This window comes from Pseudomonas sp. LBUM1669 (assembly GCF_059695705.1).
This window is the reverse complement of record NZ_CP166784.1, coordinates 749,731-865,073: the sequence shown is the minus strand read 5'-3', so window position 1 is coordinate 865,073 and position 115,343 is coordinate 749,731. Positions and strand designations below refer to the sequence as shown.

The 115,343-nt window shown below is 59.9% G+C and carries 93 protein-coding genes, 2 tRNA genes, 3 rRNA genes and 2 pseudogenes (2 of these 100 only partly in view); 42 read left to right on the top strand and 58 right to left on the bottom strand.

The annotated features are described in order from the left end of the window. Positions 1 to 1,033: the start of a bifunctional glycoside hydrolase/polysaccharide deacetylase family protein gene (locus ACA051_RS03825; RefSeq protein WP_497373572.1), read on the bottom strand. It extends 1,781 nt beyond the left edge of the window; only the first 1,033 of its 2,814 coding nucleotides appear in the window; the start codon lies at positions 1,031 to 1,033; its stop codon lies beyond the left edge, outside the window. Positions 1,034 to 1,095: 62 nt separating this feature from the next. Further along, positions 1,096 to 2,028, bottom strand: a complete 933-nt coding sequence (locus ACA051_RS03820) for an NAD-dependent epimerase/dehydratase family protein (protein ID WP_497307789.1) — start codon at positions 2,026 to 2,028, stop codon at positions 1,096 to 1,098. Positions 2,029 to 2,500: 472 nt separating this feature from the next. Here ACA051_RS03820 and ACA051_RS03815 point away from each other — a divergent pair, with 472 nt between their 5' ends. The 4 genes from ACA051_RS03815 to ACA051_RS03800 all read left to right on the top strand — a co-directional run bounded on the left by ACA051_RS03815 (position 2,501) and on the right by ACA051_RS03800 (position 5,025). After that, the gene (locus tag ACA051_RS03815) at positions 2,501 to 3,424 is read left to right on the top strand and encodes a hypothetical protein (RefSeq protein WP_497373570.1); all 924 of its coding nucleotides are present in this window, start codon (positions 2,501 to 2,503) and stop codon (positions 3,422 to 3,424) included. A 380-nt stretch (positions 3,425 to 3,804) separates the two neighbouring features. Next, positions 3,805 to 3,972, top strand: a complete 168-nt coding sequence (locus ACA051_RS03810) for a hypothetical protein (protein WP_172792220.1) — start codon at positions 3,805 to 3,807, stop codon at positions 3,970 to 3,972. 391 nt (positions 3,973 to 4,363) lie between these two features. Then, positions 4,364 to 4,735 (top strand): DUF6124 family protein, encoded by a 372-nt coding sequence (locus ACA051_RS03805; protein WP_497373568.1) that lies wholly within the window; start codon positions 4,364 to 4,366, stop codon positions 4,733 to 4,735. A 35-nt stretch (positions 4,736 to 4,770) separates the two neighbouring features. Next, a complete protein-coding gene (locus ACA051_RS03800) occupies positions 4,771 to 5,025 on the top strand; it encodes a hypothetical protein (RefSeq protein WP_090175784.1) in 255 nt (84 codons plus the stop codon). A 51-nt stretch (positions 5,026 to 5,076) separates the two neighbouring features. Here ACA051_RS03800 and ACA051_RS03795 read toward each other — a convergent pair whose 3' ends face one another. After that, a complete protein-coding gene (locus ACA051_RS03795; RefSeq protein WP_497307782.1) occupies positions 5,077 to 5,979 on the bottom strand; it encodes a nucleotidyl transferase AbiEii/AbiGii toxin family protein in 903 nt (300 codons plus the stop codon). Continuing rightward, complete coding sequence (gene abiEi, locus ACA051_RS03790) at positions 5,966 to 6,616, bottom strand: type IV toxin-antitoxin system AbiEi family antitoxin (RefSeq protein ID WP_497307780.1); 651 nt, start codon at positions 6,614 to 6,616, stop codon at positions 5,966 to 5,968. Before abiEi ends, ACA051_RS03795 begins: the two co-directional genes overlap by 14 nt. Before the next feature lie 89 nt (positions 6,617 to 6,705). Here abiEi and ACA051_RS03785 point away from each other — a divergent pair, with 89 nt between their 5' ends. The 6 genes from ACA051_RS03785 to ACA051_RS03760 all read left to right on the top strand — a co-directional run bounded on the left by ACA051_RS03785 (position 6,706) and on the right by ACA051_RS03760 (position 13,446). After that, positions 6,706 to 8,112, top strand: coding sequence for a DUF2252 domain-containing protein (locus ACA051_RS03785; protein ID WP_497373566.1), 1,407 nt, complete (start codon positions 6,706 to 6,708; stop codon positions 8,110 to 8,112). Positions 8,113 to 8,353: 241 nt separating this feature from the next. Beyond that, complete coding sequence (locus ACA051_RS03780) at positions 8,354 to 8,788, top strand: hypothetical protein (RefSeq protein WP_497307776.1); 435 nt, start codon at positions 8,354 to 8,356, stop codon at positions 8,786 to 8,788. After that, entirely contained in the window at positions 8,785 to 10,245 is a 1,461-nt protein-coding gene (locus ACA051_RS03775; RefSeq protein ID WP_497307774.1) for an ATPase domain-containing protein, read from the top strand. The genes ACA051_RS03780 and ACA051_RS03775 overlap by 4 nt, the downstream gene beginning before the upstream one ends. A gap of 9 nt (positions 10,246 to 10,254) precedes the next feature. Next, a complete protein-coding gene (locus ACA051_RS03770; protein WP_497307773.1) occupies positions 10,255 to 11,277 on the top strand; it encodes a sensor histidine kinase in 1,023 nt (340 codons plus the stop codon). 57 nt (positions 11,278 to 11,334) lie between these two features. Further along, positions 11,335 to 11,922 (top strand): ribosomal protein S5-alanine N-acetyltransferase, encoded by a 588-nt coding sequence (rimJ, locus tag ACA051_RS03765; protein ID WP_497297327.1) that lies wholly within the window; start codon positions 11,335 to 11,337, stop codon positions 11,920 to 11,922. An 84-nt stretch (positions 11,923 to 12,006) separates the two neighbouring features. Continuing rightward, on the top strand, positions 12,007 to 13,446 hold the full coding sequence (locus ACA051_RS03760) for an ArnT family glycosyltransferase (protein ID WP_497373564.1): 1,440 nt from the start codon (positions 12,007 to 12,009) through the stop codon (positions 13,444 to 13,446). Here the strand turns inward: ACA051_RS03760 and ACA051_RS03755 are convergent. Next, positions 13,397 to 14,260, bottom strand: coding sequence for a phosphatase PAP2 family protein (locus ACA051_RS03755; RefSeq protein ID WP_497373562.1), 864 nt, complete (start codon positions 14,258 to 14,260; stop codon positions 13,397 to 13,399). The two genes, ACA051_RS03760 and ACA051_RS03755, sit on opposite strands and share 50 nt — an antisense overlap. A gap of 25 nt (positions 14,261 to 14,285) precedes the next feature. Further along, positions 14,286 to 14,957, bottom strand: coding sequence for a lipopolysaccharide core heptose(II)-phosphate phosphatase PmrG (pmrG, locus tag ACA051_RS03750; RefSeq protein ID WP_497373560.1), 672 nt, complete (start codon positions 14,955 to 14,957; stop codon positions 14,286 to 14,288). Between the two features lie 263 nt (positions 14,958 to 15,220). Here pmrG and ACA051_RS03745 point away from each other — a divergent pair. Continuing rightward, a pseudogene (locus tag ACA051_RS03745) lies at positions 15,221 to 16,234 on the top strand (methyl-accepting chemotaxis protein); the annotation flags it as partial. A gap of 42 nt (positions 16,235 to 16,276) precedes the next feature. After that, positions 16,277 to 17,140: a methyl-accepting chemotaxis protein gene (locus ACA051_RS03740; protein WP_497375499.1), complete on the top strand. Its 864-nt coding sequence runs from the start codon at positions 16,277 to 16,279 to the stop codon at positions 17,138 to 17,140. Between the two features lie 152 nt (positions 17,141 to 17,292). Here the strand turns inward: ACA051_RS03740 and ACA051_RS03735 are convergent, their stop codons facing one another. The 6 genes from ACA051_RS03735 to ACA051_RS03710 form a co-directional block, all read right to left on the bottom strand. Next, positions 17,293 to 18,666, bottom strand: a complete 1,374-nt coding sequence (locus tag ACA051_RS03735) for a DUF1329 domain-containing protein (protein WP_497373558.1) — start codon at positions 18,664 to 18,666, stop codon at positions 17,293 to 17,295. Between the two features lie 187 nt (positions 18,667 to 18,853). After that, positions 18,854 to 20,809 carry a DUF1302 domain-containing protein gene (locus ACA051_RS03730; protein WP_497307763.1) on the bottom strand — a complete coding sequence of 652 codons (1,956 nt, stop codon included), beginning with the start codon at positions 20,807 to 20,809 and terminating at the stop codon, positions 18,854 to 18,856. 60 nt (positions 20,810 to 20,869) lie between these two features. After that, positions 20,870 to 22,159, bottom strand: coding sequence for a phospholipase (locus ACA051_RS03725; RefSeq protein ID WP_497373556.1), 1,290 nt, complete (start codon positions 22,157 to 22,159; stop codon positions 20,870 to 20,872). Positions 22,160 to 22,421: 262 nt separating this feature from the next. Continuing rightward, entirely contained in the window at positions 22,422 to 23,990 is a 1,569-nt protein-coding gene (locus ACA051_RS03720) for an FGGY-family carbohydrate kinase (RefSeq protein ID WP_497307759.1), read from the bottom strand. A 219-nt stretch (positions 23,991 to 24,209) separates the two neighbouring features. Continuing rightward, positions 24,210 to 25,814 (bottom strand): glycerol-3-phosphate dehydrogenase/oxidase, encoded by a 1,605-nt coding sequence (locus ACA051_RS03715; RefSeq protein WP_497373554.1) that lies wholly within the window; start codon positions 25,812 to 25,814, stop codon positions 24,210 to 24,212. A 5-nt stretch (positions 25,815 to 25,819) separates the two neighbouring features. Continuing rightward, complete coding sequence (locus ACA051_RS03710; RefSeq protein WP_497307755.1) at positions 25,820 to 27,415, bottom strand: FAD-binding oxidoreductase; 1,596 nt, start codon at positions 27,413 to 27,415, stop codon at positions 25,820 to 25,822. A gap of 209 nt (positions 27,416 to 27,624) precedes the next feature. On the opposite strand from ACA051_RS03710, the gene gliR reads away from it, so the two are divergent. Both gliR and ACA051_RS03700 read left to right on the top strand, forming a co-directional pair. Continuing rightward, a complete protein-coding gene (gliR, locus tag ACA051_RS03705; RefSeq protein ID WP_497373552.1) occupies positions 27,625 to 28,653 on the top strand; it encodes an AraC family transcriptional regulator GliR in 1,029 nt (342 codons plus the stop codon). A gap of 399 nt (positions 28,654 to 29,052) precedes the next feature. Further along, positions 29,053 to 29,418: a DUF6124 family protein gene (locus ACA051_RS03700; RefSeq protein ID WP_497373550.1), complete on the top strand. Its 366-nt coding sequence runs from the start codon at positions 29,053 to 29,055 to the stop codon at positions 29,416 to 29,418. A gap of 119 nt (positions 29,419 to 29,537) precedes the next feature. On the opposite strand, the gene ACA051_RS03695 is transcribed toward ACA051_RS03700, so the two are convergent. From ACA051_RS03695 to mdaB, 9 genes are all read right to left on the bottom strand, one after another. After that, the gene (locus ACA051_RS03695) at positions 29,538 to 29,906 is read right to left on the bottom strand and encodes a glyoxalase superfamily protein (protein ID WP_497307749.1); all 369 of its coding nucleotides are present in this window, start codon (positions 29,904 to 29,906) and stop codon (positions 29,538 to 29,540) included. 55 nt (positions 29,907 to 29,961) lie between these two features. Continuing rightward, positions 29,962 to 31,374 carry a hypothetical protein gene (locus ACA051_RS03690; RefSeq protein ID WP_497307747.1) on the bottom strand — a complete coding sequence of 471 codons (1,413 nt, stop codon included), beginning with the start codon at positions 31,372 to 31,374 and terminating at the stop codon, positions 29,962 to 29,964. Positions 31,375 to 31,473: 99 nt separating this feature from the next. After that, positions 31,474 to 32,931, bottom strand: coding sequence for an N-acyl-D-amino-acid deacylase family protein (locus ACA051_RS03685; RefSeq protein ID WP_497373548.1), 1,458 nt, complete (start codon positions 32,929 to 32,931; stop codon positions 31,474 to 31,476). Between the two features lies 1 nt (position 32,932). Then, positions 32,933 to 33,793, bottom strand: coding sequence for a MurR/RpiR family transcriptional regulator (locus ACA051_RS03680; RefSeq protein WP_497307744.1), 861 nt, complete (start codon positions 33,791 to 33,793; stop codon positions 32,933 to 32,935). A 15-nt stretch (positions 33,794 to 33,808) separates the two neighbouring features. Continuing rightward, on the bottom strand, positions 33,809 to 35,158 hold the full coding sequence (locus ACA051_RS03675) for a GntT/GntP/DsdX family permease (RefSeq protein WP_497373547.1): 1,350 nt from the start codon (positions 35,156 to 35,158) through the stop codon (positions 33,809 to 33,811). Positions 35,159 to 35,345: 187 nt separating this feature from the next. Continuing rightward, positions 35,346 to 35,696, bottom strand: a complete 351-nt coding sequence (locus tag ACA051_RS03670; protein WP_497307742.1) for a SulP family inorganic anion transporter — start codon at positions 35,694 to 35,696, stop codon at positions 35,346 to 35,348. A gap of 204 nt (positions 35,697 to 35,900) precedes the next feature. Beyond that, positions 35,901 to 36,794, bottom strand: a complete 894-nt coding sequence (locus ACA051_RS03665; RefSeq protein ID WP_497307740.1) for an NAD-dependent epimerase/dehydratase family protein — start codon at positions 36,792 to 36,794, stop codon at positions 35,901 to 35,903. A gap of 103 nt (positions 36,795 to 36,897) precedes the next feature. Further along, positions 36,898 to 37,809, bottom strand: coding sequence for a LysR substrate-binding domain-containing protein (locus ACA051_RS03660; RefSeq protein ID WP_497373545.1), 912 nt, complete (start codon positions 37,807 to 37,809; stop codon positions 36,898 to 36,900). A gap of 222 nt (positions 37,810 to 38,031) precedes the next feature. After that, positions 38,032 to 38,622: an NADPH:quinone oxidoreductase MdaB gene (gene mdaB / locus ACA051_RS03655; RefSeq protein WP_497307736.1), complete on the bottom strand. Its 591-nt coding sequence runs from the start codon at positions 38,620 to 38,622 to the stop codon at positions 38,032 to 38,034. Positions 38,623 to 38,783: 161 nt separating this feature from the next. Here mdaB and ACA051_RS03650 point away from each other — a divergent pair, with 161 nt between their 5' ends. After that, a complete protein-coding gene (locus ACA051_RS03650) occupies positions 38,784 to 39,098 on the top strand; it encodes a putative quinol monooxygenase (RefSeq protein ID WP_497307734.1) in 315 nt (104 codons plus the stop codon). Here the strand turns inward: ACA051_RS03650 and ACA051_RS03645 are convergent. Beyond that, positions 39,088 to 39,852 carry a sulfite exporter TauE/SafE family protein gene (locus ACA051_RS03645; protein WP_497373543.1) on the bottom strand — a complete coding sequence of 255 codons (765 nt, stop codon included), beginning with the start codon at positions 39,850 to 39,852 and terminating at the stop codon, positions 39,088 to 39,090. The genes ACA051_RS03650 and ACA051_RS03645 overlap by 11 nt on opposite strands. A 225-nt stretch (positions 39,853 to 40,077) precedes the next feature. On the opposite strand from ACA051_RS03645, the gene ACA051_RS03640 reads away from it, so the two are divergent. From ACA051_RS03640 to ACA051_RS03630, 3 genes are all read left to right on the top strand, one after another. Next, positions 40,078 to 40,968: a LysR family transcriptional regulator gene (locus ACA051_RS03640; RefSeq protein WP_497373541.1), complete on the top strand. Its 891-nt coding sequence runs from the start codon at positions 40,078 to 40,080 to the stop codon at positions 40,966 to 40,968. A 55-nt stretch (positions 40,969 to 41,023) separates the two neighbouring features. Then, positions 41,024 to 41,599 carry an NAD(P)H-dependent oxidoreductase gene (locus ACA051_RS03635; RefSeq protein ID WP_094469238.1) on the top strand — a complete coding sequence of 192 codons (576 nt, stop codon included), beginning with the start codon at positions 41,024 to 41,026 and terminating at the stop codon, positions 41,597 to 41,599. 196 nt (positions 41,600 to 41,795) lie between these two features. After that, entirely contained in the window at positions 41,796 to 42,206 is a 411-nt protein-coding gene (locus ACA051_RS03630) for a MerR family transcriptional regulator (RefSeq protein ID WP_497307728.1), read from the top strand. A gap of 66 nt (positions 42,207 to 42,272) precedes the next feature. Here ACA051_RS03630 and ACA051_RS03625 read toward each other — a convergent pair whose 3' ends face one another. From ACA051_RS03625 to ACA051_RS03575, 11 genes are all read right to left on the bottom strand, one after another. Next, positions 42,273 to 44,888: an efflux RND transporter permease subunit gene (locus ACA051_RS03625; RefSeq protein ID WP_497307726.1), complete on the bottom strand. Its 2,616-nt coding sequence runs from the start codon at positions 44,886 to 44,888 to the stop codon at positions 42,273 to 42,275. Positions 44,889 to 44,921: 33 nt separating this feature from the next. Beyond that, positions 44,922 to 45,758 (bottom strand): outer membrane lipoprotein-sorting protein, encoded by an 837-nt coding sequence (locus ACA051_RS03620; RefSeq protein WP_140895556.1) that lies wholly within the window; start codon positions 45,756 to 45,758, stop codon positions 44,922 to 44,924. A gap of 69 nt (positions 45,759 to 45,827) precedes the next feature. After that, a complete protein-coding gene (locus ACA051_RS03615; RefSeq protein WP_497307724.1) occupies positions 45,828 to 47,126 on the bottom strand; it encodes a DUF1302 domain-containing protein in 1,299 nt (432 codons plus the stop codon). A 2-nt stretch (positions 47,127 to 47,128) separates the two neighbouring features. Continuing rightward, on the bottom strand, positions 47,129 to 47,893 hold the full coding sequence (locus tag ACA051_RS03610; protein ID WP_094469243.1) for an SDR family NAD(P)-dependent oxidoreductase: 765 nt from the start codon (positions 47,891 to 47,893) through the stop codon (positions 47,129 to 47,131). Next, a complete protein-coding gene (locus tag ACA051_RS03605) occupies positions 47,890 to 48,627 on the bottom strand; it encodes a 3-oxoacyl-ACP reductase family protein (RefSeq protein WP_497373538.1) in 738 nt (245 codons plus the stop codon). The genes ACA051_RS03610 and ACA051_RS03605 overlap by 4 nt, the downstream gene beginning before the upstream one ends. 9 nt (positions 48,628 to 48,636) lie before the next feature. Next, complete coding sequence (locus ACA051_RS03600; RefSeq protein ID WP_497373536.1) at positions 48,637 to 51,507, bottom strand: aminotransferase class III-fold pyridoxal phosphate-dependent enzyme; 2,871 nt, start codon at positions 51,505 to 51,507, stop codon at positions 48,637 to 48,639. A 54-nt stretch (positions 51,508 to 51,561) separates the two neighbouring features. Continuing rightward, the gene (locus tag ACA051_RS03595) at positions 51,562 to 52,770 is read right to left on the bottom strand and encodes a beta-ketoacyl synthase N-terminal-like domain-containing protein (protein WP_497373534.1); all 1,209 of its coding nucleotides are present in this window, start codon (positions 52,768 to 52,770) and stop codon (positions 51,562 to 51,564) included. Next, positions 52,767 to 54,062: a beta-ketoacyl-[acyl-carrier-protein] synthase family protein gene (locus tag ACA051_RS03590; RefSeq protein ID WP_497307717.1), complete on the bottom strand. Its 1,296-nt coding sequence runs from the start codon at positions 54,060 to 54,062 to the stop codon at positions 52,767 to 52,769. The genes ACA051_RS03595 and ACA051_RS03590 overlap by 4 nt, the downstream gene beginning before the upstream one ends. Next, positions 54,059 to 55,117 (bottom strand): beta-ketoacyl synthase, encoded by a 1,059-nt coding sequence (locus ACA051_RS03585; protein WP_497373532.1) that lies wholly within the window; start codon positions 55,115 to 55,117, stop codon positions 54,059 to 54,061. Before ACA051_RS03585 ends, ACA051_RS03590 begins: the two co-directional genes overlap by 4 nt. Before the next feature lies 1 nt (position 55,118). Further along, a complete protein-coding gene (locus ACA051_RS03580) occupies positions 55,119 to 56,393 on the bottom strand; it encodes a beta-ketoacyl-[acyl-carrier-protein] synthase family protein (RefSeq protein ID WP_497373530.1) in 1,275 nt (424 codons plus the stop codon). An 8-nt stretch (positions 56,394 to 56,401) separates the two neighbouring features. Further along, positions 56,402 to 56,971 (bottom strand): acyl carrier protein, encoded by a 570-nt coding sequence (locus ACA051_RS03575; RefSeq protein ID WP_497307711.1) that lies wholly within the window; start codon positions 56,969 to 56,971, stop codon positions 56,402 to 56,404. A gap of 532 nt (positions 56,972 to 57,503) precedes the next feature. Here ACA051_RS03575 and ACA051_RS03570 point away from each other — a divergent pair. Beyond that, on the top strand, positions 57,504 to 57,848 hold the full coding sequence (locus ACA051_RS03570; RefSeq protein ID WP_007946320.1) for a cupin domain-containing protein: 345 nt from the start codon (positions 57,504 to 57,506) through the stop codon (positions 57,846 to 57,848). A 219-nt stretch (positions 57,849 to 58,067) separates the two neighbouring features. Here the strand turns inward: ACA051_RS03570 and mmsB are convergent, their stop codons facing one another. Both mmsB and ACA051_RS03560 read right to left on the bottom strand, forming a co-directional pair. Further along, entirely contained in the window at positions 58,068 to 58,955 is an 888-nt protein-coding gene (gene mmsB / locus ACA051_RS03565) for a 3-hydroxyisobutyrate dehydrogenase (RefSeq protein ID WP_497373528.1), read from the bottom strand. Positions 58,956 to 58,965: 10 nt separating this feature from the next. Beyond that, the gene (locus ACA051_RS03560) at positions 58,966 to 60,492 is read right to left on the bottom strand and encodes a CoA-acylating methylmalonate-semialdehyde dehydrogenase (protein ID WP_497373527.1); all 1,527 of its coding nucleotides are present in this window, start codon (positions 60,490 to 60,492) and stop codon (positions 58,966 to 58,968) included. A gap of 149 nt (positions 60,493 to 60,641) precedes the next feature. On the opposite strand from ACA051_RS03560, the gene ACA051_RS03555 reads away from it, so the two are divergent. Next, positions 60,642 to 61,589: a LysR family transcriptional regulator gene (locus tag ACA051_RS03555; protein WP_497373525.1), complete on the top strand. Its 948-nt coding sequence runs from the start codon at positions 60,642 to 60,644 to the stop codon at positions 61,587 to 61,589. Here ACA051_RS03555 and yfiB read toward each other — a convergent pair. The 13 genes from yfiB to aptA form a co-directional block, all read right to left on the bottom strand. After that, on the bottom strand, positions 61,586 to 62,095 hold the full coding sequence (gene yfiB / locus ACA051_RS03550; RefSeq protein WP_497373523.1) for an outer membrane lipoprotein YfiB: 510 nt from the start codon (positions 62,093 to 62,095) through the stop codon (positions 61,586 to 61,588). The genes ACA051_RS03555 and yfiB overlap by 4 nt on opposite strands. Then, positions 62,096 to 63,364, bottom strand: coding sequence for a diguanylate cyclase DgcN/YfiN (gene dgcN, locus ACA051_RS03545; protein WP_497307691.1), 1,269 nt, complete (start codon positions 63,362 to 63,364; stop codon positions 62,096 to 62,098). Next, on the bottom strand, positions 63,361 to 63,936 hold the full coding sequence (yfiR, locus tag ACA051_RS03540) for a regulatory sequestration protein YfiR (RefSeq protein ID WP_497307689.1): 576 nt from the start codon (positions 63,934 to 63,936) through the stop codon (positions 63,361 to 63,363). Before yfiR ends, dgcN begins: the two co-directional genes overlap by 4 nt. Positions 63,937 to 64,052: 116 nt before the next feature. Continuing rightward, a complete protein-coding gene (recD, locus tag ACA051_RS03535) occupies positions 64,053 to 66,161 on the bottom strand; it encodes an exodeoxyribonuclease V subunit alpha (RefSeq protein WP_497373521.1) in 2,109 nt (702 codons plus the stop codon). After that, positions 66,158 to 69,847: an exodeoxyribonuclease V subunit beta gene (gene recB, locus ACA051_RS03530; RefSeq protein WP_497373519.1), complete on the bottom strand. Its 3,690-nt coding sequence runs from the start codon at positions 69,845 to 69,847 to the stop codon at positions 66,158 to 66,160. The genes recD and recB overlap by 4 nt, the downstream gene beginning before the upstream one ends. After that, a complete protein-coding gene (recC, locus tag ACA051_RS03525; RefSeq protein WP_497373517.1) occupies positions 69,844 to 73,296 on the bottom strand; it encodes an exodeoxyribonuclease V subunit gamma in 3,453 nt (1,150 codons plus the stop codon). The genes recB and recC overlap by 4 nt, the downstream gene beginning before the upstream one ends. Before the next feature lie 156 nt (positions 73,297 to 73,452). Next, positions 73,453 to 73,568, bottom strand: a 5S ribosomal RNA gene (rrf, locus tag ACA051_RS03520). A 173-nt stretch (positions 73,569 to 73,741) separates the two neighbouring features. Further along, a 23S ribosomal RNA gene (locus ACA051_RS03515) occupies positions 73,742 to 76,633 on the bottom strand. A gap of 249 nt (positions 76,634 to 76,882) precedes the next feature. Continuing rightward, positions 76,883 to 76,958: transfer RNA gene (locus tag ACA051_RS03510), tRNA-Ala, on the bottom strand. 27 nt (positions 76,959 to 76,985) lie between these two features. After that, positions 76,986 to 77,062, bottom strand: a tRNA-Ile gene (locus tag ACA051_RS03505). Between the two features lie 82 nt (positions 77,063 to 77,144). Continuing rightward, positions 77,145 to 78,683: ribosomal RNA gene (locus tag ACA051_RS03500) — 16S ribosomal RNA — on the bottom strand. Together the 16S, 23S and 5S rRNA genes with 2 tRNA genes alongside form the textbook arrangement of a ribosomal RNA operon. 628 nt (positions 78,684 to 79,311) lie before the next feature. Next, on the bottom strand, positions 79,312 to 80,805 hold the full coding sequence (locus tag ACA051_RS03495; protein ID WP_497307681.1) for a CoA-acylating methylmalonate-semialdehyde dehydrogenase: 1,494 nt from the start codon (positions 80,803 to 80,805) through the stop codon (positions 79,312 to 79,314). A gap of 64 nt (positions 80,806 to 80,869) precedes the next feature. Beyond that, positions 80,870 to 82,219: an omega-aminotransferase AptA gene (aptA, locus tag ACA051_RS03490; RefSeq protein ID WP_497307679.1), complete on the bottom strand. Its 1,350-nt coding sequence runs from the start codon at positions 82,217 to 82,219 to the stop codon at positions 80,870 to 80,872. 139 nt (positions 82,220 to 82,358) lie between these two features. Here aptA and ACA051_RS03485 point away from each other — a divergent pair, with 139 nt between their 5' ends. The 6 genes from ACA051_RS03485 to ACA051_RS03460 all read left to right on the top strand — a co-directional run bounded on the left by ACA051_RS03485 (position 82,359) and on the right by ACA051_RS03460 (position 88,867). Continuing rightward, complete coding sequence (locus ACA051_RS03485; RefSeq protein WP_084319101.1) at positions 82,359 to 83,279, top strand: LysR family transcriptional regulator; 921 nt, start codon at positions 82,359 to 82,361, stop codon at positions 83,277 to 83,279. A gap of 207 nt (positions 83,280 to 83,486) precedes the next feature. Then, positions 83,487 to 84,137, top strand: a complete 651-nt coding sequence (locus tag ACA051_RS03480) for a TetR/AcrR family transcriptional regulator (RefSeq protein ID WP_109627829.1) — start codon at positions 83,487 to 83,489, stop codon at positions 84,135 to 84,137. Between the two features lie 7 nt (positions 84,138 to 84,144). Further along, positions 84,145 to 84,726: an IMPACT family protein gene (locus tag ACA051_RS03475; RefSeq protein WP_497307677.1), complete on the top strand. Its 582-nt coding sequence runs from the start codon at positions 84,145 to 84,147 to the stop codon at positions 84,724 to 84,726. A gap of 531 nt (positions 84,727 to 85,257) precedes the next feature. Then, the gene (locus tag ACA051_RS03470) at positions 85,258 to 86,823 is read left to right on the top strand and encodes an ABC transporter ATP-binding protein (RefSeq protein WP_497373515.1); all 1,566 of its coding nucleotides are present in this window, start codon (positions 85,258 to 85,260) and stop codon (positions 86,821 to 86,823) included. 11 nt (positions 86,824 to 86,834) lie between these two features. Beyond that, the gene (locus ACA051_RS03465) at positions 86,835 to 87,941 is read left to right on the top strand and encodes an ABC transporter permease (RefSeq protein ID WP_497307673.1); all 1,107 of its coding nucleotides are present in this window, start codon (positions 86,835 to 86,837) and stop codon (positions 87,939 to 87,941) included. Continuing rightward, on the top strand, positions 87,941 to 88,867 hold the full coding sequence (locus ACA051_RS03460; protein WP_497373513.1) for an ABC transporter permease: 927 nt from the start codon (positions 87,941 to 87,943) through the stop codon (positions 88,865 to 88,867). The genes ACA051_RS03465 and ACA051_RS03460 overlap by 1 nt, the downstream gene beginning before the upstream one ends. A gap of 39 nt (positions 88,868 to 88,906) precedes the next feature. Here the strand turns inward: ACA051_RS03460 and ACA051_RS03455 are convergent, their stop codons facing one another. Then, positions 88,907 to 89,365 (bottom strand): hypothetical protein, encoded by a 459-nt coding sequence (locus ACA051_RS03455; protein ID WP_497307669.1) that lies wholly within the window; start codon positions 89,363 to 89,365, stop codon positions 88,907 to 88,909. Between the two features lie 83 nt (positions 89,366 to 89,448). On the opposite strand from ACA051_RS03455, the gene ACA051_RS03450 reads away from it, so the two are divergent. From ACA051_RS03450 to ACA051_RS03440, 3 genes are all read left to right on the top strand, one after another. After that, on the top strand, positions 89,449 to 89,799 hold the full coding sequence (locus tag ACA051_RS03450) for a MerR family transcriptional regulator (RefSeq protein WP_497310532.1): 351 nt from the start codon (positions 89,449 to 89,451) through the stop codon (positions 89,797 to 89,799). Between the two features lie 25 nt (positions 89,800 to 89,824). Then, on the top strand, positions 89,825 to 90,511 hold the full coding sequence (locus ACA051_RS03445; RefSeq protein WP_497307667.1) for an SDR family oxidoreductase: 687 nt from the start codon (positions 89,825 to 89,827) through the stop codon (positions 90,509 to 90,511). A 263-nt stretch (positions 90,512 to 90,774) separates the two neighbouring features. Further along, complete coding sequence (locus tag ACA051_RS03440; protein WP_497373511.1) at positions 90,775 to 92,133, top strand: 8-oxoguanine deaminase; 1,359 nt, start codon at positions 90,775 to 90,777, stop codon at positions 92,131 to 92,133. 122 nt (positions 92,134 to 92,255) lie between these two features. Here the strand turns inward: ACA051_RS03440 and ACA051_RS03435 are convergent, their stop codons facing one another. Then, entirely contained in the window at positions 92,256 to 93,344 is a 1,089-nt protein-coding gene (locus tag ACA051_RS03435; protein ID WP_497307664.1) for a calcium:cation antiporter, read from the bottom strand. Positions 93,345 to 93,640: 296 nt separating this feature from the next. Between ACA051_RS03435 and ACA051_RS03430 the strand changes: the two genes are divergently transcribed. The 3 genes from ACA051_RS03430 to ACA051_RS03420 all read left to right on the top strand — a co-directional run bounded on the left by ACA051_RS03430 (position 93,641) and on the right by ACA051_RS03420 (position 96,868). Continuing rightward, complete coding sequence (locus ACA051_RS03430; protein WP_497270462.1) at positions 93,641 to 94,723, top strand: BMP family ABC transporter substrate-binding protein; 1,083 nt, start codon at positions 93,641 to 93,643, stop codon at positions 94,721 to 94,723. A gap of 143 nt (positions 94,724 to 94,866) precedes the next feature. Further along, complete coding sequence (locus tag ACA051_RS03425; protein ID WP_497373509.1) at positions 94,867 to 95,832, top strand: 2-oxoglutarate and iron-dependent oxygenase domain-containing protein; 966 nt, start codon at positions 94,867 to 94,869, stop codon at positions 95,830 to 95,832. A gap of 82 nt (positions 95,833 to 95,914) precedes the next feature. Then, positions 95,915 to 96,868, top strand: a complete 954-nt coding sequence (locus tag ACA051_RS03420; protein ID WP_497373507.1) for an adenosine deaminase — start codon at positions 95,915 to 95,917, stop codon at positions 96,866 to 96,868. A gap of 151 nt (positions 96,869 to 97,019) precedes the next feature. Here ACA051_RS03420 and ACA051_RS03415 read toward each other — a convergent pair whose 3' ends face one another. Both ACA051_RS03415 and vimR read right to left on the bottom strand, forming a co-directional pair. After that, on the bottom strand, positions 97,020 to 97,754 hold the full coding sequence (locus ACA051_RS03415) for an ArsR/SmtB family transcription factor (protein WP_403108578.1): 735 nt from the start codon (positions 97,752 to 97,754) through the stop codon (positions 97,020 to 97,022). 295 nt (positions 97,755 to 98,049) lie between these two features. Continuing rightward, positions 98,050 to 98,979: a transcription regulator VimR gene (gene vimR / locus ACA051_RS03410; protein WP_497307655.1), complete on the bottom strand. Its 930-nt coding sequence runs from the start codon at positions 98,977 to 98,979 to the stop codon at positions 98,050 to 98,052. A gap of 118 nt (positions 98,980 to 99,097) precedes the next feature. On the opposite strand from vimR, the gene ACA051_RS03405 reads away from it, so the two are divergent. The 3 genes from ACA051_RS03405 to ACA051_RS03395 all read left to right on the top strand — a co-directional run bounded on the left by ACA051_RS03405 (position 99,098) and on the right by ACA051_RS03395 (position 100,742). After that, positions 99,098 to 99,391: a putative quinol monooxygenase gene (locus tag ACA051_RS03405; protein WP_497307653.1), complete on the top strand. Its 294-nt coding sequence runs from the start codon at positions 99,098 to 99,100 to the stop codon at positions 99,389 to 99,391. A gap of 32 nt (positions 99,392 to 99,423) precedes the next feature. Continuing rightward, complete coding sequence (locus ACA051_RS03400) at positions 99,424 to 100,437, top strand: zinc-binding alcohol dehydrogenase family protein (RefSeq protein WP_497307652.1); 1,014 nt, start codon at positions 99,424 to 99,426, stop codon at positions 100,435 to 100,437. 134 nt (positions 100,438 to 100,571) lie between these two features. Next, positions 100,572 to 100,742, top strand: a complete 171-nt coding sequence (locus ACA051_RS03395; protein ID WP_497373505.1) for a hypothetical protein — start codon at positions 100,572 to 100,574, stop codon at positions 100,740 to 100,742. Positions 100,743 to 100,750: 8 nt separating this feature from the next. Here ACA051_RS03395 and ACA051_RS03390 read toward each other — a convergent pair whose 3' ends face one another. Both ACA051_RS03390 and ACA051_RS03385 read right to left on the bottom strand, forming a co-directional pair. Next, positions 100,751 to 101,947: a multidrug effflux MFS transporter gene (locus tag ACA051_RS03390; protein WP_219093820.1), complete on the bottom strand. Its 1,197-nt coding sequence runs from the start codon at positions 101,945 to 101,947 to the stop codon at positions 100,751 to 100,753. Between the two features lie 224 nt (positions 101,948 to 102,171). Then, positions 102,172 to 102,369: a heavy-metal-associated domain-containing protein gene (locus ACA051_RS03385; RefSeq protein ID WP_497373503.1), complete on the bottom strand. Its 198-nt coding sequence runs from the start codon at positions 102,367 to 102,369 to the stop codon at positions 102,172 to 102,174. A 147-nt stretch (positions 102,370 to 102,516) separates the two neighbouring features. On the opposite strand from ACA051_RS03385, the gene ACA051_RS03380 reads away from it, so the two are divergent. From ACA051_RS03380 to cueR, 3 genes are all read left to right on the top strand, one after another. Beyond that, the gene (locus ACA051_RS03380; protein ID WP_497373501.1) at positions 102,517 to 102,900 is read left to right on the top strand and encodes a hypothetical protein; all 384 of its coding nucleotides are present in this window, start codon (positions 102,517 to 102,519) and stop codon (positions 102,898 to 102,900) included. 263 nt (positions 102,901 to 103,163) lie between these two features. Beyond that, the gene (locus tag ACA051_RS03375) at positions 103,164 to 105,557 is read left to right on the top strand and encodes a heavy metal translocating P-type ATPase (RefSeq protein ID WP_497373499.1); all 2,394 of its coding nucleotides are present in this window, start codon (positions 103,164 to 103,166) and stop codon (positions 105,555 to 105,557) included. Next, complete coding sequence (gene cueR, locus ACA051_RS03370; RefSeq protein ID WP_497373497.1) at positions 105,554 to 105,967, top strand: Cu(I)-responsive transcriptional regulator; 414 nt, start codon at positions 105,554 to 105,556, stop codon at positions 105,965 to 105,967. The genes ACA051_RS03375 and cueR overlap by 4 nt, the downstream gene beginning before the upstream one ends. On the opposite strand, the gene ACA051_RS03365 is transcribed toward cueR, so the two are convergent. Together ACA051_RS03365 and ACA051_RS03360 are read right to left on the bottom strand one after the other, a co-directional pair. Beyond that, complete coding sequence (locus ACA051_RS03365; RefSeq protein ID WP_497373495.1) at positions 105,921 to 107,138, bottom strand: MFS transporter; 1,218 nt, start codon at positions 107,136 to 107,138, stop codon at positions 105,921 to 105,923. The genes cueR and ACA051_RS03365 overlap by 47 nt on opposite strands. A 199-nt stretch (positions 107,139 to 107,337) precedes the next feature. Further along, a complete protein-coding gene (locus ACA051_RS03360; RefSeq protein ID WP_010463815.1) occupies positions 107,338 to 108,231 on the bottom strand; it encodes a PA4780 family RIO1-like protein kinase in 894 nt (297 codons plus the stop codon). A gap of 447 nt (positions 108,232 to 108,678) precedes the next feature. Here ACA051_RS03360 and ACA051_RS03355 point away from each other — a divergent pair. Together ACA051_RS03355 and ACA051_RS03350 are read left to right on the top strand one after the other, a co-directional pair. After that, a pseudogene (locus tag ACA051_RS03355) lies at positions 108,679 to 109,719 on the top strand (cache domain-containing protein); the annotation flags it as partial. Positions 109,720 to 109,857: 138 nt separating this feature from the next. Next, on the top strand, positions 109,858 to 110,625 hold the full coding sequence (locus tag ACA051_RS03350; RefSeq protein ID WP_374039700.1) for a methyl-accepting chemotaxis protein: 768 nt from the start codon (positions 109,858 to 109,860) through the stop codon (positions 110,623 to 110,625). A gap of 165 nt (positions 110,626 to 110,790) precedes the next feature. On the opposite strand, the gene ACA051_RS03345 is transcribed toward ACA051_RS03350, so the two are convergent. Further along, positions 110,791 to 111,582: an AraC family transcriptional regulator gene (locus tag ACA051_RS03345; protein ID WP_497373493.1), complete on the bottom strand. Its 792-nt coding sequence runs from the start codon at positions 111,580 to 111,582 to the stop codon at positions 110,791 to 110,793. An 84-nt stretch (positions 111,583 to 111,666) separates the two neighbouring features. Between ACA051_RS03345 and ACA051_RS03340 the strand changes: the two genes are divergently transcribed. Continuing rightward, the gene (locus tag ACA051_RS03340; protein WP_497307637.1) at positions 111,667 to 112,695 is read left to right on the top strand and encodes a bile acid:sodium symporter family protein; all 1,029 of its coding nucleotides are present in this window, start codon (positions 111,667 to 111,669) and stop codon (positions 112,693 to 112,695) included. Here the strand turns inward: ACA051_RS03340 and ACA051_RS03335 are convergent. Next, the gene (locus tag ACA051_RS03335; protein WP_497373491.1) at positions 112,682 to 113,959 is read right to left on the bottom strand and encodes an acetyl-CoA C-acetyltransferase; all 1,278 of its coding nucleotides are present in this window, start codon (positions 113,957 to 113,959) and stop codon (positions 112,682 to 112,684) included. The two genes, ACA051_RS03340 and ACA051_RS03335, sit on opposite strands and share 14 nt — an antisense overlap. Before the next feature lie 223 nt (positions 113,960 to 114,182). Here ACA051_RS03335 and ACA051_RS03330 point away from each other — a divergent pair, with 223 nt between their 5' ends. Further along, a protein-coding gene (locus tag ACA051_RS03330; protein ID WP_497373489.1) for a 3-oxoacyl-ACP reductase crosses the window boundary here: on the top strand, positions 114,183 to 115,343 show its 5' portion. It continues 192 nt past the right edge of the window; 1,161 of the gene's 1,353 nt are visible here — the first part of the coding sequence; it begins with the start codon at positions 114,183 to 114,185; the stop codon falls past the right edge of the window.

Sequence of the window (115,343 nt, the reverse complement as noted above, 5' to 3'; positions counted from 1 at the left end):
CGTACAAACCGCTGAAACGGTGCTCCGGCAGCGAACTGTCGACGGGCAGGTAATCGACCCGGTAGCCTAGGTATTCGAGCAAACCGCCGAGCAAAGTGTGCCCGGCGTTGCGCACCAGATCGCCTTCGCGCGGATCGTAAAGCAGCGCGATTCGGCGCGGCTGGATTTCGATGCTGCTGATGCCCATCGAGTCCAGCTCAGGCGTACCGATGTAGGGAATGAAGCCCTCTTCGCGCAGACGCGCGGCCAGTTTGCGCGCTTCATCGCGGCGTTCTGGCGGCAAGTAGTCGATGGCGACCAGCGGAATGCCTTTGGCGCGCAACGGCTGGATCTGCGTTTCCAGCCACTCGCGGTCGGCTTCCGGTACAGGGCGATAACGCTTGGCGGAAGCGTCCCAGCCGGCGTGAATGGATTCGATCGCCACCGCGGCGGCCACGCCATCGAGGTCGGGCAACACTTCAAAGCCACGGTTGAAAAACAGCTTCAGGTTAGGCTGACGCTGGTGCAATTCCCGCAGGAAACCGGCGAGTGCCAGACGCTGTTTTTCTCGCGCCGACTCCGGCAGCAACTGGAAGCTGTCGAGGGTATCGAGAAACAACCCGGCGTAGCCTTCGGCCTGCAATGCCTTGGCTCGGCCGAACAGGTGTTCACGCCAGGCGGGCGCCGTGAGGTCCATGACTTGGCTGTCCCACGCGCCATTACGCACTGGGCTGACCGCACCGGTGAGGGAGGCTTTGTCGAGTTCGGCCTTGCCGCCATTGAACTCGCCCACCGACAGGTAGGCGAACGGTTGGCTGCCCAGTTTGCGCAGGGTTTTGACGTCGCCCGCGGTCATATGCCCCGGCTCGACCACCGACCAGTCGAACTGAGCCAATTCTGAAATGGGCGGTTGATCGGCGTACCAGAAAACTACGCTAGCGGGTTGCGGCAATGCAGCGGCCTGGACGGTGGGCCCGCTCACGAACAACGCTAAAGCGGCGAGCAGCCGATTAGCGGCCGCGCGGACACGCGTCCTGCGAAAAACGATTTCCATAACTCACTCTTGAATGGACTGAACCGATACTGCTTGGATGTCGGACAGTGAAACCGGCCGGGTTACAGGCTGCGAATAAGCTGCGACAGCCCCTTGCCGATGGCGGTCGGTTCCGGAAGCTTGAAACGCTCCAGCAGGCGACTGTTGTTGGCGCGCGAATGGCGAATGTCGCCTTGACGTGGCGCGTGATGAATCACCTTCAACGGGCTGCCGGTGACGGTGCCCAATTCGGCAATCAGATCGTTGAGGCTGGTGGAACGACTCAGGCCAACGTTTACCGCGCCGGGGGCCGGTTCACTGACTTCCAGGGACTGCACGAGAATGCTCACCAGGTCCTGGACATAGACGAAGTCGCGGGTCTGCGAACCGTCACCGAAAATCGCCACCGACTGCTCGGCCATGGCCAGCTTGGTAAAGATGCTGATCACGCCGGAGTACGGCGATGACGGATCCTGGCGCGGGCCGAAGATGTTGAAGAACCGAAAGATCATCGGTTCCAGGCCATGCTCGCGGCGATAGAAATCAAGGTATTGCTCGCTGGCCAGTTTGTCGCTGGCATACGGCGTGAGCGGGGATTTTGGCGTGTCTTCGTGAATCGCCGTGCCTTCGCCGTTGTTGCCGTAGATGGCCGCGCTGGAAGCAAATACCACGCGCTTGATCCCGGCCTTCACCATGCTTTCGCACACGTTTAGGGTGCCGACGAAGTTGCTTTGATGAGTGCTGACCGGATCATCCACCGACGCTTGCACCGAGGCCACCGCGGCCAGGTGAACGACAGCACCGCAATCTCGCATGGCCTGCGCCACGACGGCGCCGTCCGCGACATCACCAATGACCAGGTTCAGATTGGCATTATCCATCGGCAGATTGCTGACCTTGCCGGTCGACAAATTATCCAGCACGCGAACCTTGTAGCCTTTGCCAAGCAACGCTTCTACAAGGTGCGAGCCAATAAACCCTGCACCGCCAGTCACCAGTATTCGCTCAACAAACATGAAATATCTCCCTGAACATTAGAGCGGATACGAGTGATTAAAGTCCGCCGGTTCTATGGCGCAAGGCCATCAAAACGCGGCTGATAATGGGAGATCGGATTGGCACTGTCAATACTTTGTCTAACTTATCGCCGAGCGGTGTTTTCCACTAAAAACGTCATTTATTTGGCGACATTTATTGGCTACAAGCTGTCATACAATTGCCACCGCAGGCCGTCAAACTACGTTTAGACCGGAACTCACGCCATGCCTCAAGCCCTTCTCGGCGTCGAGCTTCACCACGCCTTAGAGTTATGCAGATTTGCGACCGAAACAGGCTGCCTGGCGGCCGGGTTTGCGCTGTTCGATGCGGGATTGCAGCCGACGTCGATTACGGAGTCAGCATCATTTCAAGCACACGAATCGATCAGATGAGCTGTAATCAATCGTGGGTCGGGCTATTGAGCGCTTGCGCTCTTGCAGGAAAACAAACATGAACATCTGGCTTGCCGCCGCCCTTGCGGCCATGGTTTCCCTATCTGCACAGGCGGTCACCAAAGTTACGCCGCGGGTCGAACGAGTCGCTTTCGACAAAGGCGCCGAAGCCGTCGAGTTCAACCAGTCCATCCAGGGCCCGCTCACCGCGCAATACCGTATGAGGGCGAAGGCGGGTCAAATACTGACCGTCGACCTCAAACCCTCCAATGCATCGGCTTACTTCAACATCACCGCCAAAGGCGCGGACTATGCGCTGTACAACGGCTCGATCATGGGCAATCACTTCTTGGGGCCGTTGCCCGCCGATGGTGAGTACACGGTTCAGGTCTACCTCATGCGCAACGCTGCACGGCACAATGAAGTGGCGAACTACAACCTTTCATTAAGCCTCAGCCCCGCTGATGCCACCGATAGCACTCGGCCGTTCGACCAAACCCTGGAATTGCAGGGGATTCGGTTTCATGTAGCGACCGAGGGAATCATTGACAATCGCGTGCTGCGCATTTCGCCTCAAGGGCTGGAGATCGATAATTCAGACATCACACGGCCATTGACGGGAAATATCGTCCGGGCAGAGGTGGCGGACCTTAATCGGGATGGTTCGCCAGAGATTTACGTCTTTGCCCGATCACCGGGACGCGGGTTGCCAGGTGAGCTCGTGGCGTATTCGGCGAATCGCAAAAAATCGCTTAGCGAAATTTATCTTCCGCCGGTGAGTGAGGACGCGAAAGCAGCCGAGGGCTATCAGGGCGAGGATGAGTTTGCGGTGGTAGAGAACGCGTTGGTGCGGCGGTTTCCGGTTTATGAAAGTGCGGATGCCGGGGCCGGGAGAACGGGGAAGATGCGGCAGATTCAGTACAGGTTGGTGCCTTGGGAGGCGGGGTGGGTTTTGCGGGGGGGTGAGGTTACGGAGTATTGAGCATTCGGTAACTGTAGAGCCTGCACAAGGTCGGTATACGGTCCTAGGAGATTTCCTTCAAGTTTTGGCGATTGTCATGAACTGGAGCTTTGTAAGCAAATCGTTATTCTTTCGTCCAAACAGATTCGTCGTCGTTTTCTATTCCCCCGGACATTTTGCTTAGCACAGGAATGAACAAATGACTCCTGCTGAACAGCTCATGCGAGACGAAGCTATCTATTTTGCGCGATCGAATAAGAAAGCCATAGCTAGGCGCCGGAAATCGACAATTCGAGACGTCTCTACAAAGCTGGGGTCGATAAAATTGACTACCGTATCCCTGAGCGACACACGCGAGCCGATTTAATGGCTCAGCTCGGGTTAGGATCAGGAGCACATTCATGATATCGATCAAGCTAGGTTTTACTAAGGGCACCAAGAGTCCCTTTGCCGACTTTATTCGTAACGCCAAGTCGGAGCAGAAAAAGCGTGTCTACAGTGAAGTGCTGACGGAGGCTACCAAGCAGCAAAACCTCGTGATGATGGAAGCTGAAGCCAAACGAGGTTAACTCAAGGTTCTGATAAAGAAGCCCGGCCAAGCGCCGGGCTTTTTTTATTTGTATGAACGCGGGCCTGAGAGGCGTGTAGTCCGTCCTAGGAAACGTCCCGCAACTCGTATCGGCTTTCATGAACTGGCGGAAGCGGTTCTGCATCGATAGCCTTCGGGTATCGCTGCAAATCAGTGATCGGCTTTGACAGGCTGACAACCAGAAACTTTCACTCGTCCTGATAAAACGGCATGCTTGCGCATGTGCAGTTTTTTCATGGCGGCTGTGCGTGGGGCATCTTCGGATGCACCGGCTTTCTGGTTTGCCGGTCTGTCAACCCGCGTACGGCTGCCACCCTTCCCTGTTTGACAGCAGGGGCATGGCAGCTCCTTTTACAAACCGGAGATGCACCATGAAAAAACACAGCCCCAACCCGCCGGACTCGGCAAAAGAGTCGCCCGACTTATCGGATCTCTCCAAAGCCACCGAACGAACCATCAGCGCCCGCCTCCGCAACCCAAATCACCTCGACCCCATCAGCCACGTTTTCACCATCCTCCCCGACGTCGACACACCAACCTTGCTCGCTCACGCCTGCGAAACCCTGGCCTCGCTCAATGTCATGACCACCGAACTGGCCTGCGAACTCGAAGGCTCGCGGCGCAACGTGGCACTGGCGATTCAGCAATTGGCGGTGCTGGGCGAACTGTTGGTAGACCGAGCGCTGGACAACCTCGACCCGCCCGATGGCTTGTCCGAAGTTTCGTCCGCCAGCCACCACTGAGTGGTCGCGCTCTTTTACCGAATGGAGGTTTTGTCATGGATCGATACATGCCCGTCACCGGCATCGACTGCACCATCGCGTCGCTGCTGATCGACACCGAAGCACCGCTGGACGTACTGCATGAGACCGCGGCTTACCGCATTCGCACGGCGACTCAATTGCTGGAGAGCTTTGCCGTGAGCGAGGGGGTTCACAGTGAATTGGCGCGAGTGTTGGTGACATCACTGCGCGATGGCTGCGATTTGATGGATGTCGTTGGGCGAAGATTGCAGGCTCAAGTTTCGGCATAGAAAAAAATGGGCGACCTAACTGAGGTTGCCCATTTTTTATGACTACTGGCTTTACATCTTGAAGCCAAAGTCCTGGACGCCATCCATTCCGGTCAACGCTTTCTCCGTCGTCACATATAACTCGCGTATATGTCCAACCAAAAACGTCCAGAACGCCGGTTCATTAACGGTTTGCGCGACCAAGTCTGCTGGCAGAAACCGATTCATCTCCTTGCGAAACTCGAACACCACTTTCGGATCAGAATCGAGCTGCTCTGAACGTTCCTTGAACAACCTCAAGAACTCATCCTGCTCGCAGTGATGATCGCTGAGTTTCTTTCCAATCAAATCCAGTTGCGGCGTTACGCCTTGCTGACGCAGCCAGACCATGTCCCAGAGATCCCTGTTCTTGATTCGATTAGGACGCAGAGCAAAAGCCACAATCTTGTCGGCATAAATTTCTTCGCGTGTTTCTGCCTGCAAAATCAGGCCACTCGTGCCCATGTCGACGCCATACGGATTCAACAGCAACATGGGTTGTGGCTGATAACTTGGAATGGAGCACACATCGATGTTGATGCGCTGCGCCGGAAGGTCTTTGCGCCCGGGTCGGGTCTGAACCTTCAGCTTCCAGGTGTCGACATTCCCTTCCTCACGAACAGGCTCACCGACTTCAACTTCAAGGCCATATTTGGTTTTCAGCGTTGAGACAAGAACGTGAGCAAGCTCAGTCAGACTCTCCCGATTGAAGTCAGCGCCACCAGTGAAATCCAGATCCTCGCTCAAGCGGTTTGAGCCGTAGCAGGCACGCAAGCAGGTTCCACCGATGAAGGTGAGTTTGGCGAGCATGCCGGCAGAGCTCAGTGCAAGCATGATGTCGTGGTGCAGCAATTCCTTTTCCACCACGACCCGCAATGGCGCCAGATCCTGTTTGTTTTTAAGTGCTTCATCTACCAGTTCATCAAACAAACTCATTGGGGACGCTCCAATCGATCAAATCCATGTTTCGTTTCGCGGCCTTCATGTCCCGCAATGCTTGTTGCGGTGATGCCCGCCATAGGCGGCAACGCGCGTCATAGTGAACCAGGCCAACCAGGTCCTGAGGTTTCTGGCGAGTGTGCACGAACTCGATGGTGCCCCAGCGCCCGCATGAAATGGTGCTGCTGCGACCGGAAGACATCAGCGTGATCCAGTTGATGGGGATCTGAGAAATAACGCCGCTATCGCTCAATGCCGTTTCAAGGCTGATGTAGTTGAACTCCTTGGCTCGTAGCCTGGCAGCGGCATGAAACAGCACCAATCCGCTGGACGGTTTGGCCGCTTCAAACAGGTAAAGCCCTCTGCACACCCGAGCCAGATGACCTTCCGAAGCTGCGCGGCTCAATAAGGTTTTGTAGGCACCTTCGGAAATATCGGGCACCAATGATCTGAGATCGTCTGGAGTGAATAGATAGCGTTCTTCGCTGGCCAAACTGGTCAGTTTTTGAAGAAGCCGTCCCATTGGCTGGGTGGATTTTGAGTGTGGATGCATACCCAAGGACTCTACAGAAGGTTTCACTTTCTGTAACTTACTGTTGAGTCCGATGGATTGGCAAATCATTTCTGCATCCATGAGTCAAGCACACTGAAAGCATGGGATGAATGCTCGCAGCCCTTCTACACTCAATCCCCACAAGACCCACTCTCACCAAAAGAGCTCCCATGACAGCCCTAAAAGAACGCTTGAAGCAAGGCAAGAATGCCCGCAAGAATTGCCCCCGCAATGCTCAAGCGTCCACGGGAAAAACAAACCGCGACCCACTCCCGCTGATCAAGGCCTCCAGCGAAGGCCGAATCAAATCCCTTGTAGAACTCCGCTACGGCCGCATGCTCGTCTCCCCCTTCACCTTCTATCGCGGCACCGCGCTTTTGCAGGCCCACGATCTAGCCTCCACGCCAAACATGGGCCTGACTTCGCCCATCTGCGGCGATTGCCACCTGATGAATTTCGGCGGGTTTGCCACGCCCGAACGCAATCTGTTGTTCGGCGTCCACGACTTCGACGAGGTCCATCCCGGCCCTTGGGAATGGGACGTTAAACGGCTGGTGGCGAGTATCGTGGTGGCCGCCCGCGATCTGCGTCATGGCGAAACGGTCGAAGAAGCGGTTTGCCGCGAAGTGGTCGCCGCCTATCAGGAAACCATGCTTGAGTGCGCCGAACAAAGCTCGCTGGAAACCTGGTACGAGTCCATCCGTTACGACGACTTGCGCAAGCAGGCGAACAAAAAAACGCTCGAGCATATCGAACGCGCCATCGAAAAAGCCGAGGGCCGCTCCCACGCCGAGCTGCTGCCGAAAATCAGCGAGCGTGACGCACACGGTCAACTGATCATTCGCGATGACCTGCCGGAAATTTTCCATCTGCACAAAAACACCACGTTGCTGGATGCCGACGATGACTGGCTGTGCCTCTCGGATTGGCGGCCGATCTTCGACGCCTTCATGCGCGAATATCCCGGCACGCTGCAGGCTGACCGACGAGCGTTGTTTTCACGCTTTCACGCCCAGGACATGGCATTCAAAGTGGTGGGAGTGGGCAGTGTTGGCACCCGTTGTCTGGTGGCCTTGCTGACTGACGATCAGGAGTTCCCGCTGTTCCTGCAATTCAAGGAAGCACGGCGTTCGGTGCTGGCCGATTACGTAAAGACGAAATCAAAAGTGCGGCATAACGGTCAGCGGGTGGTCGAGGGTCAGCGGTTGATGCAGTCGGCCAGTGACCTGTTTCTCGGCTGGACCACCGGCCCCAGCGGTCGACACTTCTACGTGCGGCAGTTGCGCGACATGAAAATCTCGGCCGAGCTCGAGACTTTCGATGCGGACACCTTCGCCGCGTATGGTCGCGTCTGTGGACGCGCCCTCGCCCGCGCCCATGCCAAATCCTCGGGGCAGGCCGCGCAGATCAGTGGCTACATCGGCCAGAGCGATGCGCTGGCCGACGCGTTGTTCAAACATGCGAAAAGTTATGCAACGCAGAATGAGCAAGACTTTGAGCGATTCCAGCAGGCCTGCCGCAAAGGCCGGTTACAAGCTCGCTCCGAGGCAGACTTTGCGGCAGATCATTTGCCCTAAGCGGATAACGCGGTCCACCCACATGAATTTTTCTTCACCCCTTCAACCCTCTCCAACCGGTACATTGCCCTCGCTCATTCAAGAAACTACGGTTTGCCCGCCCTCCCGCGGGCTTTTTTTTGCCTTTTTATTGATTACCTGCGGTCCGTAATCCAATACCACGCCTAGAACTGTCGCAAATCACTCCCGACAACCTTATTGGGTGTACCATCGTTGTCTGTTCATCAGATATCAGTTAGCCATGTCCACGCTTAGCGAAGAGAGCCGTCAGATCGTAGCTTCTCTGACGCACCGCGTTGGCCCCAACGCTGACATTGCAAAGACCGCCCACGCGATCATTTCAACCTTGCAGGCCATGGACGTAGCCCTCACGCCCATCATCGGCCATCAAGGGGTTGTCGCGCTTTATCGCCGCAGCCTGCACCTGTGCGCCTCCACTCATCCGCGTCTGGCCGACACCTGCGACAGAGTGCCGGCCGGCATGGACCTGACAGCCCTCACCTCCGTACTCGTTGAGCAAAGCGAAGCCGATGCGCTATTTTTCGGCGAAGTGCTGCTGACCACTTTCTACGAACTGCTGACCACGCTGATCGGGCCCTCGCTCACCGCACGTTTACTTCGTGACGTGTGGGAACCTTCTTTGAGCGACACCCCTTCGCAGGAAAATTCGCCATGAGCACCAAAGTGACTATCAACCGTCTGGCCACCGGCGTGCCAGGACTGGACGAGGTGCTGGGCGGAGGTTTGCCGGAGTTTTCGTTCAACCTGATCGCCGGCCCTCCCGGCTGCGGCAAAACTACCCTGGCGCATCAGATGATGTTCGCCCTGGCGACGCCTGAACGTCCGGCGCTGTTCTTTACCGTGTTGGGAGAGCCGCCGCTGAAGATGTTGCGCTATCAGCAACAGTTTGATTTTTTCGACAGCGAAGCGATCAACCAGTCGATTCGCTATATCAACCTGGCCGACGACACCTTGGCCGGTAATCTGGACGAAGTGCTGCGACGTATCGTCAGCGAGGTCGAGACTCACTCCCCGGCGCTGGTATTCGTCGACTCGTTCCGCTCCGTGGTGCTGGCGAGCCAGACTCAGGACAACCCCAACAACAATCTGCCGCAGTTCGTTCAGCATCTGGGCATGTTGATGACCACCTGGCAGGCAACGACCTTCCTGATTGGCGAGTATTTCACCGAAACCGACACCAACCCGATTTTCACCGTGGCCGATGGCCTGATCTGGCTGCGCCAGAGCGTTCAGCGCAATTCCATGGTGCGCAAGATGGAAATCATGAAGATGCGCGGCCAGCCAACATTGCCAGGACTGCACACCTTCCGCATCGCCACCTCAGGGATCAAGGTGTTTGCGCCAGCGACGTTCGACGCGGTTGAAGCACCGCTGGAGTTCCCGATCAAGCGCCTGAAAATGGGCGTGCCGCAACTCGATGAGATGCTCGGCGGAGGCCTGCCTCGTGGCTATTCCTTGCTGGTGGCCGGACCGTCAGGTTCGGGCAAAAGCATTCTGGCGGCGACATTCCTGGCCGAGGGCGCGCGCAATGGCGAAACCGGCGTGATCGCGGTGTTCGAACAACGGCCAAGTCACTCCCAGAACACGACCCTTGCGGACCTGATTAAGAATGGACAGATCGGTCTGGTGGACAGCCGTGCACCAGACCTGTCCATCGACGAAGTCGTGCAGTTGCTGTTGAGCGAGATCGCCCGATTGAAAGCGACCCGCGTGGTCATTGATTCGCTGTCCGGGTTCGAACTGGCGCTGGCGCCGACCTTCCGCGAAGACTTTCGTGAGTCGCTGTCGCGCATGGTCACGGCTCTGACCAGCGCCGGGGTCAGTGTATTGATGACCTCGGAGCTGGAAGACCGCTACACCGATTTGCGTTTCAGCCCTTACGGAACTGCTTTTCTTACCGACGCGATCATCGTTCAGCGCTACATTGAAGTGCAGAGTCGCTTGTTGCGCATCATGGCCGTGGTCAAGTTGCGGGCCAGCACCCACTCCGATGAGTTGAGGCTTTACAGCATCGACGATAAAGGCCTGCAGATCGGTGAAATGTTGCCAGATCAGGAAGGTTTGCTCGGAGGCCGTCCCACTCGGCAGCGTTCGGGCAAAGACAATGGATGAGCAAAAAACATGAATGAGGCCAATGGCAAGAACGAGCGAGCGATGGCCACTGCCGCGCGCGAACTGTTCCTGCTCGGCCAGAAAACCGTCGAAGCGCGCGCGGTCCTGGCGGCGCTGAACAAGGAACTGAGCGAGGCCAACACCCAGCTCACCGATCACCAGCAGATTGACCAACTGATCGAGGCCAATCAGCAATTGGTCCTGGCGATTCTGTTGGCGCAGTCGGATGCAGAAAAACCAAAGCGCACGCAGGAAGAACAGCGACTGTTCCTGGAAATGCGTGAAGCCAACGCGCAATTGGTGATCGCTGCCCTGAGCGCGCAAGACCTGCAAGCATCAGCCGAACACACTCTGGAACAACAACGAAACATTCTCACCCTGGTAGCCCACGAACTGCGCAATCCGCTGACGCCCATCAGCATGATCGCCGGGCGTCTGATACGCGTGCCCAGTGAGGAACTGCCGCGTATGCAGGCGCTGATCGAAGGCCAGGTGCAGCACATGTCGCGGCTGGTGGAAGATTTGCTCGATGTATCCCGCGCCAGCACCGGCAAGTTGCGCCTCGATTGCCGCATCGTCGACATGGTGCAGATCATTCAGGACGCCATCGCCGTGTGCAGCCCGGTGATGATCGCTCAGCACCTGCATTTCACGGCTGAGTTGCCCACATGTGCGCTGGCGGTGAATGGCGATCCGGTAAGACTCACGCAGATTCTCGGCAACCTGCTGGGCAATGCGGCCAAGTACACACCGGCGGGCGGCACGGTCACGCTTTCGGTCACCACCGAAGACGATCTGCTGGAGATGAGCATTTGCGATACCGGCATCGGTATTTCCGCCAAGGCGCTGCCGTTTATCTTCGAGCCTTTTGTGCAGGACGTTCACGCCGTCGGTTTCAACGGCGCAGGTCTGGGCATTGGCCTGACGGTCGTTCGCGAGCTGGTCGAAGCCCATGGTGGCACGGTGATCGGCATGAGCGACGGCGACGGCAAAGGCAGTACCTTCATCGTGACGTTACCGCTGGAGGTTTGAGTTTTTTCGCTGGCCCCATGATGCTTGCGCGACGCCCCCCCCGAACCGGAGCGCCCTATGCCGTTGTTGTCCCTGCCCTGCAAACGCTTGACGCTGGCAGTGCTCGCCCCTGAACAGGCGGCACTGGAAAGCGATTTCTACCGACGCAACCAAAGGCATCTCGCCCGGTGGTCGCCGATTCGTCCCTCCGATTACCACAGCCCTGAAAACATTCGTCCGCGCCTTGAGGTGCAAGCCAGTGCGTTCGAGGCCGGCCTGGCGGTGCATTTCGCGCTGCTGGACCCGGACAACGGCCAGATGATCGGCGCCTGCAATTTCAGCGGCATCACTCGCGGGGCGTTTCAGGCGTGTTATCTCGGTTACCACATCGACGAATCCCGTCAGGGCCAGGGATTGATGCAGGAAGCACTGGAAGCAGGCATCGGCTACATGTTCGATGAGCAGAAACTGCACCGGATCATGGCCAATTACATCCCCGGCAATGAACGCAGCGCGCGACTGCTGGAGCGTCTGGGATTTGAACGTGAAGGCTACGCCAAGGCTTACCTGAGTATTGCCGGGCGCTGGCAGGATCACGTGTTGACCGCGTTGATCAATGATCGCTTTGAAGCCCCGGAACAGCGCTGGTCCAGGCGCCTCTCGTAATACTTCGCGGCCGTTCACACTTCATTAAGCATTCGCCCCGTATGCTCGGGCTTCCCGGTCAACCTGTTCGGTAGCCAGAAGCCTATGTCGCGTCCTGCCACTTCACTGTTTCTACTGGCTGCCCTGCTGTTTTTCTTTGCCTTGGGCAATCATCAACTGCAAGGCTCCACCGAGGCCCGGGTGGCCGGGATCGCCATGCAGATGCACTTGGACAACGACTGGGTGACGCCACGTTTGTTTGGCGAACCGTTTCTGGAAAAACCGCCTTTGAGCTTGTGGCTGGATGCCGGCGCCATCCGTGTATTTGGTGGCACGCCGTGGGCGGTGCGACTGGCCTCGGCGTTTGCCGGGCTGTTCAGCGTGATGCTGTTGTACGCGATGCTGCGGCGGTTCGGCCGGCCCAAGTCGCTTGCCTGGACAGCGGGGATCTTTCTGGCAACCATGGCCAGTTATTGGAGCAACGTGCGCGGCGTCGGTGAAGACGCGCTGCTCGCCCTCGGCGTGACCCTGGCGCTGCTGGCGTTCTTTCACGGGCAACGGCAATCGACGCCTGGCAACGCGCTGCTGTTTGCCTCGGGAATCGCTATCGCCACATTGAGCAAAGGCGTCCTGGGCCTGGCGATGCCGGGCGTGGTGATTTTCGCGTATCTGCTGGCCGATACCTTGATGGACCGGCGCCTGAAAATCTCCGACTGGTTGCGCCCCGGTTTACTGACGCTGGCTGGATTGATCCCGCTGATGATCTGGCTCGCCGTGTTGTATCAGCGTGGTGGCGCGCCGGCCGTGGGGGAAGTATTGCTGACCAACAGCGTCGGGCGCTTCAGTGGAACGTTCGTCGAGGCCGGGCATTACGAACCGTTCTACTACTACCTGGCCAAGCTGCCCCAAGCGTTTCTGCCGTGGAATATTCTGGTGTACCTGGGGTTGTGGCATTTTCGAGAAAGCCTGGTGGCCAATCGTTATTTGCTGTTTTTCACCCTGTGGATCGTGGCGCAGTTTGTGATGCTGACGTTGGCGTCGAGCAAGCGCACGGTGTATCTCATGTCGATGACGCCCGCGGCGGCGGTGATTGCGGCGGAGTATGCGAGCGTTCTGTTCGATCGGCTAAAAGCACGCGAAGGTGCCTCGAACCTATGGGGTGGCATTGCACGGCATCGACGCGGCGTGGCCATTGGCGTGATCGCGTTGGTGATTGGCAGCTACCTGGCCGCCGCTCAATGGGCGCTGCCCCATGCCGATCGCAAACTGTCCTTCCTGCCGTTGACCTTACAGATCCAGACGATGCAGGCCAACGGGCAACACGTCGCCCTGTTCCAGGCGAACGAACGGGTGGGCGGTGCCAGCGTGTTCTACACCCGGCAAGTGCTCAATGGCCTGGACACCGAGGCGCAACTGCATGAGTTTCTGGCGGCCTCACCCGCCAACGTGGCGGTCATGTCGGGAGAAACCGAACCGGCCGCGCCGTTGAAAGTGCTCAAGACCATGAAGGTGGGGCGTCAGGCTTACTACTTTGTAAATCAGTAAGCGGCTCAGCGATTGGCGCTTCAGCCTTTTGCAGCACCGGCATCTCCAGCCGCGCTCTTCCATAGAATGCCAACGCTGTCAGCAAACAGGCCAGCCACACGAAGATCCCGGCCCAGAAGGTGTGGGACATGTAGTGCCAGCCTTGCAGGACACGTGTCGTGCCGTAGACGAAACCGAGCAGCAACGCGCCATACATCAGCGCCTTGGAGTAGCGCCAGCGGTAGCGGCGAGCCACGAAGTACAGCGCGAGCATGGTGAAACCGCCGGAAGCATGGCCACCCGGCCAGCAACGGCCATCACCGGCCTCCCTGAACAACTGGAAGTTGTTGTACCACTCCACGTGAGGCAATTTCCCTCCGTAGAGGGTCGTTTCAATCGGGCAGTACACGCTGGTGTGCGACTTGAGGAAATGGATCACGCCGGTGCAAATGGCAAACGCGAAGACGACGAACAGGAAATCCCGACGATGTTCGCAGGCAAATCGCAGCACCGGCGCCGCTTTGCTCCGCTCCAGAAAACCACCGAGACGCGGGTGCTTTGAAATGTTGATCAGCGGCCAGACAAACGACAGCATCGCGCCGATCAAGGCAATCTCAGCGGTCCAGTTCGGAATGATGCGCGCCCACTTGTGGGTGAGCTTTTCAAAGAAGTGAACCTTGTCGAGCGGAAAGATCTGGGCGACCGGATCAAACAGAAGATTACTGAAGGCGATGTCGATTTGGGTCATGTCGAACATCAGGAAAACCAAGGCCGCACAGGCCAACGGGATACCAAAGTTCGCCCAATAGAAGCGCTGGCGGGAAGAAGTCAGCATGGTACGTCCTGATCCTGAGGAAAAATCATTGGGTGTTCACCGAGCGCCAGTCGGAGGCTTCAATGAAACCGAGCATGCGCGGTGCCTGAGAGGGGTTGGCCGAGATGAACAACGAGGCGCCGTAACCGAGGGTAGAGGTCGACACCTTGAGGTCTTTTTCGAGTTGCGCCATGCATTCGCTGTGGGTCACCAGAATCAGATTGCGACCGCCCACTTTATGCGCCAAGGCATCACGCAGCATCGTGCCCCTGCAGCTGATCAGCCAGTCTTCGCCCACACCGACCTTGTTGAACATGTAGCTGGCTGTCTGTGAGGTACGAGTCATCGGGCTGTTGTAGATATCGGTCTTGTCCAACCCCAATTGTTCGAACCGCGCACCGACACTGACCGCGACGCTGCGCGAGCGATCGGTAATGCCATCGTTGCCGCTCAAGCACGCGGCTTTCGAGTGATCACAGCGCTCGACATGGCGCACCAGCACAATCACATCGCCTTTGGCCCAGCCGGCGGCCAACGCTCGTGCGCCCGCCGCATTGCCATGCGCCAGATCCGGTACGGCGGCTGGCTGCAACAGCCATAGGCTCAATGGAATCACCAGCAGCGCCGAAGCCAGTACCACGGCCGTGTTTCGGTAGCGGGTCAAACGGCCCAGTTTAATTGAGCGTTTTATCCCGAACAGATTCAGTCTCAATTCCACATCAAGCCGCCTCGCCGGCATGCATCACTGTCATTAGGTGCCGCGAGGGTAGAGAGGCGCGCGTCGGCAGCCGGTGAAACCCATGTGAAAAAAAGCTTAAGCCGCCCACAAAAACCTTGTTACAGAATCTGTCCGACAAAATCCTTTCAGCTCTCGCGATTGCTGCCGATACAGGCCTGCTACACACCCTTGCTGGCACCTAAAAAAACAACAATCTTCCAGCCAACCGACGATCGAAAGCGTAACGTTCCTGGAGGAATTTGATGAATAGCTGGTTCGGCAACATCAGCGTGAACATGAAACTGGGCCTGGGGTTCGGCCTGGTCCTGGCACTGACCTGCGTACTGGCCCTGACCGGCTGGACGAGCCTGGGCGGGTTGATTGACCGTAGTAACTGGATGAGCGACATCACCCAGCTCAACTCCGGCTTGACCAAGCTTCGTGTGGTTCGCCTGCAATACATGCTGACCAACGGCGATGAAACCGCCGCTCAGAACGTACAGACCACCCTTGACGCCTTTTCCGCTCAGCAGCAATCGCTGCTGTCGAAATTCAAGAGCCCGGAAAACCTCAAGCTGCTCAAAGAGCAAGGCGCTTACATTGATGCCTACAAGACGTCGCTGAACAAAATGCGCAGCGCCTACCGCACCGGCAACAGCGCCCGCGACGCCATGGGCGCCAACGCTGAAACGGCTAGCAAGCTGATCGACGCCATCAGCACCCGCGTGCAACAAATGCCCCCGAGCGACCAGCGTTTCGAACAGTTCCAGGCCATCACCGCCGCCAAGGAAGCGTTCATCCTGGCCCGCTATGAAGTGCGTGGTTACACCGCCACCACCAATGCCGAGACCGAGCAGAAAGCCGTCGTCCAACTGGATTCAGCAATTGCCAGCCTGAAACCGCTGAACGTGCAATTTGCCGAGACCCAGCAAGACGCCCTGCGCCAGCTGGAAACCGCACTTGGCAATTACCGCAGCGCGTTGATCGCCTATAAAGCCGCCAACACCGATGCCGTGCAGGCACGCAAGGAAATGACCGACCAGGGCGCCGCGATCGTGACCCTGAGCGATCAGCTGTATCAGATCCAGCTCGATCGTCGCGACACCGAAAGCGCCCAGGCGCGCACATTGCAGCTGATCAGCACATTGCTGGCGTTGCTAGTGGGCATCATTGCTGCCGTGATCATCACCCGTCAGATCACCGGCCCACTGCGCGACACGTTGGCCGTGGTCGAACGCATCGCCAGCGGCGACCTGTCCCAGGACGTCAAAGTGACTCGCCGCGACGAACTCGGCGTGTTGCAGCAAGGCATCGCGCGCATGGGCGTGACCCTGCGTGACTTGATCAGCGGGATCCGCGACGGCGTCACCCAGATCGCCAGCGCCGCCGAAGAATTGTCCGCCGTCACCGAGCAAACCAGCGCCGGCGTCAACAGCCAGAAGATCGAGACCGATCAGGTGGCCACCGCCATGCACGAGATGACCGCCACCGTGCAGGAAGTCGCGCGCAATGCCGAAGAAGCCTCCCAGGCCGCAGCCGCTGCTGACGGCCAAGCCCGTGAAGGCGACAAGGTGGTCAACGAAGCCATCGCCCAGATCGAGCGTCTGGCCACCGAGGTGGCGCGTTCCACCGAAGCGATGAGCCTGCTGCAACAGGAAAGCGACAAGATCGGCAGCGTCATGGACGTGATCAAAGCCGTCGCCGAACAGACCAACCTGCTGGCGCTCAACGCGGCGATTGAAGCGGCGCGTGCCGGTGAAGCCGGTCGTGGTTTTGCGGTGGTTGCCGACGAAGTCCGCGGTCTGGCCCAGCGCACTCAGAAATCCACCGAAGAAATCGAAGGCCTGGTGGCCGGTCTGCAGAATGGCACTCAACAAGTGTCGAACGTGATGAACAACAGCCGCGCCCTGACCGACAGCAGCGTGGCCCTGACCCGCAAGGCTGGCGTGTCGCTGGAAAACATCACCCGCACGGTGTCCAACATCCAGTCGATGAACCAGCAGATCGCTGCAGCCGCCGAGCAACAAAGCGCCGTGGCCGAAGAGATCAGCCGCAGCATCATTAACGTACGCGACGTGTCGGAACAGACCGCCGCCGCCAGCGACGAAACCGCTGCATCCAGTGTTGAACTGGCGCGGTTGGGCAGTCAGTTGCAGCAGATGGTGAGTCACTTCCGCGTTTGACATTCACTTTGCGGTGAATCTGATCGTTCCCACGCTCCCGCGTGGGAATGCCTCAATGGACGCTCTGCGTCCGCTTCGGCGTGTGACGCAGAGCGTGGGAACGATCAACTGTGCGGTGAATGAAAGAACGATTCGCGGGCAAGCCAGCCCACTCACCGCGTCCCGCGCTGACGTAATGCCGACGGCATAAAATACGCGTCTTCCGGCACCGGCTGGGCGAAGTCCACGGTGGCCGACTCTTCGTTATCCAGGTTCTGCACGTAGTAACGGCGCGCCTGCAGATCGTGGAATACGTCCAGCGCGCTCCAGGTGGTGGGCAGGTCGTAGAAGTTCTTCAGGTACGCCATCGACACCCGCCACAATTCCCCTCGCCCGTCATATTGATCCACCAGCGCGGCGCCCCAGCTGTCCTCGTCCAGAAACAACACGCGCTTGGAATAGATATGCCGCGAGCCAGGCTTGAGCGTGCCTTCGACCACCCAGACCCGATGCAGCTCATAACGGGTGTATTGCGGGTTGAGGTGGCCCGGTGTGAGCAACTGTGCGTACTTCACCTCAGGGCTACCGACTGTGTAGCTGTTGTAGGGGATGTAGATCTCTTGCTTACCCTTGAGCTTCCATTCGTAGCGGTCCGGCGAGCCGTTGAACAGGTCGGTATCGTCCGCCGTGCGCAGGCCGTCGGACGAGGCTATCGGCGTGTCATACGCAAGGTTCGGCGCCCGGCGCACACGGCGTTGGCCGGCGTCGTAGACCCAGGCCTGACGCGGGTCCTTGAGCTGGTCCAGGGTCTCGTGGATCAATGCCGCACCACCGGCCAGCCGGGCCGGGCTCTTCACGAACGCCAGGTAATAAAACAGGATGTTTTTCAGGTCGGCAAACTGCCCGCCCGGGCGGTAATAGTTGAACAGCCCCTCCTGCTGCGAGGTCACCAGCGCGAAGCTGCCATTGCGCTGTACCGGCGCTTCGGAGGCACGACGGACCACATAGATGCCGCGATAACGGGTGATGTGGTTCCACAGCGCCTCGATCCCATCCTTGGGCACCGGGAACGGCACGCCGCCATAGGCATCGGCAAAACCGGTACCGCCATCGAGCAGCTTGGCCGCAGTGGCATTCTTGAAGGTGTTGTCATACAGCCACTGCGGCGCGGAGCCCGAGCGACGGCTGATGTACACCGGCATCTGGAAGGTGTCGGGGTAGCTGTTGAACAGGGCGATCTGGCCCGGGCTGAGGCGGGCCTTATACTGCTCAAGGTTGGCCTTGGTGATGGTGAACAGCGGCTTGTCCGCCGCATACGGGTCCAGGTGATGCTGGCCGGGCGTATAGCCCTTGGGCGCCTGGGTAATGCCGCCGTCCCACGCCGGAATGGTCCCGGCCGCGTTGCCGGCACGCTCGGCACCCAGCGGCGTCAGCGTGGTTTTCAATTGCTGGGCTTGCTCGGGCGTGATGGCGGACAGCGCGCTGCCGGCCGCCAGACTCAACACCAGCGCCAGGGTGGTCTTGATCAGTGCAGGGGTGTGGAACATGGACGTTCTCCGAAATAAAACCCGCAGTTAGGGAGTGCGGTCTGCAAAACACAGCAGATCCACTGTGGGAGCGAGCCTGCTCGCGCAAGCGGTGCGTCAGGCGACGTTTGTGTTGGCTGTGCGGCCTTCTTCGCGAGCAGGCTCGCTCCCACAGGGGCTGCACTTGCCCATGAGTTGTTCTGGGCAATCACAAGAAGTACTTGAGGTTGAAGCCGACGTTGTCACGGTCGCGAATACCGTTGTTCTGCCCACCACCGTAGAACTCGGTGTATTGCAGTTCGGCCTCCAGCCTGTTCTGGTAGTTGGCCTTGATCCCCAGGGTGTAGGCCTTGCGGCCTTCGATGGTGTTGCCCGCCTGGTAGCTGTTGCCCTTGAAGTCATCCTTGTAGACGACGTAGGGCGAGACGTTGACCCCGGCATACACGTCGTTCCAGGTGCCGTTGAACATCGCGGTGTAGCTGTAGGAGTCGCGGTTGACCTGGTCGCCGCGATCACCTCCGGAAACATAGGAATAGTTACCGGTGCCGGCGTAATAACGGGTGCTGCCGTCATAAGCGGTGTAATGCAGGCTGCTGCCACGCAGGTGCTCGGACGCCAGTTCGAACACGCCAAACATCGAGTCGAACGACAGGCTCGGGCCGAAGTTGTAGATGGTGCCCAGGGAGGTATTGAACGCTTCAACCCGTTCGGCGTTGTTGATCTGGCTGTCGAGCGTGACGCTCTGCCCGCCAATGTTGATGGTCTGGCCGGCCGCCGCTGCGGCAGCGCCGTTGGCCAGGTCGCCAATCAGGTCATTGGTGGCGGCGACCCCGATGGGCAGGTTCGGCCGATAGGCCACTTCACCGAACACCGACGCCTGGCCCAGGGTGGTGTTGAAACTGAAGCCGTACATGCGGATGTCTTCGGCGTAGCGACGATGCGCCTGAATATTGCCCAGCACATCCGCGGTCGCCAGGCCGTTGGCCAGTTGCCGGGCCTGACTGCCGGCGACACCGGCCAACAGATTGGTCAGGGCGTTCATGTCGATGCCTTGGTAATTACCCAGATCGGCGGAGACGGTCGGTTCCTTGGCGTGATAGTTGACCATGTACAACCCGAACTCGGTGCTGTTGAACTCTTCTGCGATATAGCGAAAAGCGAAGCCGAACTGGCCGTCGTTGCGCGCGTTGTAGTCCTTGCCGACCGAGGCCACCTTGAGGGTGTTGCCGAAGGCCGGGGTCACCCCATTGGCGTACAGGCCGGTGGTGCTCAAAGCCTGGTTGAGCAACGGGTTGTTGCCCAGCGCGCTGTACAGACCGATCACGTTACCGAAGCCGGGCACCGGGGTGTCCAGCGCGGTACCGGTAAAGTTGTTGTAGGCGGTATTGCCGCCATCGGCGAACAGATCCGTCTGCGAGTAGAACGTGCCAACCGGATCGATGCGGGTTTCCTTCCAGTTCATCTGGTAGAAACTTTCCATGGTCAGGGTGTCTGTCAGGCCGATGTTGAAGCTGAGCGCTTCCACCGGTACCAGCACTTCCTTGACCTCGGCCCCGGGCAAACGGTACTTGGCTGCGTCCACCGGGTTGGTGGTGTTGATCCCGCCGCGGTAGAAAATCCCCTCGCCCCAGTTGAACACCTGGCGCCCAAGACGTGCAGTGACCGGCATCTGTGCGACGTCCCAGCTCCCATGGACGTAGGCGTCGAGCATTTCCACCCGGCTGCCGGCAATGTCGCGGGTCTGACCAGTGAAGTGGTCGTCCTGGGGGTAACTCTGACTCGGTTGCGACGGGCTGTTGTTGCGGTAGTAATCGTTGCGCTTGTCCATCAGCTGGGTGTCATAGAACGCGGTGCCGCGCATGAACAGCCCGTAGTTCTGATAGTTGGCCTCAAGCTCCGAGGTGATCTTGTAAACCTCGGAAACCAGCCCGGTGTCGAAGTTGCGATTGCCATCGTTGGTATTGACGTCGTCGTTGCTCTTGTCCCGGCCCTGGACCCGCCACAAGCGGCCATAGGACAAGGTGCTGTCGAACGAGCCTGTGACCTGTTTGTCCAGCACGCTGAACTCCACAGCCTGCACCCTGTCGACCGCGCACAGTTGCAGCAGCCCTGCCAGCCCGACTCCGGGTAGCGCCGCGCCAGTCAGGCGCAATCGAATCCTCATGATCTGTTCCTCCTTCCCTATTCTTTTTGTTTTTGAGTCCTGGCAATGTTGCCGCGATGGCTATGGCGCCAAGCCCGCTCTGACATAAATTCGGCTGTGCGCGCCGAAATGTCCCAGCAGCTTGAATAGCTTCTGATTCAGAGCGGGATGGTCGTAGTCTTCGCGCTGCACCTGATTGCTGTCGCTGAAATCGCTGGTGATCGGAGCCGTCTCCAGCCACTGCCCGATGGCCTCATCAAACGCTGCGGATTCGTCGGCGGACTGAGCACTCACCACGTCACGCAGGTAATCCACCGAGTACGCTGGGTAACTGGCGTCTTGTGCCAGATCGCCGTAAACCTCGAGCATCGGACGTGCCTCGCCGGCACGCACCAGGCGCCGAAGCCAGACCGACTGATATTTCTCCACTTCCATGTGCCGGGTGGCGACCCGTTCGATGGCCGCGTGTTTATCGGCATCAAACCCGGCCATCGCCTTGCCTTCGATCAGCAGCAGACTGGCCAGCTCGACGCCGGGCAACGGCTTGGCGTGATACGGCTGGGTCAGGTCCTGGACGTGGTGCAGGCCCCAACCGAGAAAACGATAGCCCCAGTAAGGATGGCCACTGGCAAATGCCAGTCGCGCCAACCCCATGTACTGGTAGGCGCGCCAGTCCGGCCAGCTGCGCTCAAGAAATCCGGCACCGGCATACACCACCGCGCTTTCATGGAAGAACCCCATGTGGAGCGGCGCCTGGGAGCTGTACTGAAACCGCGCATCGCCGAAAGGCTGCGGGCCGAAGCCGTACAACGCGGCCACCTCGCCGGGGTTGTCGCTGAACAGGTTGATGTCGTGGCCGTAATCGGGCTCGTCGGCGGCGCTGGCCAGCACGGCCAGGGGCGCTACTTTTTCGCCGTTTGCCACGCGGATGAAATGCTGGCGATTCCACGGTGAAAGGGTCTGTTCGACCATCACCTGCTCGGCCTGGAGGTGTTCACGCTCGGGCAAATCCTTGCCCGGCAGCGGCTGGATGACCATGGCCAGATGAATCTGAGGATTGATCCGCAACGCGGTGAGGAAATCGTGCTGCAGAGTGTCCCCAGGCACGGCGGGCAGCTTCAGGTCATCGGGGCGAGGCGGATACTGGACGAAGTGCTGACGGGCGAAGCGTTCCTGTTCTTCCAGCAGCGCGGTCACTGCTTCGTACTGCTGCGCGATAAACTGCTCCAGTGGCTCGACTTCGACCGAAGGTGCTTCGCGCAAGGCCGGCAGATCCTGCAACGCCAGGTAACTGCCCACCGTATGGTTGGACCAACCCCAGGCCGTCGGGGCCGCTCCACAAAGTAGCAGCAGGAGAAATGTCAGCTTCATTGCTTTTGGTTCTTATTAGATGTGCCGTGGGGGTTGAGCCTAACAACCGACCTTGACCCTGACACTGTCCAATCTCACCAAAAAAGTTCTCCGATAGCGCCACGCCGAGATGTCTTTTTTGTGGGCGCGGGTGTGTGCTGACACACGAGAAGAATGGGGCGTCAGGGGTGTTCAGGTTGTACACGGCCCCTGTAGGAGCTGCCGAACGCGGCCCGAACCTTCGCCAGTTCCTACAGGGATTGCATCTGGCGCGAAACACGCGTCAGGCCGGGTAGCCGGTGATCTTGCGAATGCTTTGGTACAGAGGCTTGAGCTGTCGGTACATGCGCAGGTAGACGTCTTTGTACAGTTGCTCATAGATCTGCTGCGCCTCGGGTTGCGGCATGAATACCGCGCCGACCCGGGTCATGGCAGCCATCGCCGTGGGAAAATCCTCGTGCAGCCCAAGCCCTACCGCGCAGCAAATGGCCGCTCCCAGACCGGACGCTTCGTAGACATGCGGACGCTCGGCCGGCAGGCCGAAAATGTCGGCTGTGAGCTGCATCGCCGCATCACTCTGGGAGCCTCCACCGGCGACTCGCAAGCACTTGACGGAGACCCTGGAACGCTTCTCGATGTTCTCCATGCCTTGGCGCAAGGCATACGCCAGTCCTTCGAGGATCGCCCTATAGATATGTGCGCGGGTATGCACATCACCGAAACCGATCATCGCGCCCTTGGCTTCCACACCCGGCTCGCGAATACCGGGCGACCAGTAGGGTTGCAGCATCAGGCCCATGGACCCCGGCGGCACTGCGTTAACCAGCGCGTCGAAGAGTTGCTCAGGCTCTACTCCCTGTGCTTTGGCCTGCTGCATTTCCCGCAGACCGAATTCGTTCTTGAACCAGCTAACCATCCAGTAGCCGCGATAAATCATGACCTCGCAGTTGTATTGATCCGGCACCGCAGATGGGTAAGGCGGAATCAAAGGGACGATTTCCAGGTAGCGCGACCGCGTACTGGTGATCGTCGCCGTGGTGCCGTAGGACAGGCACACCGTGTCCGCGTCGACCACGCCGGAACCCAGCACTTCGCAGGCCTTGTCGGCACCGGCGGCGATCAGGGGCAGGCCTTCGGGAATGCCGGTGTGGCGGCTGGCTTCGGCGCTGATATGGCCCAAGGTTTCACCGGGTTTGTGCAGGCTGGGTAATTGCTCGGGACGCACCGCCAGTGCCTGCCATTTCCAGTCGGCGGGAGCAGCCCAGCGCAGGCGTTTGAAGTCGAAGGGCAGGTAGCCGACGCAACAGCCCACCGAATCGACAAAACGCCCGCACAGGCGATGGGTGAGAAACCCCGAGAGCAGCAAAAATTTGTCGGTCGCCGCCCACACCTCAGGCTGGTGGCGCGCGATCCAATTGGCCTCGGCCTGGGCGCGAAAATAATCCACAGTGGCTTGCGCGCCGACCAGTTTGAACAGCCAGCCCCACGGCCCCTTGATGCCGCCTTCGACTTCGGTCTGGCGTTGATCGAGCCACAGGATCGCCGGGCGTAGCGCCTTGCCTTGGGCATCGACGTTGATCAATGTGCCGCGCTGGGTGGTCAGGGACACGCCGGCAATCTCTGTACGATCAATGCCGGTTTGCTGCCATAACTGCTGGCAGGCCTCCCCCAGTTTCGCCCAGTAATACTCCGGGTCCTGCTCGGCCCAGCCGGGTTGTGTCGAGTAATAGGCCTGCAGCTCGACCTTGCCTTTGCCCAGCAGATTGCCCTGCAGGTCAAAGAGCAGTGCGCGCACGCTCTGGGTCCCATTGTCGATGGCCAGCAGGTAACGCTTGTTCGGATGGTTATCCATGGAGCTCTCTTCAATGGGCATGGGTCGCGCACATTCCTGAATTTTTATAATCCGTAGCAGCCATAACCCGTAGCAGCTGTCGAGCGGAGCGAGGCTGCGTCCGAGAACAACGTTTTCGCCATCCCTGCTCCGGAGTTTTTTCTGAAACACCGAGTTGGATTTTTTACGAGGGCTTCGCCGCCGAACGGCGCCTCGCTGCGCTCGACAGCTGCTACAGGGCTACGGGTGCTCAACGCGGCAGCTGGGCAAACCATGATGGTGTTGCCATAACGCCTGATAGCGCTGCTGCTCCTGCTGCCAGCGCTCATCGTCCCAGCCCAGCCGTGGCTGGCAGAGTTGACGGATTTTCGGCCAATAGTCCTCGGCACCCCGAGGCAGCAACAGGCCCAGTCGGGTTCGGCGCAGCAGCAGGTCATCCAGGTGCAGAACCATTTCCGTGTCGCAGGCAAAGGCCAGCTCTACCCACAAGGTGTCAGTGGCACCAACGGTGTCACGGCCCAGTTCTGCGAGTAGTTGCGCCAACCTCGGCAGGTCACGGCCATGCCGCCCGGCCAGGCGCCGCCACTGGCTGCCATTGAGCCCCGCAATCGCCAGCGGCGGCACGACGGCAAACACCGGCGCACCGTCATCACTGAGGGGGCGCCCGAGCATTGTCGCGCAGGCCTTGAGCACTTCGATGGCCTGCGGGCGAAAGGTGGTCAGCTTGCCGCCGGCCAGGGTCACGCAGCCGGGCTCCAGCCACAGCACATGCTCACGGGTTTCATTGGACGGTTTGCCGTGGTGCTCACCCGCAGCGCCGCCCACCACCGGGCGCACGCCCGACCAGGTCGACAGCACATCGGCGGCGACCACTTCGGCCCGGGGGAACTGCTGGGTGCAGGCGGCGAGCAGGTAGTCGAGTTCCTCGGGGCTGATGCTCGCGCTCTGGTCCAGATCCTCTTGATGATCGAGGTCTGTGGTGCCGACGACCGTGGCGCCCTCCCAAGGAAAAACAAACACCGGTCGACGGTCGCGCTCGTGCAGGAAGGTGAAGGCCTGTGCCACCGGCAGGCGCCATCCCGGCAGCAACAAATGACTGCCTCGCAATGGGCGCAACTGACGAGGGGCGTCGGGCGCGCGCAAGCGTTCGGCCCAAGCGCCGGTAGCCACGGCCAAAACGCGACACCGCAATGGCAGTGACGAGCCGCCTTCGCAGTCCTCGACTTGCACCCCGCAAACCCGCCCCTCTTCACGCAGCAACTGCTGCACGCGCATCCCGTTGAGCACCACGCCGCCGTCGGCCCGAGCCTCGCCCAAAACGCGCATCACCAGGCGGGCGTCATCGGTCAGTGCGTCGACAAAACAGGTGCCACCCAGCAAGTGATCTTCCCTCACCCCCGGCGCCAGATAACGCAGCTGTTGCGCGTCATGGAAGTGATGGTTGCGCCGCCCGGCCAAGGCGTCATAGATGCTCAACAATCCACCCAGCACCCGCGGGCCGGGAAAGCCGCCACGGTAATGCGGCATCATGAAACTCATTGGCTCCACCAGCCCCGGCGCTTCGTCGAGTAGGCGCTGGCGTTCGCGGACCGAATCGCGGGTCAGGCGCCACTGGCCCTTGGCGATGTAACGCAAGCCGCCATGGACCATTTTCGAGGACCGGCTGGAGGTGCCCCAGGCAAAATCGCGCTGTTCCAGCAGCAGGCAGCGCCAGCCTCGGCGTGCGGCTTCACGCAGGATGCCGGCGCCACTGATGCCGCCGCCAATGACAATCAGGTCCCAGGTTTCTTCCGCCAGCGTCGGCAGCACTTGCTGCCGCCACGCGGCGTTCCAGTCCAGGCTCATGGCCGTCACTCCTGCAGCAGCGTGCCAGGGTTCAGTCGCCCGGCCGGATCGAAATGCCGGCTCAGCGCCTGCAAGGTGTCCATCGCCAGCGCGCCCTTCTCCCGCAGTAGGTAGGGTGCATGGTCCTTACCCACACCATGCTGGTGACTGATGGTGCCGTGGTTGTCGACGATGGTCTGGCTGGCCGCCTGCTTGAGCGCCTGCCAGCGGGCAAGCGTGGCCGGGTAGTCCGCCGCGGGACGAAAGACATAGGTGGTGTAGATGCTCGAGCCTTCGCCATAGACATGGGACAGGTGGGTGAACACATGCACCCGCTCGCCTTCAGCGGCCAGTGCATCGCGCAGGCTGTTTTCGATCAGGGTGAGCAAGTTGTCGACATTGCTCCAGTCGGTGGCGGTTTCCAGGGTGTCCACCACATAACCGGCGTTCCACAGGTTCTCGCGCAGGTAGGGAAAACGGAAGCGGTTCTGCGCCCACTTCTTGCCGAGCAAGGTGCCGGTGAACACCCCGCCGAAAGCCTTCAGATGCTGCCGGGCCTGACTCAGGGACAGCGCATTTTGCCGGCGATTGCCGGTCACGCCGAACGTCAGCAGGCATTTGCCCACACCGGCACCACGCAGGGCCAGGTACTTTTCCAGCCAGGCGATCTGCTGCGGGTGACCGGCCAACGCCAGCTGGGTTTCGGTTTCCACCGCGTTGGACAAGCGCAACATCGACAGCGGCACGCGCGCCTGGGCCAACTGGCGGATGGCTTGCAGCGCCTGCGGCCAGTCGGGCAGAAACACCCCGTAAAAACGCTCATCGACCGGTAGCGCGCTGACCCGCACTTTGACCTCGGAAATAATCCCGAAACGGCCTTCACAGCCCAGCACCACCTCGCGCAAATCGGGACCGGCGGCCGAGGCCGGGAAGGTGGCGATTTCCAGAGGACCGGCAAAGGTTTCCAGGGTGCCACCAGCGAACAGTTGCTCGATTCGCCCGTAGCGCAGCGACTGCTGGCCACTGGACCGGCTGGCGACCCAACCGCCAAGGGTCGACAGTTCCCACGATTGCGGAAAATGCCCCAAGGTGTAACCACGGGCGCGCAGCTGACTTTCCACCTGCGGCCCCGTGGCGCCGGGGCCGAAAGTGGCCAGTAGGCTCTGTTCGTCGAGGTCCAGCAGGCGATTCATGCGGGCCAGGGAAACCGTCACCACTGGCCGCGCGGAACTCGGTGGATTGATGTGCCCGGCCACCGAAGTGCCGCCGCCGTAAGGAATCAGGCACAGGTCTTGCGCCTGAGCGAGCGCCAGCAACTGACGGATCTGTCCGGCGCTCTCGGGGAAGGCCACGGCATCGGGATAAATCCCCGGTGCTCCTTCGCGCAACGCCAGCCAGTCCGGCAGGCTCTGACCCCGTGCATGCAGCAAACGATCATGCGCACCCACGCTGTACAAGGGGTATTCCTGCAGCCGCGACGCCGGTACGCGGGCCAATGCCACCTCGAGCGTTGCATCGGGCAGCGTGCGACCGGCACCGAGCCGTTCAGCGAGAAATCCCGCGCCTTGGGCCGGCAGTTCGACCACCGTGGTTGCATCTCCCCAGCCGTTCCAGCGTCGCATGCGTGTGTCCTTTTGCGGTTCTTATCAGTATGTTTCAGGCCCCCATACTAGCCAGCTGCCCGAAAGTGTCACGGTCGTATCCGGCCAGTTCGAGTAGCCAATTGAGTCAAACGTCGCGCAAGTGTCAGCCATTTACTTTAGCTGTGGTTTCAAATTACCTTTCAGGGCATTCATCCGCGCACGCGGGCCTTGATCAAAGGAATACGATCATGCAATCCCTGGGCTTCACCTCGGTTCCTCCGCTGCTCAAATACCTGCGCCATGCCGAACAACTGGGCGTGGCCATCGAGCCTGCGTTGGCGGCTGCCGGGTTGCAGGCGCAGCAGTTGAGTGACAACAGCCTGCGGTTGCCGGGTGAGGCCCATGAACGGTTGCTCGATTATTTCTGCGAACACTCGGGCGATCCGTTGTTCGGCCTCAACTCCGCGCGTTTTGTGTTGCCCAACTCCTGGAGCGTGCTGGGCTACATCACCATGAACTGCGCAACCCTGGGCGATGCCATGAGCCGCATCATGCCGTTCGAGAAGCTGGTGGGAGACATGGGGGTCAGCCGCGCCGACGTGCAGGACGGCGACGTGCATCTGATCTGGACATGCCGCCATCAACGCCCGCGAATCCGTCGGCACCTGGTGGAAAACGTGCTCGGTTCCTGGCTGCAATACGCGCGCTGGATCGCCGATATCCAGCTGTCGCCGGCCGCCGTCTGGCTCGAACATGCACGCCCGGCCGACACGACGCTGGCGCATTACGAACAGTTCTTCGACTGTCCGGTGCTGTTCGACCAGCCTTACTCGGCACTGATTGTCCCGTTGACGTATTTGCAGTTGCCATTGCGCCAGGCCGATGCGCAATTACTGCGCACACTGGAAGAACATGCCCTGGGATTGATGGCCACGCTGGAGGATGCGTCGCTGGAGCAAAGGGTCAAAAACATCCTACGCCAGTTGCTCAAGGAAGGGCTGCCGCGCAAGGAGCAGGTGGCCGAGCAGTCCGCGGTGTCGGTGCGCACGCTGCAACGCCAGCTGCATCAGGCGGGCACTTCGTACCAGCAGATCCTTGATGACCTGCGCCAGGAGCTGGCAGAGCATTACCTGCTGAACAGCACCTTGCCGATTCAGGACATCGCCCAGTACCTGGGTTTCACCGAACCACGTTCGTTTCACCGTACGTTCAAAAGCCGGCGCGGAATACCGCCTGGCGAGTTTCGCCAGACCCACCGGGTGTCGGATGAAGGCTGAGCGCTAAAATCCGACATACAAATCCTCGATTTTTGAAGTGCAATAAACACACTGCATCGCAGGTGTTTAAAGACACTCAACGTTACGCGACAAAGCCCACAAATCCTTGCGCCGCTGCCTACGACTGCGCCAGAATCCGCCGGTTTTTGCGCTGGCGGGCTGCTCGGTAACTTGGATCTCGTCACTGATTCCCAGTGATCGAGCTTAGCGGCTCGGTAGGTATCCACGGTTGTACAAGTCCTATCCAGTCAGGCTCTCGCCTGCACTCGATGGTGGCTGTGCGCATGGCATCTTCGGATGCACCGGGTTTGGATGCTTACCGGTCCGCTAACTTGCGCACAGCTGCCTCCCTTTCGCTTAGCGGCGAAATGGACGCAGCCTCTTTAGAGGTAAGCATCCATGTTCAAGGAAACGCCAAACCCGCCGCCCACCGATCCGGCATCCCCCTACGAAACACCGGAATCAAAGAAATTCCACGCAGCCGCCGAGCGGGCCCTCAACCACTATCTAGGCCCTCCGGCCGCCCACGTCATGGCCAAACCCTACCACCCCAACCGCCTCTACATGGCCAACCCGGCGTCCGGCACCGAACCCTTGCTGACCGACGCCTGCGAAACCCTTGGCTCAGCCACCGTCATGCTCAACGACTTCGCCGCCTTGCTCGAAGGCTCGCACCGCAAAACCGTGCAAGGCATCGCCCAAGTAGTCATGGTGGCGGAAATGGCGGTCAATCAAGTGTTGGATAAACCAGTGCCCTCTGAGTGATCAATACGGTGACAACGCCGCTTGCTACATTGGCCTCTGCTCCATGAACGAAAAAAGCCCGCTGCCAAACCGCAAGGGTTTGGCAGCGGGCTTCTTTGCGCGGCTTGCAACTTTTCCGCTCAGAGGCTGATCGCGTTGGTGAACACCAACCGATTGCCGAACGGGTCGGCGATGGTCATGTCCTGGCTGCCCCACGGCATGGCCTGAATCTGCGGGTGCGAAAACGTGTATTCCTTGGCGATCAACTGGTGCTGGAACAACTCAAGCTCATCGGTCTCGATCCGCAAGGCTGAACCCGGCGTCGCATCGCCGTGGTGTTCGGACAGGTGCAGTACGCATTCGCCGCGAGACACCTGCAAGTACAACGGGAAGTTCGCTTCGAAACGGTGCTGCCAGTCGATCTTGAAGCCGAGGAAGTCGACGTAGAACTCCAATGCCTTGGTCTCGTCGAAAATCCGCAGGATCGGGGTGGTTTTGCCGAAGCTCATGGAGTTGCTCTCGCCAAGTGGAAAACAGCCGCATGCGGCGGATAGTGAATCAGAATCAACGTACAGTTCTGATGCTGTGTGTTTCATACGACTCGGGATTCTTGTCTATCCCCGCGAAGTAGAAGTAACCATAGTCTTGCAGGTAGTAGTACGTTTGCGTGCGAACGTACTTCCCTGACTGCACTCGACATTTAAGTTTTTTAGCGGATCCGCTCAGCGCGTTATGCAGTTCGCTGGCCACCAGCTCACTCATGACCGTGCAGTCCGTGCTGCTTTCATAACGATAGGTCTCACCGAGCACCGAGTTCACGACCCTGGATGTATCGCTGTATCCAAGTTGGCCATTAATGGGCATGTGCTGCCAATCGCCGTGAAAAGTCAGGCTGGTGATCATGTTCGTGTCCTTGACCGAAGTATCTTCCATCGACGTAAAGTACATTTGGCCGGTCAGCGTGAACATGCCTCTGAAACTGATGTTGTTGTGTTCATAACCGACATCCACCGAACGCTCACTCAACTGCTGTGAAGCCGGGTCGGTTTCAATGAAGATTTTCTGATTGATTTCACTGTTTCTTCCCGGGGAGATGTACTGGCCGACCACCTCAAGATAGTTCAACGCCTTGATCGGTGGCGGCATGTTCAACGCCTTGATAGACGCAGCAACATCATCGGCAAGCGGTGGTAATTGGACTGGCGCTTGTTTTTTTATCCGGGGAACAAAAAGAGGCAGTGTCAGAGTCGACTGAGGGTTGTCGCACACCATTGTGAACATCAGACGGTCATCCAGGGGACGACTGGACATGGACTGAGGGGTCCGCACAAAACCTTCCTTGCCATCGGTCACCGTATTGCTCGCATCCAAAGCGTAGCCCGTGAGCAGGCGGTAAGTCTGCTTTGTGCAATCAATGGCGAGGTGCTCACGCTTCTGCGAGTAGGGAGCACTGTACGGTACGTCAAGGGCGACCGCTGGATAATCCCGAGCGGCCCACAACTTGAGTTCGGCCCCTTCAGTTTTCAGGCTGTTGCGATCAATCAGCAACCACGGCTCATCACCGCTGTTTCTCACCACACGCCAATCGGGCACTGGCGTTTCGGCACAAGCCTTGATGAAGCCAGGGTTGCTTTTCAGCACAGGGTAAACAGAAGACGGAATCGTCTGTCCTGCCGTGTACTGTTGGTTATTCACGCCCAGATACCGGCGTCCTTGACCGCCGAAATACAAAAGGCGGGCCTGAGCAGCCATGCAAGAAGCCTCAAGCTGTGCTGTCAAACCTGCCTCTGCCGGCGTTCCTTCTGACTTGCTGAGTTGAAAGCTCAGTACATCGCCTTCGCGCAGAACTGAGTCGGCCACAATGGGGTTGACCAAGACACCACTGAACAGTCTTTGCGCCTCCGCAGCCTGCCGCGCCTGAGGGCTGACGCAACCCGCGAGTAACGAAAGGGCTACCAGTAAAGTAATGCGATGCATGAGATTCCCTAAGCAGTCGATGCCAACTCCATCAATGCATAACGATTCGGCGCGAAGGCGGGAATCTTTAGTCTCACAATGCCATCATTGAGGAAACGTTCACATAAACCCGTCACGCAAATCCCCTTCCCGCGCCAGAAACCGCCCTTCACGTTCCCCGTTCGCCTGCCCTTCGCTGTAACTCAACACGCCGTTGACCCATACACCTTCAATCCCCTCCGCCGCCCGTTGCGGGTCACTGAAGTCCGCCACGTCGCGAATGGTCAGCGGATCGAACAACACCAGGTCCGCCCAATGACCTTCACGGATCTCACCCCTTTCCTTCAAGCCAAAGCGCGCCGCCGACAGGCCGGTCATTTTGTGTACGGCGGTGTGCAGCGCAAACAGCCCGACGTCGCGACTGAAATGTCCAAGCACCCGTGGGAAAGCGCCCCACAAGCGCGGATGCGGGAACGGGTCTTCCGGCAAACCGTCAGACCCGACCATCGACAACGGATGGGCGAGGATTCTTCGCACATCGGCCTCGTCCATGCCGTAGTACACCGCGCCGGCCGGTTGCAGGCGGCGGGCAGCGTCAAGCAAAGGCACGTTCCATTCGGCGGCGATGTCCATCAGGTCGCGGCCGCCCAGCTCCGGGTGCGGCGTGGACCAGGTGATGGTGATGCGATGGGCGTCGGTGACTTGCTTGAGGTCCAGGGTCGAAGAACTCGCCGCGTAGGGATAGCAATCGCAACCCACGGGATGAGTCTTCGCCGCTTCCTCAAGCGAGGCCAGCAATTGCGGACTACGCCCCCAGTTACCGACCCCCGCGCATTTGAGGTGGGAAATGATCACCGGGGATTTCGCATGCCGGCCAATCTGGAACGCCTCGTCCATGGCCTCCAGCACCGGTTCGAATTCGCTGCGCAAATGGGTGGTGTACACCGCGCCGAATGCCGTCAGCTCTTCGGTCAGTTGCATCACTTCGTCGGTGGACGCCGAGAACGCGCTGGCGTAGGCCAGGCCGGTGGATAACCCCAACGCGCCGGCCTCAAGACTTTCACGCAGTTGCTCGCGCATCGCGCCGATTTCCTCCGCCGTGGCGGTGCGAAACAGGTCGTCGAGATGGTTGCTGCGCAGGGCGGTGTGGCCGACCAGTGCTGCGACGTTCAGCGTGGTGTTTGCTGCTTCGACAGCCGCGCGGTAATCGCTGAACTTCGGATAAACAAACGCTGCGGCAGTGCCGAGCAGGTTCATCGGGTCGGGCGGATTGCCCTTCAAACTTACTGGCGAAGCGCTGATCCCGCAGTTGCCGACAATCACCGTAGTTACGCCCTGGCTGAGCTTGGGCAACATCTGCGGCTGGCGGATCACCACCGTGTCGTCGTGGGTGTGCACGTCAATAAAACCCGGCGCCAGAACGTGGCCGGCGGCGTCGATTTCTTCGTGGGCGGTGGCCTCGTGCAAGTCGCCGATGCGCGCGATGCGGCCATTCAGAATCGCCACATCGGCGGGGTAGCCGGGGCGGTTGCTGCCGTCGATGATCAGGGCGTTGCGAATCAGCGTGTCGTACAGCATGTCAGTCTCCCAGCGGCAAGTGATCGTCGCCGCCGCGGTAATCGTCGAGGGCGAGTTTGATCCGCCGCAGACGTTCTTGATTGTCTTCAGGATTGGCCAGCGCCAGCTCGGTGGCAAGCACGTCGATGGCCAGCAGCATGCCGTAGCGCGCCGCCGTGGGTTTGTAGATGAACGAGGTCTCGACGCCTTGCAGCGGCAGCAGCACATCCGCCAATTGCGCCAGCGGCGAATCGGCGCGGGTGATGGCGATAATGCGTGCGCCGTAGTTGCGGGCCAGCGCGACCACTTCGAGCAACTCGGGCGTGATACCGGTCAGTGAGCAGGCGATGATTGCATTGTCGGGGCCGAGGCTGGCGGCGGTGACGCGCATCATCACCGGGTCGTGGCACGCCGCAATCGGGTAACCGAAGCGCACCAGCCGCACTTGCAGCTCATCGCTGCACAAGGTCGAGCAACCGCCCAGGCCGAAGGCATGAATCATCCGCGCCTTGCCCAGCAGTTTCACCGCATCGGCGAACCGCGATTCGTCGAACGCCGACAGATGCTGACGCAGGGTCGACTCGATATCGCCGACGATCTGCCCGTAGAACGCCGACTGATCCGGCGTTCCCGCCGGATCAAGGAACCGGCTGCCGACGCCGCTGGCCTGGGCCAGTTGCAAGCGCAAGTCGCGCAGGTCGCGACAGCCCACCGTGCGGGCAAACCGCGACAGCGTGGCGGTGCTGACCTCCGCCCTCTGCGCCAGTTCATCGAGGCTGGCGGCCGAGGCAAAGCCAACGTCGTCGAGCATCAGCCGCGCGATGCGTCCTTCACCGGCGCTGAAGGAATCCTGGCGGGCGCGGATCTGGTAGAGGATGTCCATGGCAGGCGGCTCCGGTTAGATCAGGTAAGAAAGACCCACGGTCATCGCGAAAGCCACCACCGAAATAATGGTCTCGAGCACCGTCCAGGTCTTGAAGGTCTGGGCAACGGTCATGTTGAAGTATTCCTTGATCAACCAGAAGCCGCCGTCGTTGACGTGGGAAAAGATAACCGACCCGGCGCCCGTCGCCAGCACCAGCAACTCCGGGTGTGGGTATCCCAGACCGATGGCCACCGGCGCGACAATGCCCGAGGCGGTGGTCATGGCCACGGTAGCGGAGCCGGTAGCGATCCGCATCAACGCCGCAAACAGCCAGCCCATGATCAGCGGCGACAGGTGAAATTCGTCAGCCAGGCTGACGATCTGATTGGTCACCCCGGCGTCCACCAGAATCCGGTTCAAGCCACCGCCGGCGCCGACCAGCAAGGTGATGCTGGCGGTCGGCGCCAGGCATTCGTTGGTGAACTTGAGGATCGATTCGCGGTTGAAGCCCTGGGCGATGCCGAGGGTCCAGAAGCTCAGCAGGGTCGCCAGCAACAGCGCAATCACCGAGTTGCCAATGAACAGCAGGAACTGGTTAAAGCCGCTGCCTGGTGTGGAAATCAGGTTGGCCCAGCCACCGATCAGCATCAACACCACCGGCAGCAGAATGGTCGCCATGGTGATTCCGAACCCCGGCAGGCTGTCGCGCGGTTCGCGGTCGAGGAACTGGCGTTCCAGCGGGTTTTCCGCCGGCAGTTGAATGCGCGGCACGATGAACTTGGCGTACAGCGGGCCGGCGATGATCGCCGTTGGAATGCCGATCAGGATCGCGTACATCAAGGTCTGCCCGACCGAAGCCCCATACACCTGCACCGCCAACATCGCCGCCGGGTGCGGCGGCACCAGCGCATGCACCACCGACAGCCCGGCGACCATCGGCAAACCGACCATCAAAATCGACACGCCAACCCGCCGCGCCACGGTAAAGGCAATCGGCACCAGCAACACAAAACCGACTTCGAAGAACAGCGGCAACCCGACCAGAAACGCGATGCAGACCATCGCCCAGTGCGCGTTCTTCTCGCCGAAACGGTCGATCAAGGTCCGCGCCACCTGCTCGGCACCGCCGGACTCGGCCATCATCTTGCCCAGCATCGTGCCCAGCGCCACGACCAGCGCAATGTGCCCCAGGGTTTTGCCGACCCCCGCCTCATAAGCGCCGACCACGCCGGACGGCGGCATGCCCGCCAGCAGCGCGAGGCCGATGGAAACGAGAGTGATGACAATGAACGGATTGAGTCGGTAACGGGCGATCAGAACGATCAGGGCAATGATGGCGATGGCGGCATACACCAGCAGCCAATAGCCGAAGGACAGGGTCATGCGGTACTCCTCGAAAGGGTCACGTCGAATGGATTGTGAAACTCTTAAATCATTTCGATGCGTGACTTTCAAACGAGGTGAAAGTTATTTTCGTGCAGAGGTAAGGGTTGTCGCGCAGAGGTATGCGAGGTCGGTGGATATGAAAATCAGGCAGGCGAATTTTCATCCTGCCTGCCGGGATGGAGCGTCAGTCGTGATTCACACGAGCGCGCTTGAGCAGTTTCTGGGAATGCCCCAGCCTCAGCAGCCCGAACGCCAGCATGATCAGGCCACCGAGCAACACGGTGGCGAGCAAATACTGCACGCCGTGCTGCACCACCAGCGCGACGATCACCACCGCCATCGAACCCGCCGCACCGGACACCATCCCCGGCCGGCCGCCGAAGAGCGCGGTCAGTGTGCAAATGATGAACGCGCCGTAAAGCCCCATCAGCGGATTGAGGTGGGCCACCAGCGCGAAGGTAATGCATTCGGGGAGCAGGGCGAAAGAAGTGGTGAGTCCGGCCAGGACATCGGCGCGCAGACGTTTGGGTTTCATGGAGGATTGAACACGACAGGGAGAGAGGGCGCGGATGTTACGGAACTGAGTACAGCCCGGCCAGCTGTTGGGACTTCGCAAATGCATTCGCGGGCAAGCCTCGCTCCTACAGGTATTGTGCCGCTCGCTAATTCCAAGAACGACACAAAAACCTGTAGGAGCGAGGCATGCCCGCGAAGAACGATGACGCGGTCTACAGCGAACTCACACCATCTCGTCACGAATCCATTCAACCACCGACGTCCGTTTCGGCACCCAGCCCAGCAATTCACGCGCATGCTTGCCGCGAACCCGGCTGTTCGAGCCCAGGCCATAGTTGGCCATTTCATAACCCCATTCGGCTTCGGCGTCTTTCAGCGGCCAGTCTTGCGCCTTGCCCAGTTTCAGGACTTCAGCCATGGCCGTGGTCATGTCGATGAAGGACGCCTCACCGCTTTCGACGAAGTAGAACGTGCCCGGTACATTCTTGGTCAGTGCCAGCAGATACAGGGCGACCACGTCTTCGATGTGCACGTTGGACCAGATGTTCTGACCCGTGCCGACATGGCGAACCACACCACTTTTACGCGCCTGTTTCAGCAAGCGCGGCAATTGCACGCTGTCGCGATTGACGCCCAGGCTGTGACCGTAGATCAGCGTGTTACAGATGACGGCCGAATTCACGCCGTCGTTGGCCGCCGCGAGGATCAGGTTGTCGATGGCCACACGGGCGGCCTTGTCGACGGTCGGTTCCGGCAGGTTGTCTTCGACGTAGATGACGTCACTGGATTTACCGCCCGACGCATCGCCGACGATGCTCGAACCGCTGGTGTGCAAGAACACTTTGTGGGAGCCGCGCAGTGCGTCGATCATGGCTTGCACCGCGCCGCGATGGTCGCTGCTGGCGGCGTTGATCACAGCATCGGCCGCGCGGGCCTGTTCGGCCAGTAGTGCGCTGTCGTCAAGAGTGCCGATCACCGGGGTGATGCCCAGCGCGCTCAGCTCATTGGCTTGTTCTTCACTGCGCACCAGGCCGGTGACCTTGTGGCCAGCGCGAACCAGGCCAGTGGCGATGGAGCCGCCGATGAAACCTGCAGCGCCGGTAACGAATACGTTCATGGAGAAACTCCCTGCGTTAATAAGTGATGCAACGAGTATCGAGGACCGCTCCGTGCCGAAACAGACCCTGTTGCCCAATTCACTCTTGCGCCGGAGTCACGAATCAGCCCTTGAAGTCCGCATTCGCGTAAGCCGCCAATTTGCCCTGAATGAAGTCCAGGAAGCACTGAATCCGTAGGGCAAGTTGCGAGTTACGGTAGTACACCGCGTTGATCGGCTGGCGATAGCCGCTGTTGAAATCCGCCAGCAACACTTGCAATCGACCCGCGCGGATGTCGTCGATCGTCATGAAGTGCGACAGACAGGCAATGCCCTGGCCTTCCAGCGCCAGGTGCCGGATCGTCTCGCCGCTGGAGGCGCTGATCGACGCCTGAATCGGCCAGCGATCACCGTGCACATAGCGCAGCGGCCACTGATTGAGTCCCTCGTTCTGGGTAAAACCCAGCAACGCATGCCCGGTCAAGTCCGCAACCGCCGTCGGTGTGCCGTGTTGCTCAAGGTACGCCGGGCTGGCGACGATGTGCAGCGGGCTGCAACCCAGCGAGCGTGCGTGCAACGTCGAGTCGGCCAGGGTGCCGATGCGGATGGCGATGTCGGTGCTTTGCTCCAGCAAATCGATGATCAGGTCGTTGCTGTTGAGTTCAAGCTGGATGTCCGGGTAGAGCCGGCGGAATTCATCGATGTACGGCACGATGGCGTGCAGCATGAACGGCGACGCGGCGTTGATCCGCAGACGCCCGGACGGGGTTTGCTGACGTGAGTTCAGGCGTTCTTCAAGCTCGTCCATCTGATCGAGAATCAGCTTGGCGTGTTCGAAGAAATACTTGCCCTCCTCGGTCAGGTCCATGCGCCGCGTGGTGCGGTTGATCAGCGTGGTATCGAGTTTGGCCTCCAGCCGCGACAACGTACGGCTGACCGCCGAAGGCGTTTGCCCGACCTGCTCGGCCGCAGCGGAAATCGACCCGCACTCAATCACGCAGACGAAAATCTGCAACTCATCGGATCTGGCTTTCACGTGTGTCCCTTATCGATACTCAGCACCGCTCTACTGTACAGAGGAAATCTCTTGTGGCGAGGGAGCTTGCTCCCGCTGGTGCGCGAAGCGGACCCAAAACCAGCGACTGCAGTGGTTCAGATAGATCACGCCTGCTGACTTTACGACGGCTTCGCCGCCGAGCGGGAGCAAGCTCCCTCGCCACAGGTTCGTGCCGGGTCAGCTATCGATAGTAGCCGAGCCTCACGCCTTGAGGCCAAACACCTCAGTCAAGTGCTGCTCATAGCGCGCCACATCAGCCTCGATATTCGGGCGTTTCATCACATCGACCGCCAGGAAGGTTGGCAAACCGGTCATGCCGAGGAATTCGTTGGCCTTGTGAAACGGGAAGTACACCGCGTCCACGCCCTTGCCTTCGAAAAAGTCGGACGGGTCGTCGAAGGCTTGCTGCGGTGCGTTCCAGGTCAGGGACAACATGTATTGCTTGCCCTGCAACAGACCACCGCTGCCGTACTTTTGCGACGCATCGGAGCGCGTGCGGCCATCACTGGCGTACAGGCTGCCGTGGCCTTCGGTGAAGACTTCGTCGATGTACTTCTTGACGGTCCAGGGCGCGCCCATCCACCAGCCGGGCATCTGATAAATGATGACGTCGGCCCAAAGGAATTTGGCGACTTCTTCAGCGACGTCGTAACCCTCGTCGATGAAGGTGGCTTTCACATCGACACCGCCGCGATCCAGCACGCTCAGCGCGGCTTCATGCAGGGTGGTGTTGTAGCGGCCATCGGAGTGGGCGAACTTTTTGCCGCCATTGAGTAACAGGACTTTTTTCATGAGAAGTCTCGGAAGGTTGGAATTCGATGGCGGCAGAGTAGCGATCTGCCTCGCGCGGAATAAGCGCTGAATTCACAAAATTCATTTGACCAATACGCACGAATCGACAGGCGATTGTTGCCATACACTTGCGCCGATTCTGAACTTGAGGAGATTTTCTGATGAGTGAATTGCAAGGTTTCATCCTGCACGCCAAGACCCGCCCGGAAAAATCTGACGCCTTCGAAGCGTTTTTCAGCGGCCATGTGCAAGCAAGTCGCGCCGAGCCCGGCTGCATCGAGTACCACATGCTGCGGGACAAACAGGACCCGACGCTGTTTATCTTCTACGAGATCTGGCAGTCCCAGGCGCACCTCGACGTGCACTCGAACCTGCCGCACATGCAGCAGTTCCGCGACATGCGCATGGAATACCTGGAACGGGATTTTGATATCCGCGCCATCGACATGCTCAGCACGTCGTCCGCTACCCGCTGATCAGCAAGTGGCCGCCGAGCACGCCGAGGCCGATGAAGAACACTCGTTTGAACAGCACGGCGCTGATCCGCTGACGCAGCCATTGGCCGAGCAACATGCCAAGTACCGCCGGGATCAGCACCAGCAGCGACGCACTCAATTCGCCACCGCCCAAAGCGCCGCGCCATAACAGCCCGGCGGCAAGGGCGAGCGTCGAGACGGTGAACGACAGACCTAGCGCCTGCACGAGTTCGTCCTTGCACATGCCGAGGGCTTGCAGATAAGGCACCGCCGGAATCACGAATACACCGGTGGCCGACGTGATGACGCCTGTCAGCACTCCGCACAGCGGCCCGAGCCAGCGTTCGGTGCTGCTGCCGACACGCAAGGTCGGCAGGAATAATCCGCTCAAGGCGTAGAGCAACAGCGCCGCTCCCAATGCCCGCACCACCCAGTGCCCCCCGGCCATACCAATCCACAACGTGCCAGCGCCAGTGCCGATGAAGATCGCCAGCAACATCGGCCACAGGCGTTTGATCAAGCCGAGCAAATGCCCACCGAATGCCAGCTGCCAGACGTTGGTCAGGGTCGCGGGGATGATCAGCAGCGCCGCAGCCTGCGACGGCACCATAGCCAGACCGAGCAAGCCCATGGCGATGGTCGGCAGGCCGAGGCCGATCACACCCTTTATCATTCCGGCCAGGAGGAAGGTGGCGATGACCAGTAATGAAAGGGTCAGACCGAGGTTTTGATAGAACGCAGCGAGAGTATTCATGGGGCAATGGTGAGCCCTGGCTGGCTGATTGAAAATCTGCCATATACTGATTTTGCCTCTTGTTTTGGCAGAGGCTGAAGAATCTATTGATGCAACTGACGCCTTCGCGGGCAAGCCTCGCTCCTACAGGTTTGCGGTGCTGATCCGGACATCATCAAACCCTGTGGGAGCGGGCTTGCCCGCGAAGGCGTCCGCCCAGACAACAAACATCCAGAGGCCATAACAATGCACTTCGACCTGACCGACCTGCGCCTCTACCTGAACATCCTCGACACCGGCAACATCACCGCCGGTGCCGCCCGCAGCCATTTATCCCTGGCAGCCGCGAGCGCACGCATCCGCGCGATGGAATCGTCAATCGGCATCGACTTTCTGGACCGCGGTCGCCGCGGTGTCACGCCGACACCGGCCGGCAAAGCCCTGGCGAAACACGCCCGGGCCCTGCTGCAACAAGCCGAACGCCTGCAGCAGGACCTGGCCGAATACGCCAAGGGAGTCAAAGGTCAGGTGCGGTTGCTGTGCAACACAACGGCGATCACCGAATACCTGCCGGAGTTGCTCGCCGATTTTCTGCGCGAACATCCGAACCTCGATATCGATCTTCAAGAGTTGCCCAGCGCCCGCATCACCCATGCGTTGCGCCAGGGGGCGGCGGATTTAGGGATCGTGTCCGATGCGGTGGACACCGAAGACCTGCACACCCGGCCGTTTCGCGATGACCCGCTGGTGTTGATCTTGCCTCCTGACCACCCCCTGAACGAACAACCGTCACTGACCTTCGCCGACACCTTGAGCCACGACTACGTGGCCTTGGGCGCCAGCAGTGCCTTGGCGATCCACTTGGAAGAACAGGCCCTGCACATTGGCCAGCGCATGCCGATCCGCATTCGCGCTGACGGCTTCGACGGGGTCATTCGCATGGTCGCTCGCGGTGCAGGGCTGGCCATCGTGCCACGGGTGGCCATCGAGCGCTGGCCGCAGGTACAAGCGGTCACGTCCCGCTCTCTTCCCGAAGACTGGGCCAACCGCACACTGAAAATCTGTGCCCGCGACGTCGACAGCCTGCCCGGTTACGCCCGGGCCTTGCTGGAGGCGCTGACGCCGGGAACGCCTTGACTCTACCGTTAGGGGCAGACTCTATGCTGCGGGCTTCATTTCAGGAGTACACGCAATGAGCAAACGAATGCTCGTGATTCTGGGTCACCCCTCCACCGACAGTTTCTGCGGGGCGCTGAGCGAAACTTACGTCCAGGCCGCCAAGGATGCCGGGCATGATGTGCGCCTGCTGCGGCTGGATGCGCTGGACTTCGACCCGGTCCTGCACGAGGGCTATCACACGATCCAGCCCCTGGAGCCAGACCTGTTGCAAGCCCAGGCCGATATCACCTGGGCCGAACACCTGACGTTCGTTTATCCGATCTGGTGGGGCGGGATACCGGCCTTGATGAAGGGCTTTGTCGACCGCATTTTCCTGCCCGGCTTTGCCTTCAAATACCGTGAAGGCAAGGCCTTCCCCGACAAACTGCTCAAGGGCCGGACCGCGCATCTGCTGGTGACCATGGACACGCCGCCCTGGTATTACAAATGGGTCTATCGCATGCCCGGCCTGCACCAGATGCGCAAGACCACGCTGGAGTTCTGCGGCATCAAGCCATTGAAGACCCTGACTTTCGGGCCGATCCTGGGCTCCAAGTCGAGCCAGCGCGACGCCTGGCTGGAACAGGCCCGCGTCACCGCCAGCCGCTGACGCGCCCCTCGCTGTTTGCTGACGGCACGCACTCGCCGTCAGCCCCTTCCCACGTCCCCCTCAAGCGGTCGTTCGTCGGTTGTGCGCGTCATTTACACGCCGCTGCAAACTTTGAATGTTATTCACTATATTATTCGCTCCGATCAGGCATGAGGCCTGGTCGCGCTACGCCCTGTTTGATCATCGAGACGGATCTATGTATATCGGCAAAGCCGCCCAGCTGTCGGGCACCACAGTCAAAAGCATTCGCCATTACGAAGAAATCGGCCTGTTGCCCGAGCCCAAGCGTGAAGGCAAATACCGCATCTACAGCCAGCAGAGTGTCGAGGTGTTGACGTTCATCAAGTGCGCCCAGCAACTGGGTTTCAAGCTCAAAGAGCTGCAGGTGATGTTGAACAACTACCGCGGTGACGAATTTCCGTGGGACATGGCGCAAAAAGCGATCGCCGAAAAAAAGGCCGAGCTGGTCTCCCAGATCGGCGCTCTACAGCAATTGCACAACGGCCTCGAAGAATTCGAAAGCAACCTCAAAGATGCCCGAGAGGAATGTCAGTTCGAGCGTATCGCCCGCTATGGCGAAAAAAACCCGAGCAATACGCTGAACTGAAGACCCTGCTGCGCTGGATTAACCGGCTCGCAGGCCACTAAGGTGCCTGCGGTGCCGGTCATCAGGTCAGCTCAAGGCAGGCTTCCCCACTGCTCGATCTTTTTCCGGCAGCGGCGCCACCGGAACAATCGCCGCGAAGAACCACGGCGACACCAGCGTCACCAACAGAATGGTCATGACACCGCTGGAAAACAGCGCCATCGCCACCAGTGCGCCCAGATCGACAATCGGCTTGAAGTCGGAAAACAGCAAAGCCATGAAGCCCACGGAGAAAATCACCACGTTGACCACCGTCGAACGGCCGACGCTGTGCATCGCCTGCAAAATGGCCGCATCGATATGAATCCCTTGCTCCACCAACAATTTGATCCGTGACAGCAGGTGCACCGCGTAATCGACCACGCCGACCACCAGGAACGTCACCAATGTCGTGCCGATGTTCAGTTCGATGCCGAACAGGAACATGAAGCCGTAGACCGTCACCGAGGTGGTCAACAGGGTCAGCATGCCGAGAACCCCCAACCTTACCGACTTGAGCCAATACATCATCATCAGCGTGACCACCAGCAACGCCAGGGAAAAACTCAGGACCTGGCCCTGGGTGATTTCCTGTAGAACGCCAGTCCAGATCAGCGGCGTGCCGGCGTGCGTCACTTCGAGGTTGGCCGGTTTGTTCACCAGCAACCAGGCATCGAGGCGATCCAGCATGTCCTGATAGTCGCTGGCCACTGACGAGGTCATGGTGTACAGCGTCAGCGCCTTGGAGTAGTCGGCGTTGAGCACGTTATTGAGGTCCGAGCCACCGCCGTTTTCGAACAGCATCACGTGTTGCTCGATCAACGAATTGCCCGGCACCTCGAACCGCTCGACCTGTCCCTCTTCATTAGCCGACGTCACCTGCTCCAGCGCCTGGGGCACGCGCAAGTAGTCGGGGTTCATGTCGTTGAGCACCAGGTTCATGCGCTTGACGTAAGTGGCCAGGGAGTAGCCGTAACTGACGTGAGGTTGCTGCTTGATGAAGTGGTCGAGCTTGTCGATGAACTGCACCACCTCCGTGGTCAGCACCCCACGCGGCTCTTTGCTGTCGATGGCAATCCAGCCTGGTGCCGTGCCCGCGACCCCGGCCTGGTTGATGAACTCGTCCGAAACGCGAATATGGCTCTCGGGCTTGAAGTAGGCGATGCCCGAGTCTTCGATATCGACGCGAAAGGTGAACACCGTCATCAAGATCAGCAGCGGCAGTGTCACGATCAAGATCGGTTTGCGCCACTGGATTAACCGCGCGCAGAACGCCACCAGATAACGCGAAATGATCGACTCCTTGTGTACGGCAGCAAGGGTTTTCGGCGTCTGATCCTTGCCCCAGATCGAGATCCAGGCCGGAATCAGCAACAGCGAAATGATCAGCGCCGCCGTCAGGCCGATGGACATGAACACGCCGAAATTGCGGATGCTGACAATGTTGTTGGTGGTGGAAATCATGAAGGTGGCGATGGTGGTCACCGTCGTCAACACCACCGGCACCACCATCAGCCGTTGCGTCTGGCGATTGGCTTCGCGGTTACTTTTACCGGCGTTTTTCTGCTCGTAGTACTCGGCCATCACATGGATCGCATCCGAGCAACAAATGGTGAACAGAAACACCGGCAGGACGCTGGTCAGCAAGTCGAACGGCACCCGCAACAAGGCCATCAGGCCTAGTGTCCAGATGGTGCAGAACAGGATGTTGAACAGCGGCAACAGCACGCCCAGCGGTTTGCGGAAGAAGAAAATCAACAGCAGGGTGATCAGCAAAAATACAATCGGAAACAGCACCGCCAGATCATGGTCGATGATCTCCTGCTGGGCCGCGATGAAGATCGGCATACCGGCAATAGAGATCTCGTCCTTGAACCCGGGGTGCGCCGCCTGATAGTCCGCGACGATGCCGCGCACGATCTGGTAGGCGCGCAGTTGCGCCTGGGCATCGTCTTGCTTGGTGCCCAGCTCGGCCACCAGCATCGCGACTTTCTTGTCCTTGGACACCACCCCGTCGACCATCAGCTCGTTGCCCATGATCTGCGACTCGACCAGCGCCGGGTCCATGTCGAAGGCGTTGAGAGTCTTGTGGATCAGCAACTCGCCATCGTGGGTCAGCACGATGTTTTCCAGGTCGCCCATGGACGCCATTTCGCGGATCGGGTTGATTCGCTCGGCGAGAAAGGTCAGGAACAGCTGATCATGGGCATCCCAGTTCTGGCTCTGGGCGTAATCACGCAGGGCCTTGGCCTGGGCATAATCGTTCTGGGAAAAACCGTTTTCCAGAATGTCGCGTGTCAACAGTTGCGCACGGCTGTCGTCTGGATGCTGCGCAACGATTTGCGTCAACTGCTCCTTGTCGGCGTCGTTGGCCAGGATCATCTTGCGCACCGATTGCGACATCGAAAACAGTGCGTTGAGGGTCTGCTTGTTGAACACCGTCTGCGGGTTGTTGATTGCCACCATCACCGAGTCGAACGTACCGGTGAACTCGCTTTGCAAGTCGATGATGGTCTTGCGCGCCGGATGGGTTTCCTTGAGCAGATAAGGGTTGGTGTCGGAGATCAGCGCGCCCAGCGTATAGGTGAAATACGCCGTGACCGCCACCAGCAGGAAAACGATCGCCCGCGCATAGCGCTCGACGAAGTTCAGGTATCTTTCCATGAGCATGCGTTCCAGAGTCGTCGGGGTCGGCGCTTAGCGGGCAGACACGGCAAAGTCCGGCACGTCGCCGGTTTTCAGCCCGCGCTTGATGGCGGTCTGGGTGAACAAACGGTCTTCCAACTGCACGTTGTATTGCAGGTGGTTGAAGCGCATCTCTGAACGCGTGCCGTCGATGAAGTGTTCGGTCTCGCTCAGCACGATGCTGTCGATCGAGTCGATGGTGTCGACCTTTTGCGTGCGCATCTGCTTGACCAGCACGCCTTTGACGTCGAAGAAGTCCTGACGCATGACCAGGAAATTCTGCTTGTCGATCCACACTTTCAGTTTGTTGTAGCCGGTCTTGGCCAACACCTCGGGCGACGCCGGCTCACGCTCGATCACGTAGCAGTCGCGGCCCTTGACCTGCTCTTCGCCGACCAGCGTCTGGGTGTAATCCTTGACCCGGATCTTGTCGAGGTCGGCGTAGGAGTACTCGCTGCCCATGAACGAGCCGCGTTTGTCGGTGGTGGAGATCCGCCGCGTCTGGCGACTGACCGGCAAGTACATCCACTGGCTGTCTTCCTGGCCCAGGGTTTCGTGGGGGTTTTCGATATGAAAGGCCACGTCGCGCACATCAGTGGGGGCGGAGAAATACATGCTGAATTTGTCGCTGTCCGGGTAATCCTTTTGCAAGTAGGTGAACTCACGAACCCGGGTATTGCCCTTCTTGTCGTGGAGGATCAGCGACACCTGGGACATGAAGCTTTTACCGTCGTTGCGATCCCGCACCTGGCGGATGATTTCATCGGCATTCTGGCCATCGGCGGCGGTGGCGCAAGCGCCGCTCAGGATCAGCGCGGCAGCGGTCAGACTTTTGAACAGAGGCAACATGGGAACTTCCCTTTTCGTCAGATGGATATGGTCGAGCCAAAGCGCGAGGGGCACGCAGGCGTCATGGGGTTAAAACAGGTAACCGGCGGACAGCCGCACTTGGTCGCGGTTGTCGTACTCGCCGAAGGGCTTGTCGGGCTTGCCGAAGAACACATCCACTTCCAGCCCGAGCTTGATCCAGTCCACCGGCTTGTAGGTGAAGATGCCTTGCAACAGCGCATCGTCTTTGAACGGTGGCGAGGCGGCGACCACCAGCCGGCTCTTGAGGCGGTCCTGCCAATGAGTGCCTTCGGCCGACAGGGTGAACAAGTGTTCGCGCTTGTCTTGCAGCATGCCGTCCTGCCAGTCGAGCAGTTGCTGCTGCTGCCATTGCAGGGAAATCAGCCAGTCGCGCAGCAGGTAGTCGACGCCCAGCAACGACTTGACCATCGGGGTGCTGTCGGCGCCGTAGGCACGGGTCGGATTGGTCACCCGCCAGTTGTCGAACCAGGCAATTTCGCTGCGCACCACGATGCTGTGACCGGCATCGATCGCCAGCCCCGCGCCGCCCATGGTGTAACGGGGAAACTGACGCTCCAGCCGAGTGCGACCGTCATCGGCCAAGCCTTCGACGGCGTAGACCGGGTCCTGCTGGCGTGCATTCAGCGCGACGAAACTGGTGTCCACCGAACCGATCCGCCCGTTGGCGCTCAAGCCATAGGAAAAGCCCTTATCACCGTCGTAGCCGGGCTTGGAATCCAGCAGAAAGTATTGCGGATCCGGCACGGCAAACAGCGGCGCGTCGAACTCGCTGCCTGCAACCGGCGGCTGGTTTTTCACAAAATCGGTGACCCACAACGCCTCCAGTTCCCACTCGCCCACCGGTTGCGCAAACCTCACCATGGGTACTGCGATCCGGCTGTCTTCCAGTAGCGGAGTCAGGCCATCGCGATAGTCCACCGGGTTGATCTGATCGAGCACCCGCAACTCATCGGCACGACCCCAGACCACTTGCTGCCAGCCGATGGTCACCTCGCCGTCTCCCACCGACTGGCCCCAGTACAAATGCCGCCAGTCAGCGTCGAAGCGGTATTTGTCCCGCGCCCGTTCGCTGTACGGATTGTTGCCGTCGTAGCGGGCGTCGTAACGCACCCTCCCCTTGGCCTTGTAGTAACCGCCGTCCCAGTTGTCTTCCAGGTTGGCCTTGAAATACACGGCTTTCTGGGTGACCTGATCGTCACCGTGCAAGCGCAACGCGGTGGCCACGCCGACTTCGGCGTCGGCGTAATCCGGCTTGAAGTCCTCGACCGTCAATTCAGCCAACGCCGGTTGCGCGGCCATGCACGCCAAAACCGCCCACGCAGTGCGGCTGATGTGTAATCCCTGCATGGCTACATTCCCAACCCGACACCGCCGTCGATCACCAGACTCTGAGCGGTTACCCCGCCCGCTTCGGGGCTGGCCAGGTAACGCACCATCGCCGCGACTTCTTCGCTTTGAATGAAGCGGCGCATCGGCAATTTCTTCTTGGCGTTGCGCAGGATCTGTTCCTGGGTAAGCCCGGCAATCGCCGCTTGCGCCGCCAGTTCACCTTGCAGCATGGGCGTATCAATCCATGCGGGCAGAATCGCATTCACCGTGATCAGCCGTGGTGCCAGGTCCATCGCCAGGGCCTTGGTCATGCCGACGATGCCGTGCTTGGAAGCGCAGTACGCGGTGTTGCGGACCTTGCCGGCGCGGCCGAGGATCGACGACATGTTGATGATCCGCCCGCGATCCGGCATCAACGGCAGGCACAACGAGGTGACGTAGAACGTGCCGTTGAGGTTGACCGAAATCACCTTGTGCCAGTTGTGCAAATCTTCCGGTTCATTCTCGTTGCAGATGCCGGCGCTGTTGACCAGCACGTCAACGTAATCCACTTGCTTGGCGAGCATTTTGAAGAACGCTTCCATGCCCGGGAGGTCGGCAATGTTGGCCGCATGGGTTTCGACCCGTGCCTTGATCTGCCCGTGTTGCTCGTCGACCCAGCGTTGCAGTTCCGGCAAATCCAGATCCAGCAGGATCAAGCGGTGACTGGCGTCGGCGGCAAAATTCTCCGCGACCGCCCGGCCGATGCCCTTGGCGGCACCGGTAATCAGAATGGTCCGGCTCATGGCATTTTCAACCCGCCGTTGACCGGCAGGACCTCACCCGTCAGGTACAAGCCGCGCTCGGTGATGTACAGCACCGCCTCGGCAATTTCATGGGGTTGGGCGTAACGCTTGATCAGCAACCGTGACTGGATTTCCTGTTCCTGACTGCCAATCAGGGCCGTACTCATTTCGGTGTTGACGATGCCGGGGGCCACCGCATTCACCCGGATGTTGCGCGGCGCCAATTCCACCGCCAGGGCACGGGTCAGCGCTTCGACGCCGCCCTTGGCCGCGGCATAGTTGCTTTGCCCCTTGCCCGGTTTCTGCGCCGCCACCGAACTGATGTTGACGATGCAACCGCTGCGCTGGCGCATCATGGACGGCACCGCCTGCTGACAGCAGAGCAAGGTGCCGATCAGGTTGGTCTGGATCACCTCGATGATGTCGCGACTCGGCATCGTCGCCAGCAACCCGTCACGGGTGATGCCGGCGTTGTTGACCAGCAGATCGACGCGCTGGAAATGCTGGTCGACCCGTTCGAAAAAGCCCTTGATGCTGTCACCGCTGCTGACATCGCATTGCAGCGCCAGACAGTCGAGGCCCAGTGCCTGGACCTCATCACGTAACGACATGGCGGCCACTTCGTCGCGCACATAACTGAACGCGATCTGATAGCCCGCGCCGGCCAGGGCCAGGACAATCGCCCGACCGATGCCACGACTGCCACCGGTCACCACTGCTACTTTATTCGGCATGACCGTTCCTTAGAGTGAGTTGTCTGTCTTGAACTGCGCGAGGCTGAAGCCGTGGGTCGCGGCCAGGGCACGAATCTGCTGCACTTGCTCGCGGCTGATATCGCCGTAGGAGTAGTGCTGTTTCATCCCGGACAAGCCCATCAACACCGACTCCGCCATGCAGGCGTACAGCTGACCTTCCTTGAGGTAGGCGCGCACGTTGCGGATCAGGCCATCGCCCAGCGGGGTCTGGACAATTCCGCCGTGCATGTAGAGCACGTCGGACCGTTGGCTGGAGAGGTTCTGATCGACGTTCAGCGGCACCGCGATGTCGCAGATCACGCTGTTTTCGGCGAAGTGTCCGGCACCGAGAAACGGTTGAGGCGCGTTCGCTGCACAGAGCACGATGCGCGCCTGTTTCAGCACATCTAGGTCATTGCTGACGGTGATGAACGCATTCGCGCCCAGGCGTTCTTCTACCAGGCGCTGCACGCGCAAACCGAGGTCGGTGCCAGCACCGTGGGCCTGCAACAACGCGTCGATGCCGTCGAGTTTCTGCAAGCGGTTGGCGAGGCGGTCGTGCTCGGCGACACCCTTGAGAATCGCGCGGGCGGCCTCGGCGTAAATCAGCTGGGCGGTCTTCTCCAGGCGCCGCAGGGAACCGTCGCGACCGCTACCGATCAGGATCAGGTGCTCGACACTGGTGGACAACAACGAGGCGTAAGTCGAAGCAATGTTGCCGGCCGCGCCGACCACCGCCGCCGTCTGTTCGCTCAGTTCCAGGCCTTGCTGTTTGCAGCCCTGCTCGATCGCTTCCAGGCCCATGCCGATGGTCAGCGCGTTGCCGGAAGTCAGCGCCATGTCGGGGATTTTCAACGCCTGACAGTTGTTGGTGACGATCGAGGTGTACATACCGAGACCGGCCACGCTGTAGCCATCGGCCCGGGCATCACGGATGCGATTGCCGACTTCGTCGCGGATGGTGTCCAGGTCGCCACTGGCGATGTACGCGGCCATGGCATCGGAGTCCATGCACAACGGGTACAAGGTGAACTCCACGGCGGTGCCGAGTTTCGAACGAATCAGCACCGGACCGATGGGGGCAGCACGCCGCTCGGGGGCCATGCGCTTGATGAACTCGCGCTTCTGATCGGCGCTGAGGGTAGACAGCGACGGGTCGACGTCACTGAGCATGTCCGAATCGATCAGGTGATTGATGAACGCCACGCGCGCCACCACGCGAACGCTCTCGTCAGGCTTTGGGAGGTTTTCAGGTTCCCTGAAACTCACCTCGCGAGCCGGTACTTCTTGGATGCTGTCGGCGCACACCCCGGCCGCCAGCGGGAAGGCATCGCGGCGACGCAGCATGTCGCAGACCTTTTGCAGCGAGCCGATCAAGCCGTCGATTTCCTCGAAGGTGATGCACACCGGTGGCTCCAGGCGAATCACATTGGCGTTGCTGCCCGACGGCGCGACCCGCAGCGATTCGAATTGCAGCAGGTAGCCGGCGATGATGTAACCCAGCGCATCGTTGTACTGCGCCGATGCCTGGACCAGCGAACTGGTGCCGCTCAGGTCGTGCAGTTCGAACCCCAGCAGCAACCCGCGACCACGCACATCGGCAATCACGTCCGGGTACGCGGCTTTGAGTTCGAGCAACGACGACTTGAGGTATTCGCCTTTTTTATTCACGTCCTTGAGCATCGCGTTGTCGTTCGCAAACAAGCGGCGCAAGGCCGACAGGGCGATATGGCACGAGGCATCGTCTTCGGCGAAGGTCGAACTGTGGATGTAGCTGAAATCGGTTTCGTAGTGACTGGCGCGGATGACGGTCGCGGCAATTTTCATCAGGCCACCGCCCAGCGCTTTGGACAGGCAGTAGTAATCGCCCTGCAAGTTGAAATGACAGGCACCGAGCAGCGTGCCGGTGCGGCCGAAACCCGATTGCACTTCGTCGATGATCAGCGGGCATTGCTGCTCGTTGCACAGGCGGCGCAGGGCCAGGTAGAACTCGCTGGCGAACTCATTGATGCCGCCCTCGCCCTGGATCGGCTCCAGCAACACCGCCGTGATCGCGCTGAAGGCTTCACGGCGCACCTGCAAGGTCTCGCCGCTCCACTCCAGTTTCAGCCAATGCCGCATATGACGGGCCGGAAGATCCAGGAGTTGCTGGGGTTGTTGCGGATCGATGAATTCGACGTTGAGACTAAAACGAGCGAATGGCTGGCGGTACTGTTTGCCGTAGGTCAGCTGGACGGTGTTCACCAGTTTGCCGTGGAAGCTGCCGCGCAGGGCGACGAATACAGGCTCGACATGCAACTGCGCAAGGTTGTGTTGACGCACCGCTTCCACCACTTGGCGCACGGTCACGTAAGACAGGTTTTCCGGCAGCAACCCGGCGGGCAGATCAAGGTCGTCGACGTCCAGTTCGACATAGGCCTTGTCGCTGGCAGTCAGGTTGGCCAGGGCGAAATCCCGCTCGTCGAACTGCTTTTGCAAAGTTTTCTGGCGGCGGTATTCGGCGTGCTTGACGGCGATTTCCACCGACTCGGCGCCACTGTTTGAGAAGGTCGAAATGTAGCGCTCGCTGTTGTTCAGCTCACGGTTGAACGCTTCGCTGAGTTCGCGGCCCAGCATACCGGCCGCACTGCGCACGGACATCTGCGCATTGAACGGCACATCGGCGCGCAACAGGCCGCAGAGTTGATCGACGAACTGCGGGTCATTGTGGCCAAACAACGCAGCGCCGTAACCGCCGAGGAAGTCGGTGACGGTCACCTCGACACCCTGTTTGTCGCGGTAAAACAGCTTGCTGCCCAATGCTCGGTGGAACTGGCATTCCAGGCCCAGGGCCTGCATCAGTTCAACAAATTTTGGTCGAACGTAATCGCGGTAATCCATGACAGTCATATCCCTTGATCAGAAAAGTAGAGGCGATTCATTGCGCTCAAACGGCTAGTCGGTCGCCTGATAGTCGAGCTGGTAACAGGCGCTGAAACCGTTGTCGTCGCGGTTGACAATCAGGCAGTCACGCAGCACCGCGTCCCGTCCCTCACCGAGCACAAACGGCAGGTGCGGGTCCACCGGTTGCTGCAATCCAATGATCGGTGGCACGCGCTGGGCAAGCAGTGCGTTGCGCGCCAGGATCAGGTCGACCAGGCTCGGCGCGCCGCTGAGAATGCCGGTCACCGGCACGCTACTGGTGATGTGCGCGGCACCGGCGCGGGCGAGCGTGCGGGCCAGGTCGGCGTCCTTGTGCGGATCGCCGCTGGCGCTGCTGACCAGCAGATCGACCTGCTTGTCCGGCAGGTTCAACGACCCCATCCGCGGATGGGCGAACAGCGCCGACAGGCAGGTCTGCGGGCCATCCGGCAGATCGTCGGCCCGGCGCAGAATCAACGCCGCCGCCCCTTCACCGGCAATCCCGCCCGTGCCCTGGCGATCGAATGCACGCAGGGTCTGGGAACCGTCGGTGCTGATCACACCGGCCTCGGCCAGCGCGGCCAGCGCCAACGGGTCGAGTTCACTGCCGGCGCCGACCACAATCGCCGCATCGATACGACCGCTTTGCAACGCTGCGCACGCCTCGCGCAACGCCGCCAGGTTGCCGGCCACGCCTTGCATGTAGGCGTTGCACTCGCACTCCAGTTTCAGCGCCAGGCTGACAATTCCGAGCAACCCGTTACTCAGGCTTTTGAGCACCAGGAACGGGTCGAGCGCGCGCTCTTGCAACACCCGCTGAGCGAGGCGCCGCATGTCGGCACCGGACTCATCGCGGCACTCGTGAAGCAATTCGCCATAGGCCGCCAACGACGGATGGGTGTAACCGCCCTGGCAGCAATAGAGGCCGTAACGCAGCCCATCGTTACCCGGCTCAAGCCCGGCTTCGGCCAAGGCCTGGCGCACCGCGCTGACACCCCAGATCACGGCCGGCGGGCAGTAGCGCTGGAGGTTCTGGGCCACGTCCTGGCGACTGGTTTGATGGTCTTCATCACTGACATGCCCGAAGGCCGTCACGCGCTCACTGTGGAACAATTTCGACTGCAGCACGGCGATGCCGCTGCGGGCTTCACTGGCCGCCGACCAGAAGCGTTGCACGCCCCAGCCGCTGGGTAATACGCAACCGCTGCCGGCGATCGCAACACGCACAGTAGCGCCCGTCATTGTGAGTGCTCCCGATATTTGCCAAGGGCCAGCGAGGTGTTCAGGCCACCAAAACCGAAGGAGTTGCTCAAGGCAAAATCCACCCGGCGGCTGACCGCCTGCCCGGCGCAATAGTCCAGGTCGCACTGCTCATCGACCTCATGCAGGTTCACGGTCGGCGTGACCAGATCGTTCAGGCATGCCAGGGCCGTTACCATGCATTCCGGCGCACCGGCGGCGGCAATCAAGTGCCCGAATTGGGACTTGTTGGCACTGATGGCCAAGGACCGGTAGTGCTTGTGCTCGGCGAACACACTTTTGATCGCCAGGGTTTCGGCGACGTCATTGAGCGGCGTCGAAGTGCCGTGGGCGTTGATCAGATCGATCTGTTGCGCACGCAGGCCGGCGTCGTCCAGCGCGGCTTGCATCGCCAGCGCCGCGCCCCGGCCTTCGGGTTGCGGGGCGGTGACTTTGTAGGCGTCCAGGCTGCTGCCGAAGCCAAGCACTTCGGCATACGGCGTCGCCCCTCGCGCCAGTGCATGGTCAAGGCTTTCCAGCACCACGAAACCACCGCCCTCACCGGCAATCAGGCCACTGCGATCACGGTCGAACGGCCGGCACAGATTGACGCCCCAGCGCTGCTCGCTCGATGCCGCGCCGAGCAGGTATAGCGCGGCCATGGTGTCGAGGTTCAGCACCGAATCGGCGCCACCGGCAATCGCCACGCTCACTTCACCGCGACGAATCATCTGGAAGGCATTGCCGATGGCCTGGGAGGCTCCGGCGCACGCACTGCTGATATTGATCACCGGGCCTTCGCAGCCCAAACCGTCGGCAATCACCCGCGCCAGCCGATCATTGCCCTGACGCAGCGAGCCGTCGGCATTGACCTCCCCGGCACGCGGCATCAGGTATTGCCAGCCTGGCGCGCGGCCATCCGGTGCCTGGGTCAACAGCATGTCGGCCAGCATGTGTTGGGGCGCACCCGAGGCACAGAGCACGGCGGCTTCACGCAGCTGCTCAGGCGCAAGCCCGCTGTCGTTCACCGCTTGGGTGGCGGCCACCCAGCCGAAGCGACTGCGTTTTTCCAATGCAACGCTCCAGGCCGGATGGTCCTGCAGGGCCTCGGGCAACAGACTCATGTCCACGGCTGCGGCGTAGCGCACCGGGAACGTGCCGTCCTCCACTCCGTCGGGTTGCCATGGGCGCACACAATGTTCGGCGCCGAGCATTTTTTCCCAGAGGGTTTGCCATTCGAAACCGAACCCGGTCACGGCGCCCATGCCGGTGATCACAATCCGTGTCGCACTCATGTGTGCTTCTCCATGGTTTCACTGGCCAGGAGCAAGGCGCCCCAATGACCGGCGCGGCTATGGCTGACAAGCAGCGTGTAGCCCGGTGTCGCCGAGGTATTTTGAGAGTGGTGCAAGGCCAGCGCGATCTCGGTCAGCAAGGCACTGGCGCCAAGGTCGCCGGTCATGGCCCGGGCGCTGCGAACGTCCCGTGGGTGGTCGGCGATCAGGCTCATCAACTGCGCATCCTCGGGATTGGCGACGATCTGCCCGACGTCACCGAGGCGCAGTTTTTCCAGGCTCAGCGCCCGGTCGATCACCCGTCGGCCAACCGCAGAGCCACGTTGCGGATCAGCGCTGTAACCCCGGGCGAACCCGGCGATGCGCAAGGCGTTCGGGGTGTCGGGCGCAGGTGCCAAGCCGAGCAGCAGCGCCGCGGCACCCTCGCCATACATCGCCTCGCCGGCCTGATGGGCTTCACGCAGATACAAGGCCGGCGTCAGGTTCGGACTGCTGCTGACCACCAGCGCGGCGTCGGCGCGTTGCTCGACAATCTGCTGGCAGGCTTCGATCAGGGCATCGAGCCCGGCGTTGTCCTGGGAACAGAACCCGCCCATCGGCCCGTGGCATTGCAACGCTTCGGCCACGTAGGCCATCACGCTGCTGTTGAGCAGCGTCAGGGCATGCAGCGGCGGCGTGTTGGCCAACAGTTGCGCCAGAGGCTTTTGCGGTTGTTCACTGATCGCTTGCACCGCATCCCAGCAAGGGCTTGGCGCATCGACCTCAGGAATGGCCGCCGTCAGGGCAATCCGTGCCGGCGGCAGTTGCAGGGCCGCCAGCGCGGGCGCCAGGCGTGCCACGCAATGCAACAGGCGCAAGCCTTGTGGTTCGACGCTGCGCTGGATCTTGCGGTCGAACAGATCGCTGGCCAGACGCGGTGTCGGCAGCGGGTAAGCCCGACGCGTCGCGTCGAATGCCAACGGTTGCGGCGAGGGTGGCGTCCCGAGCAGGTCGGCACATTCGCTGCCGGCGGCGTTCAATACGGCCGCCGAATGGATGTAAACGGCAATGCTCATGTCATGCCCTCCCCAGAACCAGCGAGCTGTTGACGCCGCCGAAACCGAACGAGTTGGACATCACTACGTTGATCGACTGGCGCATCGGCTCGCTGAGAAATTTCAGCGTGGGGTATTCGGCGCGGTCGTGATCGTAGTTCAAGGTCGGCAACAGCACTCCGTCCCGCAGGCTGATCAGCGACAGCACCGCTTCAATCGCGCCGCTGCCCGCCAAGGAGTGACCGATGGCCGATTTGTTGGCAGTAAACGTCACGTGTTCCTGACACTCGCCGAACACCCGCTGCAAGGCCAAGGCCTCACAGCTATCGTTGGCCTGGGTGGACGTGCCATGGGTGTTGACGTGTTGCACGGCGCTGCTGAGCAGCCCGGCGTCCTCGATTGCGGCTTCCATGCATTCCTCGTATTTGCTGCCATCCCGGCTGCTGGAGGTCATTTTCTGTGCCTCGCACACATTCGCGTAACCCAGCACTCGCCCCAATGGCGTGGCTTTGCGACGCTGCGCATGCTCGGCGGATTCGAGAATGACCATGGCTGCGCCCTCGCTGATCACGAAGCCGCTGCGGTCCGGCATGAAGGGTCGGCTTTGCTCGCTTGCCGGCAGGTCCGCCTGGCACAGCGCGCCGAGGCTGTTGAACATGTAATACGGCAACTCGTTGGCCATCAGTTCGACTGCGCCGCAAATGGCCAGGTCGATTTCGCCGCGCTCGATCGCCCGATAGGCGCTACCAATCGCCATGGTGCCGGCGGCGCAGGCATCGGAGTGGGTCGAAATGTGATCGCGGATACCGAGCCGCTCGGCCAGGTGCAGGGTTTGCTGATCGACCCGGCGCCCGAAAACCGCGCGCGACGCCGCCGGGTTATCCAGCAGTAGATCCAGATCGACACGCCCGGCCTCATCCATGCAGCGACTGGCGCGATGCAGATCGTGACTGTCCGCGCAGTACTTGTTGGCCCCCAGGAACAATCCGCTGCGGGCATGAGCAAAGTCTGCCGGGGTCAGGCCGGCGTGCTGCGTGGCTTGTCGGGCGACAAACTCGGCCAGCACGCTTTGCCGCGGATGCAGCGTGGCATTGCCGCCGAATCCCGCGGCGATCTGCTTCCACTGGCCGTCGTCGATAAACCCGGCCGCGCTGTTGTTGAAGCCCAGCGCCTTGAACCGTGGATGTTCGCGAACACAGGACTGCTTCTGGCAGATCCGCTCGAACAACGTGGCGGCGTCCAGCGCCATGGGCGCCACCAGACCGAATCCGGTCACATAGACTTCTCGTGTCCGCATGAGAACTCCTACACCGTCTCTTTGACGTGAGTGGCCACAAATTGCTCCACCAGTCGGCGCGAAACCTCATCGCCATCGGCCGGCACCAGCCGCGCACTGCAAGCGCCACAGACCACTTGCTGACGTTCGTTCAACACGGCTTGATGAGCGCCGCAGTCAGGGCAACTTTGCGGCAGGTAGTTGAAGAGGTTGCGGCACTGTTGCGCCCAGTTGCGCACGGTGGTGGCGGCAAACACTTGCGCCGGTTGCATACCGGCCTTGAGTTGATCCGGGGAGTAGGCGCTCAGACTCTGTTCAAGCAAGGCCTTGCCGTTCTCAGTGATGCGACCGCTGACCAGGAACTCGCTGGCGTCGCCGCAAACAGCGACGGCGTGATCCAGCACACTGGTTTTGGGCAAGGTGCAGCCATACTGACGACCCAGTTGAAAGCTCAGGTCGACGATGTCCAGTGAATCGGCGCTGAGGTCCTCGACGATGCTGCTGTTCTCATCGATATCCTCGGCGCTCATCACCAACAGTTGCGCGAGGATCTCGCGGGTGCTGGCAATGACGTTTTCCAGTTCCAATGGATTGTTCATCTCTATCTCCTTATATCGTGATTGCTTCATGAATTCCGTATACGAGAAGTAACTATTCCCACAGAAACTTCTCACGCGGCAGAAATCTAAACTCTGCCCTTAAGGGGAGAGTCAACGAACTATTTAAAGTTTTTTAATGACTTGAGACCTCCGCACGGAGGGGCCTGCGCACTGCCCTCGGTTGGTGCGAAGCCTTGCGCCACTCGACTTATTTACTTAACAAAGGATGCGTATGGTGGGGCACGGAGTGTCTCGATGGCTAAACATGGGCAGACCTAAAAGTATTAACTTCCGGCTCGCAGGACAGACGCATAAAGAATAAAAACCTAACAAGTAAATTAGTTATAACTTTACAACTGTTGTTCTATATCAGCGCAGTCGTCAAACAATGCTTCTGGAGGGATTACAAGCCAATCCGTGCAAACCGGCACAGCGCTTCTGGGTAACTGAGTGTCGAGCACAGACAACTGACCGAGTGCGGGGCGCTATAGGGTGCGGCTTCAGTTCTCTAATCCACTGCCCCGGAGTCCACATGACCGCACCTATTACCGTTCTTCGCGACACTCATCCGCTGCCGGTGCTCGATGCCTGCAAATGGGAAAAACTCGAAGGCGACCCGCACACCGTCAACCTCAACGCCTACACCAGCGAAGACGGCAGCAAGATCATGGGCACCTGGATCTGCACGCCGGGTAAGTGGTATGTGGAATACGTGAAGTGGGAATACTGCGATTTCCGCGAGGGGTATTGCATCATCACCCCGGAAGGCAAAGAGCCGATCCATCTGCGTGCCGGTGATATTTTCGTCATCGAGCCGGGGATGAAAGGCACGTGGGAAGTGGTTGAAACCGTGCGCAAGTATTTCGTGTTTGCCTGATGCAAAAAACCGGAAGACCACCCGACGTTGTCTCCCGGTAAATTCGCATAACCTGTGGCGAGGGAGTTTGCTCCCGCTCGGTTGCGAAGCAGCCGCAAAATCAGCAAATGCGGCCTTTCTGAAGCACCGCATTCGCTGAACCTGGGTCCGCTTCGCGAACCAGCGGGAGCAAGCTCCCTCGCCACAAAAGCTTCTAACCATTCGCCTCAGAAAAACTGCTTACTGAGGTTTTCGATAGCTGTTGATGATCGCCGAGAAGTCTTTACTCCCCTCCCCGCGCTGGCTCATCGCCTGATACAACTGCTGGGCCACTGCGCCGAGCACCACCGGCTGGTGCGCCTGACGGGCCGCCTCAGTCGCCAGCCCCAGATCCTTGAGCATCAGTTCTGCACCGAAACCGCCGGTATAACCGCGCGAGGCCGGCGCCGTTTCGACGATGCCGGGCCACGGGTTGTACATCTCCGAACTCCAGCAACGCCCGGTGGAACTGTTGATGATCCCGGCCAGCACGGTGGTGTCGATGCCGAGGGCATCGCCCAACGCCATGGCTTCACTGACGCCGACCATCGAAATCGCCAGCAGCAAGTTATTGCAGATCTTGGCGATCTGCCCGGTGCCGACTTCGCCGCAATGAACGATGTTGCGGCCCATCTGAGCCAATACCGGTTGCAGGGTGGCGAACAGTTCAGGGGTGGCGCCGACCATGAAAGTCAGCGTCCCGGCCGCTGCCCCGCCCGTACCACCAGAGACCGGTGCATCGGCCATGGCCACGCCTTGCTTGGCCGCGGCTGCCGCCACATCTCGCGCCGTCTGTGGATCGATGGTGCTGCAATCCACGGCCGGCACGCCTTTGCCGATACCGGCGAGCACACCATCCTCACCCAGCCAGACGCTGCGCACATGCACAGCAGCTGGCAGCATGGTGATCACCAGTTCCGCACCTTGCGCCGCTTCTCGGGCCGAAGCGCTGATGCTGCCGCCCAGTTGTTCCAGCTCGGCCAGAACGGTTTTGTTCAGGTCCACCAGGCTCAGTGCGTGGCCGGCCTTGATCAGGTTGCGCGCCATCGGCGCGCCCATGTTGCCGAGACCGATAAAAGCGATTTTCATGTCCCGCTCCTTAACGCAAGTTGATGGTGGTGTTCACACCGTCGTTGACGCTGTCGTCATCGAACCAGCGACTGGTGACCGTCTTGGTCTGAGTGTAGAACTGCACCACTTGCTTGCCATACGGACCGAGGTCGCCCAGTTTGGAGCCGCGCGAACCGGTGAAGCTGAAGAACGGGACCGGCACCGGAATCGGAATGTTGATGCCGACCTGACCGACGTCGATTTCGGTCTGGAACTTACGCGCCGCCGCACCGCTTTGGGTGAACAGGCCTGTGCCGTTGCCGAACGGGTTGGCGTTGACCAGCGCGATGGCCTCATCGAGGGTGTCGACTTCCAGGACCACCAGCACCGGGCCGAAGATTTCCTGGGTGTAGATCTGCATCTCGGGCGTCACGCCGGAGAACAGGGTCGGGCCGACAAAGTTGCCCTTCTCGAAGCCTGGAACGGTAACGTCGCGACCATCCAACTCAAGCTTGGCGCCTTCCTTGATGCCGCTCTCGATCAGGTCGAGAATCCGCGCCTTGGCTTTTTTGGAAATCACCGGCCCCACATCAGTGCCCGGCTCGCTGCCGGCGTTCACCTTGAGTTTCTGCGCCAGTGCTTTCAGGTCAGGCAGCCATTGCTTGGCCGCGCCCACCAACACCACCACCGAAGTGGCCATGCAACGTTGCCCAGCGGCACCGAAACCGGCGCCAACCAGCGCATTGAGCGCTTGTACGCGATTGGCATCCGGCAGCACCACGGCATGGTTCTTCGCGCCCATCATCGATTGCACACGCTTGCCGTGTTTGCCGGCCAGGTCGTAGACGTGAGTGCCGACAGCGGTCGAACCGACGAAGGAAACAGCCTTAATGTCCTTGTGGGTGCAGAGCGCGTCCACCACGTCCTTGCCGCCATGAACCACGTTGAGCACGCCGGCCGGAACGCCGGCCTCGATCGCCAGTTCCACCAGCAGCATGGTCGACATCGGGTCCTGTTCGGACGGCTTGAGCACGAAGGTGTTGCCGCAGGCGATGGCCATCGGGAACATCCACAGCGGAATCATCGCCGGGAAGTTGAACGGGGTGATGCCGGCGCAGACGCCGATTGGCTGACGCAGGGTGTAGGTATCGACGCCACCCGCGACGTTCTCGGCGAACTCGCCCATTTGCAGGCTGCCGATGGAGCAGGCGTGTTCGACCACTTCCAGGCCGCGGAAGATATCGCCTTCAGCGTCGGCGATGGTCTTGCCTTGTTCGTTGCTGAGCACCACGGCGATGCGCTTGGAGTGTTCGCGAATCAACGCCTGGAGCTTAAGCATGATGCGCATCCGCGCGCCGATCGGCGTCAGCTTCCAGGTCTGGAAGGCGCGATGGGCAGCGCTGATCGCGGCGTCCACTTCCTGCGCGGTGGCGAACGGAACCTTGGCCAGCACTTGCTGGGTCGCCGGGTTAACGATGTCGTGCCACTCGGTGGTCTGGGACTCGACCCACTCGCCGTTGATCAACAACTTGACGGTCTGGACAGTGGTTTCGTTGGGCGTGAGCGATGCGTTCATGCTGGTCTCCAATACTTATTGTTATGCAGGGAGCCAAGGCGGATAAGTCGCCTTGAGATGAGGCGTGTGTCGCGAATTGGTTGTCGGACTGTTTTTGGAGTATAGATGTGCAAACTTCTAATAAGAACGCACATAAAAGCCGGTCCATCATGCAAAAAAACATCACGTCGTTAGGCTCGTTGAACTGGGATGACCTCAAGTTTTTCCTCGAAGTCGCCCGCACCCGCAAGGCCAGCACTGCGGCCAAACGTCTGGCGGTGGACTACACCACCGTGTCGCGGCGCATCAGTTCGTTGGAAGCGGCATTGGGTACGCTGCTGTTCGAGAAGTCCCGGACCAGCGGTTTTGTCCTGACCGCCGAAGGTCAGCGGTTGCTGGGTTACGCGGAATCGATTGAAAGCACGCTGCACATGGCCTGCGAACAGGTTTCAGGCTCCGGCGTGGCGCTGTCCGGGCATGTGCGCATGGGTTGCACCGAAGGCTTCGGCAGTTTTTTCATTACCCCGCAGTTGAGCCATTTCGTCGACGCCTACCCGGCGATCTCGGTGGACATCTTGCCGCTGCCGCACTTCATCAGCCTGTCCAAGCGCGAGGCGGACATCGTCATCGCCCTGGAGCGCCCGGAGCATGGCCCTTACGTCTGCTGCAAACTCTGCGACTACAAACTGCAGCTCTATGCGACGCAGGATTACCTGGACAAGCACCCACCGATCCGCCGCCCGGCAGACTTGGGCAAGCATTCATTCATCAGTTATGTCGACGATCTGGCGTTCAGCTCGGAGCTGTTGTACCTGGCGAATGTGTTGCCCGGCGCCAGCGCCAACTTGCGCAGCACCAGCGTGATCGCGCAATTCGTGGCGGCGCAGCAAGGACGGTCATTGGCGATTCTGCCGTGCTTCCTCGCGGCTCAGGACCCGCGCTTGCTGCCGGTGTTGCCGGAAGAGATCAACATCACCCGGCAGTTCTGGATGTACTGCCGGGAGGACCTGCGCAAGCTCAAGCGGATTACCCTGTTGTGGGATTACATCCGCGCCGTCACTGAGCAAAATCAGAGTCTGTTGATGGGCGAAAACCGGGAGATGCTGTTCGCCGACTAATCGGCGCTCACCACGATCGATACCCGGCGGTTTTCGGTGCGGCCAGAGGCGGTGTCGTTCGACGTCACCGGCTGACTGCTGCCAAGACCGCGCAGCTGGATGTTTTCTTCTTTCATGCCCACCGTGGTCAGCACCTTGCCGACGCTTTTTGCGCGACGCAGGGAGAGCTGTTCGTTATAGGACTCTTTGCCCGAAGCATCGGTGTGACCGTCGACCCGCACTCGCTCGATGCCGACACCCAGCAGGGCCTTGCCGATCTGTTGGACGATCCCGGTACTGGCGGCGTTCAAGCTGTCGTCATCACTGCCAAACAGTACTTTGCCGGATAGACCGAACGCCCAGCCCTCATCAGTCAGCTCGAAGCCTTGCTGTTTGAGTACAGTGATTTGCGCCGGGGTCAGCCCCTTTTGCGGTGCGGTCTGGCACCCGGTCAATGCCAGCATGGCCATGAACAAGGTGATTGCGAAAAATCGCAGGGAACGCTGGGTGATTGAGGACACGACCATTTAGCTCCTGGTTTGTACGTGGGCGACCGGGTGCTCCGACCCGGACGTGTGCTGCGCACCGCGGGAAAGGCGCTTGGCCTGGTACATCGCCGCATCGGCGGCATTGAGCAACGCGCCCGGGGTGGCACCATGATCCGGGTACACGGCAATACCGATACTGAGTGAAGTCAGGACCTGGGTATGACCCGGTAACGGGATTGGGACTTCCATGCTGGCGAGGATCTTGTCAGCAATCCGCTCGGCGTCTTCGGTTTTATGCAGCGGCGTCAGCAGCACTGCAAACTCGTCGCCGCCCAGACGCGCCACCAGATCCTCTTCACGCAACTGCGCCCGAACCCTGCTGGCGACGGCGACCAGCACGGCGTCACCGGCGGCATGACCGAAGCTGTCATTGATTTCCTTGAAACGATCGCTGTCGAGAAACAGCACAGCCACGCGTTCATTGAGCTTGTGGGCATTGCGCAGCGCGCGAATCAGTCGGCCTTCGAAAAACGCCCGGTTCGGTAGTCCGGTGAGACTGTCGTGGCTGGCCTGGTGCGCCAGGGTTTCGTTTTCGCTTTGCAGGTGGGTCTGCCAGGACTCGAGTTCATCGAGCAAGGCATTGAAGTCGTTGCCCAGGTTGTCGAGTTCAGCGATATCGGCGGGTGGCACGCGCCGGTCGAAGGCTCGATCGCTGCGGGCGGCGTGGGCTACAGCGGCCAGGCTTCGCAGAGGCCCCGTAATCCCGCGAAGTTGTCGGCGCGCCAGATAGAGTGCGACCCAGGCGCTGATCGCTGTGCACAGGACGATTCCCACCAGACCGCTGAGCAAGAAGCGCAACAGACTGCCGCCGTGCCCCGTTAGCTGGATGCTGCCGATTTCCCGACCTTGATGAACGATCGGCATGTCGATGGGTTTTTCCAGAAAGGCTTTGGCGATCTGCAATTCCAGATCGGAGAACAATCCGCTTTCCGGTCGCTGCCAACGGGCCAGTAACCGGCCTTTTTCATCCAGCACCTTGGCGTCAGCGACTTCTTCAGTGGAGGCGATCAATGCCAGGGCCTCAGTGGCTGCGGCTTTGTCGTTGAACACCACGGCGGCTTCCACTGTGTAATTGATCGAGCGTGCGATCAGGTGCAGGTTGTGGTCGGCATACACCCGCAAGGCCAACACACCCAACAGTGTCAGCGAGAGGCTGGCCATGGCCACGCCTACCAGGGCGACGATCAAATGTCCGCGGCCAATGACCGAGCGCAAGGTTGGGCGACTACCCGGTTTGAATAGACTCATGGCGCCGCCGGCTTGCGGCGGGACAGTTGCAGCACACTGGGGTGAATGCGCACGCCGCTGCGGGCGACGGAGTCGAGGTTGACCTCGAAAGACACCTGATCATCAGTGACCCTGAGGCAAAACAGACTGCCGACGGTGCATTGATCATCGCTCTCGCTGATGCTCAACACCGGGCGTCCTGTCAGCGAAGCAAAGAGTTGGCGGCGCTCGTCGTCGGTCAACTTGCCGATGTACACCGCATCGCATTCACCGACAATCGACGGATTGTCGGCCAACAGCCGACGCACGGTGACGGACCGGCCGGTGGCCTGGGTCGTGCCCTTGACCAGATCGTCGGTGTATTCGGTAGGGCCGACCACACACAGGCGCAGTCGTGCAGGCTCAACAGGCCAGCGCGCGTAACTGAGAATTCCGAGGACAACCTGAGTGACCGATCTGGCGCGTTGGTCGGCCATGCTCACCGGGGTTTCCGATTGAGCGAACACAACACCGGTCAGCAAACAGAGAAACCCCGCGAGCAGCACTTGCTTGCGGCCAACGACGCGCCCTGTCGTCCAGACAGCCACCTTCATGCGGGATTCTCTTCGATGTTACGAAATGATGCCGCAACGATAGCATAGCGTTGGCACCCCAGCGAGGCGGCGCACTACGGCACTTCAGACAGTTTCCGTCGTCCAGCGCCACCCATTCAATGGCTCGGCTCAATCCCATCTTCCAACTCCAGCATCAACCCGCTCAAGCGTTTGACCTTGCGTCGCACCGCCTCCTCGAACACCCCGGCACGCGGCTCGATCAAGGTCAACCAGTTCTTGGCCCGGGTGATCCCGGTGTAGATCAGTTCCTTGGTGAGCACAGGGTTCAGGGCATCCGGCAGAATCAACGCCGTATGGGCAAACTCCGAGCCCTGGGATTTGTGTACGGTCATGGCATAAACCGTCTCGACATCGTTGAGTCGACTGGGCAGAACGAATCGCACGCCACCTTGGCCATCATTGCGCGGGAACGCCACACGCAGGACTTGCTTGCCTGCATCGGGTCCATCACGTTCCGGCAGTTTGAGGGCAATGCCGATATCTCCGTTCATCAACCCCAGGCCATAGTCATTACGCGTCATCAATACGGGTCGGCCTTCGTACCACTGCTGGTCGCTGTCGATCAGTCGAGCCTTGAGCAGCGCGGCGGTCACACGTTGATTCAATCCCTCCACGCCCCATGGCCCTTTGCGTACCGCGCACAACAACTGGAAGGCGTCGAAAGCTTGCAATACCTGACGCGCCCAATCGGTCCAGCGTGAGTCTTCGAGCAGACTGTCGAGCGGTGGCCGTTGGCTGCGAAGCAGACTCAGGTAATGGCGATAGCCTTGCGGTCCGTCGCCATGGCCTTCGAGCAGCAAGCTTTCGAGCGCCCGATCGTGCTCACCTTTGAGGGGCAGGGAAAACACGTCGGCATGACTTCGAGCAGCCAGCAACGTGCGGGCTTCCTCCGGTTGTTGCTGGTTAACCCAACGCGCCAACTGGCCAATGCCACTGCCCTCACCGAACCGGCGCGAGTGACGCAGCATCACCACTTGCTGGGCCAGGGGGTGACTTGCGTCAGCGTCTTCCTGCAAACCGCTGGCCACCAGGCTTTCACCACTGACTGTCTCCAGCCACTGGCGCGTCTGCGGGCTGTACCAACCGGCCTCGGCGTCGCGGCACAAATCACCGAGCACGGCGCCGGCCTCTACCGATGCCAACTGGTCCTTGTCACCGAGCAACACCAGCCGGGCATGGGCCGGCATCGCGTCGAGCAGATTGGCCATCATCTCCAGGTCAATCATCGAGGCTTCGTCCACCACCAGCACATCCAGCGGCAAGCGATTACCGGCATGGTGACGGAAGTGCCGGGTACCGGGGCGACTGCCAAGCAAGCGGTGCACGGTAGTCACGTCAGAGGGGATCTTGTTTCTTACGGATTCATCGACTTCCAGCGTCCGGACTTGCTGGCTGATGGACTCTGTCAGCCGTGCCGCCGCTTTGCCGGTGGGTGCGGCAAGACGGATGCGCAGCGGTTTACCAGCCTCCACTGCCGGGGCCTGGAGCAATGCCAGCAAGCGCACGACCGTGGTGGTTTTACCGGTCCCCGGGCCGCCGGTGACGATGCTGAATGCACTGCGGGTAGCCAGGGCACAGGCGAGTTTCTGCCAGTCGATCACGTCGCCGGGGCTGGCTGGACCGAATAAGCCAGTGAGTCGCCCGGGCAAGTCATTGGGCGTTGTTTCGTGTTCAGCCAGGCGCAGACGCAGGGCGTTGTCGATGCGCCTTTCGTAAGCCCAGTAGCGACGCAGGTACAGGCGCTTGCCCGATAAAACCAAGGGCCGTGATTGCGCAGCCTCACGACCATCGACCGCCAGAGCCACCAGACGGCTGGACGCCAGGACCTTGCACCAATGGGCGCCATCCAGCGTTTCAAGCAATTGCGATGGCAACACCATCGCGCCGCTTTGCAGATCGCCCTCCGGTGGCAACGACAGGGCGAAATCCGGCTCCTTGAGCGTCTCGAACAGGTCCAGGCAGACATGGCCGTGACCCAATTGGTGACTGGTCAATGCGGCGGCGAGCAACACCAACGGATCGTCGTCGGGGGCAAGCTCGTGGAGGAAGGCCACAAAGGCCTTATCCAGAGCCCGCAGCCAGCCGCGTTCAACCCAGCGTGCCAGTAACAGTAACAAGTCATCGGCGCGACTCAGGGGCGCCAGATCCGCCAGGCTTTCGGCTGCCAATGGCGTGGGCAGCAAATCGGCGAAGGTGCGGCTCATAGCAGTACTCCCTGTTCCCAGGCGGGTTCGGTCTTGGGCACTGGCTTGCCCTGGAAGAGTCGATCCAGACGCTCGATCAGCTCTCTGGGTGGACGGGCGAAATAGACGCCCTGGGTTGATGCCCGTGTGCCGCGCAAGAACAGGTACAGCGCGCCACCGACATGCCGGTCGTAATCGTAGTCGGCAAGCCGCGCCTTGAGCTGGCGATGCAGGGCCAACAGGTACAACACGTATTGCAGGTCGTAACGATTGTCGAGAATCGACTGCTCCATGGCCTGCTCGGTGTACGCCGCGTCATCGGGCCCCAGCCAGTTGGATTTGTAGTCGGCGACGTAATAACGACCGTCGTGCTCGAACGTCAGGTCGATGAAGCCCTTGAACATGCCGTTGAGCAAGACCGGTTCAGCGGCGACCCGAGCGACGCCGTTGTGCGTATGTTGTCGCACCAATTCATCAAGCTTGAGCACGTCGACTTTATGACTGGCGAACCAGAATTCCATCTCGACGCGGTATTGAGTGAGCTGCTCGAACACGACCGGAGCCAGCCCCCCGCCAAGGTGCAACGAAGACTTGAGCAAGTGTTGCAGCCAATCGCTCAGGGTGCTGATCCAGCCTTCCCAGCCACGGCGATTGCAGCGGCGGGCAATGGCATCTTCCACGACTTGTGGTGCAGCAGAAAAACCTTCATCACCGGCCCACTCCAGCAAACCATGGAGAAAGGTGCCGGGGTTGGGGCCGCGGGGGAATCGATGGATATCGGCACCACCGGCAGCCACTTCTCGTGGCGCCTGCGGATCGAGGCGTTCGTCGTCAAAGAGCTTTTGCGCCTGCGGGTTCTCCGGGGCTTCGTCACTGCCCACGCTCAGGCTGTCGCCGATGCGCAAGGCACTGTACGAAGCAATCCACCAGTTTTCACTGGCTTTGCGCTTGGGTATCAGCGGCGCAAGCAACGTCGCGTCATTGCGTGGCGGATGGTAATGCTCGGCCGTTGCTGGCGGCATATCACCGTATAGAAGTGCCGGGCAGTCCTGTTGTAGATCTTCGAGCCAGCGTTTCAAGCCTGCGGATTCAGCCAATAGCGCCCCGCCGCCCAACAAGTATCCCAACGCAGAAAGGTGCAGCACCGAGCTGTTGTTATTGCCGCGTTTGAGATCGGTTACACCCAGCCAGCAGGCATGTTGCGCCCGGGTCAGGGCGACATAGAGCAACCGCAGATCCTCGGCCAGACGCTCCTCATCGGCCAGGGCGATCAACTCGGCAGTCGGCTTCAAGGTCACCTGCGCCTTGCCGTTTGCATCGTGGTAATGCAGCGGCAAACGGCTGCCATCCACCGGTTTCGCCGAGCAAATGAACGGCAGAAACACCAAGGGATACTCAAGCCCCTTGGACTTGTGAATGGTCACGACCTTGACCAGTTGCTCGTCGCTTTCCAGACGCAGGATCTGTTCTTCACCGGCCTGACCGGATAACGCCAGATGCTCAGACAAATGACGAATCAACGCTTGCTCGCCGTCGAGTTCGGCAGCGGCTTGTTGCAATAGCTCGGACAGGTGCAGCAAGTTAGTCAGTACACGTTCGCCGTCGCTGCGCGCGATCAACGACCGGGGCAACTGGAAGTCATGCAGCAAGCGCCGCAACATGGGCAGCACGCCTTGCTTGCGCCACAGCTCGCGATAACCGCGGAACTGCATGACCCGCGCTTCCCAGGCCAGTTCGTCCTGATTCAGCCGCTCCAGTTCCGCCAGGGAAAGGTTCAGCGTGATGCTGGCCAAAGCGGCTCGCAGCGGTCGCTCGACATCCGGTTCGGCACAGGCTTTGAGCCAAGTCAGCAGGTCGTGGGCTTCTTGAGCGGCGAACACCGAATCCTTGTCCGACAGATAAACGCTGCGCACCCCGCGTGCAGACAGTTCGCTACGCACGGCCTGGGCCTCTTTGCCGTCGCGAACCAGAATGGCGATGTCCGCGGGCAGCAGGCCCCGGAAATCCTTGTCCTTCTCTATGAAACCTGCCCGACCTTCCTGGCCACCATTGAGTAACGCGGTGATTTCACTGGCGCACGCGGCGGCGAGTTTTTGTCGGTATTGCGCGCCGGACAGCGGCTGATCGGCGGACAGGTGCCAGATGTTCAGAGCCGGCACGAGATGGCCATTGATGTGCAGAACTTCTTTGCGCCCTTGGGACTCGACGGGCAGGAACGGTACCGGGTTCTCACCATTCTTTTCACGAAACAGAAACGCACCGCGCCCCAGCTCACGAGACTCCGCGCGCTCGAACACATGGTTCACCGCATTGACCATGCCATGGCTGGAACGGAAATTCGTCCCCAGGGTATGCAGACGGCCGGCGGTGGCCTGGCGGGCGCGCAGGTAGGTGTAGATGTCGGCGCCGCGAAAGGCGTAGATCGCTTGCTTGGGGTCGCCGATCAGAAACAGGCCGCATTCAGGGTTGTTGTCTTCGATGCGATAGATGCTTTCGAAAATCCGGTACTGCACCGGGTCGGTGTCCTGGAACTCATCGATCAGCGCCACCGGAAACTGCTCGCGAATCAGGGTCGCCAGGCGTTCACCACCCTCGGATTGCAACGCCGCATCGAGGCGCAGCAGCATGTCATCGAAGCCCATTTCCGCGCGGCGACGTTTTTCTTCCTCGAACCGGGCTCCGACCCACTGCGCGGCATGTTGCAGAACGGCCGCGTCGGGGGTTGGCAAGCCGTCGAGGCTGGCCTTGAGCCTGGGCATGGCGTCCAGCCCCGGATGACTGGGGGCGTCGCCTTTCCAGGCTTCGGCCATGCCGTCAGGCGTCAGGCGAGTGAAGCCGGTGCCGATGTCCAGTTGCTCAAGGGATTCATCTTCAGCCCAGGCTTTGAGCTTTTCGAACCAGGGTTCGAAATAACGTGCCTGCATCTTTCGACCGTCGACACTTTTGCTCGCAACACCTTGGTGACAGATGGCAAGCAGCTCGTCCGCCCATTGGCGCCAGGGCATCTTGAGTTCGAGCAAGGCCAATCGCCGTTCCTGCAAGCACTCAACGATCAGCTCGGCAGGCTCCTTGCCTTCAACGCTGTCACGCTCACTGGCAAACAAACTGCGTACTCGCGGCAATAACGCCGCCGGCCCCCCCCAATTACCCCGCACCCAGTTGAGTGCATCACCTTGCATCGGGTAACAGAACAGCCGCCAGTAATCGCGCAGGACTTCGCCCAGCAAGTCGCTGTGATCGGTTTCCAGGGTCTGGGTAAACAGGCTGCCACTGTCAAAGGCGTGCTCGCGCAACATGCGCTGGCACCAACTGTGAATGGTCGAGACGGCGGCTTCATCCATCCACTGTGCGGCAATGTCCAGACGGTTCGCACAGCCGGACCACTGTTCAGGGAGGTACTGGTCACGCAATTCCGCGATGAGGCTATCGGGTGCCTGAGTCTCGTCACGAAAGTATCGGGCCGCCTCTGCCAGACGGGTGCGAATACGTTCGCGCAGCTCTTTGGTCGCGGCATCGGTGAACGTGACAACGAGGATTTGTGGCGGCAACAGTTCACGCCCAAAACCACTCGATTCGCCACCGTGACCGAGGACCAGACGCAGGTACAGCGCAGAAATGGTGAACGTCTTGCCGGTACCGGCGCTGGCTTCGATCAGTTGGCTGCCGCTCAAGGGAAAAGCCAGGGCCAGTGGTGTTTTCGTGGTCATGAGCGCGCCTCCTCGCTGGTCAATGAACGCCAGGGGGCTTCAAGCATTGGTTTGTACAAGGCGTTGCACCAATCGGGAAAGGTCTCCTCGGCGGTCAGAGCGTCGTAGTCGGCGAACTGCCGGGCCAGTGCCGGGCTTTCACGGCGTTCGCCGTCGGTGGTTTGACCGTCACCTTCATAGGCTTTGCGAGCGGCGGCATCGGCTTTGACCGGGTCAGTTTGAGAGAGCCATGCGAAGGCGGTTTTCACGGCAATCGGGAGGGATTGGCGCATGCCGGTTTGCCATGCTTGCAACAGGTTACTCAGGGCATGACGTGCAGCGCCCTGCTCCAAAGGGGCCAGTAGCAGACTGTCGTCACTGGCGACCAACGCGGTGGTCATCGACATGCCGCTGGCGCAAGCGACAATGTGATTGACCCAAGGTCGCGTCAGCCGATGCCACTTGCGGGTCTTGATCGAGCCGATGCTGTTGGGAATCGTGGTAACCGCCAACAAACCGCCATCCGCACGTTGGTGCAGGTCACTGAGCCAGCCTTCAAGGCGCAGACCTTCGAACTCCAGGTTGACTGGCAACGCACTGGTTAGCGGTGTCGGCCACAACGCAAGGAGTTGTTGATAACGCTGCAACAGATCCGGCAATGGCTCGATCAATTCTCGCTGCAGGCATTCGCCGAAACCGGCCATGGGCAAGAGCCCACTGTTTTGCAAACGTTTAGCCTGGGCCTCAAGCGCTTGATCGGCGTGATCCAGTTGTCCTAGCGCCGCTTCGAGCAAGCTGTCACTAAGGCTATAGCGCTGGAGGGCATCGAGTACAAAGGGCTCTTCATCGGCCAACGGTGCTTCAGCCGCTTCGAAGAAAACCTTGAGTCGCTGACTGAAAAAATGTCGCACGGGATTGCGCAGGAAGTCCTGCAATTGACCGAGGCTCAACGGCTCTTCCTGAACATAGGCATCAAGGACCTTGATGTCCGTTGCCTGTTCACTGGCTTGATGAAGCACCTGCCACTCGCTGGCGAAGCTGAACAGGTCACCACCTTCATGAAAATAGCGAGCACTGAAGGGTTGCAGCGGGTGTTCCTGAGTCAAGGATTCCAGCAGCTTTTCACTGTCGACCTGTAATCGCCAGCCGCCTGCGAGATGATCGCGCAGTTGGCCAATCAGTACCGAGGCCGGGCGCTCGCTATTGTCACGAATGCTGCGGCCGACCCAACTGATATAGAGTTGGTCACGTGCCGACAACAGGGCTTCCAACAAGAGATAGCGGTCATCCTCACGCCGGGAACGATCACCTGGGCGGTAGTCGCTGCCCATGAGATCGAAGTCCAGCGGTGGTTGTGCGCGCGGGTAATCTCCGTCATTCATCCCGAGCAGACAAACGAGTTTGAAGGGGATCGCCCTCATCGGCATCAAGGTGCAGAAATTGACCGCCCCGGCCAGGAAGCGCTGGGACAGGCGGCCCTGGTCGAGGCCTGCCAGCCAGGCTTCACGGACCACGGTCAAAGGCAACTCATCATGCAAGCCCACTGATTCGCAGGTATCGAGCCAGGTTTCCCGCAGCTCTTCAAGTTGGCCCAGCAAGTAGTCGTCATGCTCATTGCTGGCCTGAAAGAACAACTGCACCAAAGCCTGCATCCTGACGGCCCATTGCTTGGGCGGTGCCGGTTGAGTCAGCTCCTGGTGGGCAATTTCCAACGCGTCCAGCAGCGCAACCAAAGGACCGATGAGCGCAGCATCCAGACCGCCAATCTCGTCGTAAGGCTCAATGCCTTCGCAGGCAGCGGCAGTGCCGACGGCATAACCGAGCAGCATCCGGCGCAGGCCAAAACGCCAACTGTTTTGCTCCAGTTCTGCCGGCAAGCCCAAACCTGCACGCTGCTCGGCATTCATTCCCCAGCGAATACCAGCACCTTCGATCCAGCGATGCAGGGTGGGCAGGTCACGTTCCTCTACACCGAAGCGAGCGCGCAATGCGGGAACGTCCAGCAAATCGAGGATCTCGCTCACGGGGAAGCGGCTGTCAGGTAGCTTGAGTAGATGCTCGACAGCAATCAGCAGCGGATCACGACCGCGCTGGCCTTGATCCGCCAGTGTGAAGGGAATGAAGCGCGGATCGAAGCGATCAAGTTGACCGAATACTGCACGGATATGCGGAGCGTAGCTGTCGATGTCCGGAACCATCACTATCACGTCGCGAGGTTTCAAGTCTGGATCGGCACTGAAGCGTGCGAGCAACTGATCGTGGAGGATCTCCACTTCGCGCTGGGCGCTATGAGCGATGTGGAAACGAATGGATTCGTCCTGATTGAGATCGACAGGCGGCCAGAGTTCGCGGGTTTCGTTCAGGGGGCGCAGTTCAAGGATGTCGTCCTGCAACTGGTTAAGCAGGGTCTGTGGCTGGCTATCACTGAACAAGTCGATTCGCCCATCACGAAATGCCGAGCGGTAGCTGTTGGGATCGTCGTAGCTGTCGAGCAGATTGATATAGTCCCGCCCCTGCTTGCCCCATGCCGCCAATAGCGGGTGAGCATGTTGGTGAAGAGTTTGCGGATCAAGCACAACAGGCATACCGCTCTTGCGAGCCTGGCGTTTGTATTGATGCCGCAATAGGTCTTTATCGGCGACGATGTCTGCCCAATGGTGACGACATGGGTTGTGTACGCAAAGCAGAACCTGGCCGAATCGCGCTAGTCCGGCGAGAGCTTCGAGCGCTTGTGCCGGGAGAGAGGAGATCCCGAAAACGATCACCCGAGAAGGTAATCCACTGGGTGCCACGTCGAGGCTCTTGATACGTTCGATGAACCGTTGATGCACACCGGCACGGCTTTGCGCCATGCCTTGCTCACCCACATCCAGCAACAGCGCACGCCACAACTCTGCCTGCCAGCAGTTGGCTGGGGTCAGGGGCTTGGCTTCGCCTCGGCCGTTTCGCAATTGATGACGACCTTCCGCCCAATCTTCGAGCCAGTCGGCCCGGTATACCTGATATTGGTCGAACAGATCCGCCAGCCGCTCGGACAACTGGTAGCGTTTACGTAGATCGGAGTCATTGGTAAGGAAGCGTTGCAGCGGTTCGAAATGCGGTTGATTGATCAGCTGCGGAAGCAGACGCATCAACCGCCAGGTCAGTGGGGCCTTATCGAGCAGGGATTTAACCGGAATTTCATCACGGCCCAAAACCATGCGATAGAGCTGCCACATGAAGCTGCCCGGAAGTTGAACGTCGATGGCTGCTGCAATGCCGCAGCCGCCCATGTCGTCTTCTTCAGGGTCTTCAGCCAGAGCCAGTTTCAGCCACTGGGCGATGCCGTTGCTCTGTACCAGGGCGATTTCATTTTCCAAGGGAGCCAGCGGGTAGCGCCGCATCCAGCTGACCACCAGGCTACGCAACTCGTCCAGTCGATTACCGTGAACCACCATAAAACCAGCACTGAGGGACGTCGCGTCCGGCATAAAGGCTTCCTTGGGAAAATACAAAAGCTAGGGCCGAACCTTAGCATTGTCGGGAGACTGTGACAGCCGGGAGCCGTCCGATGTTGCTGTACGAACTTTCCTGCGAACAAAACAAAACCCCTACCTGCATACGCAGATAGGGGTTTCGGAATTTAATCTTGACGATGACCTACTCTCACATGGGGAAACCCCACACTACCATCGGCGATGCATCGTTTCACTGCTGAGTTCGGGATGGGATCAGGTGGTTCCAATGCTCTATGGTCGTCAAGAAATTCGGTAGCCAGGTCGTTCTCCTTACGGATTACGCTCCAGCGAATGGGTATGTGATAGATCTCGGTGTTTTGTGAGTCTTTCGAACTTTCGGTTCGTTTCGTCTTCACACACCGCAATCTGGTGCTCTTTCGCTTTTCAGCTCAAAGCTTGCAAATTGCTTGGGTGTTATATGGTCAAGCCTCACGGGCAATTAGTATTGGTTAGCTCAACGCCTCACAGCGCTTACACACCCAACCTATCAACGTCGTAGTCTTCGACGGCCCTTCAGGGGACTCAAGGTCCCAGTGAGATCTCATCTTGAGGCTAGTTTCCCGCTTAGATGCTTTCAGCGGTTATCTATTCCGAACATAGCTACCCGGCAATGCCACTGGCGTGACAACCGGAACACCAGAGGTTCGTCCACTCCGGTCCTCTCGTACTAGGAGCAGCCCCTCTCAAATCTCAAACGTCCACGGCAGATAGGGACCGAACTGTCTCACGACGTTCTAAACCCAGCTCGCGTACCACTTTAAATGGCGAACAGCCATACCCTTGGGACCGGCTTCAGCCCCAGGATGTGATGAGCCGACATCGAGGTGCCAAACACCGCCGTCGATATGAACTCTTGGGCGGTATCAGCCTGTTATCCCCGGAGTACCTTTTATCCGTTGAGCGATGGCCCTTCCATACAGAACCACCGGATCACTAAGACCTACTTTCGTACCTGCTCGACGTGTCTGTCTCGCAGTCAAGCGCGCTTTTGCCTTTATACTCTACGACCGATTTCCGACCGGTCTGAGCGCACCTTCGTACTCCTCCGTTACTCTTTAGGAGGAGACCGCCCCAGTCAAACTACCCACCATACACTGTCCTCGATCCGGATAACGGACCTGAGTTAGAACCTCAAAGTTGCCAGGGTGGTATTTCAAGGTTGGCTCCACGCGAACTGGCGTCCACGCTTCAAAGCCTCCCACCTATCCTACACAAGCAAATTCAAAGTCCAGTGCAAAGCTATAGTAAAGGTTCACGGGGTCTTTCCGTCTAGCCGCGGATACACTGCATCTTCACAGCGATTTCAATTTCACTGAGTCTCGGGTGGAGACAGCGCCGCCATCGTTACGCCATTCGTGCAGGTCGGAACTTACCCGACAAGGAATTTCGCTACCTTAGGACCGTTATAGTTACGGCCGCCGTTTACCGGGGCTTCGATCAAGAGCTTCGCGTTAGCTAACCCCATCAATTAACCTTCCGGCACCGGGCAGGCGTCACACCCTATACGTCCACTTTCGTGTTTGCAGAGTGCTGTGTTTTTAATAAACAGTCGCAGCGGCCTGGTATCTTCGACCGGCATGAGCTTACGGAGCAAGTCCTTCACCCTCACCGGCGCACCTTCTCCCGAAGTTACGGTGCCATTTTGCCTAGTTCCTTCACCCGAGTTCTCTCAAGCGCCTTGGTATTCTCTACCCAACCACCTGTGTCGGTTTGGGGTACGGTTCCTGGTTACCTGAAGCTTAGAAGCTTTTCTTGGAAGCATGGCATCAACCACTTCGTGTTCTAAAAGAACACTCGTCATCAGCTCTCGGCCTTAGAATCCCGGATTTACCTAAGATTCCAGCCTACCACCTTAAACTTGGACAACCAACGCCAAGCTGGCCTAGCCTTCTCCGTCCCTCCATCGCAATAACCAGAAGTACAGGAATATTAACCTGTTTTCCATCGACTACGCTTTTCAGCCTCGCCTTAGGGACCGACTAACCCTGCGTCGATTAACGTTGCGCAGGAAACCTTGGTCTTTCGGCGTGGGTGTTTTTCACACCCATTGTCGTTACTCATGTCAGCATTCGCACTTCTGATACCTCCAGCAAGCTTCTCAACTCACCTTCACAGGCTTACAGAACGCTCCTCTACCGCATCACCTAAGTGATACCCGTAGCTTCGGTGTATGGTTTGAGCCCCGTTACATCTTCCGCGCAGGCCGACTCGACTAGTGAGCTATTACGCTTTCTTTAAAGGGTGGCTGCTTCTAAGCCAACCTCCTAGCTGTCTAAGCCTTCCCACATCGTTTCCCACTTAACCATAACTTTGGGACCTTAGCTGACGGTCTGGGTTGTTTCCCTTTTCACGACGGACGTTAGCACCCGCCGTGTGTCTCCCATGCTCGGCACTTGTAGGTATTCGGAGTTTGCATCGGTTTGGTAAGTCGGGATGACCCCCTAGCCGAAACAGTGCTCTACCCCCTACAGTGATACATGAGGCGCTACCTAAATAGCTTTCGAGGAGAACCAGCTATCTCCGAGCTTGATTAGCCTTTCACTCCGATCCACAGGTCATCCGCTAACTTTTCAACGGTAGTCGGTTCGGTCCTCCAGTTAGTGTTACCCAACCTTCAACCTGCCCATGGATAGATCGCCCGGTTTCGGGTCTATTCCCAGCGACTAGACGCCCTATTAAGACTCGCTTTCGCTACGCCTCCCCTATTCGGTTAAGCTCGCCACTGAAAATAAGTCGCTGACCCATTATACAAAAGGTACGCAGTCACCCAACAAAGTGGGCTCCCACTGCTTGTACGCATACGGTTTCAGGATCTATTTCACTCCCCTCTCCGGGGTTCTTTTCGCCTTTCCCTCACGGTACTAGTTCACTATCGGTCAGTCAGTAGTATTTAGCCTTGGAGGATGGTCCCCCCATATTCAGACAAAGTTTCTCGTGCTCCGTCCTACTCGATTTCATGACTAAGAGATTTTCGCGTACAGGGCTATCACCCACTATGGCCGCACTTTCCAGAGCGTTCCGCTAATCTCAAAGCCACTTAAGGGCTAGTCCCCGTTCGCTCGCCACTACTAAGGGAATCTCGGTTGATTTCTTTTCCTCAGGGTACTTAGATGTTTCAGTTCCCCTGGTTCGCCTCTTAAGCCTATGTATTCAGCTTAAGATAACCATCTTATGATGGCTGGGTTCCCCCATTCAGACATCTCCGGATCAAAGTCTGTTTGCCGACTCCCCGAAGCTTTTCGCAGGCTACCACGTCTTTCATCGCCTCTGACTGCCAAGGCATCCACCGTATGCGCTTCTTCACTTGACCATATAACCCCAAGCAATCTGGTTATACTGTGAAGACGACATTCGCCGAAAATTCGATAATACTCAGTTAAGAGTAACTCACAAATTTTACCTTAGCCTGATCCGTTACCAGTGAAAGTAACGTTCAGTCTATCTTTCTATCACATACCCAAATTTTTAAAGAACGATCTAGCCAAAGACTAGAAATCAACATTCACCATCATCACAATGGAATGCTCATTTCTAAGCTTTCAACAAACAGAAGCAGTAGTGGTGGAGCCAAACGGGATCGAACCGTTGACCTCCTGCGTGCAAGGCAGGCGCTCTCCCAGCTGAGCTATGGCCCCGTATTTCTACAGGTTCCCACACAAAATTGGTGGGTCTGGGCAGATTCGAACTGCCGACCTCACCCTTATCAGGGGTGCGCTCTAACCAACTGAGCTACAGACCCAATTTCGGGCTGCTTCTTATCGTCTTCTTCAATGAATCAAGCAATTCGTGTGGGAACTTATGGAGCAGCTGATGTCGTCGATTAAGGAGGTGATCCAGCCGCAGGTTCCCCTACGGCTACCTTGTTACGACTTCACCCCAGTCATGAATCACACCGTGGTAACCGTCCTCCCGAAGGTTAGACTAGCTACTTCTGGTGCAACCCACTCCCATGGTGTGACGGGCGGTGTGTACAAGGCCCGGGAACGTATTCACCGCGACATTCTGATTCGCGATTACTAGCGATTCCGACTTCACGCAGTCGAGTTGCAGACTGCGATCCGGACTACGATCGGTTTTCTGGGATTAGCTCCACCTCGCGGCTTGGCAACCCTCTGTACCGACCATTGTAGCACGTGTGTAGCCCAGGCCGTAAGGGCCATGATGACTTGACGTCATCCCCACCTTCCTCCGGTTTGTCACCGGCAGTCTCCTTAGAGTGCCCACCATTACGTGCTGGTAACTAAGGACAAGGGTTGCGCTCGTTACGGGACTTAACCCAACATCTCACGACACGAGCTGACGACAGCCATGCAGCACCTGTCTCAATGTTCCCGAAGGCACCAATCCATCTCTGGAAAGTTCATTGGATGTCAAGGCCTGGTAAGGTTCTTCGCGTTGCTTCGAATTAAACCACATGCTCCACCGCTTGTGCGGGCCCCCGTCAATTCATTTGAGTTTTAACCTTGCGGCCGTACTCCCCAGGCGGTCAACTTAATGCGTTAGCTGCGCCACTAAGAGCTCAAGGCTCCCAACGGCTAGTTGACATCGTTTACGGCGTGGACTACCAGGGTATCTAATCCTGTTTGCTCCCCACGCTTTCGCACCTCAGTGTCAGTATCAGTCCAGGTGGTCGCCTTCGCCACTGGTGTTCCTTCCTATATCTACGCATTTCACCGCTACACAGGAAATTCCACCACCCTCTACCATACTCTAGCTTGTCAGTTTTGAATGCAGTTCCCAGGTTGAGCCCGGGGATTTCACATCCAACTTAACAAACCACCTACGCGCGCTTTACGCCCAGTAATTCCGATTAACGCTTGCACCCTCTGTATTACCGCGGCTGCTGGCACAGAGTTAGCCGGTGCTTATTCTGTCGGTAACGTCAAAACACTTACGTATTAGGTAAATGCCCTTCCTCCCAACTTAAAGTGCTTTACAATCCGAAGACCTTCTTCACACACGCGGCATGGCTGGATCAGGCTTTCGCCCATTGTCCAATATTCCCCACTGCTGCCTCCCGTAGGAGTCTGGACCGTGTCTCAGTTCCAGTGTGACTGATCATCCTCTCAGACCAGTTACGGATCGTCGCCTTGGTGAGCCATTACCTCACCAACTAGCTAATCCGACCTAGGCTCATCTGATAGCGCAAGGCCCGAAGGTCCCCTGCTTTCTCCCGTAGGACGTATGCGGTATTAGCGTCCGTTTCCGAGCGTTATCCCCCACTACCAGGCAGATTCCTAGGCATTACTCACCCGTCCGCCGCTCGCCACCAGGTACAAGTACCCGTGCTGCCGCTCGACTTGCATGTGTTAGGCCTGCCGCCAGCGTTCAATCTGAGCCATGATCAAACTCTTCAGTTCAAACATCTTTGGGTTTTTAAGAAACCCTAAACTTGGCTCAGCAATCGTTGGTTACATCTTTGATTTCTCGCGGAGTAACTTGTGATGCTGATAATCTTGTTGACTATCAGTCTGACTCCACAAGCACCCACACGAATTGCTTGATTCAGTTGTTAAAGAGCGGTTGGTTAAGATCTTTCGTCTCAACCGAGGCGCGCATTCTACAGCAGCCTCTGTTGCTGTCAAGCGGTTATTTTCAGAAGTTTTCAAAGTTTCCTTTGCAACTTCAACCACTTGCGCTTCCGATCTCTCGTTAGCGGGAGGCGAATTCTACAGCGTTACTCGCTGCTGTCAACACCTCTTTTTCTCCGCTTTCGACCGAGAAGATCGAATCGTCAATCAAGCTAAACAACCCTGCCTGACCAACTCCTTCTGGGCTTCGATGACCTGAAGCAACTCGCTGCCGAAAACTGCGTAACTCTTTGTTTGCCAAGGAGTTTTCCGTTTCGACTGCGCCGGAAGTGGGGCGAATTATAGACTTCCAGAATCTGCCGTCAACACCTAATTTCACATTTCTGTCATATAGGTCAAAAAACCCCGAAAACACGAAGGCCGAGCCCCAAAAGGGCTCGGCCTTCTGCCCTTCTACTTACAAGCTAGGGAATGCGAATTGCGACGCTTCATGGCTCGCACGCTGTGGCCAGCGCTGGGTAATGGCCTTGCGACGGGTGTAGAAACGCACGCCATCCGGGCCATACGCATGCAGATCGCCAAACAGCGAACGCTTCCAGCCACCGAAACTGTGATAAGCCACTGGCACCGGCAACGGCACGTTGACGCCGACCATGCCGACTTCGATCTCATCACAGAACAACCGCGCCGCTTCCCCGTCACGGGTGAAGATGCAGGTACCATTGCCATACTCGTGATCGTTGATCAGCTGCATCGCCTCTTCCAGGCTGTTGACCCGAACGACGCAAAGCACCGGCCCAAAGATCTCTTCTTTATAGATGCGCATCTCACGCGTGACGTTATCGAACAGGCAGCCACCCAGGAAGAAACCTTCCTCATGTCCGGCCACGCTCAAACCACGACCGTCCACAACCAGGGACGCACCCGAAGAAACGCCGTCTTCTATATAGCCACTGACTTTATCGCGCGCCTGCCCGGAAACCAGCGGCCCCATGTCCAGCCCACAAGAAGTGCCCGCACCGATTTTCAGCGCCTTGATTTGCGGCACCAACTTGGCCACCAACGCATCCGCCACCTGGTCACCCACACACACGGCCACCGAGATCGCCATGCAACGCTCACCGCAAGAACCGTAGGCTGCACCCATCAGTGCGCTGACCGCGTTGTCCAGATCCGCATCCGGCATCAGCACCGCATGGTTCTTCGCGCCGCCCAGTGCCTGGACGCGTTTGCCGCGCTTGGTACCTTCGGCATAGATGTATTCGGCAATCGGCGTCGAACCCACGAAACTCAGCGCTTTGACTTCCGGCGCTTCGATCAGCGCATCCACTGCCGCCTTATCACCGTGCACCACACTCAGCACACCTTTAGGCAGACCTGCTTCGATCAACAACTGGGCAATCAGCAGCGTAGAGCTCGGATCACGCTCGGACGGCTTGAGGATGAAGCAGTTGCCGCAGACAATTGCCAGCGGATACATCCACAGCGGCACCATCGCCGGGAAGTTGAACGGAGTGATACCGGCTACCACGCCCAACGGCTGGAAGTCCGACCAGGCATCAATGTTCGGACCGACGTTACGGCTGTACTCACCCTTGAGGATTTCCGGCGCTGCGCATGCGAACTCAACGTTCTCGATACCGCGCTTCAACTCGCCCGCCGCGTCTTCCAGCGTCTTGCCATGCTCTTCACTGATCAACTGAGCGATGCGTGCTTCGTTCTGTTCCAGCAGTTGCTTGAAACGGAACATCACCTGCGCACGTTTGGCCGGCGGCGTGTTACGCCAGGCCGGGAAGGCAGCCTTGGCCGAGTCGATGGCTTTCTGAATGGTTTCGCGACTGGCCAACGGCAGCTTGTGGATGGCCTGGCCAGTGGACGGGTTGAACACGTCAGCCGTGCGACCGTCTTCGGTCACCAGTTCGCCATTGATCAAATGCGGGATAAGGCTCATGCGCAGCTCCTGAAAAGTTGTCCACGGGCGCCCTTCGAAGGGCGCCTCTATATAGAGGGGAATATCAGTCGATTTTGTTCAGCACTTCGCCGACCGCGTCGAACAGACGATCAAGGTCTTGCGGCTTGCTATTGAAGGTTGGGCCGAATTGCAGGGTGTCACCGCCAAAGCGCACGTAGAACCCGGCTTTCCAAAGCGCCATGCCGGCTTCGAACGGACGCACAATGGCATCGCCGTCACGTGGCGCGATCTGGATCGCGCCGGCCAGACCGTAGTTACGAATGTCGATAATGTTTTTCGAGCCCTTCAGGCCGTGCAGCGCATTTTCGAAATGCGGCGCGACTTCAGCCACGCTCTGCACCAGGTTTTCCTTTTGCAGCAGATCGAGTGCGGCCAGACCCGCGGCGCAAGCCACCGGATGCGCGGAGTAGGTGTAACCGTGCGGGAATTCCACCGCGTACTCTGGCGTCGCCTGGTTCATGAAGGTCTGGTAGATCTCGGAGCTGGCAATCACCGCGCCCATCGGGATCGCGCCGTTGGTGACTTGCTTGGCGATGCACATCAGGTCCGGGGTCACGCCGAAGCTGTCGGCACCGAACATGGAACCGGTACGGCCGAAACCGGTGATCACTTCGTCGAACACCAACAGGATGTTGTGTTGATCGCAGATTTCGCGCAGACGCTTCAGGTAGCCCTGTGGCGGAACCAGCACACCAGCGGAACCGGCCATTGGCTCGACGAATACCGCAGCGATGTTCGAAGCATCATGCAGCTCGATCAGTTTGAGCAGTTCATCCGCCAGAGCGATACCGCCCTCCGTCGGCATGCCACGGGAATACGCATTGCTCGCCAGCAACGTGTGCGGCAGGTGATCGACGTCCATCATCGCCTGACCGAACATTTTGCGGTTGCCGTTCACGCCACCGAGGCTAGTGCCGGCGATGTTCACGCCGTGATAGCCACGGGCACGGCCGATCATTTTGGTCTTGGTCGCCTGGCCTTTCAGGCGCCAGTAAGCACGCACCATCTTCACCGCCGTGTCAGCACACTCGGAACCCGAATCGGTGAAGAACACGTGATTCAGATTGCCCGGCGTCAAGTCGGTGATTTTTTCGGCCAGTTGAAACGACAACGGATGGCCGTACTGGAAGCCTGGCGAGTAATCCAGGGTGCCCAACTGCTTGGCGACCGCTTCCTGGATCTCCTTGCGAGTGTGCCCGGCGCCACAGGTCCAGAGACCCGACAGCGAATCGTAGACCTTGCGACCCTTGTCGTCCGTCAGCCAGCTGCCCTGCGCTGCAACGATCAGTCGCGGATCGCGCTGGAAATTGCGGTTGGCGGTGTAGGGCATCCAGTGGGCATCGAGCTTGAGCTGGCTGGCCAAAGGAGACTGGGCGTTTTCGGGCAAGTTCATGGGCAAAACCTCGCAGGGCAATAAGCGGCATAGAGATCAAAAGCGTTCTTGCAGCTAAGTTGCCACGAGGATAAAGTCGGTGAAATCCAACTCTTCTAACGTTCAGTCTGTCAAACACTAAACTTTGAGCTATTTGCGCATGAGCATTCGCCGCCCCGATCCACTCGCACAAGTCAGCGACTTTGATATCCGCCTGCTGCGCATTTTCCGCAGTGTGGTGGAATGCGGCGGCTTTTCTGCGGCGGAGTCGGTATTGGGCATCGGTCGCTCGGCCATCAGCCAGCAAATGAGCGATCTGGAACAGCGCCTCGGCCTTCGTCTATGCCAACGCGGTCGCGCCGGGTTTTCCCTGACCGAAGAAGGTCGCGAGGTGTACCAATCGGCGTTGCAGCTATTAAGTGCACTGGAAAGTTTCCGCACCGAGGTCAACGGTCTGCACCAGCACTTGCGTGGTGAATTGACCATCGGCCTGACCGACAACCTCGTCACCCTGCCCCACATGCGCATCACCCATGCCCTGGCACAACTGAAGGAACGCGGGCCGGACGTGCAGATTCAGATCCGCATGATCGCGCCCAACGAAGTCGAACAAGGCGTGCTCGACGGTCGCTTGCATGTCGGCGTGGTGCCGCAGGCCAGTGCACTGTCGGGGCTGGAATATCAGCCGCTTTATAGCGAACGCTCGCTGCTGTATTGCGCGGTCGGCCACCCCTTGTTTTACGTCGACGACAAGCAACTGGACGACGAGCGCCTCAACAGTCAGGACGCCATCGCACCGACCTTCCGTTTGCCGGCGGAAATCCAGGCGCATTATCAGGCGCTCAATTGCACCGCCAGTGCCTCGGACCGCGAAGGCATGGCGTTCCTGATCCTCACCGGGCGCTACATCGGCTACCTGCCGGACCACTACGCCAGCCTCTGGGTGCAGCAAGGCCGATTGCGTGCGCTGAAACCCAAGGCGCGCTTTTATGACCTGAGCCTCGCGTCGGTCACGCGCAAGGGCCGGCGCCCACATTTGGTTCTGGAAAGTTTTCTGGAGAGCCTCGCGGCGACACGTTGAAAGTGGTGGAAACCTGTAGGAGCGAAGCTTGCTCGCGAAGGCGGCGTGTCAGCTATATCAATGTCGACTGACATGCCGCTTTCGCAAGCAAGCTCTGCTCCTACAGGAATTGTGGTGTTCAGGTTTTATTGCGTCAGGACTTGTCTGAAGCTTGTGGGTGCGCTATCAACGCAGTGGCTACACCCATCCACTTGTTTGGAAGTGCCTATGACCTTTGAAGTCCCCGCTCACGGCGGCAAACCCGCCAGCCGCATTCGTCAGAAGAACGAAGAGACCATCATCAAAGCCGCCGAAGACGAGTTCGCCCGTCACGGATTCAAAGGCACCAGCATGAACACCATCGCCCTGAATGCCGGGCTGCCCAAGGCGAACCTGCATTATTACTTCACCAACAAACTCGGTTTGTACGTGGCGGTGTTGAGCAACATCCTTCAGTTGTGGGACAGCACCTTCAACACCTTGACTGCCGAGGACGATCCGGCCGAAGCGCTGACGCGATACATCCGTGCCAAAATGGAATTCTCCCGTCGCCAGCCGCAAGCCTCGCGGATCTTCGCCATGGAAGTGATCAGTGGCGGTGAATGCCTGACCGAGTATTTCAATCAGGACTATCGCGCCTGGTTCCAGGGGCGGGCGGCGGTGTTCCAGGCGTGGATCGACGCCGGCAAGATGGATCCGGTCGACCCGGTGAACCTGATCTTCCTGCTGTGGGGCAGCACCCAGCATTACGCCGACTTCGCCACCCAGATCTGCCGTGTCAGCGGCCGTACCAAGCTGACCAAACAGGACATGGAAGACGCCGGCAACAACCTGATCCGCATCATCCTAAAAGGCTGCGGCCTCACGCCAGCTATCTAAGACACTTATGCCTTTTACCCTCAGCGGTTTTTGCGAATACCGCGAAGAGATTCGCAAAAGCCGCTTCATCACCTTCGCCGCGCCGATCGCAAGCCCAGCTGAAGCCCAGGTGTTCATCGATCAGCACAGCGACTTGAATGCCTCGCACAACTGCTGGGCCTGGAAGCTCGGCGACCAATACCGCAGCAATGACGATGGTGAACCGGGCGGCACCGCAGGACGACCGATTCTGGCGGCCATCGAAGCGCAGGATTGCGATCAGGTCGCGGTGCTGGTGATTCGTTGGTATGGCGGCATTCAATTGGGCACCGGCGGCCTCGCCCGGGCCTATGGCGGTGGCGCGAACAAGTGCCTGCAAGGTGCCGCGAAAGTCGAGCTGATCAGCCGGATGCCGGTGAGCTGTGCCTGTGCATTTGGTGAGTTGGCGCTGGTGAAACTGCGCGTCGCGGAATCTGGCGGTTTGGTGGTGGAAGAAACCTTCACCGCCAATGGCGTGGAATTGCAATTGGCGATCGGTAAAGAGCAAATCACGACCCTGCAAACTCAGCTCGCAGACCTGAGTCGCGGGCGCATTGTGTTGCAGCACTGATCGCACCAACACCGCTCACTGCCCTTTCATCGAGCCTGTTCACTTGCCCACATCTGCTGTGCACCCGGCTGTGGATAACCTGAGCACATCCTGCTGTAACCCTTCTGTCATGCGGCTTTGCGGGCTTTGTTCATTTTTCGTCCAATTTTCCACACAAACCACTAATCCCACGGAAAAACAAACAGTTAGCGCCGGTTATCACCTTTAGAAGATAGCCGCACAGTACTTATGCCCGTGCTTTCGGCTTGCGCACAAATACTGTGGAACAACCTGTGGATAACCCGTTCATGGCTGGCTCTGCCCTATATCCGGCATAGGTTGCGGCGTGCTGCTCGTTTTTTGACCAGTACCCGGCGAGCAAAATCAGAGCCTGATCAAGCACTTTGCCCTCAAGTGGTGCCTGACTAGGCAAAAAAACTGGTGGGGACTCGCCCTGAATACCTTTGCCAGCAAGGATTTTCAGTTTTCCTGACTCAATGGCCAGGAAATTGCTTTATCCACAGGCATAACTTCTAGCGACCCGAGCCTGTCATGCCCAACCCCGTGCCGATCCCCGATCAAGCGCCTCGCCTGCAACTGCGCAGAATCAGCAAACGTTACCCCGGCTGCCTGGCCAACGACGCCATCGACCTGAACATTGCTCCCGGCGAAATCCACGCCCTGCTCGGCGAAAACGGCGCGGGCAAAAGTACGTTGATGAAAATCATCTACGGCGTCACCCATGCCGATTCCGGGGAAATGATCTGGCAAGGCCAGCACGTGAGCATGCGCAATCCGGCACAGGCTCGCGGACTGGGAATAGGCATGGTGTTCCAGCATTTCTCGCTGTTCGAAACCCTCAGTGTGGCGCAGAACATTGCATTGGCGATGGGCGCGGCGGCCGGCACGCCGAAGCAGCTTGAGCCAAAGATTCGTGAAGTCTCCCGGCGCTACGGCATGGCACTCGAACCGGAGCGACTGGTCCACAGCCTGTCGATCGGCGAGCGGCAACGGGTGGAAATCGTTCGCTGCCTGATGCAGGACATTCGCCTGCTAATTCTCGATGAACCGACTTCCGTGCTCACACCGCACGAGGCCGACGACCTCTTCATCACCCTGCGCCGACTCGCCGCCGAGGGTTGCAGCATTCTGTTCATCAGCCACAAGCTCGGCGAGGTGCGCGCGTTATGCCACAGCGCAACGGTGCTGCGCGGCGGTAGGGTGGCCGGTCATTGCGTGCCGGCCGAGTGTTCGGATCAGCAATTGGCGAGGTTGATGGTGGGGGGAGCCGCCGAGCTGATCACCGATTATCCGAAGGTGATCGGCGGTGACCCGTTTTTGAATGTGAGCAGATTGTCGTGGCACAACCCAGACCCGTTCGGCTGCTCCCTGACGGACATCGACCTAGAAGTGCGCAGCGGCGAAATCGTCGGTATCGCCGGCGTGGCAGGCAATGGTCAGGATGAATTGCTGGCCCTGCTCAGCGGCGAAGAACGGTTGAGCCGAAACGACAACGGGACGATCCGTTTCGGTGGGCAGCCGGTCGCCGATTTGCGGCCCGATGCTCGACGCCACCTTGGCCTCGCGTTTATTCCCGCCGAGCGTCTGGGTCACGGCGCGGTGCCCGAACTGAGCCTCGCTGATAACGCCCTGCTCACCGCGTTTCAACAAGGGCTGGTCAGCAACGGCCTGATTCAGCGCGCCAAGGTCGAGGCGTTGGCGCAAGAAATCATCCGCCGCTTTGGCGTGAAAACACCCGGTACCCAAGCGCCGGCTCGCAGTTTGTCCGGCGGCAATTTGCAGAAATTCATCCTCGGCCGGGAAATCCTCCAGCAACCGAAATTGCTGGTGGCCGCGCACCCGACCTGGGGCGTGGACGTCGGCGCCGCCGCGACCATTCACCGTGCGTTGATTGCCTTGCGCGATGCCGGCGCGGCGATCCTGGTGATCAGCGAAGACCTCGACGAACTGTTCCAGATCAGCGACCGGCTCGGTGCCTTGTGCAGCGGACGCCTGTCGCCACTCAGAGCCACGGTCGACACGCGCCTGATCGACGTCGGCGGCTGGATGGCCGGCCAGTTCGACGCCCCACACTCACTCGCATCCGCAACGGTTTAACGGAGTTTCACATGCTGCTTTCTCTCGAACCCCGTGGCCAGCAATCGCGCCTGATGCTGTGGTGCTCGCCGTTGCTGGCCGCGGCCCTGACATTGGGCTGCGGCTCGCTGCTGTTTATTGCGCTGGGCCATGATCCGCTGCTCACACTGCACACCCTGCTGATTGCGCCGGTCAGCGACTTGTATGGTGTCTCCGAACTATTGGTCAAAGCCTTGCCGATTCTGCTGTGCGCGCTGGGGCTGGCCGTGGCGTATCAGGCGCGGATCTGGAACATCGGCGCCGAAGGTCAGTTGCTGCTCGGCGCCCTGGCCGGCAGTGCACTGGCGGTGAACATCATCGATATGCAAAGTCGCTGGGCGCTGGTGCTGATCCTGCTCGTCGGCACTTTTGCCGGTGCCGCGTGGGGCGGGCTGACGGCATGGTTGCGCACGCGTTTCAATGCCAACGAAATCCTCACCAGCATCATGCTCAATTACATCGCACTGAACCTACTGCTGTTCTGCGTGCATGGGCCGTTGAAGGACCCGGCCGGGTTCAACTTTCCGGAGTCGGCGATGTTCGGCGATGCCAGTCGTTTGCCGCTGTTGATGGAGGACGGCCGGGTTCACGCCGGAGTGTATTTCGCCCTGCTCGCATTGGTGGCCGTCTGGGTTTTGCTGCAAAAAAGCTTTGTCGGCTTCCAGATCAAAGTGCTCGGGCTGGACAAGCGCGCGGCGAGCTTCGTCGGGTTTCGCGAGAAGCGGCTGATCTGGCTGGCGCTGTTGATCAGCGGCGGATTGGCGGGGCTGGCCGGGGTATGTGAAGTCACCGGGCCGATTGGCCAACTGGTGCCGCAGGTTTCGCCGGGTTATGGCTATGCCGCGATCACGGTGGCGTTTCTCGGGCGGCTCAACCCTATCGGCATTCTGTTTTCCAGCCTACTGATGGCGTTGCTGTACATCGGTGGCGAGAGCGCGCAGATGAGCATGAACCTGCCGCAAGCCATCACCCAGTTGTTCCAGGGAATGATGCTGTTTTTCCTGTTGGCCAGTGACGTGCTGATTCTCTACCGACCGCGTTTGCACCTGCGCTGGACTCGTCGCGCGCAAGCCACCGCCGTACACGCAGGAGCGCTGTGATGGATATCGATCTGCTGAGCAATATTTTCTACGCCATGGTCCGTTGCGGCACGCCGTTGCTGTTGGTGGCGCTGGGCGAATTGATCTGTGAGAAAAGCGGCGTCCTGAATCTGGGCCAGGAAGGCATGATGCTGTTTGGCGCGGTGATCGGTTTTATCGTCGCCCTGAACAGCGGCAACCTGTGGCTCGGCGTGTTGCTGGCGATGCTCGCCGGGATGCTGTTGTCGTCGCTGTTTGCGCTGGTGGCATTGGTGTTCAACGCCAATCAGGTGGCCACTGGATTGGCGCTGACGATTTTCGGCGTGGGCCTGTCGACGTTTGTCGGCACGGCGTGGGTCGGTAAACCGCTGGCCGGTTTTGAGCCGGTGGCGATTCCTTACCTGAGTGAAATACCTTTGATCGGGCGAATGCTGTTTGCCCAGGATTTGCTGGTGTATCTGTCGTTCGCGTTGTTTGCGCTGGTGGCGTGGGTGATTTTGAAAAGTCGTGTGGGCTTGATCATTCAAGCGGTCGGCGAAAATCCAGATGCGGCCAGTGCCATGGGCTTGCCGGTGCTCGGCGTGCGCACCTTGGCGGTGTTGTTCGGCGGGGCGATGGCGGGTTTGTCCGGTGCCTATTTGTCCCTGGCCTATACGCCGATGTGGGCGGAAAACATGAGCGCCGGCCGTGGCTGGATTGCCTTGGCGCTGGTGGTGTTTGCCAGTTGGCGAGTGTGGCGCTTGCTGTTGGGCGCGTATCTGTTCGGGCTCGCCAGCATCCTGCACCTGGTGGCGCAGGGGTTGGGGCTGGCGATACCGTCGAGTCTGCTGGCGATGTTGCCGTATGTCGCGACCATCGTGGTGTTGGTGCTGCTGTCGCGGGATGCGGTGCGCACACGGTTGTATGCGCCGGTGTCGTTGGGGCAGCCGTGGCGGGCGGGGCATTAAGGTTGACCCGACCGGCCTCTTCGCGGGCAAGCCTCGCTCCTACGGGTTTTGCGCAATTCGTGAAACCGGCACTGGACATGTAGGAGCGAGGCTTGCCCGCGAAGGCTGCCGGACAGGCAACACCTGAACCACGCCCCACGCCAACTCAAAGACCAGAAAAATCACCAACAGCGAACTGGCACCATGGAGCAAGGCATAAAGCTGCCAAGCCGAAAACAGAAACCGCCCCACCGCGTCATACCGACCAAAAATCTGCTGCGGATCACGAATCCGCAGCACCGCCCACACGCAGACAATCGACCCCAACAGATTGGCCATCAACATGTGCATCGGCTCGAACGGCGGCAACTCTCCAGGTAAATCGAAAGCCTGGCTCACACTCAACAACACCCCCTGCAACGCGGTAAAACTCCACGGCGTGATAAACGCTGCCGTCACGATCAAGTCATACCAGGCGCTGCCCCGCACCAACCGGCGATATTGCGTTGAAGTCCACATCGGCCTTGCTCCATACATTCAGGGAGCAACAAGGCTAAAGCCTGGAGTATGCTCCAAGGTCAAGCCCCTCTCGAGACGTCATGATGCGCATCGGTGAATTAGCCCAGGCCAGCGCCGTCAGCCGCGACACGCTGCGTTTCTACGAGCAGCGCGGACTGATCGCCGCACAACGCAGTGCCAACGGCTATCGCGACTATCCGCCAGACATGGTGCAACTGGTGCTGTACATCAAGACGGCTCAGCGGTTGGGCTTTACCCTCGGCGAGATCGGCAACAGCGTCGCCACGATCTGGCAATCGCCGGATCCTGACAGCGCCGTCACGCAGTTGCTGCAAGACAAACTCAAGCTGATTGAAACCCGTATGGACGAACTCGGTGCATTGCGCCACGAGTTGCAACAACGGCTCGGTCAGCGGTGTCCACTGAATCCATGATCCTCATTTATCAAGGAAGCCACTCATGTCCAAGGCAAAAACCGCCCTCATCATCGGTGCCTCCCGAGGCCTGGGCCTCGGCCTGGTGAAAACCCTGTTGGCCGACGGCTGGCAAGTCACCGCTACCGTGCGCAATCCGAAGAACGCCGAGGCGCTGCAAGCGCTGGGCAAGGTACGGATCGAGAAACTCGATATGGACGATCAGCAGGCGGTCATCGCCCTGAGCCAACAGCTCAAGGGTGAAGTGTTTGATTTGCTGTTCGTGAATGCCGGGGTCAAGGGGCCGGACGTTCAGACGCCGGGCGGCGCGACGTTCGCCGAGGTCGGCCAATTGTTCTTCACCAACGCCGTGGCGCCGATCAACCTGGCACAACGTTTTGCCGGGCAGATTCGCCCGGAGACCGGCGTTCTGGCGTTCATGAGTTCGGTGCTGGGTAGCGTGACCATGCCGGACGCGCCGGAGCTGGCGTTGTACAAGGCCAGTAAAGCGGCGCTGAATTCCATGACCAACAGCTTCGTCACTCAACTAGGCGAGCAGAAACTCACGGTGTTGTCGTTGCACCCGGGCTGGGTGAAGACCGACATGGGCGGTGAAGGTGCCGATATCGACGTGGAAACCAGTACGCGTGGGTTGGTTGATCAGGTGAATGCTTATGTCGGCAAGGGTGGGCATCACTTCGTGAATTACCGGGGTGAAACCATTCCCTGGTAAACACCACCCTCCCCCTGTGGGAGCGAGCCTGCTCGCGATGGAGTGTCAGTCGACACCCATGCAGCTGACCCACCATCGCGAGCAGGCTCGCTCCTTGGATGTCATTCCACATAAGGTTTGCGTCGTCTGGTCGGGCAGGGCTTGCCGGCCAGGCGGTTATGTTCGAAACTCCGCACCTCGCCCTAGCGGCGACCCTGGATCAGCAGACAGGGTAATCACTGAGCTGGCTAACCTGAACCCCACTTTCAGAGGAGCCGGCCAACATGCCTGCGACCCGTACCTGGTTAAAAAACCCCCTCGCCATCTTTACTGCCAATGACCTCGATGCCCGTGGCGGCCTGGTTGTGCAAGACGGCGTGATCGTTGAAGTGCTCGCCGCTGGCCAGCAACCGTCCGCGCCCTGTGGACACGTTTTCGATGCCCGCGAGCATGTGATCCTGCCGGGGCTGATCAACACCCATCACCACTTCTATCAGACCCTGACCCGCGCCTGGGCGCCGGTGGTCAATCAGCCGTTGTTCCCGTGGCTGAAAACCCTCTACCCGGTCTGGGCACGCCTCACCCCTGAAAAACTCGCCCTCGCCACGAAAGTTGCGTTGGCTGAGTTGCTGCTGTCCGGCTGCACCACCGCCGCCGATCACCACTACCTGTTCCCGGAAGGCCTGGAAAACGCGATCGACGTGCAAGTCGAGAGCGTCCGCGAACTGGGCATGCGCGCCATGCTGACGCGCGGCTCCATGAGCCTGGGGGAAAAGGACGGCGGCCTGCCACCGCAGCAGACTGTCCAGGAAGGCGAAGTGATCCTCGCGGACAGCCAGCGCTTGATCGCCGAGTACCACCAGCGTGGCGATGGTGCGCAAATCCAGATCGCTTTGGCACCGTGCTCGCCGTTCTCGGTGACGCCGCAAATCATGTCCGCCAGCGCCGAGCTCGCGAACACACTCGACGTGCGCCTGCACACGCACCTGGCGGAAACCCTCGACGAAGAAGACTTCTGCCTGCAACGCTTCGGCTTGCGCACAGTGGATTATCTGGACAGCGTCGGCTGGCTCGGTCCACGTACCTGGCTGGCCCACGGCATCCACTTCAACCCGGACGAAATCGCCCGCCTCGGCGCCGCGGGCACGGGGGTTTGCCATTGCCCGAGCTCGAACATGCGCCTGGCCTCCGGCATTTGCCCGACCCTGGACCTGACCGCTGCTGGCGCGTTGCTGGGTCTGGGGGTGGATGGATCAGCGTCCAACGATGCCTCGAACATGATGCTCGAAACCCGTCAGGCGCTTTACATTCAGCGGCTGCGTTATGGCGCGGAGAAGATCACCCCGGAATTGGTTCTGGGTTGGGCAACCAAGGGCTCGGCCAGTTTGCTGGGCCGGACCGACATCGGTGAGCTGGCGGTGGGCAAGCAGGCGGATATGGCGCTGTTCAAACTCGATGAGCTGCGCTTCTCCGGCAGTCATGATCCGGTGTCGGCGTTGCTGCTGTGTGGTGCGGATCGTGCGGACCGGGTGATGATCGGTGGCAAGTGGCGAGTGATTGATGGGCAGGTCGAGGGCCTGGATCTGAAGGGATTGATTGCTGATCACAGCCAGGCGGCTCGGCAGCTAATCGCCGGCGCGTAAGACGAGCACGATCTAATGTGGGAGCGGGCTTGCTCGCGAAGAGGGAGTGCCAGTCGACATCAATGTTGAATGACACTCCCCTCTTCGCGAGCAAGCCCGCTCCCACAGTGGTATGTGGTGTTTCAAAGCCCCAGCAGCGACAACATGATGAACGTCGCAAACAACACAAAATGCGTCATGCCTTCGATGGCATTGGTTTCGCCGTCGTTGAGGTTGATCGCGCTGACGATCAGGGTGAGGAAGATCATCACCGTCTGCACCGGGGTCATCGCCATCTGGAACGGCTGGCCGGTGTAGAGCGCCATCGCTTCCATCACCGGCACCGTCAGGATCACCGTCGACAGTGACGCCCCCATGGCGATGTTGACCACCGATTGCATGCGATTGGCCAAAGCCGCGCGCAATGCCGTCAGAATCTCCGGCGCGGCGGAAATCGCCGCCACCAGAATCGCCGTAATCACCGGCGGTGCTCCCGTGCCTTCCAGGCCCAGGTCGAGGGTCTTGGACATCACTTCGGCCAAGGCGCCGATCACCACAACGCCGAACACCAACGTGCCGATACTCAGCGCCAGATTGACTGGCTCAGGTTCCTCTTCCGGGACTTTCCTGCGGCGTTTTTCCGGGTAGCTGTAGCTGAAGAAATAACTGTGCGGCCCGACCTGCATACGCAGGAACAGGGTGTAGAGCACGATCATCGCGCCGATGGTGAACGCCGAATAAATCTTCCAGTTGGCCTCGGGGATGAACTCCGGCACCACCATGGACACGCCCATGGCGGTGAGGATCATCACGCTGTAACTGCGGGCCGAGTCATCGTTGTACGACTGTTCGCCGTGCTTGATCCCGCCCATCAACGCGGCCAGGCCGAGGATGCCGTTGATGTCGAGCATCACCGCCGAATAAATCGTGTCGCGCACCAGGGTTGGCGAGGCTTCGTTACTCATCATGATCGCCAGGATCACCACTTCCACCAGCACCGCGGCCAGGGTCAGGATCATCGTGCCGTAAGGGTCGCCGACTTTTTCGGCGAGCAGTTCGGCGTGATGGGCGACGCGCATGGAGGCGGCGACGATGAAGGCAATCAGCACCAGGCCAGCGGTCAGCGCGATGGGCTGGCCGCTGTGCAGCATCCAGTGTTCCATCGGATAAGCAACGACGGCGGCAATCACGGCCAGCAGCAGAAACTTTTCTTGCTTGAGGAGTGTGAGCATTGCGGGCCTTTTTTGCCGAGTGGAGCAAACAGAGTGATGAGCTACTGACTGCGGGGCGGCGCTAACGTTTCGTTACACCTTAGCGCACCAGTGGATGGCAGCAGGTTTGGCACGTGCACTTTTATTGGCCTTGTGGGCCTCTTCGCGGGTAAGCCTCGTTCCTACAGGTTGGCGTCGCTTGTAGGAGCGAGGCTTGCCCGCGAAGGCCATTACACGGTTTCGGCGTTTTTGTTGTCCTGTTGGTCAGCAATTTGCATTGCCCCTGCCAACCTCACAACAACATGGAGTTCGAATTCATGCACAAACGTCCGTTGAAGAAGCTGCTTTGCGCCGTTGCCGCGGCTATCGGTCTGAGCGCGAGCCTGACCGCCAGCGCTGCCGACCCGCTGAAAGTCGGCTTCGTCTATATCGGCCCGATCGGTGACCACGGCTGGACGTATCAGCATGAACAGGGGCGCAAGGCGCTGGCCGAAAAGTTCGGCAATCAGATCACCACCAACTATGTGGAGAACGTCGCCGAAGGGGCCGATGCCGAGCGGGTGATCCGCAACATGGCCAAGGACAAGTACGACCTGATCTTCACCACGTCGTTCGGCTACATGAACCCGACCCTGAAAGTCGCCAAACAGTTTCCCAAAGTGACCTTCGAACACGCCACCGGCTACAAGCAGGACAAGAACCTCGGCACCTACCTGGCGCGCACGTATGAAGGTCGCTACGTCGGCGGTTTCCTCGCGGCGAAGATGACCAAGACCAAGAAGATTGGCTACGTCGCGTCTTTCCCGATCCCGGAAGTGATCCGCGACATCAACGCCATTCAACTGGCCCTGAACAAGTACAACCCCGGTACCGAGATCAAGGTGGTGTGGGTCAACTCGTGGTTCGATCCGGGCAAGGAAGCCGACGCCGCCAACGCGCTGATCGACCAAGGCGTCGATGTGGTGTTCCAACACACCGACAGCCCGGCGCCGATTCAGGCGGCCGAACGTCGCGGCGTGTATGCCGTCGGCTACGCTTCGGACATGGCGCACTTCGGGCCGAAAGCGGTGCTCACGTCGATCGTCAACGACTGGGGCCCGCATTACATTCAAGCGACCCAAAGCGTGCTCGACCACACCTGGAAATCGCAGGATTACTGGGGCGGGTTGAAGGAAGGCACGGTTGAGCTGCCGATCAGTGACCTTGTGCCGGCGGCGGTGAAAACCGAAGCAGAACAGATCATTGCGGACATCAAAAGCGGCGCCTTCCACCCGTTCACCGGGCCGATCAAGGACCAGGCCGGCACCGAGAAAATCGCGGCGGGCGCGACGGCGAGCAATGCGGAGCTGGCATCGATGAACTACTACGTTGAAGGCATGAAAGCCGACATTCCCAAGTAATTCCCGAGCCAAACACAAATCCCTGTGGGAGCGGGCTTGCTCGCGAAGGCGGTGGGTCAGTCAACAGAGATGTTGAATGTGCTGGCCCCTTCGCGAGCAAGCCCGCTCCCACAATGGATTTTCAGCGTTCTTAAGGACTGCGCATGAACCAACTTCCGATCATCGACATCGCCCCGCTCTACAGCGATGACCAAACCGCCTGGCAATCCGTCGCCAGCCAAATCGACCACGCCTGCCGCGAGTGGGGTTTCTTCTACATCAAGGGACACCCAATTTCCGCGCAACGCATCGCCGCCGTACTCGACCACGCCCAACGCTTCTTCGCCTTGCCCACCGCCGAAAAGCTCAAGATCGACATCACCCAGACCCGCCACCATCGCGGCTACGGCGCCATTGCCACCGAGCAACTGGACCCGAGCAAACCCAGCGACCTGAAAGAAACCTTCGACATGGGCCTGCACCTTCCGGCCGATCACCCTGAAGTGTTGACGGAAAAACCGCTGCGCGGCCCCAACCGTCATCCCTCGATGCCCGGTTGGGAAGCCTTGATGGAGCAACACTACGTCGACATGCAGGCACTCGCCCAAACGCTGTTGCGTGCCATGACCATGGCGCTGAACATCGAGCGCGACTTCTTCGACACACGCTTCCATGAGCCGGTCAGCGTGCTGCGAATGATTCATTACCCACCGCGCCATACTGCCAGCTCCGAGGAGCAACAAGGCGCCGGCGCCCACACCGATTACGGCTGCATCACCCTGCTGTATCAGGACGCCGCCGGTGGCCTGCAAGTGCGCAACGTCAAAGGCGAGTGGATCGACGCGCCGCCGATCGAAGGCACGTTCGTGGTCAACCTCGGCGACATGATGGCGCGCTGGAGCAACGATCGTTACCTGTCGACGCCGCACCGAGTGATCAGCCCATTGGGCGTGGACCGCTACTCGATGCCGTTCTTTGCCGAGCCGCACCCCGACACACGCATCGAATGCCTGCCCGGTTGTCAGGATGACGTGCACCCGGCGAAATACCCGGTTACCACCTGCGCCGAATTCCTGCTCTCGCGCTTTGCCGAGACCTACGCCTATCGACGGGAACCGGAAGCGGTGTGATGAACCGGCTGGTCAGGTTTTGCTAATTGTTTCTACGGGCATCTGTAGAATGCTCGCCATCTGCACCTGATGAGAAAAGACTATGTACGACTGGCTGAACGCCCTGCCCAAGGCAGAACTGCACTTGCACCTGGAGGGTTCGCTGGAGCCCGAGTTGCTGTTCGCCCTGGCCGAACGCAACAAGATCGCCCTGCCGTGGAGCGATGTCGAAACCCTGCGCAAGGCGTATGCCTTCAACAACCTGCAAGAGTTTCTCGACCTGTATTACCAGGGCGCCGACGTGCTGCGCACCTCGCAGGATTTCTACGACCTGACCTGGGCCTACCTGTTGCGTTGCAAGGCGCAGAACGTGATTCACACAGAACCGTTCTTCGACCCGCAGACCCACACCGACCGTGGCGTACCGTTCGAAGTGGTGCTCAACGGCATCGCGGCGGCGCTCAAGGATGGCGAGCGGCAACTGGGCATCACCAGCGGTTTGATCCTGAGCTTCCTGCGTCACCTGAGTGAAGACGAAGCGCAGAAAACCCTCGACCAGGCGCTGCCGTTTCGCGAAGCGTTTGTGGCCGTGGGCCTGGACAGTTCGGAGATGGGTCACCCGCCGAGCAAGTTCCAGCGCGTGTTTGATCGTGCCCGTCACGAAGGCTTCCTGACCGTCGCCCACGCCGGTGAAGAAGGCCCGCCCGAGTACATCTGGGAAGCCATCGACCTGCTGAAAATCCAGCGCATCGACCATGGTGTGCGCGCCATCGAAGACGAGCGCCTGATGCAGCGGATCATCGACGAGCAGATCCCGTTGACCGTGTGCCCGCTGTCCAACACCAAGCTCCGGGTGTTCGACCACATGTCCCAGCACAACATCCTCGACATGCTCGAGCGTGGCGTGAAAGTGACCGTGAACTCGGATGACCCGGCGTACTTTGGCGGGTATGTGACCGAGAACTTCCATGCGCTGTACACCGATTTGGGCATGACCCAGGATCAGGCCAGGCGTTTGGCGCAAAACAGCCTGGATGCGCGGTTGGTAAAACCATAAGCCTTAGCGAAGAACCACTGTGGGAGCGACCTGCTCGCGATTGCAGTCTGTCAGTTGACTTAGATATTAACTGACACACCGCCATCGCGAGCAGGCTCGCTCCCACAGGTTCTGTGTTCAGCCGGCTAGCGATTTAGTAAATCAAACGCCTCTAAAGCGCCATTTCCAGCTCGGTTTCCTTGGCGAATCGATGGATTTCCCGCTGCCCCGCGGCCGTGATCTGCAAGGCGCGCGAATCGTTGGGCAGGCTCAACCAGCCGGATTGCATGAACAGCTGCAACAACGCAGCGCCCAGCGAACCGCCCATGTGCGGGCGTCTTTCGCTCCAGTCGGGACACGCGCAGGCGACTTTGCTGTTGCGATGGGCCAGGGCCTGGATGTACACCCCGCGCGAGGCCAGTTGTGTGGACCCCTTGTGGGTGATCATGACGCGCTGTTCGAACTGCTCGATCCAGCCGGCATCCAGCAACCGCTGGTAAAGATCGGCGGCCAGGGTGCCTCCCAAATGGTCGTCGCACAGTCGGGCCCGCAACAACGACGAAGGCGCCGCCTGAGGTTTGGCGATGGGGCTGGTGCGTTTGAAAACGTCCGGGACGGGCTGCGGGGTGCTGGCCAGTGTTGCGCTGGCCAGTGCTTCGATTGCCGCGCCCACTTCAGGTGCGGCCAGGCGGAAAAAGCGTTTGCGCCCACGGATTTCGACTTTCAACAGACCTCCGGCGGACAAACGCCCCAGGTGTGCACTGGCCGAAGACGGTGACAGGCCGGCCAATAGCGCCAGCTCTTCGGTCTGCCGCGCCGAGCCATCCATCAAGGCCCACATCATTGCGCTGCGCTTGGGGTCAGCCAGCAATGTGGCGATCTGGCTGATGCAAGGTGCATGTTCCATGTATTCACTCCCTGTTGAATCGTTTCGTCTGCTGCTCAGAGACATCTTGACCAGTAATGTGTCGTCGGCCAAGACGCGGAAACCGCCATAAGCCGGGCAAAGCCCCTACTCACCCATGCCATTGCTTCGCAGGTGTGGCGAAGGTCGGATGATGACCGTGAGGCCATCGCCATCGCGGATCGACGGTGCGTACATGAGGCGGGCGCTAGTATAAGCGGGTTAACCGCCGGTTCCTGCCCTTGGGAAAGCGTGGGTGGTGATAGTTCCTGACAGAAATTTCGCTATTTGCCTGCGACTAATGATCGATGCCCGATATCGTCGGAAATTGACTGCCTAAATGAGCGCATCGGCTGGCAAGCATTTCCCGTAAAAGGTTCACCGGCTTACTCAATTGTGCGCGATGGGCGCACAGCAAATTCAGCGGTGCGCGCTCACAGAGCAACTCTGGCATCAGCACTTTCAATCGGCCGGCGAGCACATCGGCGGCGACATCGAGCCAGGACTTGTAAGCAATACCGGCCCCCGCCACTGCCCACAGCCGCACGACATCGGCGTCGTCACTGAAGCGATCGCCGCTGACGGTCAGCCCGACTTCGCGTTTGCCGTCGTGGAAACTCCAGTGGTCATGAACCCGGCTGCCGAGCATGAACAACAAACAATTGTGCTGCGCCAGTTGTTCCAGATGCCGCGGCTCACCATGCCTGGCCAGATAACTCGGTGCAGCGCAGAGCACGCGACGGTTTTGCGCTGCGATGGGCAGTGCCACCAGGTTTGAGTCTTCCGGCTCGCCGTAACGCAGGGCAATGTCCACCGGTTGGCGGAACAGGTCGGCGATGCGGTCGCCCAGCAATAGGCGCACGGTCAGTTTGGGGTGTTCGCGCTGAAACTCGTCGAGCCATGGCAGCAACAGGTTGCGGCCAAAGTCCGACGGTGCCGACAACTGCAGAATCCCGCTGACCTGATCCTGACCGCTGGCCAGCAAACGGCGACCTTCATCGAGATTACTCAGGGCAGCCCGGGCATATTCCAGAAAACCCTCGCCTTCGGCGGTCAGACGCAAACTGCGGGTGGAACGCGCCAGCAAACGCGCGCCAAGTTGCTGTTCAATGCGCTTCAACGCCGCACTGGCCACCGCCGCCGACATGTCCATCACCCGCGCCGCCGCCGACAGACTCCCCAGGTCCGCAGCCCGGACGAACAACTGCAAGTCATCGAAACGCAGCATTTTCAGCCCCGATTATCAAAAAAAAATTGAAAGAGACTGCTCTTTTAGCGGGTTTTATCTTGCAGAGAAATAGCCAATCATCTGTCCCATCGAAATCACCCCGCTTCTGGAGTCGACCATGTCCCAGCCTTTCACCGCCATTGCCACCCTCATTGCCAAACCCGGCCAGCAAGACGCCCTCGAACAGCACCTGCGCGCGCTGGTGGAACCGACTCGCGCCGAAGCCGGTTGCGGCCAATACGATTTGCATCAGGACCTGGCCAATCCACTGGCGTTCTACATGATTGAACACTGGAGCAGCGACGAAGCCCTGCAAGCCCATGACGCCAGCCCCCATGTCCAGCACTTCCGCGCCAAGGCCGGCGACTTTCTCGAGCACTTCGACCTCAAGCGCCTGCGCACCGTGGCTTGATCCCTTCTTCTATTACTGCTCAGGATCTCTACATGAAAGCCATCGCCTACTACGCCTCGCTGCCGATCAGCGACGCCCATTCCCTGCAAGACATCGAACTGCCAGAACCGGTTGCCGGCCCTCGTGACCTGTTGGTGGAAGTCAGAGCCATCTCGGTGAACCCGGTCGACACCAAGGTCCGCCAGAACGTCCAGCCTGAAGGCGGCGCGGCGAAAGTGCTGGGGTGGGACGTGGCCGGTGTGGTCAAGGCTGTCGGCAGCGAAGTCACGCTGTTCAAGGCGGGCGACAAGGTGTTTTACGCCGGTTCCATCGCCCGCGCGGGGGGCAACAGCGAATTGCACGTGGTGGACGAACGCATCGTCGGCCATATGCCGAAAACCCTCGGTTTCGCCGAAGCCGCCGCGCTGCCGCTGACCGCCATCACCGCCTGGGAGTTGCTCTTCGAACGCCTGCAAGTGCGCGAAGGTAAAACCGATGAAGGACAGAGCCTGCTGATCGTCGGCGCGGCGGGCGGTGTGGGGTCGATCCTCACGCAACTGGCCAGCCAACTCACCGGGCTAAAGGTCATCGGCACCGCTTCCCGTGCGCAAACCCAGAGCTGGGTACGCGAACTGGGTGCCGATCTGGTGATCGATCACAGCCAGCCGTTGAGTGAAGAACTCAAGCGCGCCGGCGTAGACCATGTGACCCACGTCGCCAGCCTGACCCAGACCGATCATCACCTGGATCAACTGGTCGAAGCGTTGGCCCCGCAAGGCAAACTGGCGCTGATCGATGATCCGAAAGCGCTGGACGTGACCAAGCTCAAGCGCAAGAGCCTGTCGCTGCACTGGGAATTCATGTACACCCGCTCGCTGTTCGAAACGGCGGACATGATCGAGCAGCACAAACTGCTCAACCGCGTGGCCGGGCTGATCGATGACGGTACGCTGAAAACCACAGTCGGCGAGCACTTCGGGACCATCAACGCGGCCAATCTGCGTCGCGCCCATGAGCTGCTAGAAAGCGGCAAGTCCAAGGGCAAGATTGTGCTCGAAGGGTTCTGAAACAGATTGATACAGGTGTCGCCCATTTGGGCGACACCGTCAGTCCGAGAGTTGACCCTTGTCACAATTGCGATCGTATTCGGGTCTACAATCGAAACCTCTGCGATGCAATCTTTTACGCAAGGAGGTCAGCAATGAAGATCCTGATAAAAGAAGTGGCTAAATCCCAGTGGCAGGTCCGTCTGGACCAACACGCTGTAACGTTCCGCAGCGAAGCTGAAGCGATCGCCTTCACCAAGACCCTTGAAGCGCGATTGCTCGCACCCCATCAATTTCCCGATCGCCAGCAGCGCGCCGCTGGCTGAGTCCGTCCTCAGACCTGGGCTTGCGCCAATGCCCGGGCATTTTGCAAACGCCGGGTGAGCATCGCCGCGCTCACCACCAGAATCCCGCACAGGCTGATGACCATGGCCATCGGCACGGCGCTGCCATCGTGTAAAACACCCACCAATGCTGCCGCTCCGGCGGCAACGCTGAATTGCAGGCACCCGAGCATCGCCGACGCACTGCCGGCGCGGGCGCCCTGCCCGTTCATGGCGCAGGCCGAGGCGTTGGGGAGGATGCAACCGAGGCTGGCGATGCAGATAAACAGCGGAATCAGCAGCGGCCATAACTGTTCGGTGTGCAGCGCACTGACGGCGAGCAGCGTCAGGCCCGCCCCCAGGTAAATCCACACGGTACGCACCAGCAGGAATGCCGGGCCACGCTTGGCCAGCAGTCGAGCATTGACCTGCGCCACCAGAATGAAACCCGCCGCATTGGTCCCGAACAGCCAGCCGAAATGCTCGGCCGGGACCCCGTAGAGTTTGATGAAGACGAACGGCGAACCGGCGATGTAGGCAAACATCCCGGCAATGGCGATACCGCCAGTCAAGGCGTGGCCGAGGTAGACCGGATCCGACAACAGCCGACCGTACTGACGCAACGCCCCCGACAACGGTTGACGCGGTACGTGGGCCGGCAGGCTTTCCGGCAAACCGATCGCCACGGCCAACCCTGCCAGCGCACTGAATCCGGTCAGCACCAGGAAGATCGACTGCCAGCCCGTGGTGTTGACCAGCAGTCCGCCCAGCATGGGCGCGAGAATCGGTGCCAGGCCCATCACCAGCATCAGCTGCGAAAAGACTTTCGCCGAACCCACCGCATCGCACTTGTCACTGACCACCGCACGGGCGATCACCATCCCGGCGCAACCACCTAGGGCCTGAATGAATCGCGCACCGATCAACCATTCCAGGTTCGGCGCAAACGCGCAGGCCAGGGAGGCAGCGGTGAACAATCCGACCCCCGTCAACAAGGGAATCCGTCGCCCGAACCGATCCGCCACCGGTCCGTATGCCAGCTGACCAAGGGACAAGCCAAGGAAGTACGCGGCCAGCGTCAGCTGGACATGTTTCTCATCGGTGCCGAACGCGAGTGCCATCGCCGGGAACGCCGGCAGATAGAAATCGATCGCCAGCGGGCCGAAAGCGCTCAGGGCGCCAAGAATCAAAATGGTACGGAAGTTCATCAGGCATCCAGTTGGGCATGGGTCGGCAGCCCGACAGTCTAGCCGTGCATCGACGCCTTGAACATTCCGATAGCTCGCTAACTATTAAAATCCCCCTGGATGAATGCAAAACCAAATGTGGGAGCGGGCTTGCTCGCGAATGCGGAGTGTCAGTCGCCGTCAATGTTGTCTGACACACCGCTTTCGCGAGCAAGCCCGCTCCCACAGGGAATTGCGCCCGTCATTCAGGCGGGTTTGGCTTCGTAGCCTTCTTCGCTGATCGCTGCGATCACTTGTTCGGTCGTCAGCGCGCTTTCCACGCCGACTTCTTTGGCCGCCAGGTCGACCCGCACGCCGGCCGCAGGATCCTTGGCTAACAGCGCCTGGGTAATGGCTTTGACGCAGTGACCGCAGGACATGCCTTGAACGTTGAACACTTGCATGGTGTGGCTCCTTTTATGAGGTTGCGAGCAGTCTTGAGCTTGCCACCATGGCAAGGTCAAGTTCTGCAGAAGTCTGCCGGGCTGGCAATCGGCGTCGCGCTCGGCCAAGCTGCGTGCATCAATGACTCGACTTCAGGAGATTCAGCCATGCGCTGGTCAGCTCTCAGCCTGTTTGGCTTCCTCAGCCTATTTGCCGCGACACCTTCGGTTCAAGCCGCCGGGGAAGACTATGGCGTACTGATCATTTCCCGCGAGCGCCTCGAAGTCGCGACCTCCTGCGAGATCGGCGTGTACATCCAAGACCAACTGTCGGCGCGGCTGTTCCAGGAACAAAGCACCTCGTTCAACCTGCCGCCGGGCGATGTGTCCCTGCGCCTCAAACTGCTGCCGGGCCAGGCACCGGGTTGCAACCCGGGCATGCTCGCCCCGGGATCGCAGAACATCACGCTCAAGGCCGGGGATGTGTTGAAGTTCCGGATTGCGATGACGCAGGAAGGGATGTACTTGAAACCCACTGCCCTCGATTACTGAAACAATTCCCTGTGGGAGCGAGCCCTTGTGGTGAGGGGATTTATCCCCGTTCGACTGCGAAGCAGTCGTAAACCAGTGCACTCGGTGTAACTGATACGCCGAGGTTGCAGGTATTGGGGCGGCTTCGCCACCCAACGGGGATAAATCCCCTCGCCACAAGACCCGTTCCCACATGGGGTCTACGGCGATTTGAAGACTGGCGCTTGACCTTGCCAGCATGGCAAGGTTGATCCTGTAGGCATCTTCTACAGGGAGCGCGACCGATGTCCGAATCCACTACGTTCGATCTGCCGATTGCCGGCATGACCTGCGCCAGTTGCGCGGGGCGTGTCGAGCGAGCCTTGAGCAAAGTCATCGGCGCTTCTGCCGTCAGCGTCAACCTCGCCACCGAGCAGGCGCGGGTCCAAGCGCCCAGCGACAGCTTGCCGGCCTTGATGGACGCGGTGCAGCAGGCCGGTTACAGCGTGCCGCAACAGAGCCTGGAATTGAGCATCGACGGCATGACCTGCGCCTCCTGCGTCGGCCGCGTCGAAAGGGCGCTGGCCAAGGTGCCTGGGGTGAAAAGCGTCAGCGTCAACCTGGCCAACGAACGGGCGCACCTGGAACTGCTCGGACACATCGATCCGCAAGACTTGATCGCGGCAGTCACCAAGGCCGGTTACAGCGCCAGCGTCTGGGAAGTCGAACACCCTCCAACCGATCAGCAACAACAGCGCCTGCACCGTGAGCGCTGGGCATTGATCATGGCAATCGCCCTCGCCCTGCCGCTGGTGTTGCCAATGCTCCTGCAACCGTTTGGCGTGCACTGGATGCTCCCGGCCTGGGTGCAATTCGCGCTGGCCACGCCGGTGCAGTTCATTTTCGGCGCACGCTTTTACGTGGCCGCCTGGAAAGCTGTGCGCGCCGGGGCCGGCAACATGGATTTGCTGGTCGCACTGGGCACCAGCGCCGGTTATGGCTTGAGTCTTTACGAATGGGCTACCGCGGCCGGGCGCATGCCGCATTTGTACTTCGAAGCCTCGGCGGTGGTGATTGCCTTGGTGTTACTGGGCAAATACCTCGAAAGCCGCGCCAAGCGCCAGACCGCCAGCGCCATCCGCGCCCTTGAAGCCTTGCGCCCGGAACGCGCCATTCAAGTGATCGACGGCCGCGAGCAGGACGTCGCCATCAGCGCCTTGCGCCTCAACGACCTGGTCATGGTCAAACCCGGCGAACGCTTCCCGGTGGATGGTGAAGTGGTCGAAGGCCAGAGCCACGCCGACGAAGCACTGATCAGCGGCGAAAGCCTGCCGGTGCCCAAGCAACCCGGTGACAAGGTCACTGGCGGTGCCATCAATGGCGAAGGCCGGTTGCTGGTTCGCACTCAAGCGCTGGGGGCAGAAACCGTGCTGGCGCGTATCATTCGCCTGGTCGAAGACGCCCAGGCCGCCAAAGCGCCGATTCAGAAGCTGGTGGATAAAGTCAGTCAGGTGTTTGTGCCGACCGTTCTGTTGATCGCGTTGGCGACTTTGATCGGCTGGTGGTTATACGGCGCGCCAATCGAAACCGCGCTGATCAACGCCGTCGCCGTGCTAGTCATCGCGTGCCCTTGCGCACTCGGGCTGGCCACGCCGACCGCGATCATGGCCGGCACCGGCGTCGCGGCCCGCTACGGGATTCTGATCAAGGACGCCGAAGCCCTCGAGCGTGCTCATGAAGTCAGCGCCGTGGTGTTTGACAAGACCGGCACGCTGACTTCGGGCGCGCCGCGCATCGCTCATCTGAGTGCCATCAACGGTGACGAAGCCGCCCTGCTGCAAATGGCCGGTGCCCTGCAACGCGGCAGTGAACACCCGCTGGCCAAGGCCGTTCTGGACGCCTGCGCCGAACGCGGTTTGACCGTGGCCGATGTCAGCGACAGTCAATCGCTGACCGGTCGTGGCATCGCCGGCACGCTCGACAGTCGTCGTTTAGCCTTGGGCAATCGCAGGCTGCTGGAAGAAAGCGGTTTGAGCGCAGGGGATCTGGCCGACTCCGCAACCGCGTGGGAAACCGAAGGCCGCACGCTCTCCTGGTTGATCGAGCAAAGCCCCGAGCCAAAGGTACTGGGCCTGTTCGCGTTCGGTGACACCCTCAAACCCGGCGCACTGCACGCGGTGCAACAGCTCAGCGCACGCCACATCAGCAGCCACCTGCTGACCGGCGACAACCGCGGCAGTGCCAAAGTGGTTGCCGAAGCGCTGGGCATTACGGATGTGCACGCCGAAGTCTTGCCGGCAGACAAAGCCGCCACCGTCGCCGAGCTGAAGAAGACCGGCGTGGTGGCGATGGTCGGCGACGGCATCAACGACGCCCCGGCCCTGGCGGCCGCCGACATTGGCATTGCCATGGGCGGTGGCACCGACGTGGCCATGCACGCGGCCGGCATCACTCTGATGCGCGGCGATCCACGGCTGGTGCCCGCCGCCCTGGAGATCAGCCGCAAGACCTACGCAAAAATCCGGCAAAACCTGTTCTGGGCGTTCGTCTATAACCTGATCGGCATTCCGCTGGCAGCGTTCGGCTTCCTCAACCCGGTGCTGGCCGGCGCGGCGATGGCGTTGTCCAGCGTCAGCGTGGTGAGCAATGCGTTACTGTTGAAAACCTGGAAACCCAAGGATCTGGAGGACAATCGATGAACATCGGCCAAGCAGCCCGGCACAGCGGCCTGAGCGCGAAGATGATTCGTTATTACGAGTCCATCGGCTTGCTCAAGGCCGCCCATCGAACCGACAGTGGCTACCGCGTTTATGGCGAAGACGACCTGCACACGCTGGCGTTCATCAAACGCTCCCGGGACCTGGGGTTTTCACTCGAAGAGGTCGGCAAACTGCTGACCCTCTGGCAGGACCGCCAGCGGGCCAGCGCCGACGTGAAGGCCCTGGCCCGCCAGCACATCGACGAGCTGAACCAGAAAATCCGTGAGCTGGGTCAATTGCGCGACACCCTGCAGGACCTGGTCGAGCACTGCCAGGGCGACCATCGCCCCGACTGCCCGATCCTCAAGAATCTGGAGTCGGGCTGCTGCGCGCCACCCGTTCGCCCCTGATCGCGAGCACCTTCACCACCAGCAACGTGGTCAGGGGAATGCCGTGGAACAGCAGCACCACGGCCCCCGGCGTCCACCACGAATAGAACGGCGCGGCGATCAACATGCCGACGCCGAACCCGGTCATCTGCAGCAGTGTCAGCAAGCTGAAGATCGGCAGGCGCAGGCTGTCCGGTTCGCGTTGCAGACGCGACATCAGGCCGACCTCGGAGAAGCCGTCACCCAATCCGGCCGGTAACGAGAACAACAGCAAACCGTAGAGGGTCTGCTGCTGGAACATCAGTATGAAGCCGCAGGACATCAGCAACACGCCGTAGAAAAATCGCCGCTCCAAGTGTGCATTGTCCGCCCCTTTCAGGCGACTGGCGATTCGTGCACCGATCAGTTTTCCGCAGGCCCAGACGGCCAGCATCAGGCCCAGCGTGGTGCTGGCTGACTCGGGGGTCAGCAGCCTGGAAATAATCGGGAAGCCGACGTTGTGCGCCGCGCTGCCCAGGGTGTCGGCCATGGTGACGGCGAGCATCGCGGCCACCACCGGCGTACTGCGCAGGCCTTGGCGCAAGGCGTGCCACTCACCACGCGGCGGGGTTGGCTCGGTACCGGACGCCGGTCTCGAAAACCGCAACGGCAGGATGAACAACGCGGCCAGCAGATAAGTGACCACGTTCAATGCAAACACCGTTTCAAAGCCAAACGCCGCCACCAACAGCCCTGCCACCAGGCTTCCGCCGACCATGGCCGCGGACGAGGCCGAGGTGATCCAGGCGTTGGTCTTGAGCAGGTGCTCGCCTTCGATCAGGTGCGGCAACTGGCTGTTGAGGCCGATGGCGAACATTGAGTTGCCGAACCCCAGGCCGAACGCGATCAACGGTAAAAGCAGCGCTTGCTGGGCGACCGGAAGCACCAGCAACAGGCCCAACAACCCTGCGCGCAGCAAATCAAAGGCAATCAGCGGAATACGCCCGGCAAAGCGACGATAGAACGAGGTGCCGATCAGACTGGCGAAAATCCCTCCGCCCACGCGGCAGGCGAGGAAAATGCCGACGCTCATGGCGCTGTTGCTGAGCAGGTAGACGTAAGTGGCCAGGGCGACCATGTTGAGGAAGGCGCCGAAGTCCGAGACCAGACGGGCGGCGATGATCAGTTGGGCATTGCGGGTGGAGGGGTTCACATTCAGTCCTTGAGTGTGGGGAGTCGCAGGGAAAAATCCACTGTAGGAGCGAGCCTGCTCGCGATAGCGGTGTGTCAGCTGAGTTTATGTCGACTGATGTACCGCTATCGCGAGCAGGCTCACTCCCACAAATGATCTCCAGTGTTTGGGGATCAGCACTTACAAAAAACCCGGCCGAAGCCGGGTTTTCGTCAACCGATCACTGCATCCACGGTGGAGGCGGTTCTTCGGTTTTGCCCGGTGGTGCGTCATCTGCCGCGCGCACCGCCTGTTTACGCTCTTCATCCAGGCGTGCAGCCTCGATTTCGCGTATGACACCGCCGACGTCAGCCAATTCTTCCGGCTCGTCGAACTCGCCCGTCAACACGCTGGCCGGGTGCAAGGTGCCGGCTTCGTACAGCGCCCACATTTCCTTGGCGTATTTGGTCTTTTTCAACTCTGGCGCAAACCGGCCGAAATAAGACGCCATGTTGCCCACGTCCCGCTCCAGCATGCTGAACGCGTGGTTGTTGCCCGCCGCGTCTACCGCTTGCGGCAAGTCGATGATCACCGGGCCCGTCGGGGTCAACAGCACGTTGAACTCCGACAGGTCACCGTGCACCAGACCGGTACACAGCATCAGCACGATCTGCGAAATCAGGAACGCGTGATATTCGCGCGCCTGGTCCGGCTCCAGCACCACGTCGTTCAGACGCGGCGCGGCGTCGCCGTACTCGTCGGCCACCAGTTCCATAAGCAGTACGCCTTCGAGGAAGTCATACGGCTTGGGCACCCGAACACCGGCACCGGCCAGGCGGAACAGGGCCGCCACTTCAGCGTTCTGCCAAGCGTCTTCGGTTTCTTTCTTGCCGAACTTGGAGCCCTTGGCCATCGCTCGAGCCTGGCGGCTGTTGCGCACCTTGCGACCTTCCTGATACTCGGCCGCCTGACGGAAACTGCGTTTATTCGCCTCCTTGTAGACCTTCGCGCAACGTAGCTCGTTACCGCAGCGCACCACATAAACAGCTGCTTCTTTACCACTCATGAGTGGGCGCAGCACCTCGTCGACCAGACCGTCCTCGATCAGGGGTTCAATGCGTTTTGGAGTCTTCATCAGCTTTTATTGTGGGTCCTTTATTACCAAACACGCGAAAGTCATTCGTTATACGGCAATCCACTCGTTGGGGGGAGGGGTTGCCGACCTATGAACGTCGTGATGCACACAATGTGCCGAATTAATCGGCCAACCCTTTTCGGTCTTCATCGGCCGCCCGAGATCATAGCTGAGCCTGCGCCACTGGGTGGCGAAGGGGTGTGAAGGCATTTGCGACAGAAGCTGACACCAGAATTCAAACCCTTCGTAGGATATTTCTCACCCGACCTCAATTTCCCCTAAATTCAGCCGAAGTCCTCAGTGACAGAGTGATTTGTCCGACAATCGTTCCGACAACAAAAACGATGGTGCACTCACGGAACCGGGTCGATCAATAACGTTTACGGCTGCCAATAATCCGCGAGTCATCTGCACTGCGTGGGCCTACAAGAAAAATCTGGAGCGCGGATGAACATCAAACAGAAGTTGACCTGGGCGTTTGCAATCATCGCCTGCTTGCCCGTGGTGCTGGTCGCCACCCTCGTGGTGCTGAACTTGCGCAGTGACGCCAAGGAGAATTTCGTCGACGGCAGCGGTCGTGAAATTCGTCAGGTCAGCAACGCCATGCAACTGTTCTTCGACGGCATCAGCCAGAACGTCGACTACCTGGCCAGACAACCGCTGATCAAGAACTCCGACGACAGCCTCAAGACCTACATGAGCGCCAACGCCGAGAGCATTCCCCAGGGCGAGATGGACAAAAAGGTCTTCAGCCTCCTGCAGGACCTGGGTAACAGCCATCCGTCCTACGCCTATGCCATCCTCGGCACCGCGGCCGGCGGTTACGTGTCCTGGCCGGACGATGCCAAGCTGAACAATTACGACCCGCGCCAGCGTCCCTGGTACAAGGCGGCCCAGGCCAAGCCGGGCAAGCCATTCCGCACCGAGGCCTATTACTGGGCCCAGGACGATGCGACCTACGTCAGCACCGTGCGCACCATCGACAACCAGTTGGGCACCAACGGTGGCGTGGTCAGCATCGACGTGACGCTCAAGCAACTCACCGAAATCGTCAAACAGATCAAGCTCGGTGAAACCGGCTACCTGATGCTGCTGGAAAACACTGGCACCGTACTGGTCGATCCGAAACAACCGGAACACAACTTCAAAGCCTTGAGCAGCCTCGGCGAGGGTTACGCACAACTGGCCAAGGCCGGCAAAGGCCTGGTGGAAGTCGAGTTGAACGGCGAACGCTACATGGCCAACGTCTGGCCGTCGGAGCAACTGGGCTGGACCTTTATCGGCCTGATCAAGCAAAACGATGTGATGAGCTCCGCGACCCAGCTGACTTGGCTGATCGCAATCATCGCCGCCGTTCTGGCGGTGTTTTTCGCCATCCTCGGCGCCAGTTTCGCCAGTGTCATCGTGCGGCCGATCCGCAGCGTGGCCAGCGGCCTAGAAGGCATCGCCCAAGGTGAAGGCGACCTGACCAAGAACCTGGAAATCCGTGGCAGCGACGAAACCGCGCAACTGGCCAACTGGTTCAACCAGTTCTTGACGGCGATTCGCAACCTGATCCAAAGCATCGGCGGCGCCGCGACCAAGATCCTCGCCACCTCGAAGAGCTCGACCCAGGTCTCCAGCGATATGGCTGAAGCCGCCGGGCGCCAGCGTGAAGCGGTGGATATGGTGTCCACGGCGTTCCACGAAATGGTCGCCACCGCCAACGAAGTCGCGCGCTCTTGCAGCCAGGCGGCGGAATCCGCCGACAGTGGCCAGCGTCAGGCGCGTCAAGGTCAGCAACAGATTGATGCGGCCGTGACCAGCGTTGATCGCCTGAGCCAGGAAATCGAACAATCGGCGCAGTCGATGCAACAACTTGAACGCGACAGCAATGACATTCAGTCGATCCTGGGGACCATTCGCTCGATTGCCGAACAGACCAACCTGCTGGCACTGAACGCCGCCATTGAGGCTGCACGGGCCGGCGAGCAAGGTCGTGGATTTGCGGTGGTGGCAGACGAAGTCCGGGCGCTGGCCAAACGCACGGCGGATTCGACGGCGGAAATCGATGGCTTGCTGGGCAACCTGGCCAAGCGCACCAGCCAAGTGACTCAGCAGATGCATGCGAGCCTGGAGGTGTCGCAACAATCGGTGACCCGCATCGGCGAAGCGCGCAGCAGTTTCGGGCTGATTCGTGAGTCGGTGGATGTGATTCGCGACATGAACACGCAGATCGCCACGGCGGCGGAAGAACAGCATCACGTGGCCGAGGACATCAACCGGCACATCAGCCAGATTCATGGCGATGCGCAGCTGGTGGCGGAACTGGCCAATTCGGCGCGGCTGGATTCGCAGAGCCTGGCCGGGTTGTCGAATGAACTGGATGGGTTGGTTCGCCGCTTCAGGACCTGAAGTCGCTGATCTAACGGGTCGAAAACCGATACCTGTGGCGAGGGAGCTTGCTCCCGCTCGGCCGCGAAGCGGTCGCAAACCGGTAAACACGGAATACCTGATACAGCGGGTTTACTGAATTGGGACCGCTTCGCGCTCCAGCGGGAGCAAGCTCCCTCGCCACAATTACTGTTTGAATAATTCGCCGGGGGTGAAGCCGAACAGGCTTTTGAATGCCGCAATAAACGCCGACGTCGAGTCATACCCGCAAGACAGCGCCGCATTGGTCACGCTGTCGCCCTTCTCCAGCAAACTCAACGACGACAGCAACCGCATCCGCTGCCGCCATCCGCGAAAGCTCAACCCGGTCTCGCGCTGAAACAAACGCATCAGCGTCTTTTCCGAGGAGCCCAGGCGTTGCGCCCATTCCTGCAACGTCACGGCGAGCTCCGGGCGTTCGATCAGCTCATTGCACAATCCGAGCAACCGCTCATGCCGCGGCAACGGCAGAGAAAATCCCACCTCCGGCAGATTCGCCAACTGATCCAGCAGCACATTCACCAGCCGCCCTTCCTGGCTGTCGCCTTGTGGGTATTCCACCGGCAGCAAGCAAAAACTCTTGATCAGCTCCCGGGCCAGCGGCGTGACTTCCAGCACCCGACAACGCCCGTCGGCCCATTCGCAGTCCTCGCGGCGCACGTAGAGGCTGCGCATTTCGGCGCGCATCGAGGTCACCACTTGGTGTTCGAGATCCGCCGGAATCCAGATTCCCCACTGCGGCGGCGCAAAGAAACTGCCCTCCGCCGTGTGCACGCCGAGAACGCCGCTGATGGCGTAGGAAAACTGCACCCAATCGTGGCGATGAGGGGGCGTCCACGACCCGGCATTCAGACTTTCCGCCCGTGCGAACAGCGGACGCGGCAACGTCGTTAGCCTCGGAATGGCCCGTTCGAGGGAAAGCTGTCCGTTAGTCGGCATTGATTGGCCTTATGTCGCAAGACGGCAGATAGAGCCGACGTTAGGCTAAGTCATCAATTCTTACAAATGTATTCGGTGCCCGTTATGCATGCCTTCATACACCTCAAACGCGTGGTCACCGACTGGTTCTTGTGCGGCATGCTGATCGCCACGCTGCTGGCGTATTTCTTCCCGGTCTTCGGCGCCACGGGCGGCGGGATGCACGCCGAATACGTGATCAACATCGGCGTGTTCCTGGTGTTCTTCCTGCACGGGGTCAACCTGTCCAGCGAGCAGATCAGCCATGGCTTGAAGAACTGGAAACTGCACGTGATGGTTCAGGGTTTCACCTTCGCGGTGTTCCCGCTGATCTGGCTGCTGAGCGACAAGCTGTTGGGTTCGCACGTTCCTTCGCTGCTGATGCTCGGCTTCTTCTACCTCTGCGCCCTGCCGTCGACCATTTCGTCTTCCGTGGCCCTGACCGGCAGCGCAGGCGGCAACGTGCCGGCGGCGATTCTCAATGCGAGCCTGTCCAGTGTGCTGGGGATTTTCCTGACGCCGTTGCTGGTGAGTCTGGTGGTCGGCAGCGGTGCCGGCGGCATCGATCTGGGTTCAACCCTGCTCGACCTCTGCGCCATGTTGCTGTTGCCGCTGGTGCTCGGCCAATTGGTACGGCCGTTGCTCGGCAAGTTCTTTGCCCGCCACAAGCGCTACACCAACATCGTCGACAAGCTGGTGATTCTGTTGCTGGTGTACTCGGCGTTCTGCAACTCGATGGTCTCGGGAATGTGGCAACAACAGGGCAACGGCGTAATTCTCAGCGCACTGATTGGCAGCGCGATCCTGCTGGCGGTCATCCTGTGGATGACTACCCGCACCGCTCGCGCACTGAAATTCAGCCCGGCGGATGAGATCGCCGCGGTGTTCTGTGCCAGCAAAAAATCCCTGGCGGCGGGCGCGCCGATGGCCGCGTTGATCTTCGGCGCCAACCCGGGCCTGGGCTTGATTCTGCTGCCGATCATGATTTATCACCCGTTGCAGTTGATCGTCTGCTCCGTGATGGCCGAGAACTACGCCAACCGCAACCGTGAACGCATCGCGCAGCAGAACGCCGAACTGATCAGCGCTCGATAATCGCCGTCACGCCCTGGCCGCCGGCGGCGCAGATCGAGATCAAGCCTCGGCCCTTGCCCGCCGCGTCGAGCAACTTCGCCAGGTTGGCGACGATGCGCCCGCCGGTCGCGGCAAACGGATGCCCGGCCGCCAGTGAACTGCCTTTGACGTTGAGGCGGCTGCGGTCGATGGAGCCCAGCGGCGCATCGAGGCCGAGACGGGTTTTGCAATACTCCGGATCTTCCCAGGCCTTCAACGTGCAGAGCACCTGCGCGGCAAAGGCTTCGTGGATTTCGTAGTAATCGAAGTCCTGCAGCGTCAGGCCGTTGCGCGCCAGCAAACGGGGCACCGCGTACACCGGCGCCATCAACAGCCCTTCGGCGCCGTTGACGAAATCCACCGCCGCGGCCTCGCCGTCACGCCAGTACGCGAGGATCGGCAAGCCGCGCTCCTTCGCCCATTCTTCACTGCCCAGCAGCACCAGCGATGCGCCATCGGTGAGCGGCGTGGAGTTGCCCGCCGTCATCGTGCCCTTGGCGCTTTTCTCGAAGGCCGGTTTCAACGAGGCGAGTTTTTCCAGGGTCAGGTCCGGGCGCAGGTTGTTGTCGCGGGTCAGGCCGAGGAACGGTGTCATCAGGTCGTTGTGCCAGCCTTCGGCGTAGGACGCGGCCAGGTTCCGATGGCTCTCCAGCGCCAGTTGATCCTGTTCTTCGCGGGGGATGTTCCAGGTCTGGGCCATCAATTCGCAGTGTTGGCCCATGGACAAACCGGTGCGCGGTTCGCCGTTGCGCGGGAACTCCGGGATCAAGTCCCGGGGGCGCAGCTGCAGAAAGGTTTTCAGTTTGTCGCCAGTGCTCTTGGCGCGATTGGCTTGCAGCAGCACCCTGCGCAAACCTTCACTGACGCTGATCGGCGCATCCGAAGTGGTATCGACGCCACCGGCGATGCCGCAATCGATTTGTCCCAGGGCAATCTTGTTCGCCACCAGCAACGCCGCTTCAAGACCCGTGCCGCACGCCTGCTGAATGTCATAGGCCGGGGTGCCGGGGGACAACCGTGAACCGAGCACGCACTCGCGCGTCAGGTTCATGTCTCGGGACAGCTTGAGGACCGCCCCCGCGACCACTTCGCCCATGCGCAGGCCGTGTAGGTTGTAGCGTTCGATCAGACCTTCGAGCGCTGCGGTGAGCATCGCCTGATTACTGGCGGTGGCGTACGGCCCGTTGGAGCGGGCGAAGGGGATACGGTTACCGCCGATTATCGCGACGCGGCGCGGCTGGGTCATGAAAAGCTCCTGTCAAAAAAACAAATGTAAACACCAGTCCCTGTAGGAGCGAAGCTTGCTCGCGAAGGTGCCGGCACATTCAATATTTCCTCTGAATGAAACATCGTCTTCGCGAGCAAGCTTCGCTCCTACAATGTTCAAGCGTAGGCCTTATCTCGTGGATCGAACGACTGATTGCCATTCGTGGTCCACACTTTGAACCCCAGCTGCCGGAGTGCGTTCCATGTCTGACCGTTATATCGACTTCGCCAATTCCTCCATCGGCCATCGTCTGGTCGGGGCCATGGGACTGCCGTCTCCGGTACGCCTGGAGCGGTGGCAAGCAGGCCGGCTGCGGCCTGTCGAAGGGGCATTATTGATAGGCGGCGGCCCGCTGACAGAGAAAGTCAGTGCCTTCGCCAACCGCCTGACCGACGCGATCTACCGCTACGGCGCCGAGCCTTCTCTGGCCACCGCGTGGATTCCCGGCCATGGCCCCAAGCTTAAAGCCGTGGTGTTCGACGCCAGCGACCTGGTTCAGACCGATCAGCTCAAACAGCTGCGCGAGTTCTTCCAGCCGCTGATAAAAAACCTCGATCAAAGCGCGCACCTGGTGATTCTGGGGCGTGCGCCAGAGACGTTGACCGACCCGTTCGCCGCCAGCGCACAGCGTGCGGTGGAAGGTTTCAGTCGCTCGCTGGCCAAGGAATTGCGCGGCGGCGGCACCTTGCAACTGATCTATGTCGGTGAAGGCGCCGAGGATCAACTCGAAGGGCCGCTGCGGTTTTTCCTCTCGCCCAAAAGTGCGTTTGTGTCAGGCCAGGTGGTCCGTTTGAAGGCTTGCGATACGCAGGTGTCGGACTGGACTCGCCCACTGGCCGGGCGCAAGGCGCTGGTCACGGGGGCCGCGCGCGGCATCGGCGCTTCCATCGCCGAAACCCTGGCCCGTGATGGCGCCGAGGTGATTCTGCTCGATGTCCCACCGGCGAAAACCGATCTCGATGCGCTCGCCGCACGCCTTGGCGGGCGCAGCATCACCCTGGACATTTGCGCCGAAGACGCCGCCGCGCAGTTGGTCGAACTGCTGCCCGACGGTGTCGACATCGTGGTCCACAACGCCGGCATCACCCGCGATAAAACCCTGGCCAACATGACCCCGGAATTCTGGGACGCAGTGCTCGCGGTCAACCTCAACGCACCGCAGGTTTTGACCAAGGCACTGCTCGACAGCGGCGCCTTGCATGACAACGGGCGGGTGATTCTGTTGGCGTCCATCAGCGGCATTGCCGGCAATCGCGGGCAGACCAACTACGCGGCGAGCAAGGCCGGGCTGATCGGTCTGGCCCAGGCTTGGGCGCCATTGCTCGATCAACGCGGCATCAGCATCAACGCCGTGGCACCGGGG

What these genes read in the sequence shown, in the direction of transcription:
- ACA051_RS03820 (WP_497307789.1), bottom strand. Translation starts at nt 2,028, where the DNA reads ATGTTTGTTGAGCGAATACTGGTGACTGGCGGTGCAGGGTTTATTGGC.
- ACA051_RS03815 (WP_497373570.1), top strand. Translation starts at nt 2,501, where the DNA reads ATGAACATCTGGCTTGCCGCCGCCCTTGCGGCCATGGTTTCCCTATCT.
- ACA051_RS03810 (WP_172792220.1), top strand. Translation starts at nt 3,805, where the DNA reads ATGATATCGATCAAGCTAGGTTTTACTAAGGGCACCAAGAGTCCCTTT.
- ACA051_RS03805 (WP_497373568.1), top strand. Translation starts at nt 4,364, where the DNA reads ATGAAAAAACACAGCCCCAACCCGCCGGACTCGGCAAAAGAGTCGCCC.
- ACA051_RS03800 (WP_090175784.1), top strand. Translation starts at nt 4,771, where the DNA reads ATGGATCGATACATGCCCGTCACCGGCATCGACTGCACCATCGCGTCG.
- ACA051_RS03795 (WP_497307782.1), bottom strand. Translation starts at nt 5,979, where the DNA reads ATGAGTTTGTTTGATGAACTGGTAGATGAAGCACTTAAAAACAAACAG.
- abiEi (WP_497307780.1), bottom strand. Translation starts at nt 6,616, where the DNA reads ATGGATGCAGAAATGATTTGCCAATCCATCGGACTCAACAGTAAGTTA.
- ACA051_RS03785 (WP_497373566.1), top strand. Translation starts at nt 6,706, where the DNA reads ATGACAGCCCTAAAAGAACGCTTGAAGCAAGGCAAGAATGCCCGCAAG.
- ACA051_RS03780 (WP_497307776.1), top strand. Translation starts at nt 8,354, where the DNA reads ATGTCCACGCTTAGCGAAGAGAGCCGTCAGATCGTAGCTTCTCTGACG.
- ACA051_RS03775 (WP_497307774.1), top strand. Translation starts at nt 8,785, where the DNA reads ATGAGCACCAAAGTGACTATCAACCGTCTGGCCACCGGCGTGCCAGGA.
- ACA051_RS03770 (WP_497307773.1), top strand. Translation starts at nt 10,255, where the DNA reads ATGAATGAGGCCAATGGCAAGAACGAGCGAGCGATGGCCACTGCCGCG.
- rimJ (WP_497297327.1), top strand. Translation starts at nt 11,335, where the DNA reads ATGCCGTTGTTGTCCCTGCCCTGCAAACGCTTGACGCTGGCAGTGCTC.
- ACA051_RS03760 (WP_497373564.1), top strand. Translation starts at nt 12,007, where the DNA reads ATGTCGCGTCCTGCCACTTCACTGTTTCTACTGGCTGCCCTGCTGTTT.
- ACA051_RS03755 (WP_497373562.1), bottom strand. Translation starts at nt 14,260, where the DNA reads ATGCTGACTTCTTCCCGCCAGCGCTTCTATTGGGCGAACTTTGGTATC.
- ACA051_RS03740 (WP_497375499.1), top strand. Translation starts at nt 16,277, where the DNA reads ATGGGCGTGACCCTGCGTGACTTGATCAGCGGGATCCGCGACGGCGTC.
- ACA051_RS03735 (WP_497373558.1), bottom strand. Translation starts at nt 18,666, where the DNA reads ATGTTCCACACCCCTGCACTGATCAAGACCACCCTGGCGCTGGTGTTG.
- ACA051_RS03730 (WP_497307763.1), bottom strand. Translation starts at nt 20,809, where the DNA reads ATGAGGATTCGATTGCGCCTGACTGGCGCGGCGCTACCCGGAGTCGGG.
- ACA051_RS03725 (WP_497373556.1), bottom strand. Translation starts at nt 22,159, where the DNA reads ATGAAGCTGACATTTCTCCTGCTGCTACTTTGTGGAGCGGCCCCGACG.
- ACA051_RS03720 (WP_497307759.1), bottom strand. Translation starts at nt 23,990, where the DNA reads ATGGATAACCATCCGAACAAGCGTTACCTGCTGGCCATCGACAATGGG.
- ACA051_RS03715 (WP_497373554.1), bottom strand. Translation starts at nt 25,814, where the DNA reads ATGAGCCTGGACTGGAACGCCGCGTGGCGGCAGCAAGTGCTGCCGACG.
- ACA051_RS03710 (WP_497307755.1), bottom strand. Translation starts at nt 27,415, where the DNA reads ATGCGACGCTGGAACGGCTGGGGAGATGCAACCACGGTGGTCGAACTG.
- gliR (WP_497373552.1), top strand. Translation starts at nt 27,625, where the DNA reads ATGCAATCCCTGGGCTTCACCTCGGTTCCTCCGCTGCTCAAATACCTG.
- ACA051_RS03700 (WP_497373550.1), top strand. Translation starts at nt 29,053, where the DNA reads ATGTTCAAGGAAACGCCAAACCCGCCGCCCACCGATCCGGCATCCCCC.
- ACA051_RS03695 (WP_497307749.1), bottom strand. Translation starts at nt 29,906, where the DNA reads ATGAGCTTCGGCAAAACCACCCCGATCCTGCGGATTTTCGACGAGACC.
- ACA051_RS03690 (WP_497307747.1), bottom strand. Translation starts at nt 31,374, where the DNA reads ATGCATCGCATTACTTTACTGGTAGCCCTTTCGTTACTCGCGGGTTGC.
- ACA051_RS03685 (WP_497373548.1), bottom strand. Translation starts at nt 32,931, where the DNA reads ATGCTGTACGACACGCTGATTCGCAACGCCCTGATCATCGACGGCAGC.
- ACA051_RS03680 (WP_497307744.1), bottom strand. Translation starts at nt 33,793, where the DNA reads ATGGACATCCTCTACCAGATCCGCGCCCGCCAGGATTCCTTCAGCGCC.
- ACA051_RS03675 (WP_497373547.1), bottom strand. Translation starts at nt 35,158, where the DNA reads ATGACCCTGTCCTTCGGCTATTGGCTGCTGGTGTATGCCGCCATCGCC.
- ACA051_RS03670 (WP_497307742.1), bottom strand. Translation starts at nt 35,696, where the DNA reads ATGAAACCCAAACGTCTGCGCGCCGATGTCCTGGCCGGACTCACCACT.
- ACA051_RS03665 (WP_497307740.1), bottom strand. Translation starts at nt 36,794, where the DNA reads ATGAACGTATTCGTTACCGGCGCTGCAGGTTTCATCGGCGGCTCCATC.
- mdaB (WP_497307736.1), bottom strand. Translation starts at nt 38,622, where the DNA reads ATGAAAAAAGTCCTGTTACTCAATGGCGGCAAAAAGTTCGCCCACTCC.
- ACA051_RS03650 (WP_497307734.1), top strand. Translation starts at nt 38,784, where the DNA reads ATGAGTGAATTGCAAGGTTTCATCCTGCACGCCAAGACCCGCCCGGAA.
- ACA051_RS03645 (WP_497373543.1), bottom strand. Translation starts at nt 39,852, where the DNA reads ATGAATACTCTCGCTGCGTTCTATCAAAACCTCGGTCTGACCCTTTCA.
- ACA051_RS03640 (WP_497373541.1), top strand. Translation starts at nt 40,078, where the DNA reads ATGCACTTCGACCTGACCGACCTGCGCCTCTACCTGAACATCCTCGAC.
- ACA051_RS03635 (WP_094469238.1), top strand. Translation starts at nt 41,024, where the DNA reads ATGAGCAAACGAATGCTCGTGATTCTGGGTCACCCCTCCACCGACAGT.
- ACA051_RS03630 (WP_497307728.1), top strand. Translation starts at nt 41,796, where the DNA reads ATGTATATCGGCAAAGCCGCCCAGCTGTCGGGCACCACAGTCAAAAGC.
- ACA051_RS03625 (WP_497307726.1), bottom strand. Translation starts at nt 44,888, where the DNA reads ATGGAAAGATACCTGAACTTCGTCGAGCGCTATGCGCGGGCGATCGTT.
- ACA051_RS03620 (WP_140895556.1), bottom strand. Translation starts at nt 45,758, where the DNA reads ATGTTGCCTCTGTTCAAAAGTCTGACCGCTGCCGCGCTGATCCTGAGC.
- ACA051_RS03615 (WP_497307724.1), bottom strand. Translation starts at nt 47,126, where the DNA reads ATGCAGGGATTACACATCAGCCGCACTGCGTGGGCGGTTTTGGCGTGC.
- ACA051_RS03610 (WP_094469243.1), bottom strand. Translation starts at nt 47,893, where the DNA reads ATGAGCCGGACCATTCTGATTACCGGTGCCGCCAAGGGCATCGGCCGG.
- ACA051_RS03605 (WP_497373538.1), bottom strand. Translation starts at nt 48,627, where the DNA reads ATGCCGAATAAAGTAGCAGTGGTGACCGGTGGCAGTCGTGGCATCGGT.
- ACA051_RS03600 (WP_497373536.1), bottom strand. Translation starts at nt 51,507, where the DNA reads ATGGATTACCGCGATTACGTTCGACCAAAATTTGTTGAACTGATGCAG.
- ACA051_RS03595 (WP_497373534.1), bottom strand. Translation starts at nt 52,770, where the DNA reads ATGACGGGCGCTACTGTGCGTGTTGCGATCGCCGGCAGCGGTTGCGTA.
- ACA051_RS03590 (WP_497307717.1), bottom strand. Translation starts at nt 54,062, where the DNA reads ATGAGTGCGACACGGATTGTGATCACCGGCATGGGCGCCGTGACCGGG.
- ACA051_RS03585 (WP_497373532.1), bottom strand. Translation starts at nt 55,117, where the DNA reads ATGAGCATTGCCGTTTACATCCATTCGGCGGCCGTATTGAACGCCGCC.
- ACA051_RS03580 (WP_497373530.1), bottom strand. Translation starts at nt 56,393, where the DNA reads ATGCGGACACGAGAAGTCTATGTGACCGGATTCGGTCTGGTGGCGCCC.
- ACA051_RS03575 (WP_497307711.1), bottom strand. Translation starts at nt 56,971, where the DNA reads ATGAACAATCCATTGGAACTGGAAAACGTCATTGCCAGCACCCGCGAG.
- ACA051_RS03570 (WP_007946320.1), top strand. Translation starts at nt 57,504, where the DNA reads ATGACCGCACCTATTACCGTTCTTCGCGACACTCATCCGCTGCCGGTG.
- mmsB (WP_497373528.1), bottom strand. Translation starts at nt 58,955, where the DNA reads ATGAAAATCGCTTTTATCGGTCTCGGCAACATGGGCGCGCCGATGGCG.
- ACA051_RS03560 (WP_497373527.1), bottom strand. Translation starts at nt 60,492, where the DNA reads ATGAACGCATCGCTCACGCCCAACGAAACCACTGTCCAGACCGTCAAG.
- ACA051_RS03555 (WP_497373525.1), top strand. Translation starts at nt 60,642, where the DNA reads ATGCAAAAAAACATCACGTCGTTAGGCTCGTTGAACTGGGATGACCTC.
- yfiB (WP_497373523.1), bottom strand. Translation starts at nt 62,095, where the DNA reads ATGGTCGTGTCCTCAATCACCCAGCGTTCCCTGCGATTTTTCGCAATC.
- dgcN (WP_497307691.1), bottom strand. Translation starts at nt 63,364, where the DNA reads ATGAGTCTATTCAAACCGGGTAGTCGCCCAACCTTGCGCTCGGTCATT.
- yfiR (WP_497307689.1), bottom strand. Translation starts at nt 63,936, where the DNA reads ATGAAGGTGGCTGTCTGGACGACAGGGCGCGTCGTTGGCCGCAAGCAA.
- recD (WP_497373521.1), bottom strand. Translation starts at nt 66,161, where the DNA reads ATGAGCCGCACCTTCGCCGATTTGCTGCCCACGCCATTGGCAGCCGAA.
- recB (WP_497373519.1), bottom strand. Translation starts at nt 69,847, where the DNA reads ATGACCACGAAAACACCACTGGCCCTGGCTTTTCCCTTGAGCGGCAGC.
- recC (WP_497373517.1), bottom strand. Translation starts at nt 73,296, where the DNA reads ATGCCGGACGCGACGTCCCTCAGTGCTGGTTTTATGGTGGTTCACGGT.
- ACA051_RS03495 (WP_497307681.1), bottom strand. Translation starts at nt 80,805, where the DNA reads ATGAGCCTTATCCCGCATTTGATCAATGGCGAACTGGTGACCGAAGAC.
- aptA (WP_497307679.1), bottom strand. Translation starts at nt 82,219, where the DNA reads ATGAACTTGCCCGAAAACGCCCAGTCTCCTTTGGCCAGCCAGCTCAAG.
- ACA051_RS03485 (WP_084319101.1), top strand. Translation starts at nt 82,359, where the DNA reads ATGAGCATTCGCCGCCCCGATCCACTCGCACAAGTCAGCGACTTTGAT.
- ACA051_RS03480 (WP_109627829.1), top strand. Translation starts at nt 83,487, where the DNA reads ATGACCTTTGAAGTCCCCGCTCACGGCGGCAAACCCGCCAGCCGCATT.
- ACA051_RS03475 (WP_497307677.1), top strand. Translation starts at nt 84,145, where the DNA reads ATGCCTTTTACCCTCAGCGGTTTTTGCGAATACCGCGAAGAGATTCGC.
- ACA051_RS03470 (WP_497373515.1), top strand. Translation starts at nt 85,258, where the DNA reads ATGCCCAACCCCGTGCCGATCCCCGATCAAGCGCCTCGCCTGCAACTG.
- ACA051_RS03465 (WP_497307673.1), top strand. Translation starts at nt 86,835, where the DNA reads ATGCTGCTTTCTCTCGAACCCCGTGGCCAGCAATCGCGCCTGATGCTG.
- ACA051_RS03460 (WP_497373513.1), top strand. Translation starts at nt 87,941, where the DNA reads ATGGATATCGATCTGCTGAGCAATATTTTCTACGCCATGGTCCGTTGC.
- ACA051_RS03455 (WP_497307669.1), bottom strand. Translation starts at nt 89,365, where the DNA reads ATGTGGACTTCAACGCAATATCGCCGGTTGGTGCGGGGCAGCGCCTGG.
- ACA051_RS03450 (WP_497310532.1), top strand. Translation starts at nt 89,449, where the DNA reads ATGCGCATCGGTGAATTAGCCCAGGCCAGCGCCGTCAGCCGCGACACG.
- ACA051_RS03445 (WP_497307667.1), top strand. Translation starts at nt 89,825, where the DNA reads ATGTCCAAGGCAAAAACCGCCCTCATCATCGGTGCCTCCCGAGGCCTG.
- ACA051_RS03440 (WP_497373511.1), top strand. Translation starts at nt 90,775, where the DNA reads ATGCCTGCGACCCGTACCTGGTTAAAAAACCCCCTCGCCATCTTTACT.
- ACA051_RS03435 (WP_497307664.1), bottom strand. Translation starts at nt 93,344, where the DNA reads ATGCTCACACTCCTCAAGCAAGAAAAGTTTCTGCTGCTGGCCGTGATT.
- ACA051_RS03430 (WP_497270462.1), top strand. Translation starts at nt 93,641, where the DNA reads ATGCACAAACGTCCGTTGAAGAAGCTGCTTTGCGCCGTTGCCGCGGCT.
- ACA051_RS03425 (WP_497373509.1), top strand. Translation starts at nt 94,867, where the DNA reads ATGAACCAACTTCCGATCATCGACATCGCCCCGCTCTACAGCGATGAC.
- ACA051_RS03420 (WP_497373507.1), top strand. Translation starts at nt 95,915, where the DNA reads ATGTACGACTGGCTGAACGCCCTGCCCAAGGCAGAACTGCACTTGCAC.
- ACA051_RS03415 (WP_403108578.1), bottom strand. Translation starts at nt 97,754, where the DNA reads ATGGAACATGCACCTTGCATCAGCCAGATCGCCACATTGCTGGCTGAC.
- vimR (WP_497307655.1), bottom strand. Translation starts at nt 98,979, where the DNA reads ATGCTGCGTTTCGATGACTTGCAGTTGTTCGTCCGGGCTGCGGACCTG.
- ACA051_RS03405 (WP_497307653.1), top strand. Translation starts at nt 99,098, where the DNA reads ATGTCCCAGCCTTTCACCGCCATTGCCACCCTCATTGCCAAACCCGGC.
- ACA051_RS03400 (WP_497307652.1), top strand. Translation starts at nt 99,424, where the DNA reads ATGAAAGCCATCGCCTACTACGCCTCGCTGCCGATCAGCGACGCCCAT.
- ACA051_RS03395 (WP_497373505.1), top strand. Translation starts at nt 100,572, where the DNA reads ATGAAGATCCTGATAAAAGAAGTGGCTAAATCCCAGTGGCAGGTCCGT.
- ACA051_RS03390 (WP_219093820.1), bottom strand. Translation starts at nt 101,947, where the DNA reads ATGAACTTCCGTACCATTTTGATTCTTGGCGCCCTGAGCGCTTTCGGC.
- ACA051_RS03385 (WP_497373503.1), bottom strand. Translation starts at nt 102,369, where the DNA reads ATGCAAGTGTTCAACGTTCAAGGCATGTCCTGCGGTCACTGCGTCAAA.
- ACA051_RS03380 (WP_497373501.1), top strand. Translation starts at nt 102,517, where the DNA reads ATGCGCTGGTCAGCTCTCAGCCTGTTTGGCTTCCTCAGCCTATTTGCC.
- ACA051_RS03375 (WP_497373499.1), top strand. Translation starts at nt 103,164, where the DNA reads ATGTCCGAATCCACTACGTTCGATCTGCCGATTGCCGGCATGACCTGC.
- cueR (WP_497373497.1), top strand. Translation starts at nt 105,554, where the DNA reads ATGAACATCGGCCAAGCAGCCCGGCACAGCGGCCTGAGCGCGAAGATG.
- ACA051_RS03360 (WP_010463815.1), bottom strand. Translation starts at nt 108,231, where the DNA reads ATGAAGACTCCAAAACGCATTGAACCCCTGATCGAGGACGGTCTGGTC.
- ACA051_RS03350 (WP_374039700.1), top strand. Translation starts at nt 109,858, where the DNA reads ATGGCTGAAGCCGCCGGGCGCCAGCGTGAAGCGGTGGATATGGTGTCC.
- ACA051_RS03345 (WP_497373493.1), bottom strand. Translation starts at nt 111,582, where the DNA reads ATGCCGACTAACGGACAGCTTTCCCTCGAACGGGCCATTCCGAGGCTA.
- ACA051_RS03340 (WP_497307637.1), top strand. Translation starts at nt 111,667, where the DNA reads ATGCATGCCTTCATACACCTCAAACGCGTGGTCACCGACTGGTTCTTG.
- ACA051_RS03335 (WP_497373491.1), bottom strand. Translation starts at nt 113,959, where the DNA reads ATGACCCAGCCGCGCCGCGTCGCGATAATCGGCGGTAACCGTATCCCC.